The following is a 112,577-nucleotide window of genomic DNA, read 5'->3' as shown; positions in this document are numbered from 1 at the left end:
AGAACGTGAAACGGATCCTTAACCGCATGGCGCTGTTGCTGTGCACCATCAGCCTGGTGCCCGGGGTTGCCAGGACGCATTCGGCCATCGTCCGGAAGCCCGAACGGCCCGGTGGTCCCCGAGAGCGGGGCGATGTGCCCGGTTGGGTAATGATCACCCTGATGTCGGCCGTCCTCGTCGCCGCACTCCTCGCGATCGCCGTCCCTGCCCTGGAAGGACTGTTCAACCAGGCCATGGACAAGGTCGGGCAGTAGCGCGTGCGCCTGCCCGGCGCCGGCTGGGGCAAGACTGACGAACGAGGGTCGGCGGTGGTGGACTTCGTCCTTGTGGGAGGGCTGCTGACGCTGTTCTTCCTCGCCATCGTCCAGCTCACCCTCGTCCTGCACGTCCGGAACACCTTGATCGACGCGGCGGCGTCGGGCGCCAGATACGGCACCCTCGCGGACCGCAGCGCCGTTGACGCCAAGGAACGGACGGCGCAGCTGATTGGCGTCGCGCTCAACCCTGCGTTCGCCCAGGACGTGACGACGAGCGAAGCGACGTACCAGGGCATCCGGACCCTGGAAGTCACGGTCCGCGCGCCGCTGCCCGTGATCGGACTGATCGGTCCCCGCGCAGTCCTGGAGGTGAAAGGGCATGCGGCCATCCAGCCCTGACGCGCCGGCCAGCCCTGACGCGCCGGGCCCTGGGCCCGGGGGAGAGGCCGCGACAGCGGACTCCCGTGTCCCCGACGATGCACAACGGGGAAGCGCTGTCGTCGAGTTCACGTTCCTGTCTGCGCTCTTGATGGTGCCGCTGGTCTACTTCATCATCACGATGGGCCAGCTCCAGGGCGGCTCCTTCGCGGTCGTCGGCGCCGCGGACCAGGCCGCGAAGGTCTTCGTTGCCCAGACTGATGCCGCCGCCGGCCGGGCCGCCGCCGAGCAGGCCGTCCTGCTGGCGCTCGCCGACCACGGGCACGCCGCGTCGAATGCCCGGGTCGAAACCAGCTGCGCCCCCGCGGACTGCATGGCCGCGGGATCGGCCGTGACGGTCACCGTCCATCTGACGGTGCCGCTGCCGTTCGTCCCGTTCAGCGAGACGCTCAACCTGAACGCCGGGCAGCTCGACGCCTCCGCCACACAACTGGTGGGCCGCTTCCGATGAGCCGACCCCGGAGGCAGCGCGCCGGGCGCCCGCGGCAGGGCCCGGAAAGGGCTCAGCCACCCCGCGGCCACCGCAGCGCCGGGCAAATGACGGTGCTGATCATCGGCTTCGTGCTGCTCGCGCTGCTTCTAGCGACCGTGGTCGTCGCCGCCTCCAGCGTCTACATCGAACACAAAAAGCTTTTGTCGCTGGCGGACGGCGCCTCGGTGGCAGCCGCGGACAGCTTCACCCTCGGGCAGCTTGAAACGGGCGGCGGCAGCCCCACCGCCGTCCTGACCGGAGCCCGCGTGCGGGGCGCCGCCGTCGAGTTCCTGGACCGCAGCAGCGCCTCCGCCCGGTTCAGCGGCCTCGCCCTCGGGCCGGGAACGGGCAGCCCGGACGGTTCCACCGCCGTCGTGGTGCTCAGCGCCGCCGTCCACCCGCCCGTGGTCAACTTCCTGGTCCCCGACGGCATCAGGATCGAAGCGAGTTCGACGGCGCGTTCCCAGCTCACGCGGTAGCTGCCCGGACGGCCCCGCAACCCAGTCCGGGTGGCTCGCACGGATAGCGTAGGCTTAAAAAACCATGGCAAACATTGATTTTCCCGCAGAAATCCGCGCCCTGCGCGCCACCTACGCCTCCATCGAGAACGTTTCGAATGTCGAGGCGCTGAAGGAAGACATCGCCGAACTGAGCGAACGCGCCGGCGAACCCAATCTGTGGGATGACCCCGCGGCCGCCCAGGTCATCACCTCGAGGCTCTCGCACCGCCAGTCCGAGCTGGCCCGGCTGGACTCCCTCACCTCGCGGATCGACGATCTTGAGGTCCTCGTGGAGCTGGGCCAGGACGAGGACGACGCCGACTCCATGGGCGAGGCCGCCGTCGAGCTGGAATCGATCCGCAAGGCACTGAAGGAACTCGAGGTCGTGACCCTGCTGTCCGGCGAATTCGACGAGCGTGAAGCCGTCGTCACCATCCGCGCCGGCGCCGGCGGCGTGGACGCCGCGGACTTCGCCGAAATGCTGCTCCGGATGTACCTGCGCTGGGCCGAACGCCACGGCTACCCGACAACCATCATGGACACCTCCTACGCCGAAGAGGCCGGGCTGAAGTCTGCCACCTTCGAGGTCAAGGCCCCCTACGCCTACGGCACGCTCAGCGTCGAGGCCGGCACCCACCGCCTCGTCCGGATCAGCCCCTTCGACAACCAGGGCCGCCGCCAGACCTCGTTCGCCGCCGTCGAGGTCATCCCGCTGATCGAGCAGACGGACTCCATCGACATCCCGGACAACGAGATCCGCGTCGACGTCTTCCGTTCCTCCGGCCCGGGCGGCCAGTCCGTCAACACCACGGACTCCGCCGTCCGCCTGACCCACATCCCGACCGGCACCGTCGTGTCCATGCAGAACGAAAAGTCCCAGCTGCAGAACCGCGCGGCGGCCCTGCGCGTGCTGCAGTCCCGGCTGCTGCTGCTGAAGAAGGAACAGGAGGACGCCGAGAAGAAGGCGTTCGCCGGCGATGTGAAGGCCTCCTGGGGCGACCAGATGCGCTCCTACGTCCTGAACCCGTACCAGATGGTCAAGGACCTCCGCACCGAGCACGAGGTCGGCAATACCTCCGCAGTGTTCGACGGCGAGATCGACGACTTCATCGACGCCGGCATCCGCTGGCGGACAGACAACCGCAACGCGGACAAGTAGCCTCGGGCTAATTCCCGCCGGCGGCAGAGCTGCCCCGGCGGCCTTGACGTGCGCCCCTCTTGCCTCTTGTGCCACACCTGCCCCTCCGGTTTAATCCTGCGACACGCCCCGCGCGCGGGCCGATCCGCCGGGACCCGTGCGTATAGTCGAGAAGCCGGAGCTCTACTTCCCCCACTAGAAAGCCCGCGCGCCGGCAGCAGAACAGGGCCGTACCCGTCCACGTCCTGCAGGGTACTTAGGGCCATGATCCGTTTCGAAAATGTCACCAAGGTCTATGACCAGAAGGCGCGACCGGCGCTGGATTCGATCAACCTTGAGATCGACCGTGGCGAATTCGCCTTCCTGGTCGGGGCCTCCGGTTCCGGCAAGTCCACCTTCCTGCGCCTTGTCCTCAAAGAGGACCGCGCCTCCTCCGGTGCCGTCTACGTCGCGGGCCAGAACGTAGCCAACATCTCCAGCTGGCGCGTGCCCCGCCTCCGCCGCGGGATCGGCGTCGTCTTCCAGGATTTCCGCCTGCTGCCGCAGAAGACCGTGTTCGCCAACGTCGCCTTCGCCATGCAGGTCATCGGCAAGAGCCGCAGCGTCATCCGCGACACTGTTCCCGAGGTCCTGAAGACCGTCGGCCTCGAAGGCAAGGAAAACCGCCTTCCGCACGAACTCTCCGGCGGCGAGCAGCAGCGCGTGGCGATCGCCCGCGCCGTCGTCAACCGGCCGGGCATCCTGCTGGCCGATGAGCCCACCGGCAACCTGGACCCCACCACCTCCATGGGCATCATGGGGGTGCTGGACAAGATCAATCAGAACGGCACCACCGTCGTGATGGCCACGCACGACGACGACATCGTCAACGAGATGCGCAAACGCGTCGTCGAGCTCCGCAACGGCGTCATCATCCGGGACGAAGCCAAGGCCCTCTACACCTCCATGATTCCGATCGTGGGACAGTCACGCCGCCTGCGGGATGCGAGCGGACGGGAACCCGAGCCCGCTGCCGTCCCGGCGGCCGGCACCGGGGCCGACGCCCGCGCCGCAGGGGAGGGCCAGCTGTGAGGCTCCAGTTTGTCCTGGCCGAGATCGGCAGCGGCCTGCGCCGGAACCTCTCCATGGTGGTCTCGGTCATCCTGGTGACGTTCGTGTCCCTGACCTTCGTCGGCGCCGCCGGCATGCTGCAGCTGCAGATCAACCAGATGAAGGGCTACTGGTACGACAAGGTCCAGGTCGCCATCTTCCTCTGCAGTGACGGTTCGACGGCGGCCGGCTGCGCCACCGGCCCCGCCACCCCGGAGCAGCAGGACAACCTGGGCAAGCTGCTGGAATCGCCCGCCGTGGCCCAGTACGTCAACGACTTCCAGTTCGAGTCCAAGGACGACGCGTACAAGCACTTCAAGGAGCAGTTCTCCAACTCCCCGATTGTGGACTCGGTGACGCCGGACCAGCTTCCGGCCTCGTTCCGGATCAACATGAAGGACCCGGAGAAGTACCAGATCATCAGCGAGACGTTCTCCTCCCAGGCCGGCGTCGAAACCGTGATCGACCAGCGCCAGCTCCTGGAACGGCTTTTCTCGGTCATGAACGCCGCGTCGCTCGTGGCCGTCAGTGTCGCCGGCGTGATGATCGTCTGCGCGATCCTGCTGATTGCCACCACGATCCGGCTCTCGGCCTTCAGCCGGCGGCGGGAGACCGGGATCATGCGCCTGGTCGGGGCTTCGAAAGTTGTGATCCAGCTGCCGTTCATTTTGGAAGGCGTGATTGCCGCCGTGATCGGCGCGGCGCTGGCCTCGGCAACACTGTGGGCCGTGGCGCACTTCTTCCTCGGCGGCTACCTGTCCCAGCAGTATCCGGACACCGCCTTTATCTCCGCAGCTCAGACGCTGATCCTGGCGCCGGCCCTGATCGGCCTCGGCGTCCTGCTGGCAGGAGTATCATCGCTCCTGACCCTCCGGCGATACTTGAGGGTTTAGAGTGCGCAACGAAAAGGGAATACCCATGACACGGATGCACCGACCCGCCCCCCGGCCGGTTTCGACCCGGCTCCCGGCGGCCGGCCGCCGCAGCCGTATTGTCAGCGCCGCGCTGGCGCTCGTTCTGGCGGCGAGCCTTGGCGGCCCGACCCCGGTGGCGTTCGCCGATACCCTCGAGGACCAGCAGGCCGCGCTCCGCGAAGAAGCGGCCCGGGTCCAGCATTCCCTCGAATTCGTGGACTCCAGGATCGCGCAGGCCGCCTCGGACCTCGTCCTGTACCAGGGCCAGCTCCCGGGTGCGCAGCAGGCCCTGCTGGAGGCCCAGGGCCGCGTGGCCAGTGCCGTGAAGGAGGCCGAGGCCCTCGCCGCGCGCGTGGACCTTGCCCAGCAGAACAAGGCCAAGATCACCCAGCAGCTTGAGACGGACAAGCAGAAAATCGCCGACACCAAGAAGCTGATCGGGCAGATCGCCACCCAGGCCTACAAGTCCGGCGGTGTGCCCTCCAACCTGTCGCTGTTCTTCGGTTCAAACAGCGGCGGCAGCCTCACGGAGACCATCGACCTGGCCGACCAGGCCATGCGCAGCCAGAACTCGGCGATGGGCAAGCTCACCCAGCAAAACGCCACCAACGTCAACTCCCAGGCCAGGCTCGAAGCGGTGGAAGCCGAAATCAAGGATCTCAAGGCCAAGGCCGACGCCGCCCTGGCCCGTGAACAGGCCGCCCGTGACGAGGCCGAGGCCAAAAAGGCCCAGGTGGACCAGCTCATCGCCGACACCACCCGGCTCGACGCCGAACTCCAGGCCGCCAAGCCCGCCATCCAGACCCAGATCGCCCAGGTCAAGGCCCAGCAGGACGCCGTCGCGGCGGACATCGTCGAGCGCGACCGCAAGCTGCGCGAGGCCTGGGAAGCTGAACAGCGCCGGATCGCCGAGGCCGCCGCGGCAGCGGCCGCGGCTGCCGCCCGTGCCGCCGGGCAGGTCAGGCCCCCGGCTCCGTACGTCCCCGCCCCGCCCGGAAACCCGTCGGCGTTCGGGCTGCGGCACCCCTTCAACGGCGTGCGGATTAGTTCCGGCTTCGGCTGGCGCGTTACGCCGCCGGGCACCACCGACTTCTACGGCCAGGGTGGCTACATGCACACCGGCATCGACTTCGCCGCGGCCTGCGGCACGCCGGTCTACGCCGCCGCGGCGGGCAACGTGTTCTCAGCCGGCTGGGCCAACGACGGCGGCGGCAACAATGTGAAGATCTCCCACGGCGTCGTCCAGGGAAACTCGCTGACCACCATCTACTACCACAACGTCAGTGTGACGGTTTCCCCCGGACAGCAGGTCAGCCAGGGACAATTGATCGCGTATTCGGGAACCACCGGCAACTCCACCGGCTGCCATTCGCACTTCGAGACCTGGCTCAACGGCCGGGCCGTGGACCCGATGAACCTGCTCTGATCCGCCCGGAGCGGAAGGCCCGCGGCTGGGCTGCGGCTCTGCCGTAAACTGGAAGAAGCCCGCGCCGCCCCGGCAGCGGGCCCACCCATCGATTCAAGGAGTTCTACCGTGCCGAAAGAAAGTGGCCGTAAGGTAGTGGCCACCAACCGTAAGGCCCGGCACGACTATACGATCCTCGACACGTACGAGGCCGGGATCGCGCTCATGGGCACCGAGGTGAAGTCGCTCCGTGAGGGACACGCCTCCATGGTTGACGGCTTCTGCACCTTCTACAACGACGAGCTGTGGATGGAGGGCATCCACATCCCCGAGTACCACCAGGGGAGCTGGACCAACCACGCCGCGCGCCGCCGTCGGAAGCTGCTGCTGCACCGCGACGAACTCACCAAGATCTCGCACAAGATCCGCGAATCAGGCTTCACGATCGTCCCCCTCCAGCTGTATTTCCTGGACGGGCGGGCCAAGGTGGAGATCGGCGTCGCCCGCGGCAAGAAGGAATACGACAAGCGCCAGACCCTGCGCGAACAGCAGGACAAGCGCGAGGCCCTGCGCGTCATGCGCGAGCGGAACCGGCGCTAGGGACCAACACCAGAAACCCGCGGGAATGATTCCGCGGGGACGTGCGTTATGCTAGTAGTCCGGGAAGGAACGGCGCGGAAACCGCAATAGCGGTCAAGCGCCAGGCCTGTCCGGTTTGATAAAAAAATACGGGGATGATCGGTTTCGACGATGTTAGTCGCGACAGGTGAAGCGGGCCGAGGATGCAGAATTATCTCGTAAACGCTGTCTGCAAACCAATAAGTGCCGAATCAAAACGCACTGACTTCGCTCTCGCTGCCTAAGCAGTAAGACAGTCCGTCAGCCCGAGGTTGCTATTGCCCCGGATCCTGGCGTCATTTAAATAGCCACTGCTGTTTACCCCCGTCATCGGGGTGAACGGGACTCTTTGATGACTGGGCCCGGATCAGCCAGCTGTTTGCAGCATGGCTGGGGCCGAGAAAATCCGACGCAAACTGCGCCCGGAGAAGACCTGACAACACGACATCGGACGGGGGTTCAATTCCCCCCATCTCCACCCAAGACAGGCCCTGGATCCCAGCGATCCGGGGCCTATCTTTTTGCCTGGTGGCGAAAGGCTCGTTTTGTCGGCGAGAACGGCACCGATCGGGGACAGGCATGGAAGCGATGCGCAGACCCCAGCAAGGGACCATCGCCAAGTACCGGAAGATGGCCGCCGCCTTAAGTCAGGGCCGGACACTCCCGCTGCTGCCCTAGGATTGACGGAGACCAATACGCCGGGAGTATCGGCGCATAGCGACAACATCGGAGCTCCAAACTTGGCGATCAGCTTGAATGACATTGGCCTGCGCAACAAGATTGATCAAGCGTCCGGGGGCCACGACTACCTCGACCGATACCAGTCACTGCTCGAAGGCAAGGACGTTCGGCACCTTGCGATCATCTTGGGGACTCGCCCGGTGGCCATCGCGAACACCTTCGCCGAGTTCCTTCCTGACGCAACGGTCACTGCCATCAGCTTCGCGGCTGTCGATGACTACGCAAGGCTCCGACCGAACGTTCGCATGCAACCCGTCCGTGACCTGATCGGTGTGCACAGGGCCCTGGCGTCTTCAGGACCGTACGACGTCCTCATCGAGGACAGCCCCAATCGAAAAAGCCAAAAGCGCGAGATCTTTCGACAACTTTTTCCTTATGTTGGCGATGCAGGGATCTACATCGCTGAGGACCTCCACGCCAGCTACATCCCGTCACTTCTGGACGATGACAAAGAGGATCTGTGGCAGCTGGTCAGCCGCTTGCTGGTGATCAAGGGCTCCGGCGGCAAAGCACCCGCTGGCGCGAGTGCTGACGACAAGGAACTGGCGCGGGCCGTCCACCGGATCGAGTTTGACGGGAAGTTGCTTGCCATCTCCAGCAAGGGACACAAGGCATGCAAGCTCCGGCACGGAGAAGCCAACAGCATTTTGCAGGCCCGGTACGGTGAAACTTGGGGTCGTGTTGTGTCACGGACGGAGGCGGCCGTAGTCACCTCGGAGGCCCTCGTCACAGGTAACAATCCGGATTTGGCCGCTCAGAAGTTCCCTAATCCCATCCACGTCCCGGAACTCTATGTCCGCGAATACCATGATGTCGTCGCTCTGCCCCGTCAAGTCCTCCTCAAGGACTCTCTGGCCCTGCCCGACACGTTCCGGCTGGGTCTCATCGGCCGCCTGGGCAACACGGCCCTGAACGCCCTCAACCACTACTTCGCCTGGTCCCCGCTACCCGACGCGGAACCGGTGAGCCTGGCTGGCCAGTACTACTACCTCGATTTGGAATACAGCCGGCACTTTGGCCACTTCATGACGGAGGCAGTGCCGAGGCTCTACGCCTGGGACGAAGTGAAGGCGAAGAACCCTGACCTGAAGATCCTCATCAGTTCTCCGACCGCGGAGGGCAATCTGCTGCCCTATCAATCTGCGCTACTGGAGGCCTACGGTATCGGAGAGTCAGACATACACATCTTCAAGGGTCCGGTGCGGCTGGCCTCTCTGTTTGCACCCATGCCGTTGTTCCACAACATGAAGTATGTCCATCCCATGCTCCGAGAAACCTTCGAGCGGCTCGGGAAGAACCTGGACCGTGGGCGGTCCCCTTTTGGTGATCGAATCTTTGTCTCACGCCGGCCGGGAATGTGGCGTGAGTGCTTGAACATGGAGGAGCTTGAGACCTTGTTCGTTCGGCACGGCTTCCGTGTCATCTATCCGGAGGACCTGTCCCTCCAGGAGCAAGCCACGGCGTTCGCCAACGCAAAGGTCGCCGCCGGCTACATCGGCTCCGGGCTGTACAGCGCGATGTTCTCCGCGCAGCCCATGGACATCATCGGGTTCGTGAACACTGCCTATGTCGCGACCAACGAGTACTTCATCACTACGGTCATGAACCATCGGTTACACAACTTCTGGTGCGATGACATCAAGGGCAACCGGGACGTGGATTCGGCGGGTCGCCCCCTTGGAGCCACGAATTGGGACTATGAGTTCAACTTTGAACGGGACGGCGCCCGCCTGGAGCAGATCCTCAACGACCTCTGAACGATGAGGAAGGTGCCGCCCGGCAAAATCACGTGCGCCACCGGTCCCGCTGTAGGCTTCCAGAATGCCTTTTTCTGAAGTTGATGAGACAGCGCCCGCCAGTCGGGACGTAGAGAAGGAACTTACCCGCGGAATCTGGTCGCTTCGAGCCAACGATCGCGTGCTGAGTCCGGCCCTCCGGTTCTTGCCCGACGGCAGCTTGTCCGGTTACAACCACCCGTACGAGAGCGGCTGGCGCGTGGAGGACGGCGCGCTCGTCTTCATCCACAAGGACGGTCGCGTCACCAGCCGCTTGGATCGCATGCCCGCATCAGGGGGAGGCGAGGCCTTCGAGGGACCGTCCCTGATGAATCCCAGTGTGATATTCACGGCAAGTTCCGTTTCCTGGGAGGACAGGGGACGCTGGCCGCAGCTGACGAGAATGCTGATGGCGGATGACATTGCTAAGTTCGGCTGGGACATTGGAGATCATACGTACGGGAAGCCCGTGATATTTGAGCGTCCCTCAGCCCACCTGGAGCTCGGAAAGTTCTGCTCGGTGGCGGCCGGAGTGCAGATCGCGCTGGGGAATCACAGAACTGATTCCGTCTCGTCATATCCTTTCTCGACACTCGCCACATGGTGGCCGTCCGCGGCCGGACTGGCGGACCACCGGTCCCACGGCGCTGTGACCATCGGCAGCGACGTTTGGATCGGAGCTTCTGCTTTCATCACATCGGGTGTCACGATTGGGCACGGGGCCGTGATCGGAGCCCACGCGGTTGTCACGAAAGACGTGGCACCCTATGCCATTGTGGGTGGGAACCCGGCGAGAGTCCTCAAGTACAGGTTCCAGCCGGAAATTATCGACCAGCTTCTTGAAATCGAATGGTGGAACTGGCCGGACGAACAGGTCGATGAGTTTCTTCCGCTGATACTGGGTCCGGACATCGAATCGTTCCTGGCGGCGGCACCGCTCGCGTCAAGAGACTCGACGCGGTTGCCCAAGAGTACGGCGCAACACTAAGAAGCCTTCCTCCTGGCCTGAGGCTAGCGACCGGCCCTCGCTCGCGGCTGCAAAAGACCGGAAGCGTAAGCTTCCGGTCTTTTGCTTTGCCTGGGCTGGCCCGGCTGGCGGGCTTTGCTCAGCGCTTCTTGATGTGGGCGACGGGGTCCGTGTGCGTTTCCGCGACGTTCTTGGACTTTTTCTCGGCGCGTTTTTCCTTGATGGTTTTTACCGGTTTCTTGGCCGTGCTCTGGTGCGGCGTTTTGTCAGGCATGTGGGCGCTCCCTAACAGCAGGGGGCCGGGATGGCCCCGTGATATTAAGTTACGCCTCGGGCACCGCAACGTCCACGATGCCGACGAAGCGGCTGCCCACGCCCTCATATTCGCTGCGGACCAGCCCGGCGGCGACGCCGGGGACCTCGTACGGCGCGTGGTGGGGGCAGCACACGTAGGTGAACTCCGGCCACCACTTCTTCGGCCGTGCCGCCTCGGAGAACCCGCAGACCGCGCAGGTCAGCTGGACCCAGATGGGGCGCTTGCCGGTGCGGTTGGCCTTGGACTGGACAAGCCAGGCCGGCGGGTTGTCCAGGAGGTCGCCGAGTTCGGCGTCGCTCAGCCGGGACGGGATGCCGTGACGGTGGGCCATTTCCAGCGGAATGTCGAGGATCTGGGCTGCTTCACGTCGGGTAACCATCCTTCAACGATACGGGATGGGACGGTCCCCGAATCGCCGTCAGGGCGCCGGAGTTAGGCTCGTCACAGCCCGGTGAGGGTCAGTCCGAGCGCTGCCGCCGCCAGGCCGGCGACAAGGTTCGCGGTGATGTTGAGGGCGGCGGCGCGGTAGCGCGTCTCGCTCACCAGCCGCACCGTGGCGGTGGTCCAGGAACTGAAGGTGGTGAGACCGCCGGCGAGCCCGGCCGTGAGGCCGGACTGCCACTCGGGCCCGAGCCCCAGCTGCCCGGTGATGCCCAGGGCGGCGCCGATGATGAAGGAGCCGGCCACGTTGACGGTGAGGGTCGCCCACGGCCAGTGCGGGTGGCGCCCCGGGCGGTGCGCAAACCAGGAGTCGACGGCGAAACGCAGCAGGGCGCCGGCGACGCCGAAGACACCCACCAGCGCAGCGGTGATCATGCGGCTCCGCCGCTGAGGTCGGCCAGGGCCTTGCCGGTTTTCCAGCCGGCGGCCGCGGCGCCGAGGCCCAGGACCAGCGACAGGCCCAGGTAGGCCAGCCAGCTGGCATGGAATCCGGCGCGGAACTGCTGGTCGACGGCGAACACCACGGCCGAAAAGGTGGTGAAGGAACCCAGCAGTCCGGGCCCGAGCCCGGCCCGGAGCCAGAACGCGGTTTTCGGCCGTGCGATCCAGACCGTGGTGAGGGCCGCGAGGACAAAGCTGCCGACGACGTTGATCACCAGGGTGGTCCAGGGGATGGCGCCGGCTGTCTCGGGAAACACCAGGCCGGCACCGTAGCGCAGTTCCGTTCCGATCAGGCCGCCGACGGCGACCGCCGTCCACGCACGCCAGCCGCTGGTGTCACTCAAGACTGCAGCCGGGATGGCGGGACTCGCTGTGGACCCAGAGGGCGGAGGCGACTTCCTCGGCGAGGTCGAACTCGTGCCGGGCCGCACCGGATCCGATGCGCACCACCAGGGCACCGCCGAACGGCTTGCGGCCCAGGACCTCGACCTCGGCGTCCAGGTCGATCTCCTCGGCCGAAAGGTAGCGCAGCAGCTCGGGGTTCTCGTCGCTGATCCGGGTGATCCGGCCCGTGTGGCCGTCGTCGAGGTCGCTCATCCGGTGGGCCGCGGGCACCTGTACGGAACCGTCCGCCGCCGGGATCGGATCGCCGTGCGGGTCCCGCACCGGGTTCCCGAGCTTGGCTGCCATCCGTTCGATGAACGTGTCCGAGACGGCGTGTTCCAGGAGTTCGGCCTCGTCGTGGACTTCATCCCAGCGGTAGCCGAGCTCCCGGACGAGGAACGTTTCAATCAGCCGGTGCCGCCGGACCATGGACAACGCCAGCCGGACGCCGTCGGCCGTCAGCGTGATGGCGCTGTAGGGCTGGTGGTCCACGAGGCCCTGGTCCTTGAGCTTGCGGACCATCTCAGAGACCGACGAGTTGGCCACGCCAAGTCGCTGGGCCAGCTGGGTGGAGGTGATGGGCTTGTCCTGCCACTCCGTAAAGGAGTAGATGACCTTGACGTAGTCCTCGATCGAGGAGGAGGGCAGACTGGTCTTCACAGTTTCCAGCCTACCGTCAGGCGGCGCCGGAGACCGTCAGGCCCGGACCGCCCGCCAGCTCTGCGTCAGGTAGGGGAGCGGGAGGACCTCGCCGGGGTGGTGGCCGAGGTGCTCGTGCAGATACCAGTCGAGGTTGCCCAGGACCTTGGCCCGGGTCGCCTCACTGGCCGCCAGGTAGTAGCTGCGGGACTTCGTCAGCTCGATGATGTCCGCGGTGCGCACCGGATCTTCCCAGCGCGTGAGGTGGCTCTCCAGCGCCGTGAATTCCGGGCCGAGGGGCGGTCTGAAATCCGGCTTGTGGACATCGCCGGCATGCATGATGCGCGAGAGGCGGTGCACCCAGGGAACGGAGGTGTCCAGCTGGTTCCAGATCAGCCCCAGCACACCGTGGGGGCGGAGGATCCGTGCGGTCTCCGTGCTGGCCAGGCGCGGATCGCACCAGTGCCAGGCCTGGGCGACGGTCACGACGTCGAACGCCCCGGCGGGCAGCCCGGTGTGCTCGGCGGTTCCCTCGACGGCGGTGACGCCCGGGAGCGTCCGGCGCAGCTGCTCCAGCATGTCCGCGGAAGGGTCCACCGCGACCGTATGCAGGCCGCGCCCGACCAGCAGCGCCGTGAACTTCCCGGTTCCGGCGCCGAGGTCCGCGGCGTCCCTCGCGCCCGGTGGGATCAGCCAGTCAGCCGAATCGGCCGGATACCCGGGGCGGACGCGGTCGTAGTGTTCCCCGCCGTCCTGGAAGCTCTGCCCCAGCTCCTGGCGGCGTTCCTCATGCAGTTTGGGTCCGCCGCGTGCCACGGGCGCTCTCCTTCGGCAGGTCCGTATGGGTACCTTTCGAATTTACCGCACGCGGCGGCGCCGGTGGTTCCCCACAGGGCGCCGCCGGGACACACCGGGACACACCGGGACCCCCGGGGACCGCAGCGGGACCGCAGCGGGCCGTCAGTCCTGGGTGCAGGGGGCCGCGCCGGCGGTGCCGGGCGTGTTGGGGGCCCAGTGCGGGTAGGTGCGGGCGTCGTTGGACGGCACCCAGCGTCCGGCATCCACCACGTAGTCCCAGCCGAGGCCGGTCCGGCGCAGTTCCTGGAGGCCGGCGAGCAGCCGCTGGGCGTCTTCCAGCCGGGAACCGAGGCCGAAACTGGCCCGCAGGGAGCCCGAGGGCAGCCCGAGCCGCCGGAGGAGGGGGTGCGCGCAGAAGCGGCCGTCCCGCAGGCCGATGCCGTGTTCGGCCGACAGGTACGCCGCCACGAGGCCCGCGTCGTAGCCTTCCAGCGAAAAGTTAACGACGCCGATGGTGCCGGTTCCCGTGGCGGTGTCAGGCCCGGCGCCAGCCGGAGAGTCGAAGGACGCACTGTCCGGGAAGATCTGGTGGACGGTCACGCCTTCGATCCGGGCGAGGCCCTCGACGAGGAAGGACCGGATCGCGTTTTCGTGCGCGTGCCACTGGTCCACGTCCAGGTCGGCGATCACCTGGGTGGCCTTGGCGAGGGCGGCGGCGCCGAGGACGTTGGGGGAGCCGCCTTCATGCCGGGCGGGGCCGGTGGTCCAGCTGACACTGTCAATCCGGGCGTCCTGCACGGCCCCGCCGCCGGCCAGGTGCGGGATGCCGGCGTCGAGCCAGTCGGGGCGGCCGATCAGTACGCCGGCGCCGAACGGTGCGTAGAGCTTGTGCCCGGAGAAGGCGAGGTAGTCGACGTCGTCCGCAGCGATGTCGATCCGCCGGTGCGGCGCCAGCTGGGCGGCGTCGACGACGATCCTGGCGCCGTAGTCGTGGGCCAGGGCGGCCAGGGCCCGGATCGGCAGGATCTCCCCGGTGACGTTGGAGGCGCCGGTCACCGCGAGCAGGCTGACGCCGCCCTGGGCGAGCTCCGCGCGGAGCAGCTCGAGCGTGGCGGCGAGGGTGGGCGCGGCGATGACGCTGCGGTGCGGGACGCGCTGCCACGGCAGCAGGTTGGCATGGTGTTCGATGTCGAGGTACAGCACCTCGCCGGTGTGCACACCGCCGGGGGCGGGCAGGCACCCGGCCAGCAGGTTCAGGGAATCGGTGGTGTTCCGGGTGAAGATCACCGCATCGTCCGGCCGGCCGCCCACGAACTCCCGGACAATGGTGCGGGCGTTTTCGTAGACCGAGGTGCTGATCTGTGAGGCGTAGCCGGCGCCGCGGTGGACGCTGGCGTAGAACGGCAGGATCTCGTTCAGGTAGGCCGAGACGACGGACAGGGCAGGGGCCGAGGCGCCGTAGTCAAGGTTCGCGTAGCGGACGTGGCCGCCCTGGATCAGCGGTGCCTGGATCTCGGCGCCGGTCACGGCGGCCAGCGGCCGGCGGGCGACGGCAAACCGCGCGTCGGGACGGGACTCGGCGGCGCCGGTCTTGAATTCAGGAGTGGCGGGAATAGTGGCAGTCGTCATGGGACCTCGCTCGAAAAGGACCCCACACGCCGGGGATCCGCGCTTGCCGGGTCCGTTCCGGACCGGCCAGGTCGTCACCCGGGGCACCCCACCGCGAATGGAGGGTTGCCGGCCAGCAAACCGGGGTTTCGCGCTGGCACTCGTGACCTGCATCGAGCGTAGGTCATGCCCGCTGCCGCAGAAAAGACGGAGCAGGAATGTGAAGCGCTTTGTTACGGGACGCCGCCGGGACGGCGGCATCCGAACGGGGCTTCTCTAGAGCAGGTCGTCCAGGCCCGGGTTCAGGCGCTTGAGGACCTCCGAGTGCAGGATGGAGTTGGTGGCGAGGGCGTTGCCGCCGAACGGGCCGTCTTCGCCCTCGAGGGAGGTGAAGCGACCGCCGGCCTCCGTGACGATCGGGACCAGCGCGGCCATGTCGTAAAGGTTCAGTTCGGGCTCGCAGGCGATGTCGACGGCGCCTTCGGCCACGAGGCAGTAGGACCAGAAGTCCCCGTAGGCGCGGGTGCGCCAGACCTCCTCGGTGAGGCCCAGGAACTCGTCAAGGTTGCCGCGCTGCTTCCAGCCGCCCAGGCTCGAATAGGACAGGGAGGCGTCCGAGAGCTTGGCGACGTTGGAGACTTTCAGCCGGGTGGCGGCCGCCAGCGAACGGCCCATGTACGCTCCGGCGCCCTTGGCGGCCCACCAGCGCTTGCCCAGCGCCGGGGCGCTGACGACGCCGACGACCGGCTCGCCCTCGTCGACGAGGGCGATCAGCGTGGCCCAGACGGGGACGCCGCGGACGAAGTTCTTGGTCCCGTCAATCGGGTCGATGATCCAGCGGCGGGAGCCGTGGCCGGAACTGCCGAACTCCTCGCCGAGGACGGCGTCGCGGGGACGGGAGCGGGAGAGCTGGCCGCGGATGGCTTCCTCGACCGACTTGTCGGCGTCGGTCACCGGCGTCAGGTCCGGCTTCGTCTCCACCCGAAGGTCGAGCGCCTTGAAGCGGCTCATGGTCTGGGAATCTACGGAATCTGCCAGTACATGGGCAAGGCGCAGGTCATCGTTGTAGCTCGAAGCGGGTTGACTCATGGTTCCAAACTACCGCCAAAGCGGGCGGGGGAGCGGTAGGCTGCGCCGCAGCCCGCTAGGAGACGGTGCCCAATTCCTTGACGTCCTGGGCTTCCATCCGCGGGTCGGTCCCCAGCAGGCGGCGGAGTGAGGCCAGCCTGGCGGGGCCTGATTCGCCGGCATGGCCGGCGGCCACCCAGGCGTCCACGCCGCAGTTGACGGCGCTGGAATCGTGCTTGCAGCCCCGCTCGCAGTCGTCGGTGCCGGGCTCGAGGTCGGGGAAGGACCGCAGGATCCGGTCGGGGTCCACATGGGCCAGGCCGAAGGAACGGATGCCGGGGGTGTCGATGATCCAGCTGCCCGGCGGCGCATCGTTGACCTTGAGGGCCACAGCGGAGGAGGAGGTGTGGCGGCCGCGCCCGGTCACGGCGTTCACGCCGCCGGTGGCGCGCTCGGCGCCGGTCAGGGCGTTGACCATGGTGGACTTGCCGACGCCGGAGTGGCCCAGCATGACGGTGACCTTCCCGTCGAGGTGGGCGCGCAGCTGGGAGACGGCGTCCTTGTCCAGCCGGGCGGAGAGCCCGTCATCCGAGCGGGCATCGATGCCGGAGGCGGCGGAATCGGCCGTCTTGGAGATGATCACCGGGAAGGCAAGGTGCTGGTAGTTGGCGAGGAGTTCCGCGGGATCCTTGACGTCGGCCTTGGTGACGAGCAGCAGCGGCGCGATTCCGGCGTCGTACGCGGCCACGAGGGCCCGGTCGATGAACCCGGTCCGCGGCTCCGGATTGGCGGCCGCGACCACGATCACCAGCGTGTCGGCGTTGGCGACGACGGCGCGCTCGATCGGGTCCGTGTCGTCCGCGCTGCGCCGCAGCAGCGTCCTGCGGCCCTGGATCTTGACCAGCCGTGCCAGGGTGTCCGGCTCGCCCGTGACGTCCCCGACGAGCGAGACGAAGTCGCCGGCGACGACGGGGTTGCGGCGCAGTTCCCGGGCCCGGGCGGCAATGATCTTGCGTTCCTCGGGCGTGCCCTCGGCGACGACGGCCGTGTAGCGTCCGCGGTCCACGGTGATGATCCGCCCGGTGACGGCGTCGTCGTAGGCCGGCCGGTCCTTGGTGCGGGGCCGCGTGCCCTTCTTGTTGGGGCGGATCCGGACGTCGGATTCATCCCAGGAGTCAGTGCTGCGTGCCACCGGACGGGCCCTTCTTGGCGGGGGCTGCGCTGCCGGCGGAGCCCTGGGCGAGCATGGACTCCCAGAGCTGCGGGAAGTCCGGCATGGTCTTGGCGGTGGTCGCAATGTCCTCGACCTCGATGCCGGGAACGGCCAGGCCCAGGATGGCGCCGGCCGTGGCCATGCGGTGGTCGGCGTAGCTGTGGACGACACCGCCGTGCAGCGGTGCGGGCCGGATGATGAGCCCGTCGGAGGTCTCCTCGGCGTCGCCGCCCAGGCGGTTGATTTCGGCGACGAGCGCGGCCAGCCGGTCCGTTTCGTGCCCGCGGAGGTGGGCGATGCCGCTCAGCCGCGAGGGGCCGCTGGCCAGGGCGCAGAGCGCGGCGACCGTGGGGGCGAGCTCGCTGGTCTCGTCGAAGTCCGCGCCCTTGATCTCCGGGCCGCCGGTGACGGTCAGGGTGCCGTCCGTGAACGTCACCGCGGCCCCCATCGTCGTGAGGATGCTGCGCCACAGATCGCCGACCTGGGTGGTCTCGGCCGGCCAGTTGGGGATGCGGACGGTGCCGCGGGTGGCCAGGGCCGCCGCGAGGAAGGGGCCCGCGTTGGAGAGGTCCTGTTCAATCCTGAGGTCAAAGGCGCGGATCGGCCCGGGGGAGACAATCCAGTGGTTCGGGCGGGAGTCATCCACGGCCACCCCGGCTCCGCGGAGCACGGCGACCGTCATGTTGATGTGGTCCAGGCTGGGGACGGGCGTCCCGGCGTGGTCCTTGCTCCGGTGTTCGAGGTGCAGGCCCTCGGTGAAGCGGGCTCCGGCCAGAAGCAGCGCGGAAACAAACTGCGACGAGGCGCTGGCGTCGATGACCAGGTGCCCGCCGCGCACTTCGCCGGTGCCGTCGACGGCGAAGGGCAGCGAGGAGGCGGGGCCGCCGTCGGGCGCGGTGACGGCGACGCCCAGCCCGGTGAGCGCCTCGATGATCGGCCCCATCGGGCGCTTGCGCGCGTGCGGGTCGCCGTCGAACAGTGTCACTCCCCGGCGCAGGGCCGCGACGGGCGGCACGAACCGCATGACCGTCCCGGCCAGTCCGCAGTCGATACCGGTCCGGGCCCCGGCGGCGTCCAGGCCGATGGGCGTGATGGCCAGGTCGGGACCGAAATCGCCGTCCCCCGGAACCTCCGTGATGGTGGCCCCGAGCTGCCGCAGTGCCTCGATCATGAGCGCTGAGTCCCGGGAATGCAGCGGCGCGCGCAACCGTGAAGGTCCATCGGCGAGTGCGGCCAGCACGAGGTACCGGTTGGTCAGGGACTTGGATCCCGGAACCGTGACCGTTGCGTCAAGCGGCTGTCCGGCGAACGGCGCCCGCCAGAGCGGAGCGCCTGCGGCGGGGTCGGCGTGGGCAGCTGCGGTGGGGGTGGTGCCTGTCATTGCTGTCTTAGGCCCCGACGGTGTGGTCTACGGCTTTGCGCACGGCCTTGTCGGCCTTCTTCAGCTGCTTGCCGGTGGTCTTCTTGACGTCGGCGGCGAGGTGGCCGGTGGATTTCTTCACGTCGGCGGCGAGGTGGCCGGTGGACTTCTTGACATCCGCGGCCAGGTGCTCGGCGCGCCAGGCCAGGCTGGGCCGGCCGTTCGTGTCGACGGCAGCCAGCAGGACGCCGCCGGTCAGCGAGACGTTCTTGAGCAGCTGCTTGCGGCGGGCATCGCGGCCCTCCTTGGAGGTGATGTCGGCGCTGCGCCATTCAACGTAACCGTTGAGTGCGGAGATGACGGCCAGGACAGTCGCGGCGAGGCGCGCAGACTTGCCGAGCGCGAAGAGCACGCCCGCTCCGACCTGGGTGCCGCCGATAACGCGGGCCAGGACCTTTTCGTTGGTCTGGAACGGCAGGGATTCAGCCGCGCGGCGCAGCAGGGGTGACAGCTGCGTGGCCGTGTCGTCCGCGTTCTTAAGCTTGTCCATGCCTGCGAGGACGAAACTGGAGGCGAGCATGGGACGGGCGAGAAAGCGGACAAACGACATGAATTTCCTCCTGGATGGACGAACCGCGGAATCAATGCGGGAGAACCGGTTCTAGTCTTGCACTTTTGCGGAATATTTGCCTGCCGGGCGGGGTTGTGCATGAAAGGTCCCGGCCGCCGGTTTGCGGCCGGACAATGAGCTGATGACGAGCAGGGAGGCGGACATTTGATTCTGGTGAAGGATGCGCAACTGGACGCGGAACCCGCGGAATTGTGGAGCATGGCCCGGCAGGACCGGACAAGTCCGGCAATTCCGGCTGTTCCGGGCGCCCGCCGCAAGGTGACAGTAGACTGGGACGCAATGAGCACCATGGATCCGGCCGTTGCGGCCATGCACGAGGTTGCCGGAAACGGCGCCACGCCCGCGAAGTCACCTGTAGCCGGCCCCGCCGGCGCACTCCCCGAACCTGCCCCGGGAGCGGTCCCGGAGTCCGGCGCCCCGGCAACGAACGCCTCAGCGGCTGACGCCGTGCGGGAGGCTGCCGCCCGGGAGACGATCGTGGACGGTCAGGCCCTGGACGTGGCGACGGAGACCACGGAGGAACGCCGGGTACGCTTCGAGCGCGACGCCATGCAGTACGTCGACCAGTTGTACTCTGCCGCCATGCGGATGGCCCGGAATCCTGCTGATGCCGAGGACCTGGTCCAGGAGGCCTACACGAAGGCGTTTTCCGCGTTCCACCAGTACAAACCGGGCACCAACCTGAAGGCCTGGCTCTACCGCATCCTGACGAACACGTACATCAACCTCTACCGCAAGCGGCAACGCGAACCGCTGCAGTCGAATTCGGACACCATCGAGGACTGGCAGCTCGCCCGGGCCGAGTCCCACACCTCCTCCGGGCTCCGCTCGGCAGAGGCGGAGGCGCTCGACCATCTGCCGGACTCGGACGTGAAGCGCGCCCTGCAGGCCATCCCGGAGGAATTCCGGCTGGCGGTCTACTTTGCCGACGTCGAGGGCTTCGCGTACAAGGAAATTTCAGACATCATGAACACCCCGATCGGGACCGTGATGTCCCGCCTGCACCGGGGCCGGAAGATGCTGCGGGACATGCTCGCTGATTACGCCGCCGAGCGGGGATTCAAGGGCGCCGATGCCACTGCGGCGGCCGGAAGCAACAAACAGGAGAACAGGAAATGAGCGACTGCCAGGGACTGGGCGACTGCGACGACGCCCGGATGCAACGTATCTATGAGTATCTGGATGGTGCCCTCACACACGATGACATCGCCGAGATCAAGGACCACCTGGATGGGTGCCCGGAGTGCTTTGAGCAGTACGACCTCGAATGTGTCATCCGCGTCATGGTGAAGCGTTCCTGCACCGAGGCTGCCCCGGAGAACCTCAAGAACTCGATCCTGGACCGGATTCACAACAGCAACCCGGTCGAGGCCTGACCCGGCGGGGACGTTCCGACGTCCCGCCCGTCAAAACGAATGACCCCGGAAACCGTGAGGTTTCCGGGGTCATTCGTTTAAAGCTGTCATTCCAAGCTTTGCTTAGGCGTTGGGGCGCTTGCCGTGGTTCGCGCCGCCACGCTTACGGTCACGACGTTTACGTGCACGCTTGCTCATAGCTGGCCTCCTTAATTTTTGGTACTCAAAAGAGCTGCCCTCAAGTCTCCCACATCAGGGCACCGGCCGCGAACCGGCGGGGCGGGAAGCGCGCCACAGGGATAAGCGCAGGGACAAGCGCAGGGACAATCAGAGGGACAAGCGCAGCGACAAGCGCGGGGACAAACAGAGGGCGATCACGGCCGGCGGATCACTCCAGGGAGTTGCGAATGGAGATCCGGGCCTGGTCCAGCACCGTCTTGACCGTCTCCAGCGTCATGGGCGTGATCGGATGCCGGCCGCCGTGCCGCCGCAGTTCCACGCGGATGTCATCGCGGAAGGCCTGCACCAGCATCTCCGCCTCGCGCAGCCGGCTGTCGCCCTCCTGCGAGTAGCGCTGGCCTGCCAGCGAGGCGACCGTTGATCCGGCCGCACGGGCCGAGGAACGCGCGGCCTCGGCCGTGGCGGCCAGGTCGGCCCGCAGCCCGCGCATGTTGGCTTTGATGTCCTGCCGCAGGTTGTCCGCGAGCCGCCGGATCGATGCGGAGATGTCGTTTTCCACGCCGGCGAGTTCGTCCCGCCGGCTGTCCAGCTCCGCAAGGCCGTCCGGGGTGATGCTGTAGTACGTCCGGCGTCCCTCGGTGTGGGTGGCTACCAGCCCCTCCTCCTCGAGCTTGCTAAGCCGCGGATAGATGGTGCCGGCACTGGGGGAGTAGGTGCCGCCGAAGCGTTCGCTGAGCGCCTTGATGAGTTCGTAGCCGTGCTTCGGACCCGACTCCAGCAGCGCGAGCAGGTAGAGGCGCAGCGCCCCGTGGGCAAAGACCGGAGGCATCAGGGGCCCTTCGTGGGATCCGCGCCCGGCCGCCCGTGGAAGATCGATGTCTTCCCGGAGACGGAGTTGGTGCGGACCAGCATGAGCTGGGAGTCGGGGCCGGCAATGGTCTGCACGCTCCCGCTGGGCTGGTTGTACCGCTGGTCGTTGATCACGATGGCGCCGCTGGCGGACTTGGCGATGATGTCGACGCCGACGTCGTGCGGGAGGCGGATGGTGACATCACCCGACACCGAATTCGCCCCGAAGTCCTGGGTGAAGCCGTGCAGGTCGAAGCTCAGGTCCCCGCTGACGGTGTTGGCGCGGATGTGGCTGAAATCGCCGGAGGCCGTGACCTCGCCGGAGACGCTCTTGGCCGTCAGCACGCCGTGGTGGTTGCGGGCGATCACTTCGCCGCTCACGGTGCTGACGGACAGGTCCCCGGAGGTTCCGTCGGCCAGGACGGAACCGGACACCGTGTTCAGCCGGGTGCGCCCGCTGATCCCGGAGACCATGCCGTCGCCGCTGACGGTGCCGGCCTCGACCTCGACGCCGGCGGGCAGGGCGATGCTGACGACCACCGAGTTGCTGCTGCTGTTGTTGACGGTGCCCATGAGGTTCTTGAACCAGCCCTGCGGCCCGTGCAGCTGGTGCCGGACCTCCAGGCGGCCGTCGACAAGGCTGACCGCCAGCGGGTCGCCGTGCACGTCGGACACTTCGACCCGGGTGACGGCCTCATCGTGCCTGACGATGTCGAAGCGGCCCCGGACGATGCCGAGCTTAAGCGAGCGGACGCCGTCGACGTCGATGGTCTGCGGACCGGTGACGGTCCAGTAGTTCTCTGTCATGGTTCCTCCGGGCGGGCGATACTTCTGCGAAATCATTGCGATATATCGTGACTATGAAGTCACGATATATCGCCGGATTTGCAGAGTCAAGATATATCGCGAAGTCCGCCGGCGGGTGTGGGGGCAGGCTACTCCGGGGCGTCGATTCTGAGCCACTGGAACCAGCCGCGGTGCAGCACGAGCCAGGCCATCAGCCCGTAGCCGGCCTGGCCGGGGGTGCCGCCGTTGGCGGCGAGGTCCTGGCGCCACTGCTCGTGGTTCAGCAGGGGGGAGAACGTGTCGACGTAGAGGTGTTTGCGCCGCGTCGTGACGTCGGCGAAGGCGGTGTTGAGCTCTCCGAGCCTGCGGTTCTGGGTCGGGTCCAGGGTCGGCGGCGGGCCCACGACGAAGACCTCGATCTTGTTCTGCGACGCGGAGTCGAGGATGTTGGCGAGGTTGAGCCGGCTGCGGGCCGTGGAGAGCCCGAATTCGACATCGCGTCCGGAGAGCCCGATCACCAGCCGGTTCTCGTGGTGGTCGTTGAAGCGCCGGCCGGCTTCCTGGAACCAGCGGGCGGCCAGGCCTTCCGTGCCTTCCTGCGGGCAGGGCAGGGAATAGCACTCCAGGGACAGCCCGTCCTGCGGCGTGCGCGCCAGCACCCGCCCCAGCCAGCCCAGCGCGCGGGGGTCGCCCAGGCCGGCCAGCATTTCATCGCCCACGGCTGCGATCCGCAGCTTTCGATCTTCCACGACTACCTCTTCACTTCAGAGCGTCCATTAAGCCGTCCCCACCATCCGCGATGGAGGGGACAAAGCCGGTTAAACAACGGTGCCCGGCCGGAGTTGCGTATTTCCATCTCCGGCCGGGCAGCGCTGACCTTACTTACGTGCGAAAGCCTGCTTGAGCAGCGCGTCCTGCTCGGCTGCGTGGCGTTTCATCGATCCTGCCGCGGTGGAAGCCGAGGCGGGGCGGGAAACGAGGCTGACCCGGCGGTCCAGGGCGTCCGGCAGGTTGAGGCCGATGAACGGCCACGGACCCTGGTTGGCGGGCTCGTCCTGTGCCCAGACGACTTCGGCGTTCGGGTACTTGGCAAGCTCGGCGGTGATCTCGGCGGCGGGCAGCGGGTAAAGCTGCTCGACCCGGACGATCGCCGTCGTCTTGTCGCCGGTCTTCTGCCGGGTGGACAGCAGATCGTAGTAGAGGCGGCCGGACACCAGCAGGACACGCTCGACGGCGTCACCCTGCAGCTGCTCGTGCTCCGGGATGACCGTCCGGAAGCTGCCGGTGGTGAAGTCCTCCACCGACGACGCCGCGGCCTTGAGGCGGAGCAGCTGTTTCGGCGTGAAGATGATCAGCGGCTTCCGCGGCCGGCTGTACGCCTGGCGGCGCAGCAGGTGGAAGTGCGACGCCGAGGTCGTGGGGTTGGCCACGATCATGTTCTCTTCGGCGCACATCAGCAGGAAGCGCTCGATCCGGGCGGAGGAGTGGTCCGGTCCCTGGCCCTCGTAGCCGTGCGGCAGCATCAGCACGAGCGAGGAGCTCTGGCCCCACTTCTGCTCGGCCGAGGAGATGAACTCGTCGATGATGGTCTGCGCGCCGTTGACGAAGTCACCGAACTGCGCTTCCCAGAGCACCAGGGCATCCGGGCGTTCCACCGAGTAGCCGTACTCGAAGCCCATGGCCGCGTATTCCGACAGCAGCGAGTCGTAAATCCACAGCTTGGCCTGGTCGTCGGAGAGGTGGGCCAGGGGCAGCCACTCGTCGCCGTTGGCGCGGTCGTGGAAGACGGCGTGGCGCTGCACGAACGTGCCGCGGCGCGAGTCCTGGCCGGCGAGCCGGACGGGAACGCCTTCCATGATGAGCGAACCGAAGGCGGCCAGTTCGCCGAAGCCCCAGTCGATGCCGCCTTCACGGGACATCACTTCACGCTTCTCCAGCAGCTGCTTGAGCTTGGCGTGGACCGTGAAGCCCTCGGGGATATCGATGTGGGCCTTGCCGATCCGTGCCAGGGTCTCGGCGGAAATCGCCGTCGAGGCCGGGGCGCTGGTGCCGGAATCGGCCTGCTGGGCCAGCGGGCGCTCCAGATCGGACACCGCGGCGGAGTCCGCCTTGATGATCGGGATCGGGGAGGTCTGCGCGGCGTGGGTCTCGGCGAAGACACGCTCCAGCCGTTCCTGGTAGTCCCGGAGCAGCTGTTCGGCCTCTTCTTCGGTGATGTCACCGCGGCCGATCAGGGATTCGGTGTACAGCTTGCGGACCGAACGCTTGGCTTCGATCAGGTTGTACATCAGCGGCTGGGTCATCGAGGGGTCGTCGCCCTCGTTGTGGCCCCGCCGGCGGTAGCAGACCATGTCGATGACAACGTCCTTGTGGAACCGCTGGCGGAACTCGTAGGCGAGCTGTCCGAGCCGGACCACGGCTTCCGGGTCATCGCCGTTCACGTGGAACACCGGCGCCTGGATCATCTTGGCGACGTCCGTGGAGTAGGTGGAGGAACGCGATGACGACGGGGCGGTGGTGAAGCCGACCTGGTTGTTGACCACGATGTGGATGGTGCCGCCGGTGCGGTAGCCGCGCAGCTGGGAGAGGTTGAGCGTCTCCGCCACGACGCCCTGGCCTGCGAAGGCGGCGTCGCCGTGCACCATGATCGGCAGCACGGGGAAGGCTTCGCCCTGGTCGAGGCGGTCCTGCTTGGCGCGGACGATGCCTTCGAGGACGGGGTCCACGGCCTCGAGGTGGGACGGGTTGGCGGCGAGGTAGACCTTCGTCTCCTTGCCGTTGTCCGAGGTGAAGGTGCCTTCGGTGCCGAGGTGGTACTTCACGTCGCCGGAGCCCTGCACGGAGCGCGGGTCCTGGGTGCCTTCGAATTCGCGGAAGACCTGGGCGTAGGTCTTGCCGGCGATGTTCGTGAGCACGTTGAGCCGGCCGCGGTGGGCCATGCCGATCGCCACTTCGTCGAGTTCGTCGTCGGCCGCGTCGGAGATGATGGCATCCAGCAGCGGGATCAGCGACTCGCCGCCCTCGAGCGAGAAGCGCTTCTGGCCGACGAACTTCGTCTGCAGGAAGGTCTCGAAGGCCTCGGCGGCGTTGAGCTTGGAGACGATGCGGAGCTGCTCGTCGCGGCTCGGCTTGGAGTACGGGTGCTCGATCTGGTCCTGGAACCACTTGCGTTCTTCCGGGTCCTGGATGTGCATGTATTCGATGCCAGCGGTGCGGCAGTACGCGTCGCGGAGCACGCCGAGGATGTCGCGGAAGGTGAGCATCGGCTTGCCGCCGAAGCCGCCGGTGGGCCACTCGCGGTCCAGGTCCCACAGCGTGAGGCCGTAGGTGAGGACGTCGAGGTCCGGGTGCTTGCGCTGCACGTACTCGAGCGGATCGGTGTCCGCCATGAGGTGGCCGCGGACGCGGTAGGCGTGGATGAGCTGCTGGATCCGGGCGACCTTGTTGATCTCGTCGGCCGGGTCCACCTGCAGGTCCGGGCTCCAGCGCACGGGCTCGTAGGGGATGCGCAGGGATTCGAAGATCTCGTCGTAGAAGTTCTGCGCGCCGAGCAGGAGCTGGTGCACAAGCTTCAGGAACTCGCCGCTGCCGGCACCCTGGATGACGCGGTGGTCATAGGTGGAGGTCAGTGTGAGGACCTTGCTGATGGCGTTGTGCGCGATGATCTTCGCGCTGGCGCCCTGGAACTCGGCCGGGTAGTCCAGTGCTCCGACGCCGATGATGGCGGCCTGGCCCTTGGACAGGCGCGGCACCGAGTGCACGGTGCCGATGCCGCCGGGGTTGGTCAGCGAGACCGTGGTGCCGGAGTGGTCGTCGGCGGTCAGCTTGCCGGCGCGGGCACGCTTGATCAGGTCCTCGTAGGTGTGCCAGAACTCGGAGAAGTTGAGGGTCTCCGCCTTCTTGATGTTGGGCACCATCAGCAGGCGGGAGCCGTCGGGCTTCGGCATATCGATGGCGATGCCGAAGTTCACGTGCGCCGGCTGGACCGCGACAGGCTTGCCGTCGACCTCGTCGTAGTAGACGTTCATCGACGGGAACTGGGCCAGGGCACGGATGACGGCGTAGCCGATGAGGTGCGTGAAGGAGACCTTGCCGCCGCGGGCACGGGCCAGGTTGGAGTTGATGACCACGCGGTTGTCGATCAGCAGCTTCGCCGGGATCGCGCGCACGCTGGTGGCGGTCGGAACCTCCAGGCTGGTGATCATGTTGGTGGCGATGGCCTTGGCCGGTCCGCGGAGGACGGAAACGACGTCTTCCTCGGGGGCCGTCGGGGCCTTGATGTTCTTGGGGAGCTGGGCCGGGATCGGCGCGGTGCCGGGGCCGGCGTCCGGGGTCTTGGAGCCGTCGCGGGCAACGGTGGCCGGGGCCTTCTTCGCCGGGGCGGGGGCCGGTGCGGCGGGGGCCGGTGCGGCAGGGGCGGGCGCCGGCGGCTGCGTTGCCGCCGCGGCAGCCGGGGCTACTACGGGAAGTTCGCGGGTGGCGGGGTGCGCAACTGTCGCTGCGCCTGAGGCTCCGTTGGTGGACGAGCTGTCGCCGGCGCCGAAGGATTCGAACAAGGGCCACCACTTGGCATCCACCGTGTTCTTGTCCTGCTGATACCGCTCGTATAGTTCGTCAACGAGCCACTCGTTTCCGCCAAATTCCTCTGGTAGACGGTGGCTAGGCTGCTCTGGCACTTGAATTACGCCTCTTCCATGAGTTTGATTCCCACTGGTTTCACGGTGCCTCAGCACGACGATTGAACCAGTCTCCGCGTCCAGTGAACCCAGACCTCTGCCAGTCTAGTGACGATTCTTGCCAAACCGCCAATAAGGGTGACTCAAATCATGAAGTCGCCTCAACGCGCCGTCACGGCACCCCATCCTGCCGTCCGGCGCCGCCCGCAGCGGCTGCCCGGACCGGTGCCGGGGCCTGTGGAAAGCCTCGCTAGAATCACACTGAGAACCCGTTGAGCACCGGAATGCCATTTAAGGAGCAGCCGTGCGTTTCCTGACCGAGCCCACCACCGACCTGACCTACTCGGACCTCTTCCTTGTACCGTCCCGTTCCGACGTCACCTCCCGGCTGGACGTGGACCTTGCGGCGGACGACGGGACCGGTTCCGCGATTCCCCTCGTCGCGGCCAACATGACCGCGGTGACGGGCAAGCGCATGGCCGAGACCATGGCCCGGCGCGGCGGGCTGGCGGTCCTGCCGCAGGACGTGCCGCTCGACGTGATCCGCGACGTCACGGCCTGGATCAAGACCCGCCACCCCGTCCTGGAAACCCCGGTCACTCTGTCGCCGGCCGACACCGTCATTGATGCCCTGCACCTGATGGGCAAGCGCCCGCACGGGGCAGTCATGGTCGTCGATGACTCCGGTGCCGTCACCGGCATCGTCCGTGCCGCCGACTGCGAGGGCCAGGACCGGTTCGCCTCGCTCGCCTCGGTGATGCGCCACCAGCCGCTGGTGCTGGACGCGGCACTGCTGGAAGACGCCCCCGACGGCGGCGGGTCCGGCGGCGGGTCCGGCACCGGGCCCGGGGCCGGGCTGCGCCGCGCCTTCGACGCGATGGACGCCGCCGGGACCGACTTTGCGCCCGTGCAGCGGGACGGCGGCCTGGCCGGCGTCCTGACCCGGAAGGGCGCCCTGCGCTCGACGCTGTACCGGCCCTCGCTGGACCCGGCCGGCCGGCTCAAGGTGGCCGCCGCCGTCGGGATCAACGGCGATGTCGCCGGGCGTGCCGCGGAACTCCTGGCCGCCGGGGTCAACGTGCTGGTCCTCGACACCGCGCACGGCCACCAGCAGAAGATGTTTGATGCCCTGGCCGCGGTGAAGGGCCTCAATCCCGGTGTGCCCGTGGTGGCAGGGAACGTGGTCACGGCGGAGGCGACCCGCGAACTCATCCAGGCCGGCGCGGACATCGTCAAGGTCGGCGTGGGCCCCGGGGCGATGTGCACCACGCGCATGATGACGGCCGTGGGCCGGCCGCAGTTCTCCGCTGTGCTCGAGTGCTCCGCGGCCGCGCGGGCCGCCGGCGGGCGCGTGTGGGCCGACGGAGGAGTCCGCTACCCGCGCGACGTCGCGCTGGCCCTCGCGGCCGGCGCCAGCCAGGTGATGATCGGATCCTGGTTCGCCGGCACGCACGAGAGCCCCGGGGACCTGCAGCAGGACGCCACCGGGCGGCAGTTCAAGGAAAGCTTCGGGATGGCGTCCGCCCGCGCCGTGCAGAACCGCAACCAGCGCGAGGGCGCCTTCGAAAAGGACCGCAAGGCCCTCTTCGAGGAAGGCATTTCCACTTCCCGGATGTTCATCGATCCTGCGCGGCCCGGCGTGGAGGACCTGCTGGACATGATCACGGCCGGGCTCCGCAGCTCGATGAGCTACGCCGGCGCTGCGGATCTTGCGCAGTTCCGGGAACGCGCCGTGGCCGGGATCCAGTCCGCGGCCGGGTATGAGGAAGGCCGTCCGGTCCCGCAGAGCTGGTGAGCCGCGGCGCTGGCGCAGCGGCCGCCGTCGGGCGTCACCTACGGTGTCCGACGGCGGCCGGCTCCCCCCGCTCCTGTAGACTGAAACTCTTATGGACAGTAAATCTAGGTGCCGGCCTGGGGGCTGTCAGGCGGGAACGGAAACCGTTCCCGCGCAGCCCACCCGAAGAGCCGGCAAACCCCGTTCACGCGCCCATCACTCCCCGGCGGCACGCCAGCCAAGTGCCTTTCAGAAATCCGGGACCTTCCAGGAAACAGGGTCGGCCGCGGCTGACCATCCTCCGCCGGGCAGCCCGTCCCGACACCCCGGCAGCCGGCATCCCGGCACCCGACACCCCGGCAGCCGGCATCCCGGTAGCCGGGCGCCGCGCCGCGCCGCCGCCCCGGAAGCAGGCCGCTAGTGGAGTGGCTTCTTCTCGGGGCAGGCCTGCTGCTCATCCTCGGAACCGGCTTCTTCGTTGCCGTTGAATTTTCCCTTGTGGCCCTCGACCAGGCCACCGTCCAGCGGGCCGTGGATGACGGCGATACCGCCGCCGCGCCCCTGCTCAAATGCCTCAAGTCGCTGTCCACGCAGCTCTCCAGCTGCCAGCTGGGCATTACCATCACCACCCTGCTCACCGGTTACGTCATGGAGCCGTCGGTGGGCAAACTGCTCGAAGCCCCGCTGGGCGCCCTGGGACTGCCGGAAGCGGCAGTTTCCTCCGTGTCGCTGGTCATGGCGATGGCCTTTGCGACCCTCCTGTCCATGCTGATCGGCGAGCTGGTTCCGAAGAACATGGCCATTGCGCTGTCGTTCCAGGTCGGCAAAGCCCTGGCCCGGCCGCAGCTGATGTTCACGGCGGTCTTCAAGCCCGCCATTGTGGTGCTCAACGGCTTCTCCAACAAGGTTCTCAACATCTTCGGCCTTGAGGCCAAGGAGGAGATTTCGGGCGCCCGGACACCGGCCGAGCTGGCCTCCCTCGTGCGCCGCTCGGCGGCGATGGGAACCCTCGACGCCGGGACCGCCAACTTCATCGCCCGGACCCTGAAGTTCTCGGGCCGGACAGCGGCGGACGTCATGACGCCCCGCATCCGGGTCGAGACCATCGACGGGGACCAGCCGGTCTCCGACATTGTGGAAGCCGCACGCCGCACCGGTTATTCGCGCTTCCCGGTCATCGGGGAATCCTCGGATGACATCCGCGGCGTGGTGCACATCAAGAAGGCCATCGCCGTACCCTCAGGGCGGCGCGCCAAGCTGGAGGCCGGAGCCATCATGACCGATGTGCTCCGGGTTCCGGAAACCATTCACCTGGACGCCCTGCTGGCCGAACTGCGCGAAGGCAATCTGCAGCTGGCCGTGGTCCTGGATGAGTACGGCGGCACCGCCGGCATCGCCACCCTGGAGGACCTGGTCGAGGAAATCGTCGGGGAAGTGGCCGACGAACACGACAAGGTCCGCCCGGGGCTGCTGCAGAGCGCATCGGGGGACTGGTACTTCCCCGGGCTGCTGCGCCCCGACGAACTCTCCGAACAGATCCCGGGCCTGACCGTGCCCGACGAGTCTGCCTACGAAACGGTGGGAGGCTACGTCATGAGCAAGTTGGGCCGGATCGCGGCGGTGGGGGACACGGTCGACGTCGACGGCGGCACGCTGGCCGTCACGCGCATGGACGGGCGCAGGATTGACCGGATCTGCTTTAAACCGGTCCGGGTGCACCACGAGGAGCACTCCAACGGCCAGGTCGGTGCCGCATGAGCGACTGGGCGGGAATCTTCTGGCTGGTGGTGCTGCTGCTCGGCAACGCCTTCTTCGTTGGTGCCGAATTTGCGGTCATGTCCGCCCGCCGGAGCCAGATCGAGCCGCTCGCCGAGGCGGGATCCAAGCGGGCGCAAACCACCCTGCGGGCCATGGAAAACGTTTCGCTGATGCTCGCCTGCGCGCAGCTCGGGATCACGGTCTGCTCGCTGCTGATCCTGCAGGTGGCCGAACCGGCGATCCACCACCTGATGGCCGTGCCGCTGGAGGCGGTCGGCATCCCGGTGGAGATCGCCGACATTGTGGCCTTCGCCGTCGCCCTGTTGCTGGTCACCTTCCTGCATGTCACCATCGGGGAGATGGTCCCCAAGAACATTTCGGTCTCCGTGGCGGACAAGGCAGCCCTGCTGCTGGCGCCGCCGCTGATGTTCATCGCCCGGCTGGTGAAGCCGGTGATCGTGGCGCTCAACTGGTCCGCGAACCACATCCTGAAGCTGATGCGGATCGAGCCGAAGGATGAAGTCACCTCCTCCTTCACGCTCGAGGAAGTCCAGTCGATCGTGCAGGAATCCACCCGCCACGGGCTCGTGGACGACGACGCCGGACTCATCACCGGCGCACTGGAGTTCTCCGAACACACCGCGGCCGATGTGATGGTCCCGCTCGACAAGCTCGTGATGATGAAATCGAACACCACTCCGGTGGAGTTTGAGAAGGCCGTGAGCCGCACCGGGTTCTCCCGTTTCCCGATGCTCGACGACGACGGGATGCTCTCCGGCTACCTGCACATCAAGGACGTGCTCTCCATCCCCGACGCGGCGTACCACCAGCCGATCGCGGAGAGCCACATCCGGTCGCTGGCGAACCTGGCGATGGACGACGAAATCGAGAAGGCCATGTCCGTCATGCAGCGGACCGGCTCGCATCTGGCCCGCGTGATCGGCCCCGACGGCCTCACCCAGGGCGTCCTGTTCCTGGAGGACGTTATCGAGCAGCTGGTCGGCGAGATCCGGGACGCCACCCAGGCCACCGGCTATCGGAGGCTCGGCCAGGACCAGTAGCCGTCGGTGTAACCCTAAATAGGAATCATTCCTATTTAGGGTTACACTCGGAGCTGTTGCTATTGCTCCTGATTCTCAATAACAGATCCGAGGTTTTCCGTGCACCGTCCCGCTGCCCGCGCCATTGCCGCCGCTCTTGCCGGCGCCACCCTGCTGCTGACGGCCTGCGCCCCGACGTCGGGAGAATCCGCTTCCGGGAATTCCGCCGGTGCCGGCGACGGAGTCGTCGAGGTGGTCGCCTCCACCAGCGTCTACGGGGACATCGTCAGCACCATCGGCGCGGATAAGGTCCGGGTCAACTCCATCATCACGCGCACCAGCCAGGACCCGCACTCGTACGAGGCCACCACGCAGGACAAGCTGGCGGTGTCCAAGGCCGAACTCGTAGTGGAAAACGGCGGCGGGTATGACAGCTTCATCGACAAGCTCGCGGACGACACGGGACTGGACCAGGGCAACGTCCTGAATGCCGTGGAGCTGTCCGGGCTGGCCCCGGAAGAGACCGCCGGCCCGTCCGCCAAAGCCGACGCCGACGGCCACGGCCATGAACCTGCCGGCTTCAACGAGCACGTCTGGTACAGCCTGCCGGCCATGGCCCGGCTGGCTGACGCCGTCGCGGCCAAGCTCGGCGAGCTTGAACCGTCCTCCGCCGAGACTTTCCGCAGCAACGCCGCAGCCTTCAAGGCGTCGCTCGGCGGCCTCGACGCCAAGCTCGCGGGAATCAAGGCGTCCGCCGGTGCGGCGCCCGTCGCCGTGACGGAGCCGGTGCCGCTCTACCTGCTCGAATCCGCCGGCCTGGAAAACCAGACCCCGGATGAGTACACCGCTGCGATCGAAGAAGACACCGACGTTCCGCCCGCCGTGCTGAAGGCAACCACCGACCTGATGGGCTCGGGCAGCATCAGGCTGCTGGCCTACAACCAGCAGACCGAAGGCCCGCAGACGGTCGCCGTCAAGGACGCGGCGGCAGCAGCCGGCGTCCCGGTGGTGAACTTCAGCGAGACCCTGCCGGAGGGCAAGTCCTTCCTGCAGTGGATGACGGACAACGTCGACAATATCGGCAAGGCACTGGCCTAAGATTAGCTGGACAGCGTGAGCCTGCGGCTTGTGCAGAATTCGAGGAAAGCCAAGTTGACACCCGTAGTGAGCCTCCGTGGCGCCTCCCTCGCGTTCGGTAAGCGCACCCTGTGGGAGGGCCTGGATCTGGACATCAACCCGGGTGAATTCTTCGCTGTCCTCGGACCCAACGGCAGCGGAAAAACGACGTTCCTCAAGGTGCTGCTGGGCCTGCAGGAGCTGAGCTCAGGCACGGCCGTGCTCGCGGGGCGGCCCGTGGAGCGGGGTAGCCGGGGGATCGGCTACGTCCCGCAGCAGAAGTCCTTCGACCCTGACACGCCGCTGCGCGCCCGCGACCTCGTCGGGCTCGGCGTCGACGGCCACCGCTGGGGGCTCCGGCTCGGCACGGCGAAAGTGAACCGCAGAATCGATGAGCTCCTCGATCTGGTGGGAGCGGCCGATTACGCACGCGTCCCCGTCGGGCAGCTCTCCGGCGGCGAGCAGCAGCGGTTGCGGGTGGCGCAGGCCCTTGCCACCGATCCCAAGGTGCTGCTCTGCGACGAGCCCCTGCTGTCCCTCGACCTGCAGCACCAGCAGGCCGTGAGTGCTCTGATCAACAAACAATGCCACGACCAGGACAGTGCCGTGGTGTTCGTAACGCACGAGATCAACCCGATCATGGACTACGTGGACCGGGTGCTGTACCTGGCCGGCGGACGGTTCCGGGTAGGCCCGCCGGAAGAGGTTATGACCACGGAAGTCCTGTCCGACCTTTACGGCAGCCACGTCGAAGTGATCAACGCCAACGGACGGCTGATCGTCGTCGGACTGCCGGACGCCACAACGCACCACCACGAGGACGCCCACGCGGTGGCGGGGGAGATGGGCTAGATGGACCTGGACAGCCTGCTCAATTCAATCTTCAACTTCGAAAACTACGGCGAACTGGTCGCGCTGGTGCAGAACTCCCTCTGGGCGGGTGCGGTGCTGGGCCTGCTGGGCGGGCTGATCGGCACCTTCGTGATGAAGCGTGACCTGGCCTTCGCCGTCCATGGAATCTCCGAGCTGTCCTTTGCCGGAGCGGCCTTCGCCCTGCTCATCGGGGCCGACATCGTCCTGGGCTCCCTGGTGGGGTCCGTCCTGGCGGCGCTGCTCCTGGGCCTGCTGGGCGTCCGCGCCCGGGACAAGAACTCGATCATCGGGGTCATCATGCCGTTCGGGCTGGGCCTGGGCATCCTGTTCCTCTCCCTGTACGAGGGGCGCGCCGCCAACAAGTTCGGCCTGCTCACCGGCCAGATCGTGTCCGTCGGAACCGTCCAGCTCCAGGTCCTGGCCATCGCCGCCGTCGTGGTGATGATTGCCCTGGTGGCGATCTGGCGTCCGCTGACCTTCGCCAGCGTCGATCCCGACGTCGCCTCCGCCCGCGGTGTGCCCGTGCGGGCACTTGCCATCGGGTTTATGCTGCTGCTCGGCGTCAGCGTGGCGCTCTCTATCCAGATCGTCGGCGCCCTGCTGGTGCTGGCGCTGCTGATCACTCCCGCGGCGGCGGCCATGCGGGTGACGTCGTCGCCCCGGCTGGTGGTGATGCTCAGCGTGGCGTTCGCCATGACGGCCACCGTCGGCGGCATCCTGCTGGCCCTCGGCGGCCGGATTCCCATCAGCCCGTACGTGACGACGCTGTCCTTCCTGATCTACGTCGTCTGCCGGGTGGTCGGCGGGATCCGTGCCAAGCGCGGCATCAACGGCCGGGTGCTGCGGAGCGCGGCAGTGCCGGCCGCCTGAGCCGACCTGACCTACACACCCTCTCCCAGTGGCAATAGTGCATCACTGCAAGAATGCATTTGTGCAATCTTTGCAGTCGTGCAATTCTTGGATCCATGACTACAGCCGCTCCTCTGCCCCTGCGTCAGCGCAAAAAAGCCGAGACCTGGACCGCCCTCCATGAGGCGGCCGCGTCGCTTGCCCTGCAACACGGCGTGGACCAGACCACAGTGGAGGCCATCGCCTCCAGTGCCGGCGTCTCCCCGCGGACCTTCTTCAACTATTTTCCGGTGAAGGAAGACGCGATCGTGGGGTTGCGTGAACCTGTCCTCGACAAGGAACAACTGTCCCGGATCTCCACCACTGCCGATGATTTGGTCGGGCAGGTGTCGCGGCTGCTGATGACGGTCGCCTGGACGGCGATCGGGGGCACCGACCGCACCCGCCGCCGCCAGCTGATTGCCCGGTACCCCAATCTGGGACGCCGCCACATGGATTACATGGTCAAAGCCGAGAGCCTCGTCTGCCAGGGGATCTCCGGCGTGCTGGCCCGGGACCCGTCCTGGACGGATGGTGCCGAGGGCTTCAGCCTGGAGGAAGCCGCGCGCATGCTGGTCATGATCGCCGGCGTCCCCATCCGCTTCAATCTTTCCTCAGCTGACTACGACCCCGTCGAGGGAATCTCCGAGGAGACCCTCGAACCGTCGTTGACACTGCTCCACCATTTACTAAGGAAACTTTCATGACCAAGCACGCTGTCCCCGCCGCGGGACCGGTTGAAGGAAAGCAGCACATGGTGCTGCTCTTCGTGGGCCTGATGCTCTCGATGCTGCTGGCCGCCCTGAACCAGACCGTGCTCAGCACGGCCCTGCCCACGATCGTGGGCGAACTCCACGGCGTCAGCGACATGCTCTGGGTCATCACCGCCTTCATTCTGGCCTCCACCATCACCATGCCCATCTACGGCAAACTCGGTGACCTGATGGGACGCAAGGCCCTGCTGATGGCTGCCATCATCCTGTTCATGATTGGGTCCGTCATCGGCGGCCTGGCCAACGACATGGGCGTGCTGATCACCGCCCGGGTCGTCCAGGGACTCGGCGGCGGCGGGCTGATGATCCTGTCGCAGGCCGTCATCGCCGACGTCGTACCGCCCCGCGAACGCGGGAAATACATGGGCATGATGGGCGGCGTGTTCGCCATTGCCTCCGTTGCCGGTCCGCTGCTGGGCGGCTGGTTCACCGAGGGGCCCGGCTGGCGGTGGGTGTTCTGGATCAACATCCCCCTGGGACTGCTCGCGCTGGCCGGCGCCGTGTTCTTCCTCAAGCTTCCGAAGCACAGCGGCAAACCGCGGCTGGACCTCGGCGGGATGCTGTTCCTGGCAATCGCCACGACCTGCCTCGTGCTGTTCGCCACCTGGGGCGGCAGCAAGTACGCGTGGAGCGACCCCGTCATCCTCGCGCTGATCGCCGGTACGGTTCTCAGCGCGGTCGCCTTCGTCCTGGTGGAGCGCCGCACGGCCGAGCCGATCATCCCGCTGCACCTGTTCAAGGACCTCAACTTCAATCTTGCGACGGTCGCGGGCCTGCTGATCGGCGTGGCCATGTTCGGCGCCATCGGCTACCTGCCGACTTACCTGCAGATGGCATTCAGCGTCAACGCCACCGAATCCGGGCTGCTGATGATCCCGATGATGGGCGCCCTGCTGGTTGCCTCGGTGGTCTCCGGGCAGATGGTCAGCCGGACCGGCCGCTACAAGTGGATGCCGATTGCGGGCGGCCTGCTGGTCGCCGTCGCCCTCGTGCTGCTCTCCACCCTCCAGCCGGGAGCACCGCTCTGGGAAATCTGCGCCTACCTGGCCGTGATGGGACTGGGCCTGGGGCTGAGCATGCAGATTATGGTGCTCATCGTGCAGAACTCCTTCCCGCTGCGCGAAGTCGGCACCGCAACGGCGTCGAACAACTTCTTCCGGCAGATCGGCGCCACCCTCGGCTCCGCCGTCGTCGGGAGTCTTTTCGCGAGCCGGCTGGCCGAGCTGCTTGCCGAACGTCTTCCGGCCACGGCCGCCGGGGGCGGCGCGCCGGGAGGTTCTAACTCGCTGACTCCGGCGGTGGTCAGCCAGCTGCCCGCGCCGATCAAGGAGGCCATCATTTCCTCCTACAACGACGCACTGACCCCCATCTTCATCTGGATGGTTCCGCTGGCGCTGGTCGCCGCCGTGCTGATGTGCTTCGTCAAGCAAAAGCCGCTGGCAACCGCCATTGAGCACGACGTGCTGTCCGAATCCATTTCGGAGGGCGACATCCTGATCACGGCCGACGACGCCGACGACGCCGACGACGCCGACGACGAGGCCCTTGTTCCGGCCAGCAGGGCCAAGAACTAGCCGGCAGCCCGGGCCGTGCAGTCGGGGCACAGCCCGAAGATCTCGACCGTGTGTTCGACCGAGGTGAAGCCGTGCTCGGTTGCCGTCCGTGCGGCCCAGGCCTCGACCGCGGGTGCCTCGACCTCAACGGCCTTGCCGCAACTGCGGCACAGCAGGTGGTGGTGGTGGCCGGTGACGGCGCAACGACGGTACACGGCCTCGCCGTCGGCGTTCCGGAGGACGTCCGCCAGGCCCTCGTCCGCGAGGGACTGCAGAATCCGGTAGGACGTGGCCAGGGACACCGAGGTGCCGCGGTCCTGCAGGATGCGGTGCAGCTCCTGGGTGCTGACGAAGTCCGTCAGTTCGTCGAGGACGGCGCTGACCGCGAGGCGCTGCTTGGTGACGCGCTGCTCCTTGGCCGCGGCAGGAGCCGGCACCGTGGCCCGGCTGCCGTCGGTTGTGGCGCCGTGGGACATCGTGGAACTCGCTTCGCTGGTGGTCTTGATACGGGGTGGTGGCAAGGTCCCAGATTACCAGCCGGGCGCGTGGACACCGCCGGGGCGGGACCCTAGGCTGGCCGGATGAAGCTGACGAAGTTCACGCATGCCTGTGTCCGGCTCGAGAAGGACGGCAAGGTGCTGGTGTTCGATCCGGGGAACTTCTCCGAGACCGACCAGGCCCTCGCCGGTGCCGACGCCGTGCTGATCACGCACGAACATGCCGACCACATCGACATCGACGCCGTCGCTGGGGCCCTGTCGGCCGGCACGGCCCTGCAGCTGTATGCGCCGGCCGGCGTCGCGGCACAACTGCGCGACAAGGAGCCCGGCGCCGGGCCGCGGATCCATACGGTGGCCCCCGGCGAGGATTTTGAGACGGCCGGGTTCTCCGTCCGGTGCTTTGGCGGGCAGCACGCGCTGATCCATCCGCAGATTCCGGTGGTGGCCAATATCGGCTACTTCGTGGACTCCAATGTCTACCACCCGGGAGATTCGTTCATCGTGCCCGACGGCGCGGACGTCCGGACGCTGCTCGTGCCGATCCACGCGCCCTGGAACAAAGTGGGGGAGGTGGTCGACTTCGTGATCGGAGTTCGTGCCCCCAAAGCCTTCCCGATCCACGACGCGCTGCTCAATGACAACGGGCGCGGCATCGTGGAAGGGCACGTGACCCGGATCGGCGCCAAGTACGGCACCGAATACCGGCATCTCTCCAGCGGGGACAGCGTCGAGGTCTAGGCGTAGTACGTCTAGGAAGACTGGGCCGGCCACGCCCCGGTGGCGAAGAATTCCCGGATGGTCGCTTCATGCGGGTCGGGGTCTAGGCCTTGGGACTGCAGCCACTCCGGGTTGTAGTAGTTCCCGGCGTAGCGGTCTCCGCCGTCGCACATCAGCGACACGACACTGCCGCGGCGGCCCTGGTCGATCATCTCCGCGATGAGCTGCCAGACGCCCCACAGGTTGGTGCCGGTGGATGGTCCGGCGTGCAGGCCGGCGTGCTCGAGCAGATGACGCATCGCGGCCACCGAGGCCGCGTCCGGGACCTGGACCATGTGGTCGATGACCGCCGGGACAAAGCTGGGTTCCAGCCGTGCCCGGCCGATTCCCTCGATCCGGGAGGGCTGGCCCGCCGGGACCGTGGCGGGGATCCGGGACATGGCGGGGACCCTGGCCATGCCGGCGGGGTCCGCCGTATCGGAGGGGTGTCCGCCGTCGGCAGCCTGGCGGCTTTCCAGCCAGCCGGGGTAGAACGCGGAGTTCTCCGGATCCACGACGGCGAGTTCCGTATCGTGGCGGTGGTACCGCAGGTAGCGGCCGATGGTTGCGCTGGTGCCGCCGGTGCCGGCGCCCACCACAATCCAGCGGGGGATCGGGTGCTCCTCCAGGGACAGCTGGTCGAAGATGGACTCGGCGATGTTGTTGTTGCCGCGCCAGTCGGTGGCCCGTTCGGCGTAGGTGAACTGGTCCATGTAGTGCCCGTGTGTGTGCTTTGCTAGTTCCGCGGCAGCCTCGTAGACCTCCGAGGCGTGGTCCACGAGCAGGCAGGAGCCGCCGAACTGCTCGATCAGGGCGATCTTCTCCCGGCTGGTGGTCCGGGCCATCACCGCAATGAACGGCAGCCCCAGCAATTGGGCGAAGTAGGCTTCCGACACCGCCGTGCTGCCGCTGGAGGCCTCAACGATGGTGGTGCCCTCCGAGATCCAGCCGTTGACCAGGCCGAAGAGGAACAGCGAGCGGGCCAGCCGGTGCTTCAGGCTGCCCGTCCGGTGGGTTGATTCGTCCTTGAGGTACAGCTGGACACCCCACTGCGGGGGCAACGGGACTGCGTACAGGTGGGTGTCCGCGGACCGGTTGTTCTCTGCGTTGATTCTGCGGATGGCCTCGGCGGCCCACGCCCTGTCCTGCTGTCGCCCTCTGATCACCGCACAAGCCTACCCGCGGCGGCAGATTCCGATGGATAGAGTTGGCGGATGCAGACCCTCATGGATGTAGCCACCTTGAAGGACCGGCTGGACGCAGCCGACAACACCGGCGGGAGGACCGTGCTGCTGGATGTGCGCTGGGCGCTCGGCGACCCGCATGGCCGGGACCACTACCTCGCTGGACACCTCCCCGGCGCCGTCTTCGTGGACCTCGCCACCGAACTGGCCGGACCCGCAGATCCGGGCCGCGGCCGGCACCCGCTCCCGCCCCTGGAGCAGTTCCAGGCAAGCGTCCGCTCCTGGGGCGTCCGCAGCGGTGACGTCGTGGTGGCCTATGACGACAGCGGCAACCAGGCCGCCGCGCGGCTCTGGTGGATGCTGCGGAGCGCCGGCTTTGCCGACGTTTACCTGCTCGACGGCGGCCTGGCCGCCTGGCGCGGCGCGGGCTTCGGCGTCGAAAGCGGCGAACGCCACTCGGCGCCCGGGGACGTCGTGCTGACGGGCGGTGCCATGCCCGTGATCGACGCCGGGGAGGCAGCCTCCTGGGGACAGCGGGGCCTGCTGCTGGACGCCCGGGCGGGGGAACGGTACCGGGGCGACTTCGAACCGGTGGACCCGCGGGCCGGCCACATTCCCGGAGCCGTGAGCGCCCCCACCACCGGCAACCTCGGTGCCGACGGCAGGTTCCTGTCCCCGGCGGCCTTGCGGGAGCGCTTTACCGGTCTTGGAGTGCGCGCCGACGTCCCCACCGCTGTCTACTGCGGTTCCGGCGTCACGGCGGCCCACGAAATTGCGGCTCTCGAAATCGCCGGATTCCCTGCGGCGCTCTATCCGGGGTCATTCTCGGAATGGTCCAACAATGACTCGAACCCTGTTGTCACCGGGGATGCACCCTACGCCGACGGCACCGCCGCGGACTAAGCGGAAGCCGGCGGCGCTCCACGGTTGCTTGCCAGGCTGCCGGTTGTTCGTTCGGGCTGCCGGTTGATTGTTCAGGCTGCGGGTTGGTTTTGTCTTCGGGTGCGGTGGAGGTCGTTGGCTCGGCGGTGGCGTTGGCGGCGGTGGTCCGGGCTCTTTGCCACGGCCAGGTCCGCCTCCGGCTGGCGGGCCGGGGTTCCCGGCAGGGGCGGGGCGGTGGCTTGGTAGGTGTGGCCGGTGGGGGTGGTGACGTCGAGGGTGTGTCGGGGGCCGGGGCGTGGCCGGGAGGACCAGCCGGGGGTTTCTTTGGTGTGGTTGCAGGCTTCGCAGAGCCCGGCCCCGTTGTCATGGGTGGTGGTGCCGCCACGGTGCCAGGGGATGATGTGGTCGAAGTGGCGGATCGGGGCGTCGCAGTAGGGCGTGCGGCACGTGTCGTCGCGGGCGGTGAGGAAGCGGCGGAGCCCGGCCGGGAAGAGCCGTGCACGGGAATCCATCCCGGTCAGCTCGCCGGTGCCGGGGGCGGTGTAGAGCCGGCGCAGCCAGACGTTCCTGGCCCTGGCCCCGGTGCTGTTCAAGCCGGTGCCGCCGGTGGCGTCCCCGGCAGTGTTTCCGGCGGCGTCCCCGGCGTTGGTGAGGAGGTCCCGGGCCCAGCCGGCGGGGACGATGCCGTAGCCGGGGAGGCGTGCGGGTTCGCTGTCGGCCTGGAAGAGGGTGCGGTCGGTCATGACGAGCTGGATCTCGATCCCGCTGATCCCGCCGGCCTTGCCGGTGGTGCGTTCGACCAGGGTGTCGGCCATGAGCTGCCCGCGGGTCCGGGGGTCCCCGGCGGCCCGGAGGGTGTCGGCGTGCCGGGTGAGGCCGGCATAGACGGCAACCCCGGCGGCGACGGGGAGCAGGGCGGTGAGGTAGCACATGGTGTCCGGGGCCGGGCGGAGGCTGACGTGCCGTTCGGTGCTCGCGTGGCTGGCCCGCTGGGTGACCGAGCGCGGGTCCCGCCGGTACGCCGCGGTGCGGGCCGCGGCGATGATTCCCCGGTCCCCGGCGCCGTCGAAGGTCCCGGTATCGGGGGCGAGTTCGGCGTCGACGGCGGCCCGGTCCTCCGCGGAGAGACACGCGGTTTCCTTCACCAGCAGGGTGGCGCGCCATTCGTTGAGCTGCCCGGTCTCCAGGGCCGCGAGGGTGCGGGGCATTTCGGTGACGAGGGCCTTCGCCAGGCCCAGGAGCCGTCCGCCGCGGGCCGGGGATTCCCGCCGGGCCAGGGCGATCTGCGCGCCGACCCCGGAGCCCAGCTCCCCGGCCGGCACCCCACGGTCCCGCTGTTCGCGGCGCTGGATCAGGTCGAAGGCGACGGACAGCCGGGCCTGACGGGCAGCCAGGGCAGACTTTTGGTCTTCCAGGGACCGGATTTCAGCAATCAAACGCGCACCGTCCGGCTCAGGCACGGCCCCGGACGGCCGGACAGCGGCCAGCGAACGGGCCGCATCCATGACTGTCACCTGTTCTGGCTGAGCCTGTTTTGGCCGAGCCTGTTTTGGATGAGGCTGGTCGGGCCCCTGATTGCCGTCCATGGAACCACGCTATCGGGCACCTCAGACAAAAAGACTCCGGCCGATCCGCCGTAGGCATTCCACGACGTGCCCGCCCGATTGCCACCGCGGGGACGCGGCCTAAGCACGCCCGTGTGGACGCGCTGATTGGATAAGTTCAGTCACCCGGGGGTAGCGTCGAGCCATGACTCCTGGACGCCCCGTACCACCGCCCCTCGCCAAGCCGCTGCCCGATCTCGGCGCGCGGGACGAAGTTGCTGACGGCCCGCGCCTTGCCGCGGCCTACGGTGCGACAGCCAGCGACAGCGGCCTGGTTCCCCTGACGGTGGCCCGCCGCGCGCCGAAGGAAGACGACGTCGAGATCGCCGTCGAATTCTGCGGACTTTGCCATTCGGACGTCCACGCCACCCGGGGCGAATGGGGACACCAGAACTACCCGCTGGTCCCCGGCCACGAAATCGTGGGCAGGGTCAGCCGCGTCGGGTCCGCCGTCGACGACTTCACCCCCGGCGAGCTGGTCGGCGTCGGCTGCCTGGTCGATTCCTGCCGTGATTGCGACAGCTGCCTCGACGGCCTCGAGCAGTACTGCGAAAACGGCATGACCGGGACCTACGGCTCGAAGGACCGCCGCAACGGGGACGCCATCACTCAGGGCGGTTACGCCACCTCCGTCGTGGTGGACCGCCGCTACGTGCTGCACGTCCCGGAGAGCCTCGACCCCGCCGCGGCCGCGCCGCTGCTCTGCGCCGGCGTCACCACCTACTCACCGCTGCGCCACTTCGACGTCGAGGACGGCGACGTCGTCGGCGTCATCGGCCTGGGCGGACTGGGCCACATGGCCGTGAAGCTGGCCAAGGCCATGGGCGCCGAAGTGAAGGTCTTCACGACCTCGGAGTCCAAAATCGCCGCAGCCCGGGAAATCGGCGCGGACGAGGTCATCCTGTCCCGCGACGAGGCCGCGATGGACGCCGCGAACCGGAGCATCGACGTCATCATCGACACCGTCGCCGCGCCCCACGACCTCAACCCGTACTTCCGCACCCTGCGCGTCGACGGGGCACTCTTCCAGCTCGGGCTCCCCTCGGAGGACATGCCCCCGGTGAACCCCGGTGCGCTGATCCGGCGCCGGATCGCGTACGCCGGGTCGCTGATCGGCGGCATTGCCGAGACCCAGGAGATGCTGGACTTCTGCGCCGAGCACGGCGTCACCTCCGATGTTGAAGTGGTCCGTGCCGACCAGCTCAACGAGGCCTATAACCGTATGGTGGCCGGCGACGTGAAGTACCGTTTTGTCTTAGACACCAGTACCCTCGGAACACCCTCGGAAAGGGCAGACGCATGAGCACTCTCTTCACCAGGATCATCAAGGGCGAGATCCCCGGCCGCTTCGTCTGGCGCGAGGACGACGTCGTGGCGTTCCTGACCATGGGCCCCCTCGCCGACGGCCACACACTCGTGGTGCCGACCGAGGAAGTGGACCGCTGGACCGATGCGTCCCCCGAGCTGCTGGCCCGTGTGATGCAGGTCGCCCAGAAGATCGGCGCCGTCCAGGTCGACGTGTTCGACGCGGCGCGCGCCGGACTCATTGTTGCCGGCTACGAGATCAACCACCTGCACGTTCACGTGTGGCCGTCCAACACCATGGCGGACTTCGATTTCGGTTCGGTGGAGCAGAACCCGGATCCCGCGCAGCTGGACGCCAACGCGGAGAAGCTCCGCGACGGCCTCCGGAAAGCCGGACACGCGGCCCACGTTCCGGAGTCGTAATCCGCCGTAGTGACCCCCGCTGGCGCGGGTCTGCCGCCCCTCTCCGGGTGTCAGACCGGCGCCAGCGCCTTGTTAAGCACCGCGCGGATCCGCTTCTCGGAGACGGAATAGGCGGTCCCGAGTTCGACGGCGAAGAGGCTCACCCGGAGCTCCTCGATCATCCAGCGGACCTGGGTTAACTCCGCTCCCGCGCGCCGGCCCGGGAGCAGCGCCGACACGGCGTCGTCGTAGTCGTCCTCCAGGGCCTGGACCGCGGCCATGTTCTGGGCGTCCCGCTGGACGTTGGTCGGGAGTTTCTCGAGCCGCTTCTCGATCGCGGCAAGGTAGCGCGGTAGTTGGCTGAGCTGGCTGTAGCCCGTGCGTGCCACAAAACCGGGGAACACGAGTTGCTCGAGCTGGCTCTTGATGTCGTTGAGGGCGCTGATCAGGGCCAGGCTTGTGGTGCCCTTGAGCGCCTTCTCGATCCGCCGCGTGCTGGCCAGGATGCGCTCCACCACGGCGGTGACGGTGAAGACCGTGTCGATCAGCTCGGCCCGGACCTTCTCGTACAGCGCGTTGAAGGACGCCTCGTCCCACGGCAGTTCCGCCGGGGTGAGCTTGTCGATGGCGGCGAGGGCGCAGTCGGCAATCAGTGCCGTGACGGAACCGTGCGGGTTCTGGCTGAACGTGAGTTTCTCGGTGTTGTTCAGGTGTTCGAGGACATAGCGGTTCGGCGGCGGCACCTTCAGGGCGAGCAGTCGGATGACGCCGCCGCGCATGGCCTGTTCCTGTTCGGAACGCGTCTGGAACAGCCGCAATGCCACGAACTGGCCCTCATCCACGAGCGCAGGATAGCCGGTGACGGTGTGCCCCTTCACCGTGCCCTGGACCTGGCGTTGCAGGGTTCCGAAGGACCAGGAGGTCAGCCCCGCCTGCTCGGCAAAACCGGTTGCGGCCGCTGCCACAGCGGAAGCCGCAGTGCCCGGCGCCGCTCCGGCGGACTGGGTTGCCGTCTTGGCTGCGGTCTTGCCGCTGGACCTCCCGTTGGATGTGCCGACCGAGGCGGGAGCCGTGGTCGCGGGCGTGGCGCCCAGCGACTCGGCGATCGCCCGGCGGGTGGCCGGTGCCAGCCGTTCCTGCAGCACACCGAGGTCCTTGCCCTCGTCGAGGATCTTTCCCTGCGAATCCACGACACGGAAACTGACCCGCAGGTGCGACGGAATGGCCTCCCAGTTCCACGACTTCGGCGGGATGACCTGGCCGCGGAGCCGGCGCAGGACGAGCTCCAGGGAGGCCTCCAGTTCGTCGGTGGCCGGATCGAAGTCCGCCTCCAAGGCCGCGACGGCCTGCCGGGCGACGTCCGGGGCCGGCACGAAGTTCTTGCGCACCTGCTTGGGCAGCGACTTGATCAGGGCCGTGACCAGCTCCACCCGCTGGCCGGGAATCAGCCAGCGGAACGCGGCGTCGTCGAGCTGGTTCAGGAACAGCACGGGCACTTCGGCGGTGACGCCGTCGGACGGGTTGGGCGGCGAGCCGGGGGCCACCGGGTGGAACTCGTAGCTCAGCGGCAGCTCAAAGCCCTTGTGCAGCAGCGTTTTCGGGTAGGCAGAGTCATCCAGGGCATCGGCGTCCTCGCTGATCAGCAGCGCCTGGTCGAAGTCGAGCAGCGCAGGGTCCTGCTGCCGCGCTTCCTTCCACCACTTGTCGAAGTGCCGCTCGGACACGACGTCGCTGCCGATCCGGGCGTCGTAGAACTCGAAGAGTGTCTCGTCGTCCACCAGGATGTCCCGGCGCCGCATCCGCGCCTCGAGCTCCTCGATCTCGAGGAGGAGCGCCCGGTTGCGGTGGAAGAACTTGTGGTGGGTCTGCCAGTCGCCCTCCACCAGGGCGTGCCGGATGAACATTTCCCGGCAGAGCTCCGGATCCACCTTGCCGTAGTTGATCCGGCGGCTCGGAATGATGGGCACGCCGTACAGGGTGACCTTCTCATGGGCCATCACCGAGCCCATCTTCTTGGACCAGTGCGGTTCGCTGTAGCTGCGCTTGACCAGGTCCGGTGCCACCTGTTCCACCCAGAGCGGGTCGAATTTCGCCGCCACGCGGGCCCACAGCCGGCTCGTCTCCACGAGCTCCGCGGCCATAACAAACGTGGGGGACTTCTTGAACAGCGCCGAGCCCGGGAAGATCGCGAAGCGGCTGCCGCGGGCGCCGACGTACTCGCGCTTGCGCTCATCGAGGATGCCCACGTGGCTCAGCAGGCCCGAGAGCAGGCTGATGTGGATGCCTTCATGGTTGCCCACCGGATCGGCCAGGCGCTTGTTGTCCAGGCTGATGCCGAGCGGCCGGGCCAGCTGGCGCAGCTGCGCAAACAGGTCCTGCCATTCGCGCACGCGCAGGTAGTTGATGAACTCGGCGCGGCAGAGCCGGCGGAAGGCCGTGGAGGAGAGCTCCTGCTGCTTCTCCTGGATGTAGTTCCAGAGGTTCAGGAAGCCGGTGAAGTCCGAGTTCTCGTCCCGGAAACGCGCGTGCTTCTCCGCGGCGAGCTGCTGCTTGTCGGTAGGACGCTCGCGCGGGTCCTGGATGGTCAGCGCTGCAGCCAGGATCATGACCTCGCGGACGCAGCCGCGCTTGCCGGACTCGACGATCATCCGGCCGAGCCTGGGGTCCACGGGAAGCTGGGCAAGCTGCTGCCCGACGGCGGTCAGCCCGCCGCCGTTTCTTCCGGCGGCCGGACGCCGGCCGGGGCGTCCGTCGCCGTCGCCGGTGCCGTCGCCCGTCTCCTCCTGCGGACGCGCGGCGCTCAAGGCGCCCAGCTCGCGCAGGAGAGTGACGCCGTCGTTGATGGCCCGGGAGTCCGGCGGCTCCACAAACGGGAAGTTCTCGACATCCTTCGGCCCGCGGGCGACGCCCATTGCGGTCATCTGGAGGATGACGGCGGCGAGGTTGGTGCGCAGGATTTCGGGGTCGGTGAACGGCGGCCGGGACTCGAAGTCCTCCTCCGAGTACAGCCGGATGGCGATGCCGTCGGAGACGCGGCCGCAGCGGCCGGAGCGCTGGTTGGCGGACGCCTGGGAGACCCGCTCGATCGGCAGGCGCTGGACCTTGGTGCGGTGCGAGTACCGCGAGATGCGGGCGGTGCCGGTGTCAATGACGTACTTGATGCCGGGAACCGTCAGGGAGGTCTCGGCGACGTTGGTGGCGAGCACGATCCTGCGTTTGCTGCCGGGGTGGAAGACCTTGTGCTGTTCCTGCAGGCTTAGCCGCGCGAAGAGCGGGAGCACCTCGGTGCCGGCCAGTTTGCGGTTGGACTGGATCCTGGCGTTGAGGGCCTCGGCGGCGTCACGGATTTCGCGTTCGCCGGAGAAGAAGATCAGGATGTCGCCGGGCGCCTCCTGCGCGAGTTCGTCGACGGCGTCGCAGACGGCGTCCAGCGGATCGCGGTCCTCTTCCAGTTCGTCGTCGGAGGCCGCTAGCGCAGCGTCGTCGGTGCCGTCGCCGGCGGCCCCGCCGGCCGGCTGGGACAGCGGGCGGTAGCGGATCTCGACCGGGTACGTGCGCCCGGAGACCTCGATGATGGGCGAGGGCTCCTCCTCGCTGCCGAAGTGCTTGGCGAAGCGCTGCGGATCGATGGTGGCCGAGGTGATGATGATCTTCAGGTCCGGCCGCTGCGGCAGGATCCGTTTGAGGTATCCGAGGATGAAGTCGATGTTGAGGCTGCGTTCGTGCGCCTCGTCGATGATGATGGCGTTGTACCGGCGCAGCAGCTTGTCGCGCCGGATTTCGGCCAGCAGGATGCCGTCGGTCATGAGCTTGACCTTGGTGTTGCGGCCGACCTCCCCGGTGAAGCGGACCTGGAAGCCGACTTCCTGGCCGATGTCGACGCCGAGTTCTTCCGCGATGCGCTCCGCGACCGTGCGGGCGGCCAGCCGGCGCGGCTGCGTGTGGCCGATCAGCCCGTTCTCGCCGAGACCAAGCTCCAGGCACATCTTCGGAATCTGGGTCGTCTTACCGGAACCGGTCTCGCCGGCGATGATGGTCACTTGGTTGGCCGCAATGGCGGCCATCAGGTCCTCGCGGCGCTCGGAGACCGGCAGCTCGGCGGGGTAGGAGATATGCAGTGTCATGGCTGCACACAGTCTACTGGGAACTGTCCGCACGGCGGTTCCGGGACAGAGAGGTGCCCGGTCCCTGTCGGGGCCGGGCAACGGGTGGGGGGAGACGGTTGGGGCGGTAGTGGACGGGATGGTGGACGGGATGCGGTGTGATCGGGACTCGGCCGGGGCTCAGAAGATCCGGAAGGTGTAGTTGGTGCTGGGCAGGTCCAGCGCGGTCCAGTAGTCTTCCGAGCGGACCGGCGGGTTGTGGCCGAGCCCGTCCTTGCGGAGGGCTGCGACGGTGGCGGCGAGGCCGACGACGATGAGGACAATGAGGGCGATTCCGATGAGTTCCATACCTCCATGGTTCTCCGGTCGGGGAGGCAACAACAGTGGCAGAAATGCCCAAAAAGCTATAATTTCTGCCACTGTTCTGCCAGAATGGATTCATGATCAAATCAGTGGCGATGATCGTGGTTCCCAACTTCTCGATCTTCGAGTTCGGGACCGCGTTTGAGGTCTTTGGGGTGGACCGGTCGAACCGGGGGACCGGTGTGCCGGCCTTCGATTTCCGGGTCTGCACCCCCGTCCCGGGCGAGGTCCCGATGAAGTCCGGGCTGTCCCTGCACGTGGGTCTCGGGCTCGACGCCGCGACGGATGCGGACCTGGTCATCATGACCCCCTACGGCCGGGACGAGGACCTTCCGGAATCCGTCCTTGATACTCTGCGCGCCGCGCACGCCCGCGGGGCCTGGGTCATGTCCATTTGTTCGGGAGCCTTCGCCCTGGCCCGGGCCGGGCTGCTGGACGGCCGCCGCTGCACGACGCACTGGCACTATTCCCAGGAGCTCGCCAGCCGCTACCCCGCGGCGCGGGTGGATGAAAACGTCCTGTACGTCGAGGACGGCCGGATCATTACCAGTGCGGGCACCGCCGCGGGCATCGACGCCTGCCTGCACCTGGTCCGGCTGGAGTTCGGCGCAAACGTGGCGGCGGCCATCGCCCGGGACATGGTGGTTCCGCCGCACCGCGACGGCGGCCAGGCCCAGTTCATCGACCGGCCGATCCCGGCCTGCGGCTCCGAGCCCATGGAGGAACTGCTGCAGTGGATGGTGCGGCATCTGGGGGAGGACCATTCGGTCAACGAGCTCGCCGCGCGCGTCCACATGTCGCCCCGGACCTTCGCCCGGCGCTTCCGCTCCGAGACGGGTGCGACCCCGGCGGCCTGGCTCAACTCACAGCGGGTGCTGCGGGCCCAGGAACTGCTCGAGACCACTGACCTGAACATCGACGAGATCGCCCGCGTATCCGGCTTCGGCCACTCGGTGCTGTTGCGGCACCACTTCGCCAAGGTGCTGGACACCAGCCCGCAGTCGTACCGCCGCACCTTCCGCGGACACCTCGCCGCGGCAGTCTAGATACTCCCATCAGCACGGCGTACTCCCATCAGGCACGGCCAGATACCGGCGCGGCCGGTCCGGGGGCGTCAGCGCCGGGGTCCCTGCGGCCCGTCCGACGCCGGGGGCGGCTCGGCCGCCGCTTTGGCCGTTTCGACGAGGTCCCGCCAGGGGCCGGTGACGGACTGTTCGGGCAGGGTGGCGCGGTGCTGTCCGGCCCGGATGTTGTACAGGAACCGGTCCGGCTGGCCGGCGGCGGCACTCCGGCCCGACTTGGGGACGGCGTCCCACGGGCAGGCCTCGATGAGGGGCTGCCAGAGGTCCGTGTCCTCCGGCGGTGTGGGCTGCACGGTCCACGTCCGCTTCATGCCGGCCAGTCCGCCGCTGCGCTGCACAGTGATTTTCATCGGTCTCGGATCGTCGGGAGACGGCAACATTCATGGGTTTCGGAGCGCCATGAGCTTGGTTATCGTCTGGCTCCAGGGAACTTTACCTTCACAGTTTCCCACGCGGACCGCACGGCGTCATGCTCCGTGGAATCCGCCCCGAACAGCTCCTTGGCGGAGGCCGCTGTGGCCTTGGCGAACGCCCCGAACGTGGCGGTCGGGGCGAGCGTGCCACCGGTCAGGGTTTCATACCAGATCCGGCCCGGTGCGTCCCACGCGTTGCCGCCCAGCGCCGTGGCCACCAGGCAGAACGCCCGGTTGGGGATCCCGGAGTTGATGTGCACCCCGCCGTTGTCAGCGCTGGTGTGCACATAGCCGTCCATGGAGTCCGGCTGCGGGTCCTTGCCGAGCACGTCGTCGTCGTACGCGGTCCCCGGCGCCTTCAGGGAACGCAAAGCGGTCCCCTGGACCTTTTCCGTGAAGAGGCCCTCGCCGATCAGCCAACTAGCCTCCGCCGTCGACTGCTGCCGGAGGTGCTGCTCAACAAGCGCCCCAAAGACGTCGGACATCGATTCGTTCAGCGCGCCGGCCTGGTTGCGGTAGACCAGCCCCGCGGAGTACTGGGTGACGCCGTGGGCGAGTTCGTGGCCGATCACGCTCAAGGATTTCGTGAACCGCTGGAACACCTGGCCGTCGCCGTCGCCGAACACCATTTGCCGCCCGTCCCAGAACGCGTTGTCGTACAGGCGGCCGTAGTGGACGGTGGCCTCGAGGTGGAGGCCGTTGCCGTCGATCGAGTTCCGGCCGAAGGCTTCGGCGTAGAGGCGGTGGGTGTGTCCCAGCCCGTCATAGGCCTCGTCGGCGGCGGGATCGCCGGTGGGAGGTTCCCCTTCTTTGCGGACCACGCTGCCGGGGAGCTGCTCGGCGAACTTGGCGTCGAAGACCGTCCGTTCCGGCGGGGCCGGCTGGGGTTCCCGCAGTCCCGGATGGCTGCCGGGCCCGGGCACGGCGCGGGAGGCCTGGAAGCTCGGGACGTGGTGCAGCGCTTCCTTTGCCGCGCGGGCGGCGGCGGAGAGCTCGGGTTCGCGCTGGGCCGCCAGGCGGCGGAGCATGTACGGAGGAATGATGGAACAGTGCATGTGAGACCCCTTAGTGCTTCGGCGGGATCCCGTGGTGGTGCGGCAGCCGGCACCCAGTCCAGCCACCCGGCCGCCGGAACCCCGCTGCCGATGCAGACAGCCTACGAGCGGGCACCCACAATTGGCAGGGTGGCGCGCCTGGTTCGCTGTTCCGCACCCGGTCCGTGCCGCACCCGGCCTGTTCCGCAGGTCGCACCGGGACGTAAAATCACGCATGGAAAAGTTAAGGTATTCGGTGACGATCAACGCCCCCGTGCAGGACGTCTGGACCACGATGCTGAACGATGACACGTACCGGGAGTGGACCAGCGTGTTCAACAGTGATTCCTACTATGAGGGGGACTGGAGCCAGGGCAGCGAAATCCGTTTCCTCGGGCCCGATGGCGACGGCTCGCTGGCGGGGATGATCGCCACGGTCGAGGAGAACAGGCCGAACGAGCTCATTTCCCTGCGCTACATCGGGCAGGTGGTCAATGGCGAGGATGACACCACCAGCGAGGCCGCGAAAGCTTTTATGGGAGCCCATGAGAAGTACGCGTTCAGGGTTGCCGGCGGGGTGACGACAGTGGACGTGGAGCTCGACAGTGAGGACGAGTTCGTCGCCATGTTCGACGAGGCCTGGCCGCTGGCGCTGGACAAGCTCAAGGACATCGTGGAGGCCCGGAGCTGAGCCGGCCGGAATCTCCCGCCTGGCTTCTCAAGGGGCGCGCGGGTCAAGGACGAACTGCTGGACCATGGTCCACAAATTCGTGGTGGTCCAGTAGATCAGGACACCGATGGGGAAGACGATGCCACCAATGCCGAAAACAATCGGCAGGGCGTAGAGCACCGCTTTCTGCTGCCGCATGAAGGGGTCCGCCGGGGACTCGGCGGGCACCGTCCCGGCCATGATGTGCTTCTGCGTGATGAACTGCGCCGCCGTCATGGCCAGAATCATCCCGACCGAGAGGATCCACACCGCGACCACGTTGCCGCCCCCGGGCGTGCCGTGAAGCATGGAGGCGGACAGCGGGGCACCGAAGATGCTCGACTCGTCGAACTGCACCACTTGCTCGGGGCTCATGGCGCCGATGCCCTTGCCGCTGATGGCCGCCGTCGTAATACCGGACAACACGGTGAAGAGGGCAAAGAAGAACGGCACCTGGATCAGCAGCGGAAGGCACGCCGACAGCGGGTTGGTGCCGTGCTGCTTGTAGAGGGCCATCTGCTCCTGCACCATGGCCTGGCGGGAGAGCGGGTCCGTCCTGCCCTTGTACTTCTCCTGCAGTTTCCTCAGCTCCGGCTGCAGCCGCCGCATGCGGCGCTGGGCCTTGACCTGCCGCAGCGCAACCGGAATCAGGGCGGCCCGGATGACCAGCACGAGGCCGATGATGGACAGCGTCCACGTCCAGCCGCTGGCAGCGGGCATGCCGAGGGCGCTCAGGCCGTCATGGAGTCCCACCATGATGGCGGACACCAGCCACTGGAACGGATACAGCAGCGCTGCGCCAACGTCCACCCGATGCCCCGTTCGTTGAGCCGCAGCAACGCGGCGTCTGACCTTGCGTTCTGTCAGCCAACACGAAAGGGCGCCCAGAAGCCAGCGGATTCCCGGGCCCGGTCAGCGCGCCGGAGACAACCCCTGGCGCCGTCGGTGAAAGACAGCCCCGGCGATGAGGATCGGAGCCAGCGCGAACCAGCCTGCTGCCAGGTGTAGGTGGTTCGCCGATTCAGCGGTCCTGGCGTCCGGGTCCGGAAATTTGATAGGGAGTTTTCGGGCGCACAGCAATTACCCCCAAGTGGTTACTGAACGGAATGCCGCCCTGTTCTGCGGCTCAAGGCGGCGGATGCGGCCTGAATGGTCTCAGAGCCCCCGGCACTATATCCATTGACTAGATAAAAACTGCTTGGGTTTCAAGGTTTCACTCGTGCGGTCTAACGGAGAGCACCACGAGGTGAGGTTCGGTCCCGTCGCGGTCGGTCACGTTCATGATGTAGTCGTACTGGCCATCAGACCCCGAGGAGCTGCAGGCATTCGTGGGCCCAATATCGTTGGACCGCCGCTGGCACGTGCCTTCAGTTGTCATCCGGACAAAAAAGAAAGCGGCCGCGGCGAGGACCAGAACGGCAGCGATGATGACACCGGTTTTGCGCTTCACTGTGTTCCCTCAGGCCATCAGTGCAGGCACCAGCCCCCGGGGTGTCCCCGGACGGTGCTGAATGCATCGTATCGCTATGCGGCCGCTTTTGTGGGCGGAAGTGTCGCAGCCTGCAAGTAGCATCTGCCACGACCGGCGGTCATTGTCGCCGGCGGCGGAAAGGGTCTGACATGAGGAGTGCATTAAGCTGGGGGACTCCTTGAAGATCGTGGCCAAGGTCGACGGTTGAGCTGATATGTATGAACGGGGGTGATGGAGATGAGGGGTGGCAGGGCGCGCACCGCAGTGGCCGTCGTGGCCCTCGTCCTGACCCTGGCCTCCTGTGCCCGGACAAGCATCGAGGAGATGGGCCGGAACGCCATCCGGGACCAGTCCAACGAGGCCATGGCGACCTTCACGCACATCACAGCGGCCGTTGACCCTGGGGAGCGCAGTGAGCTCACGAGACGGCTCACCGGGAGCCTTACCAACATCTACTCCCTGACATGGACGGCCGACGGGGTCCTCGTCGCCGATCTTTACCTCCGGAACCACCTGACCACCAGCGGAGGTTTCTGGGCCGAGCACCGGACAGTCAGTGCCTGCGTCCGGTACACCTTCATTAATGGAAACCGGGACATGCGCTCTATCAACTGCCCGTCCACTGGCCCGCAGTCCGTGCACACCGACGAGCGCGTCACGGTCCCCTGAACCAGCCCTAAGCCAGGCGAGGAACCCGCCAGCTTCTAAGGCGAGGGCAACCCCGGGCCGCCGCCGTTACGCCGCCGGACAAGACGAACAGTCCAAAGGACCAGGAACGTCACGACCACGACAACGATGGCGACCAGCACTAGCATCGCCAGGAACACCATCACGTGCCAGCCTTCAAGCCTCATCGGTTCCCCATTCCCGCTCGGATGATTTGAACCGACCTTACCGGCCGGTTAGTACTGCACGAAGCCGCGCTGGACGGCCTCAAGGTCAACGGCCAGGGCGGACATTCCTGACGTCGGCGGCTCAATCTCGCCGTTGCTGTTGCCGAGGCTGTCGCCGAACCACTTGTGCCAGACCGTGGCGACGACCTCCGGTGTGATGGACGTGCCGGCTGTAATCAGCGCAGCGAAGTCCTCCATCTCCGGGTCGTATTCGGTCTCCGGCGCCCCGTGGGGCAGAACGCCGAGCAGGTCGTGGGCATTCAGCCGCTCGGTAATAGCGGCGCGCAATCGGGCGTACTCAGGCGTGGTGGTCTCCATTGGCGTCATTCTATGAGCATTCGAGAAGCGGTGCTCGATGGTGCACGCTCCCGTCTCTCACCCATTCCTGCTGTGTACGCTTCGAGAACGACCTTTGGGGGATTTCATGACGAACTATTTGAACCTGAGCAAAGCCCAAGCCGCCGCGGCCCTGCAGGAGTATCTCGACGAACGCGGCCCGGCCCTGGAGCGGCTCCGGGAACGCCTGGCGGACGACGGACAGGACCCGGCTGTCTTCCTCGACGGGACCCCCGAGAGTCTCGTTCCGCTGTGGCGCTGGATGCTGTCCCGATTCACCAGTCTGGACGACCCCGGCGCTACCGACCCGGCCTCCGTGCCGCGGGAGAGATGGCCGTCCTGGGAGCGGTATACAGCAGAGAAGGAGCGGACCCTCTCCTTGGAGTCCCTGACACTCCTGGACGGACTAGTGTCCTACCTCGCGGAAGTCGTCCGGGACCGTGTGCCGTCGGCGCGCTGGGACGTCGCGCGCCACAGCCACGAGCGCTACGCCTACAACAACCACCCGGTCTTGGTCAGCGGCAAAGGTGAGGACCACAACTTCCTGCCCGGGCTCCCCGTGGTAAGCGCGCGCGCGGCCCTCCGCAGTTCTCTGGAGTCGCCGGACGACGCGATGGCAGCGTACGCACGACGACTTATCGACCGTCTAAAAGACGTCGACGGCGGCACCGCCGAGACTGTGGAGCCGGAGCCGCCGTTCGAGGTCGAGGAAGTCCGCGACGAGCCCGGCGGGTATGACTTCGAGATCGGCCTGAGCGACGAGATCGCCCACGTCTACTCGCTCAAGGTCGACTGGCTGGTCCGCAGGCTGTCCAGCAAGGCCGGCATCCTCGAGGCCTACCGGGAGGACCGGGAAATTATCCTGGTGAGGGCACCGTCGTGGAGCGCCGGCCAGCTCGAGTCGTGGCTGGCTCCGAGGCTCCGGACAGGGTGGATCTCCGCGGTCATGCGGAAGATACGGCAGGAATGAAGGCCGGCGGCGGCAAACCGAAGAGAGCCTCACAGACTCCCGAGGGCCTGGGAAGATCTAGGGGCCTGCAAGAATAGGCCCATGCCCCTGCGCGACTATCCAATCCGGCGTCTGACAGAGGATCCGAGCAATGTCCTGGACCGTGGGCAGTGGCCAGCATCCCTGGCTCCCGTCGCCCAGGTCCTCGACCAGGGACTCGATCTGACTCCCGCCACGATCCTGGTCGGCGAAAACGGGTCCGGTAAATCCACGCTGGTGGAGGCAATCGCCTTGGCGTACGGCTTGTCAGCGGAAGGGGGATCAACTGGAGCTCGGCACACCACCAGGTCCACGGAATCTAAGCTTTCCTATCACCTCCACCTGGTCCGGAACGCCGGTACCACCAGGCGTGGCTACTTTCTGCGCGCCGAAACCATGCACGGTTTTTTCACCTACCTCGAGGAAAACCCGAGCAGGACAGGGGACATCCCCTTCCATGACATGTCTCATGGCGAGTCTTTCTTGGAGCTGGCCGTGGACCGCTTTCGGGGGGACGGATTGTGGGTGCTCGACGAACCAGAATCCGCATTGTCCTTCCAAGGATGCCTGACCCTCCTCACGGTCTTGAAGGACCTGTTAGCCGCCGGCCACTCGCAGGTCATCATGTCTACGCACTCGCCTGTACTGGCAGCACTTCCCGGGGCGGAGATTCTGGAAGCCGGGCCCTGGGGTCTACGTCCCCGGGCGTGGGAGGACCTGGATATGGTCACGAACATGCGGTCGTTTCTCGAATCACCGGAGCGCTACCTCCGCCACCTCTAATGCCGAGGTCTCGCGAATTGCGGATCAGGAAGCGAACCCGAAAGAGCGCATGGCCAGATCTTCATGAGCAAGGCGGTCAGGAGTCCGTTTCATCTTCGCGGAGCAGTAAGGTGGTTGCCGTCCCCGACGGGGCGTCGATGGCGGCTGAGGCGGACAAGCGAAAACCCCGCCACTTCCATGAAGTGACGGGGTTTTTTCTGTGCCCTCGATTGGAATCGAACCAACGACCTTCTGCTCCGGAGGCAGACGCTCTATCCCCTGAGCTACGAGGGCAGTCAGGGTTCCTGCCGTTACCGGCGGGACGTCCTAGAGCTTAGCAGGAAGGTGGGCTCGAAGGGAAAATCGGGCGCTTAGTAGCCAGCAAAGGAGTCCACATGGATCCTCCGCGCCCCGGCCCGGCGGGCGGCCGCGCGGAGGGAGCGGACACTCGCCGGCGAGCCCGAGACATAGACAATGCGGCCCGCGATATCCGGGACGAGGTCCTTCAGCGTGGCGCCGTCGATCCGGACGGCGCCCGCATCCTGCATGAACGCCGGCGGCGCGGTACCGTCGGCAAGCCGGGCGATGACCCGGGCCCCGGTGCGTTCGAGTTCCGCGGCGTAGGCGAGTTCGGCGGCCGTCCTGGCCAGGTACAGCAGGACCACATCCCGGTCCCCGGCGGAGCCCCCCGACAGCTGGGCCAGATAGGGGGTGATGCCGATGCCGGCCGCTATCAGCAGCACCGGCGCCTCCGGACTCCGGGGCAGGACAAAGTCGCCGCCCACGGTGGTGGCCGTCAGCTCGTCACCGGGCTCCAGGGCCAGGAGCGACCGCTTCGCCGTGGACCGCGGTTCGGCCGTTCCCACGCCGATGGTCAGTTCCGGGGAGTCCGGGGGACTGGTAAGGCTGAACACCCGCCGCCGGCCCTTGTGGTCGGCCTTGCCTTCCGGCAGGTTCAGCTCGATGTACTGTCCCGGGGTGAAGCGGAGCGGCCGCTCGGGCTGGAAGCTGAACTCCGTCGTCGTCGGGGTCAGCGGGCGCGAGCCCCGAAAGCGCAGCAGGATGCGGCCGCGCTGGCCGGCGGCGAAGGCGAGCGCGTTCCCCACGAGCAGCGCCAGCTCGGGGGAATTGGCCACGAAACCCAAATTGTAGGGAATCGCAAACAGCAGTCCGACGACGGCGGCCAGCGCCAGCTGCTGCCAGCGGCGCGGCGGCAGGGTGAGCGGCTCGGTCAGCATGAAGCCGACGAAGAACAGGACCGGGCGCTGGGCGATGGACTGCCACAGCGCTTCGCCCGCTCCCATGCCGGCACGCAGCAGTTCCACGGACACGATCGACACCGCCACCACGATGAACACAGACGCCATCAGCAGCTTGCGGACCCGGTAGAGCACCAGCAGGACCCCCGGCAGCACCAGCCAGAGCATCGCGGGCGTGGCGGCCCACCAGGTGGCGATATTGAGTCCGGTCAGCCCGGTGATGAACGCGCCGGCCGCCGCCGGATTGAAAATGTGGCGGCCGCGCCAGGCCAGGGCGTACTTGGACGCCGACGCGAGCACACAGGCGAGGGCAACGCCGGCCAGGTCCAGGTACTGCAGGCCCGCCGAGAACTGCGTCGGCCAGAAGAGAAAGTACAGCAGCAGGCCCGTGATCAGGGACGACTCGGAGTGCGGGCGCACGCGGAACACCGCCGCGATCACCCGGTTGGAGGCATACGTCAGGCCGAGGCAGAGCGCCAGGTGCGCGATCATCTCCGGCAGCCCGAAGGTGAGCCAGCCGAGCACGTCGAGCAGCAGGCTGTAGACGGCGAGCACGGCGAGGACCCAGAGGACCAGCCGGTACATCGTGAACCTGCCCAGGGCCGTGTCCAGCCGCGAACCCATGGGCGTGGAGATGGTGGCGGTCATGTAAACAACACCCCTTCAAAATCGGCCGAATACTCCGCGTGGCCGTCCGAGTGGACGGTCAGCCAGGAACAGTCGAATTCCTCCCGCAGGCGGGGCCCCTCGACGAAGAACAGCGCGGTTGCCAGCGCGTCGGCCACCATGCCGCTCGCCGCCATCGCCCAGCTGGCGACGACGGTGCGCACCGGGGCGCCGGTGGTGCCTTCTAGCACGTGGTGCAGCCCGTCGCCCCAGGCGCGCCGGTTGGCAGCGGAGGCGCAGAGCGCCCCGGCCCCGAGGCTGACGATGCCGATGGCCCGGGCCGGATCATAGGGATGCTCCAGGCCCACCTTTACCGGCAAGGATCCCGCGTTGACCAGGTCACCGCTCGCGTCGATGAAGTGCTCGCTGATGCCACCGTCGCGCAGTTCGGCGGACAGCAGATCTGCCAGCTGGCCCTTACCGGCCGCGCCGACGTCGATCACCACCGGGGCGCAGGTGGTCAGGACGGTGCCCTGCCAGTCGAGCACCCCGTCCCAGGGCGGGGCGGGCAGCGGAGGGCCGCTCGGGCGGAGGGAGTAACCGGCGTCATAGCCGAGGTGTTCGAGGCTGCCGCCGATCAGCGGGGTCATGGCCCCGCCGGTAAGCCGGTACAGGGTTGCGTAGAGCGGCCCCAGGGCGGCTGCCCCGGCCGGCAGCGTGTAGCGGCCCGGCTGCCGCGCGGCGGCCGCGATCAGGGAGTCCGGCCGGAAGCGGGACCACGCGGCGTCGTAGTCCGCGACCGCATCCAGTAGCCGGCGGCGGAGCGCGCCGGAGAGCGGGGACGGTGTTGAGATGTCCCAGCGGGTACCGATCCCGTCGAAACTGAAATCCGCCCAGCCCGGATGCGGCACGTTTCCTCCTGCTGGCTACTGGCTGGTCATGACGCGGTGTCTACGACTGGCTGTTTACGACGTGGCCTCGGACTTGATCTTGTCCACGGCCTGGTTGAAGCCGCCGCTGGTCAGCGATGAACCGGCCACCTTGGAGACCTTGATCTCGTCGAGGCTCTTGCCGACGATCTGGGACTGGATGCCGCCGGCGAATTCGCCCTGGAACTTCCTGGTGTTGGGGTTGGACGGATGCTGGGTGATCTGGACGTCGGACACGGCGCCGCCGGCCAGGGTCAGGGTCACGCCCACGGTCTCGGTGCCGTTCGGCGAGACGTAGTTGCCGTCGGCGCTGTAGGTGCCGTCCTTGTAGCTGGCGCTGCCCGCGGCGGCTGACGGCGCGGCGCTGCTTGCCGGGGTGCCGGTGGCCTGCCCCGGCGCGCAGCCGGCCGCGGACCCGGCCAGGGACAGTCCGGCAATGCCGACGAAAACGCTTTTGCGGAGAGAGGTGTTCATGCGGCTGCTCATTTCTCTGGCGACGGTCGGAAGGGGGAATGGCGGGAAGCTGTGACCCGCACGCGGAGGCCCGCAGCGGATACTCCCATGACAACGTATGAATCAGCGTAGTGGTTCACCCTGTGAACCAGCCTCAATTCCGCCACACTGCAGGCCACCGGTAGGCTGGAACCGTGACCCCAGAAGAACTCTCCCTCGCCATATCCGCCTGCCTGAAGGACGCCGTCGCCGCCGGTGAAATCTCCCTCCCCGCATCCGATGTCCCGGATGAGGTGCGCGTTGAGCGACCGAAGAACCGGGACCACGGCGACTGGGCCACCAACATCGCCCTGCAGCTGGCCAAAACGGCGGGCACCAACCCGCGGGAGTTCGCCTCGGTCCTGAGCGCCCGGCTGCAGTCCATCGACGGGGTCTCCGCCGTCGACATCGCCGGCCCGGGGTTCCTGAACATCACCGTCGACGCTGCCGCCGCCGGTGCCCTGGCCAAGGCCATCGTCGAGGCGGGGCCGGAGTACGGCACGAACACCGCGCTCGCGGGCCACAGGGTCAACATGGAGTTCGTCTCCGCCAACCCCACCGGCCCGCTGCACATCGGCCACACCCGCTGGGCGGCCCTGGGCGACGCGATTGCCCGCGTGCTCCGGGCCTCCGGCGCCGATGTCACGGCCGAGTACTACATCAATGACGCCGGGTCGCAGATGAACGTCTTCGCCCACTCGGTACTGTCCCGGCTGCACGGCCGCGGGGTCCCGGAGGGCGGCTACCCCGGCGAGTACATCGCGGATCTTGGCCACGAGGTGCTGACCCAGCACCCGGACATCCGCGAGCTGACCGACGTCGCCGCGCTTCCGGTGATCCGCGGCGCGGCCTACAAGGCCCAGCTGCACGACATCAAGCGCACCCTGGCCGAGTTCGGCGTCGCCTTCGATGTCTACTTCTCCGAACAGGAACTCCACGACGGCGGGGCGATCGAGGACGCCGTCGCGCGGCTCCGGGAACAGGGCCACGTCTACGACGACGGCGGCGCGGTCTGGCTGCGCACCACGGACTTCGGTGATGACAAGGACCGCGTGATGATCCGCGCGAACGGCGAGCCGACGTACTTCGCCGCCGACGCCGCCTACTACCTGTCCAAAAAGGACCGCGGCTACACCGAGAAAATCTACCTGCTCGGCGCGGACCACCACGGCTACATCAACCGGCTCAAGGCCATCGCGGCCGCCGCCGGTGACGACCCCGAGGTCAACATCGAGGTCCTGATCGGCCAGCTGGTCTCCGTCAACGGCGCCAAGCTCTCCAAGCGTGCCGGAAACATCATCGAGCTCAAGGACCTCATCTCCTGGCTGGGCAAGGACGCCGTCCGCTACTCGCTGGCCCGCTTCCCGGCCGATTCGCCGCTGACCCTGGACCCGGAACTGCTGAAGAAGCACAGCAACGAGAACCCGGTGTTCTACGTCCAGTACGCCCACGCCCGGTCCCGCGGGACCGCCCGCAACGCCGTTGCCGCCGGGGTAGAGCGCCGTGTGGACGGCAAAGACTGCTTCGAGGCCTCCCTCCTGGAGCACGCGACCGAGAACGAGCTGCTCTCCTACCTCGGCAGCTACCCCTCGATCGTGGCCAAGGCCGCCGAACTGCGCGAGCCGCACCGCGTGGCCCGCCACCTCGAGGTCATCGCCGGCGCCTACCACCGCTGGTACGACGCCTGCCGTGTCGCCCCGCTGGGCGACGAGCCGATCACCGATCTCAACCGCACCCGGCTGTGGCTCAACGACGCCACGAGCCAGGTGCTGGCCAACGGACTGGAACTGCTGGGCGTCTCGGCGCCGGAACGGATGTAACTGCCATGACCACGAACCCGTCCACCACCGCCGGCGCCGCCTCCCCGCTCGCCCCGGAATGGCTGCAGGTCCCCGCCGACCTCAATGCCCTGCACGAGCCGCTGTGGGCCGGCGGCGTCACCCGGAACGACGCCGGCGAACTCGCCATTGACGGCATCACCGTCAGTGAGCTCCAGCGCCAGTTCGGCACACCCCTGTTTGTGATGAGCGAGAACGACTTCCGGGCCCGGGCCCGTGCCTTTTCCGACGCCTTTAACGACGCCTTCGCCGACATCTGCGGGGGAGTGGACGTCTACTACGCCGGAAAATCCTTCCTGTGCACGGCAGTGGTCCGCTGGGTGGAGGAAGAGGGGCTGCGGCTGGACACGGCCTCCGGCGGCGAACTCGCCGTCGCCGCCCGCGCCGGGATCCCCGGCCCCGACGTCGCGCTGCACGGCAACAACAAGTCCGACGGCGAGATCCACCGCGCGCTGGACCTGAAACTGGGGCGGATCGTGGTGGACAGCCTCGCCGAACTCGAGCGCGTCGCCAAGATCGCCGACGCCCGCGGTGAAACCGCGAAGGTCATGTTGCGGTTGACCCCGGGCGTGCACGCCCACACCCACGAATTCATCGCCACGGCCCACGAGGACCAGAAGTTCGGCCTCTCCATGGCCGGGGACTCCACCGAGCAGGCCGGGCTGTCCGCAGCCGAGGAAGCCGTCGCCGCGGCGACGGGCTACCCCGGCATCGAACTGCTGGGCCTGCACTGCCACATCGGTTCGCAGATCTTCGAGCCGGACGGCTTCGCCCTGGCCGCGGAGAAGCTGCTGGACTTCCTCGCCGCGATGCAGACCAAGTACTCGATCGTGCTCCCCGAACTGGACCTCGGCGGCGGCTACGGCATTGCCTACACGCCCGTGGACACCCCGCGCCCGGCCGCCGAAATCGCCCAGGCGATGGCCGCCGTCGTCCGCTCCAAATGCGCCGAGCTGGGGATTTCCGCCCCGCGGATTTCGATCGAACCAGGCCGTGCGATCGTCGGCAGCACCACCTTCACGCTCTACGAGGTGGGCACGCTGAAGACCGTCCGGGTCGATACCCCGGCAACCGGCAAACCCGGTGAACCCGGCGACAGCGTTACGTACCCGCGCCGGTATGTGTCGGTGGACGGCGGCATGAGCGATAACCCGCGCCCGGTGCTCTACGACGCGGATTACTCCGCAATTCTGGCCTCCCGAACGTCGGACGCGGCCCCGCAGCTGTCCCGCGTAGTGGGCAAACATTGCGAGAGCGGCGACATAGTTGTTAGAGATGTATATCTGCCCGAGGACGTGGCAGCCGGTGATCTGCTCGCTGTACCGGGTACCGGCGCCTACTGCTGGGCCCTGTCAAGCAACTACAACTATCTGGCCCGGCCGGGCGTTGTCGCTGTGCGCGACGGATCTGCCCGGCTCATTGTCCGCGGGGAAACCGAAGAAGATCTGCTCAACCGCGACATGGGAGTCTGAATGACCGAATTGCGAACCCTGAAAGTAGCCCTGCTGGGCTGTGGCAACGTCGGGGCCCAGGTCGCGCGGATTCTCCTTGACGACGCCGACATGCTGGCCTCGCGCGCCGGCGCCCGCTTGGAGCTGGTCGGCATCGCCGTGCGCAACCTCGACGCCCCCCGCGAGGTCGAGCTGCCCCGCGGGCTGTTCACCACAGACGCCGAGACCCTGATCAAGGACGCCGACCTGGTGATCGAGCTGATGGGCGGGATCGAACCCGCCCGGACCCTGATCCTGACCGCCATGCGCAACGGCGCCTGCGTGGTCACCGGCAACAAGGCGCTCGTTGCCAAGGACGGCCCCACCCTCCACGAGGAAGCGGACAAGGCCGGTGTGCAGCTGTCCTACGAGGCCGCCGTGGCCGGCGCGATCCCCATCCTGCGGCCCATCCGCGACAGCCTCTCCGGCGACCGGATCACCCGGGTGCTGGGCATCGTCAACGGCACCACCAACTTCATCCTGGACCAGATGGACTCCACCGGGGCGCAGTTCGCCGACGCCCTGGCCCAGGCCCAGCGGCTGGGCTACGCCGAAGCCGACCCCACCGCCGACGTCGAGGGCTACGACGCCGCCTCCAAGGCCGCGATCCTTGCCTCGCTGTCCTTCCACACGCGTTTCTCCCTGGACGACGTGTACTGCGAGGGCATCAGTTCCGTCACCGCCGCGGACATCGCCGCGGCGAAGGACGCCGGCTTCGTCATCAAGCTGCTGGCGATCGCCGAGAAGCTAACGGCCGCAGGCACAGAAACAGGCACGGAAACAGGCGCCAACGGCGATACCGGCGTGTCCGTCCGCGTGCACCCGACCCTGCTGCCGCGCGAACACCCGCTGGCCGCGGTGCGCGGAGCCTTCAACGCCGTCTTCATCGAGGCCGAAAACGCGGGCGAGCTGATGTTCTACGGCCAGGGCGCCGGCGGCAAGCCGACCGCCTCCGCCGTGATGGGCGACCTCATCTCCGCTGCCCGCAGCATCGTCCTGGGCGGTCCCGGCCGTGCCGAGACCACGACCGGCCAGGTGTCCGCGCTTCCCATCACCGCCGCGGTCACCAGCTACTACATCGGACTCGACGTCGCGGACCAGCCCGGCGTGCTGGCGAAGATTGCCCGGCTCTTCGCCGACCACGGCGTCTCCATTGAAATCATGCGGCAGACCATCCACCGCGATGCCGATTCGAATGTCGAGTCAGCGGAACTGCGGATCGTGACCCACCGCGCAAGCGAGGCTGCACTGGCAGCCACCGTCGAGGCCGTCAAGGGCCTGGACGTCATCAATTCAGTTACATCCGTACTGCGGGTAGAAGGAGTCTAAGTGGCTCACCAATGGCGCGGCGTTATCCGCGAATACGCCGAACGACTGCCGGTCACCGAGGCCACCAAGGTCATCACCCTGGGGGAGGGCGGCACCCCGCTGGTCCACGCGCAGCAGCTTTCCGCGCTCACCGGCAGCGAGGTCTACCTCAAGGTCGAGGGGATGAACCCGACCGGCTCCTTCAAGGACCGCGGCATGACCATGGCCATGACTGCGGCGGTCGCCGCCGGGGCCAAAGCCGTCGTGTGCGCCTCCACCGGCAACACCTCCGCCTCCGCCGCCGCCTATGCCACCGCGGCCGGGCTCAAGTGCGTCGTGCTGGTGCCCGAAGGCAAGATCTCGATGGGGAAGCTGAGCCAGGCGATCGCGCACGGCGCAACCCTGCTGCAGGTCGACGGCAACTTCGACGACTGCCTCGACATTGCCCGCAAGCTGGGGGAGTCCTACCCGGTGTTCCTGGTCAACTCGGTCAACCCGGCCCGGATCGAAGGCCAGAAGACGGGCGCCTTCGAGGTCGTCGACTCGCTCGGTGACGCCCCGGACTTCCACGTGCTCCCGGTGGGCAACGCCGGCAACATCACCGCGTACTGGAAGGGCTACAAGGAATACTGCGCGCCGTTCGAGTCCGCCACCGCCGGAACGCTGGCCGCCGTCTCCACCCGGACCCCGGTCATGTGGGGCTTCCAGGCCGCCGGCGCCGCACCGTTCGTCGCCGGCCACCCGATCACGGAACCCGACACGATCGCGACCGCCATCCGGATCGGCAACCCCGCGTCCTGGGACTCCGCCATCGCCGCCCGCGACGAGTCCGGCGGTGTGATCGAAGCGGTGACGGATGAGGAAATCCTGTCCGCCCACCGCTGGCTGTCCGCCCGTGAAGGCGTCTTCGTCGAGCCGGGCTCCGCTGCCGGCGTCGCCGGCCTGATCAAGAAGCACGCCGCCGGCGAAGTGCCGGCCGGCAAGACCATCGTCATCACGGTCACCGGCCACGGCCTCAAGGACCCGCAGTGGGCGCTCCGCACGGAGGACGGCAGCGAAGTGCAGCCCGTCAAGGTCTCGAACGACGTGGTCACCGTGGCCACGGCCCTGGGACTGGAAGAAAAGTAACCGTGGAAATCACCCTCACCATCCCGGCCGAGTCCGCCGCCGACACGCCAGCGGTTCCGGCCGGGCAGCTCGTAACGGTCCGCGTGCCGGCCACGAGCGCGAACCTCGGCCCCGGGTATGACAGCCTCGGCCTGGCGCTGACGCTGTTCGACACGCTGACGGTGGAAACCCTGGACAGCGGCGAGCTGGAATTCGAACTTAGCGGCGAAGGGGCGGAATCCCTACCCCGCGATGCCAGCCACCTGGTGGTCAGGGCCATCACCGAGGCCCTGCACCGCCTGGGCTTCCGGCACGACGGCCTGCGGATCACGGCGGACAACATCAACCCGCACGGCCGCGGCCTGGGCTCCTCGGCCTCTGCCGTCGTCGCCGCGGTCACCGCCGCCAATGCCCTGGTTCCGGAGGCGGCCCGCCGGGACAAGAACTGGGTCCTGCAGCTCACCAGCGAAATGGAAGGGCACCCCGACAACGTCGCACCCGCCATTTTCGGCGGACTGGCGCTGTCGTGGCAGGACAGTGACCAGTACAGCAGCACCTGCGCGGCGGTGGCCTCCGCGGTCATTCCGGTGGTTGCCGTGCCGGACTTCGAACTCTCCACCGAAGCCGCCCGGGCGCTGCTGCCTGCCTCGGTGGGCCACCACGCCGCCGCCATGAACTCCGGACGTGCGGCCCTGCTGATCCACGCCCTGACGCAAAAGCCGGAGTTCCTGCTGGCCGGCACCGAGGACTACCTGCACCAGAGCTACCGAGCCGCCGCCATGCGCCCCAGCGCGGACCTGATCGCAGCCCTGCGGCGGGCGGGCTTCGCCGCCGTCGTCTCCGGCGCCGGACCCACCGTGCTGGTCCTCGCCAACGGAGAGGCCCAGGCCGAAGCCGCCGTGGAGTTCATCGGCACCTTCACGTCCGGCAACACGCCGGACGTGGGCTGGCGTGTGATGAAGCTGGCTGTGGACGTCGAAGGTGCTAAAGTGGAAGTGCACCGGCGGTAATCACGCAGGCAGTAATTCAGTTACTGTTCAAAAGACCGCGATGTTGGCCTAGTGGCCTCTCATCTTTCACTGCGCAATATTTTCCGGTGCCACCTGCTTTTGGTCTGACGCAGGAATCCGCAGAAACAATCTCTGCACCCCTGAAAGCGTCAGCCCGCCGTTCCTTCTCTTCCGGAACGCGCCAGGTGGAGCTATAACCGGCCGTGCTGGCCAATATCCATCCGGCAAGGCCGAAATCCCGGCTGCAGATCTGAACTGCAGCCCAGATCAAATCATCGCGTCCAGCTCCTAGTCTGGACGCCGTCGAGGGGGAAGGATCCTTCGTGACCGAAACCACTGAGCTGTCTTCAGCTGTGGAAACATCATCTTCTGCTGCCGGATCGTCTACGGCAGCACCCGCCAAGAGCAGCGGCCTTGCCGGCCTCAAGCTCGCCCAGCTCCAGGCTCTTGCCAGCCAGCTGGGGATTTCCGGCGGTTCGCGGATGCGGAAGGGCGACCTTGTGTCGGCCATTTCCGCCCACCGCTCCGGTACTCCGGTAAGCAAGGCTCCGGCCCGCGCTGCTGAAAAGGCGACCGACAACGGGACCGTCGCCCAGACCTCGTCCCCTGCCGCCGCGCCTGCCGCCGCCGATTCCGAGGCCCCGGCCCAGGAGAACCCGCGTGCCCGTGGACGTGGCCGCAGCCGCCGCGCAGGCAGCGACGGCGTCATCACGACTCCCGCCGCCGAGGCACCCGCGGCCGCCCCTGCCGTGGAGGCCCCCGTGGCTTCCGCCGAGGCTGGCTCTGCCGAGAACGGCTCCGCCGCTGCCTCGACGGAAGGCAGCGACCGCACCCGCCAGCCGCGCACCCGCAACCGCCGCCGCGGCGATGCCGCCGAGCAGTCCGCAGGACAGGGCGCAGCGCAGAACACAGCGCAGTCCGCAGCCCCGGCCGCGACCGCTGTCGAGGCTCCGGCCGAGCAGCGTCCGGCTGAGCAGCGCACCGAACAGCGCACCGAACAGCGCACCGAACAGCGCCAGGCAGAGCAGGGCAGCGAAGACGGCCAGCGCCGTGAGGGCACCCGCACCCGCGGCGGCCGCGACGAGGCTGCCGGCAGCCGCGACACCCGCGACAACACTGCTAACCGCGATACCCGCGACAGCGACGACAGCGACGGCGGCAGCCGCCGGAACCGCCGGAACCGGCGTGACCGCAATGACCGTCCCGAGCGCTCCGGCGGGCAGGACAGCCGCGACAACACCTCGCGCAACGACCGCTTCCGCGACCGCAACGACCGCCGTCGGGGACGCGTCCAGGGACCGGACGTCGACGACGTTGAGGTCACCGAGGACGACGTCCTGGTGCCCGTTGCCGGCATCCTGGACGTGCTGGAGAACTACGCGTTCATCCGCACTTCCGGCTACCTGCCGGGCCCGAACGACGTCTACGTGTCCCTCGCCCAGGTCAAGAAGTACAACCTGCGCAAGGGCGACGCCGTCGTCGGTGCCATCCGCGCACCGCGTGAAGGCGAGGCCCCGCAGGGCGGCCAGCAGCAGACTGCGCGCCAGAAGTTCAACGCACTGGTCCGCGTCACCTCGGTCAACGGCAAGACCCCCGAGGAACTCAAGGACCGCGTCGAATTCGCGAAGCTCGTCCCGCTGTACCCCTCCGAGCGCCTGCGCCTCGAGACGGACCCGAAGAAGATCGGCCCCCGCGTCATTGACCTGGTTGCCCCGATCGGCAAGGGCCAGCGCGGCCTGATCGTTTCGCCGCCGAAGGCCGGCAAGACGCTCATCCTGCAGTCCATCGCCAACGCCATCACCACCAACAATCCTGAGGTCCACCTCATGATGGTGCTTGTTGACGAACGCCCCGAAGAAGTCACGGACATGCAGCGCACCGTCAAGGGTGAGGTCATTGCCTCCACCTTCGACCGTCCCGCCGACGACCACACCACCGTGGCCGAGCTCTCCATCGAGCGTGCCAAGCGCCTCGTGGAAATGGGCATGGACGTTGTGGTTCTCCTCGACTCGATGACCCGCCTGGGCCGTGCCTACAACCTGGCGGCGCCGGCTTCCGGCCGTATCCTCTCCGGTGGCGTCGACTCCGCAGCGCTGTACCCGCCGAAGCGCTTCTTCGGTGCAGCCCGCAACATCGAAAACGGTGGCTCACTGACCATCCTGGCAACCGCGCTCGTCGAGACCGGTTCCAAGATGGACGAGGTCATCTTCGAAGAGTTCAAGGGCACCGGCAACATGGAACTGCGCCTGTCCCGCCAGCTCGCGGACAAGCGCATCTTCCCGGCCGTGGACGTCAACGCGTCTGGTACCCGCCGTGAGGAAAACCTGCTGTCCCCCGAGGAAGTCAAGATCATGTGGAAGCTGCGCCGCGTCCTTTCCGGACTCGAAACGCAGCAGAGCCTTGAGCTGCTGACCAACAAGATCCGGGAGACCCAGAGCAACGTCGAGTTCCTCATGCAGGTGCAGAAGACGACGCTTGGTGCGAAGTCCGATAACGACAAATAGCGACGCGTAACCGCTCGGAAATTGGCGGCCCTTCCCGGGCCGCCAATTCCCCGGGCGGTTGTTGCGTTAACCGGTTCCTCCGCTTCAAGAAGCAACGCGGGGTCACCTAGAGCCCATCAGGGACCACCGAACGGGCCGTAAGTGACCCCGCGTTGCAGTAACTAGACTTGTAAGAGTCGAAAGAGGTTTTGAAAATGTTTGAGTCCGTACAGGGCCTGTTGGATGAGCATGACGCTATCCAGGCACAGCTTGGGGATCCTGCTGTCTATGCTGACCAGAAGCTGGCCCGGAAGCTGGGGCGGCGTTCTGCCCAGCTGAACGGCATTGTCGAGGCGTACCATGCCTGGCACGGCATCCAGGATGACCTTGCGGCTGCAAAGGAAATGGCAGGGGAGGACCCGGAGTTTGCTGCCGAGGTGCCCGAGCTGGAGGTTGCGCTGGAGACGGCCGCGGCCAAGCTGCGCCGGCTGCTGATCCCGCGCGACCCGGACGACGCCCGCAACGTGATCCTCGAAGTCAAGGGCGGCGAAGGCGGCGACGAGGCCGCCCTGTTCGCGGCCGACCTGCTGCGGATGTACACCCGGTACGCGGAATCCCGCGGCTGGAAGACCGAGATGATTTCCGCCAATGAGTCCGACCTGGGCGGCTACAAGGACGTCCAGGTGGCCATCAAGGGCAACTCGAACGATCCGGCCGAGGGCGTCTACGCGCGGCTCAAGTTCGAAGGCGGCGTGCACCGTGTGCAGCGCGTCCCCGTGACGGAATCCCAGGGCCGCATCCACACCTCCGCTGCCGGCGTGCTGGTGCTCCCGGAAGTGGACGAGCCCGAAGAACTCGAGATCAACCAGAACGACCTCAAAATTGACGTTTACCGTTCCTCCGGCCCCGGCGGCCAGTCCGTGAACACCACGGACTCCGCCGTCCGGATCACCCACCTTCCCACCGGAATCGTGGTGGCCATGCAGAACGAGAAGTCGCAGCTACAGAACCGCGAAGCCGGCATGCGCGTGCTCCGCGCCCGCATCCTGGCGCACCAGCAGGAGCAGATCGACGCCGAGAACTCCGCCCAGCGCAAGTCGCAGATCCGCACCATGGACCGCTCGGAGCGCATCCGGACCTACAACTACCCGGAGAACCGGATCGCGGACCACCGCACCGGTTACAAGGCCTACAACCTGGACCAGGTCATGAACGGTGACCTGGAGCCGGTCATCCAGTCGGCCATCGAGATGGACGAACAGGCCCGCCTCGACGCCATCGGCGACTGATCCCGGCCCGCGCAGTGATGACAGAAGGAACCGGGCGGAGCCTTGCGGACGCGGTCCGCGAGGGCACCGCCGTCCTGGCCGCCGCGGGCGTCCCGAGTCCCCGGGCCGACGCCGAACTCCTCGCCGAGCATTTGCTCGGCGTCGGGCTTGGCCGGCTCCGGGCCCTGATGCTGGGCGACACCGCCGCCCCGGACGGCTACGGGGAGCTCATCGCCGAGCGCGCCCAGCGCATTCCGCTGCAGCACATCACCGGCGTCGCGCACTTCCGCTACCTGGCGCTGGCCGTCGGGCCGGGAGTGTTCATACCCCGCCCGGAAACCGAATCCGTCGTGCAGCTTGTGATCGACCGGCTGCGGGGCCTGGCACATCCCAAGGTGGTGGACCTGGGCACCGGGTCCGGGGCCATCGCCGGCTCCATCGCGCACGAGGTTCCCGGCGCGGAGGTCCACGCCGTCGAATTCAGCGAGTTCGCGCACGCCTGGGCCGCCCGGAACCTGCAGCCGCTCGGTGTCCACCTGATCCGCGGTGATCTGCGCGATGCCCTGCCGGAGCACAACGGGACGTTCGACGTCGTCGTGTCCAATCCGCCCTATATTCCCGCCGAAGCGGTCCCCAACGAACCCGAAGTGGCACTGCACGATCCCCCCGAGGCACTGTACGGCGGGGGAGCGGACGGCATGGAGCTTCCGACGGCGGCTGCAGCCTCCGCGGCCCGGCTGCTGGTTCCCGGCGGCTACTTCGTGATGGAACACGCCGAAGTCCAGGCCGGCTGGATCGCCGCGATGCTGGAGCGCTCCGGGCTGTGGGCCGAGGTGGCCACGCATCGTGACCTCAACGGCAGGGACCGGGCCACCAGCGCCGTCCGTGCCTGCCCGGCCGCCTCGCGGTGAAACGGGCAAACGAAGTGATGAAAGAATAGGCCAGTGACGACTAGCTACGATTGCACAGAAGCTGAGCAGCGCGCTGCCGGACTTGAACATGCCCAGCGGGCCATCCGGGACCACAAGTGCGTGGTCTTCCCGACGGACACCGTGTACGGGATCGCCGCCGATGCGTTCTCCCCCCTCGCGGTCACCCTGCTGCTGGCGTCGAAAGGCCGCAGCCGGAAAATGCCGCCGCCGGTCCTGATCCCCAGGCTCAATGCCCTCGACGGCCTCGCCACGGACGTTCCGGCAGAGGCCCGGCGCCTGGCCGAGGCGTTCTGGCCGGGCGGACTCACGCTGATCCTGCATGCCCAGCCGTCCCTGGACTGGGACCTTGGCGAGACCAAGGGCACCGTCGCCCTGCGGATCCCGGCTGACGACGTCGCCCAGGACCTGCTGACCCTGACCGGGCCGCTGGCCGTGTCCTCGGCGAACCGCACCGGCCAGGCGGCCGCGCTGACCGCAGCCGAGGCCGAAGCCCAGCTTGCGGAGTCAGTGGAGGTGTACCTCGAAGGCGGGCCACGTCCGGCCGAGGGCGCCGACGCCCTGCCGTCCACCATCGTTGATGCCACCGCCGTGCCGCTGCGGGTGGTCCGCCAGGGCGCCATCAGCCTGGAACGGCTCCGCGAGGTCGTCCCGTCCGTGCTGGGCGCCGGCGAGGAACCGGAAGCTGTAGAGGATGTGGCCGCGGCGGCGGAAGCTGCCGGGCCCGCGGAACCCGCCGTGGTTCCCGCTGAAACTGCGGAACCCGCCTTGGTTCCTGAACCGGCTGTAAGTGCGGAACCCGCTGTACATCCTGAACCGGTTGAAACTGTGGCACCCGCTGTACATCCTGAACCCGTTGAAACTGGGGCACCCGTCGAACGTCCCAGCACGGGGGCCGGCACCGCATGATCCTCCAGCGACAAAGCGTCCCCGTCCTTGACGTGGACGCGACGCCCCTGACTGTTCCTGAACTGACAGGGGTCCTGAACCGCTTCGTGGCCGAAGGCACCACCCGCACGGTCGTGGGACACAACCTGCACAGCGTCACACTGTGCCACTCCGACCCGGCCTTCCGGGCGTTCTACGATCAAAGCGACGTGGTCCTGATCGACGGCGCGCCGGTGCTGATGCTCTGGGCCCGCGGCAGCGGCGCACGGCAGGGCGGGGGGCCCGTCATGGACTACCGGCTGGGTTCCACGGACTGGATCCCTGCGCTGGCCGACGTCGAAGGTCTGGAGCGGATCGCCGTGATCGGAGCCGGACCCGAGGCGAACTCCCAGGCCGTGGCCCGGCTCGCGGCCCTGGTCCCGCAGGCCCGGGTGGCCGGACTGCCGGGGGAGGGCTGGAACGAGGAGCTCGAGGATTCGGCCGTCACATGGCTCGCGGAGTTCCGGCCGCAGCTGGTGCTGGTCGGGCTGGGCATGCCGCTGCAGGAGCAGGTTCTCACGCGCCGGCTGGCAACGCTGCCCCCGGCGGTCTACTGTGCCGTTGGCGGCGCGATCGAGCAGATTGCGGGGATCCAGAAACTGGCACCGCGGTGGCTCGGACGCCTCGGCCTGGAATGGGCCTGGCGGCTGGTCCTGCACCCCCGGCGGGTCGCGTACCGGGTCTTCGGCGAGCCCTGGCTGCTCGCCGGGCTGCTGATCCGGCGCCGGCTACAGCCCGGGCGCTAGAACTTCTGGTCCTTGAGGGGGCCAAAGCCCTTGCCGCGCAACCCGGCGGAAAAAGCCCCGAACCAGTCGGCCAGGCCGCGGAGATCGCCGCGCTGCAGGAAATAGCCGAGGTAGCCGCCAACGTCCGCGACGAACGACTTAATCCGGAAGTGGCGGCGGATGAGGTACCCGCGGTTCCGGTAATAGAAGTAGCGCTTGAAGGCCGACTCCGGCACGATGACGTGCCACCGGGCGCCATAGACGTGTTTGGTCTCGGAAAAAGCGTGGGGGTGCGTGATCGCCGTCGTCGTGACGGTGCCGAAGCGGATGCCGGCCTTGCGGAGCCGGATAGTGAAGTCCACCTCGTCCCCGCGGATGAACAGGCGCATGTCCGGCAGGCCAACCTTGAAAAAGACATCCGAGCGGATCAGCGCGCCGTTGAAGAAGTGGCCGTCGTCCGGCAGGAAACCGATCTTCTCCACCTCGGCGCGGTCGTGGGTGACCTTGCCGTCCAGGCGGAAGAAGAAGGAGAGCCGGTCGGGGTGGCCGGGGGCAACCACGAGCGGGACAACGGCTTCGAGGTCCCGGGCCTCCGCCTCGCGGACGAGCGTGGCGAGGCATTCCGGGTCGGCGGGCTCGGCGTCGTCGTCCATCATCCAGATCCACTCGGCGCCGGTGGCGACGGCCTTGAGGATCGCGAGGGAGAAGCCTCCCGCACCGCCGAGGTTGGCCTCGGACCGGACGTAATCCACATTTTCGTGCGCCCGCGCGACGTCCTGGGCGGGAACCGTGCCGGAGTCGACAAGGCATATTGAACGAACCGATGCCGTCTGGTTGTTGATGGCGTTCAGCAGAACTGCCAGCTCCCGGGGACGGTCAAACGTCACGGCGGCAACTGCAACCGACAGGGTCATCGAGTGTTCCTTTCAGCACGGCCGCCGGTGGTTTTCCCGCCGGCGATGGGCCGTGTGACGCGAAGACAAGTGGCCGTTGGCGTTAGTATCTTGACTAGAGTCCACTGTAATACAGCCCTGTCAGGCACTACGCACTGCCTGCCCTGCGCGCGGCGACGGAGAAGTTTCATTTATCGCAAGACAGACCCACAGCAACTGAGTTCACCCCACCCCCGGAGCCACGCAGCATCACCGTGGCTCCGGGCTGTGAAACCGGGTGTGCCCTGTGCGGACGGCTCCAAGCGGGTGTCTTCGCAGTGATTATGTACCTGCTCATGATGCTCTCAGCGGCAGTCGTGAGCTACACAGCGACCTGGGGTGCCCGCTATGTCGGCAACCGGATGGAGCTGTTCTCCCCGATCCGCAGCCGGGACATGCACTCGACCCCCGTGTCGAGGCTCGGCGGCCTGGGAATCTTTGCCGGGTTCTTCGTGGCGCTGCTGATCGCCAGCCAGTCTTTCTTCGTTAAGGACATCTACCGTAACAACGACGCACCCTGGGGGATCCTCGCGGGCGCAGCCGTGATCGTGCTGGTCGGCGTGGCGGATGACCTGCTGGACCTGCGCTGGTGGGTCAAACTCATCGGCCAAAGCGCCGCGGCCCTGGTGGTGGCGATCTGGGGCGTCCGGATGACCATCATTCCGTTCGTCCCCGAGCCGTATGTGATCGAAAGCGATGCGGTGAGTATCGCGCTGACGGCCGGGCTGATCGTGACGACGATGAACGCGTTCAACTTCATCGACGGCCTGGACGGGCTGGCTGCGGGCGTGGCCATCATCGGGGGCACGGCGTTCTTCCTGACGGCGTACTGGGTGCACCGGACGGCCATCCTGCTGGACCGCTCGGACCTGGCCACCCTGCTGACCGCCGTGCTCGTCGGCGCGTGCATCGGCTTCCTGCCGCACAACTGGTTCCCTGCCAAGATCTTCATGGGTGACTCCGGGGCCATGCTGATCGGCCTGATCATGGCCTCGGCGGGCATTGTGTCCACCGGCCAGATCACGTCCGGGCTTTATGACCGGGCCAACGGCATCCCCACCATCATCCCGATCCTGCTTCCCTTTGCGGTGCTGTTCCTGCCGCTGCTGGACCTCGGCCTGGCCGTCGTGCGCCGCACCGCGCTCGGGCGGTCGCCGTGGTCGGCGGACCGCGGCCACCTGCACCACAAGCTCCTGGATATCGGGTATTCACACCGCGGCGCCGTCATCCTGATGTACCTGTGGACCTGTGTGCTGGCGTTCGGAGGCCTCGCCCTCGCCATCTTCCAGTGGCAGGTCGTTATGGTCGCGAACGTGGCCGCAATGACCATCATGGCCGGCGTGACGGCGTGGCCGTACCTGCGCCACCGGGCGCCGGGACTGGGGCCGCGCTCTTCGGCCGAGGAAGAATGACGCCGCAGGGGAATCGCCCCCTGCAAGGCTTTTCCGAATAATTTCTATCTCATGTAGAATTCATGTGCGGTCCTTCGCCGCGCGACTTTGACCAGCACACCACGCCTCGACGATTGGGATCTCATGACCTCCAACGCCGAACCCGGACGAACGTCCGGCGCCGGAGACGTTGGTGTCTCAGGTCCCACAAAATCATTGTGGCTGCGGCTGCTGGCCATCAGTTCGGCCGTTGGCGGCGGCGCCCTAATGCTCACCAGCCTGGCGGCGCTCCTTTTCGACAGTATGGCTGCGGCGCTGTCGTCCCTCTTTGGCGGCGTGCTGGTTATCGCTTTCTTTTCGATCAGCCTCCTGGTCGGCCACTTCGGCGGCCGCAATCACTCCTCCGGGGCCATCGGCCTGTTCGCGGCCACCTATTTCATCAAGGTCGTCGGTTTTGCCGTGGTGCTGTTTGCCATCGGCAGCCCCGAGTGGCTGAACGGGCGCTGGTTCCTGGCCGGCGCCGTCGTGACCGTGGTCCTGTGGCAGGCCGCCGAAATCTACGGTTTCAGCAAGGCCCGGCTCCAGCTCTACAACGACCCCGAGACCCCGGAAGGCGGCACCGATGTTTAGCCGCAAAGAGCGCCCCACGAACAAGCCCCGCACCCCCGCAAAAACGACCGGAGCCCCCGGTGTATCCGACAACGGACGCGACGGCGGATACAACGCCGGCATCGCCGTCTTCAGCTACATTGTTGGCGGAATCCTCGTCTGGAGTTTGATAGGGTGGGGTCTGGATAATCTGTGGGGAACCCGCTGGATTGTGCTCGCAGGCGCCCTGTTGGGAGCCGCGGGAGGGTTCTATCTTTCTCATATGCACGGCCTCACCAGCCCGGATAAATCCGCCGGCGGGGACAATGCTGCACGTGGCCCGTCTCAGGACGAGGATCAGTAATGCCAAATAATTTCACACGGGGAGAATGCGACAGCAACGTTGCCTTTCCCCGGCCAACGCCCAATGATGGACACTGCAGAGAGGAAACGCGTTGATCGCGCTTGCGCTCCCGGCCCAGAATTCAGGAACTTTTACGCCTCCTGGAATTGAAGAAATCCACCTGCCGGCAATCGTGCCGTGGGGGGCGGCCGACGGATTCTCCAAGCAGATGCTGCTGGTAATCCTTTCGGTCGTTATTATCGCCGCATTCTTTCTGATGGCTGCCCGCAAGGGTCAGCTCGTCCCCGGCAGGCTCCAGTTCGCCGGTGAGGCCGCCTACGGCTTCGTCCGCAACGGCATCGGCAAGGACATCATCGGCGGCAAAGACTTCATGAAGTACGTCCCGCTGTTGTTCAGCCTGTTTTTCTTCATCCTGGTGAACAATATCTACGGCGCAATTCCGTTGATCCAGCTCCCCACCTTCTCGCATGTCGGCGGCGCCTACGTGATGGCCGGAATCGTGTATGTCACGTGGATCGTCATCGGCGTCAAGAAGAACGGCCTGAAGTACTTCAAGCTGGCCACCGTGCCGTCCGGAGTCCCGGGCTACATTCTTCCGATCGTCATTCCGATCGAGATCATCTCCAACTTCCTGGTCCGCCCGGTCACGCACAGCCTCCGTTTGTTCGCGACCATGCTGGCCGGCCACCTGATCGTCATGATCGCCGGTTCGGGCATCGAGTACCTCGTCACGCAGGAGAACCTCCTGCTGAAGGGCGCTTCAGTTCTCGTCCTTGGCGGTGCGATCGCCATGTACATGCTGGAAGCGCTGATCATGGTCCTGCAGGCGTACGTGTTCACGCTGCTGACCGCGATCTACATCGAAGGCGCGCTGCACGCGGATAGCCACTAGGCACCCAAAATCTTCCCCTCGGGGGATGAAGTACACCAAACAACCTGCCACATAGATGGCATCTTGAAAGGAAAAAAATGGAAGGCAATCTCAACCTCGTAGGTTACGGTCTGTCCGCAATCGGCGGTGGTATCGGTGTTGGTCTCGTGTTCGCCGCTTACATCAACGGCGTAGCACGTCAGCCGGAGGCACAGCGTGTGCTCCAGCCGATCGCATTCCTCGGCCTCGCGCTGACTGAAGCCCTCGCCATCCTCGGCCTGGTCTTCGCGTTCGTTCTTTAGTCTGAACTTTAGAACTAAGCGAACATCCAGAACCGAGTAGATAAGGACGGGTGAATTATGAATCAGCTGATCATCTCAGCCGCCACAGAGGGCACTAACCCTCTGGTTCCCAATCCCTGGGAAATGCTTGTCGTCTTCGCCGGCTTCGCTGTTCTCATGTTCATCGTGGTCAAGTACGTTGTCCCGATGTTCGAGAAGACCTTCGCAGAGCGTGCGGAGGCCATTGAAGGCGGCATAGCCAAGGCTGAAAAGGCCCAGGCAGAGGCTTCCGCTGCCCTCGAAGAGTACAAGCAGCAGCTCACCGATGCCCGTGCCGAGGCCAACCGCATCCGCGAGGAAGCACGTGCCGAAGGCGCTCAGATCCTTGCGGACCTGAAGGAGAAGGCAGCGCTCGAGTCTGCCCGCATCACGGCCCAGGCGCATGCGGCGATCCAGTCCGAGCGCCAGGCGGCCGTTGTGTCGCTGCGCACGGAAGTTGGCACGCTGGCCACCACCCTGGCGGGCCGCATTGTTGGCGAGTCCCTCGAGGACGACGCGCGTTCAGCCCGTGTGGTTGACCGCTTCCTGGCAGATCTGGAGAACCAGAACGCAGGTGCAGCTAAGTAATGGCAGGTGTATCGAGCGAATCGCTCACCGCGGCTTTGGTGGCGCTGGAAGCCAAGCTTCCATTTGCCTCGCTGCAGTTGGCTAAGGAACTCTTCGGAATCCTGGGAACGGTGGACAGCTCTGCTGGCTTGCGCCGCGCCCTGACTGACCCGTCCCGCAGCGGTGACGAAAAGTCGGCGCTTATCAAGCAGCTCTTCGGCGGAAAAGTCTCCGCGGATGCTGTGGATATCGTGAGCGGACTGGCCAGCTCACGCTGGGCGTCGGCCCGGGATATCGGCGATGCACTCGAGACTCTTGCCGCTTCGGTGGTAATTGCCGTTGCTGAGAATAAGTCTGCCGTCTCTGCCTCGGGGATCACGGGCCTGGAAACGCTGGAGAACGATCTGTTCGCCTTCAACCAGGCTGTCGAGTCCAACCACGAGGTACAGCGTGCTGTGTCCGAGCCGCAGGCAAGCGCGGCCGCCAAGGTTGCCCTCGCCGAAAAGCTCGTACCGAGTGCAAGCGAGGAAGCGAAGGTCCTTATCGGACAGGCGGTTTCGCAGCCGCGTGGCCTCAAGGTAACCAAGCTCGTTCGTCGTTTCGCGGAGCTTGCAGCCAAGCGCCAGCAGCGCTGGATTGCAACGGTCAGCGTCACCCGTCCGCTGACGGAGACACAGACCAGCCGTCTGCAGGCGGGGCTGAATGCCCTTTACGGGCGCGAGCTCAAGATCAACATGAACGTTGACCCGGCACTGATCGGTGGCATCCGGATCCAGGTTGGTGACGAAGTGGTAGACGCTTCGGTCCTCGCCCGCCTGGCCCAGCTCCACCGCCAGCTTGCTTAGCCAGCCGGACCAGCACAACTAAACGAAACCCCGGTCATCGTGAGCAACGATGATCACGAAAACAGGAGAGCAGGGACTGCAGATGGCCGAATTGACCATCAACGCCGACGACGTCCGTAATGCGTTGAACGAGTTCGCGGCGTCCTACGAACCCGGAAACGCAGAGCGCGTAGAGGTCGGCCGTGTAACAACCGCAGGTGACGGCATCGCCCGTGTTGAGGGCCTTCCCTCGGTCATGGCGAACGAGCTGCTTCGCTTCGAAGACGGCACCCTGGGCCTGGCCCAGAACCTCGACGTCCGCGAGATCGGCGTTATCATCCTCGGTGACTTCACCGGTATCGAAGAAGGCCAGGAAGTTCACCGCACCGGACAGGTTCTGTCCGTACCGGTGGGCGACGCCTTCCTCGGCCGCGTTGTCGACCCGCTGGGCGAGCCCATCGATGACCTTGGCGAGATCAAGGCCGAAACCACCCGTGCCCTGGAACTCCAGGCGCCCGGCGTGACCCAGCGCAAGTCGGTCCACGAGCCGATGCAGACCGGCCTCAAGGCTATCGACGCCATGATCCCGATCGGCCGCGGCCAGCGTCAGCTGATCATCGGTGACCGTCAGACCGGCAAGTCGGCTATCGCCATCGACACGATCATCAACCAGAAGGCCAACTGGGCCTCCGGGGATGTCAACAAGCAGGTGCGCTGCATCTATGTAGCCATCGGCCAGAAGGCATCCACGATCGCGGCTGTCCGTCAGACCCTTGAGGACAACGGCGCGTTGGAATACACGACCATCGTGGCTTCCCCCGCGTCCGACCCCGCAGGCTTCAAGTACCTGGCACCGTACGCCGGTTCGGCCATCGGCCAGCACTGGATGTACGGCGGCAAGCACGTCCTCATCGTGTTTGATGACCTCTCCAAGCAGGCCGAGGCCTACCGTGCAGTGTCGCTGCTGCTCCGCCGCCCGCCGGGACGCGAAGCCTACCCGGGCGACGTGTTCTACTTGCACTCCCGCCTGCTGGAGCGTTGTGCCAAACTCTCCGACGAGCTCGGTGCAGGTTCGATGACCGGCCTGCCGCTCATCGAGACGAAGGCAAACGACGTCTCCGCCTACATCCCGACCAACGTGATCTCCATCACCGATGGCCAGATCTTCCTGCAGTCGGACCTCTTCAACGCTAACCAGCGTCCCGCCGTTGACGTGGGTGTCTCCGTATCCCGCGTTGGTGGCGCCGCCCAGGTCAAGTCCATGAAGAAGGTCTCCGGTACCTTGAAGCTGGAACTGGCTCAGTACCGCGACATGCAGGCGTTCGCCATGTTCGCGTCGGACCTCGACGCCGCATCGCGCCAGCAGCTGACCCGTGGCGCACGCCTGATGGAACTGCTCAAGCAGGGCCAGTACTCGCCGTTCCCGGTCGAGAACCAGGTCGTCTCCATCTGGGCCGGCACCAACGGGCACCTCGACAACGTTCCGGTTGAGGACATCAACCGCTTCGAGACCGAGTTCCTGGAGCACCTCAAGCACAAGTCCTCCATCCTGACGACGCTGGCCCAGACCAACGTCATGAGCGATGACACTGCAGAAGCACTGAAGACCGCGATCGTGGACTTCAAGAAGGGCTTCTTCGGCGAGGGAGACAACCACCTGGTTGGTGCGGGGCACGAAGAACACGCCCCCATCGACGAGGCACAGGTCGACCAGGAAAAAATCGTCAAGCAGAAGCGCTAGTTTCGCTGGCAGGGACTGCCGGGACCCCACCGGGTTCCGGCAGTCCCGGCCATCGGGATCTTAGGAAAGGATAAGTATGGGAGCCCAGATCCGGGTCTACCGCCAGAAGATCAGCTCGACGACGTCGATGCGCAAGATCTTCAAGGCGATGGAACTGATCGCTACCTCGCGCATCGGGAAGGCCCGAGCACGCGTAGCAGCTTCACTGCCTTACGCAAACGCCATCACGCGTGCCGTTTCTGCTGTCGCAAGCCAGAGCGAAATCGACCACCCGCTGACCACCGAGCCGGAGCAGATCCGCCGGGCCGCAGTCCTGGTAATCACCTCGGATCGTGGCCTTGCAGGGTCGTACTCCGCGAGCGTGCTCAAGCAGGCGGAAGGCCTCAACGAGTTGCTCGTCGAGGAGGGCAAGGAAGTCAAGTTCTACCTGGTCGGCCGCAAGGCGCAGGCGTACTTCGACTTCCGGAACCGTCCCTACGGGCGCGTTTGGACCGGCGGCACGGATGCGCCGGAGTTTGCCACCGCACAGGAAATCGGCGAGGCATTGCTGGCTGACTTTGCGACGGACTATGCAGAGGGCGGCGTCGACGAGATCCATGTCGTCTACACCCGCTTCAAGTCCATGGTCACCCAGGAGCCGACGGTTATCCGTCTACTCCCGCTTGAGGTTGTCGAAGAGCAGGCTGCGTCCGAATCGGACCTCCTGCCGCTCTACGAATTCGAGCCGGAAACGGAGCAGGTTCTTGACGCTCTGCTGCCGCGCTACATCGAATCACGCATCTTCGCCGCGATGCTGCAGGCAGCAGCTTCGGAGCTGGCTGCCCGCCAGCGGGCGATGAAGTCCGCCGGCGACAACGCCACGGACCTCATCAAGAAGTTCACGCGTCTGCGCAACACTGCCCGCCAGGCTGAAATCACGCAGGAGCTTTCCGAAATCGTGGCCGGTGCCGACGCGTTGAACGCGTCCTAGCCACCACGGGCTCGGATCCTGCTGTACCTGCACCAAAGTAAACTTACCCAAACGCCATCTACTGAGTGAAGTGAGAGAGATGACTGCCACTGCTACCGAACACGTAGCCGCGACGACCGGTGCTACCGGCCGTATTGCACGTGTTATTGGCCCGGTTGTCGACGTCGAATTCCCGGCTGACGCAATCCCCTCGATTTACAACGCACTCACCACCGAGATTACTCTCAACGGTGAGACCAAGACGATCACGTTCGAGGTTGCCCTGCACCTCGGCGACAACGTCATTCGCGCCATCTCCCTGCAGGCAACCGACGGACTTGTCCGCGGCACCGCTGTAGTGGACTCGGGTGCCCCCATCTCCGTTCCTGTCGGCGACGTCGTCAAGGGACACATCTTCAACGTCCTCGGCCAGCCGTTGGACGTGGCTGAGTCGGAACTCGGTATCACCGAGCGCTGGCCCATCCACCGCAAGGCCCCGGCCTTCGCGACGCTTGAGGGTTCCACCGAGATGATGGAAACCGGCATCAAGGTCATCGACCTTCTCACCCCGTACATCAAGGGTGGCAAGATCGGTCTGTTCGGTGGTGCCGGTGTCGGCAAGACCGTGCTGATCCAGGAAATGATCACCCGTGTTGCCCGCAACTTCGGCGGCACCTCGGTGTTCGCCGGTGTCGGCGAGCGTACCCGTGAAGGTAACGACCTCTGGGTTGAAATGGAAGAGGCAGGCGTCCTCAAGGACACCGCCCTTGTCTTCGGCCAGATGGATGAACCGCCGGGAACGCGCCTGCGCGTGGCCCTGTCCGCCCTGACCATGGCGGAGTACTTCCGCGATGTGCAGAACCAGGACGTGCTGCTCTTCATCGACAACATCTTCCGCTTCACCCAGGCAGGCTCCGAGGTTTCCACCCTCCTCGGCCGCATGCCGTCGGCCGTGGGCTACCAGCCCAACCTGGCTGACGAGATGGGCCTCCTGCAGGAGCGCATCACGTCCACCAAGGGCCACTCGATCACCTCGATGCAGGCCATCTACGTTCCCGCAGATGACTACACCGACCCGGCCCCGGCCACGACCTTCGCACACCTCGACGCGACCACGGAACTTTCCCGTGAAATCGCTTCCCGTGGTCTGTACCCGGCCGTTGACCCGCTGACGTCGACTTCCCGCATCCTGGATCCGCAGTACATCGGTAACGACCACTACAACACGGCCGTCCGCGTCAAGCAGATCCTGCAGAAGAACAAGGAACTTCAGGACATCATCGCCATCCTCGGCGTTGACGAACTCTCTGAAGAAGACAAGATCGTCGTGTCGCGTGCACGCCGCATCCAGCAGTTCCTCTCGCAGAACACCTACACCGCCAAGCAGTTCACCGGCGTCGAGGGCTCCACCGTGACCATCAAGGACACCGTTGAAGGCTTCACCGCGATCTGCGACGGCGAGCTCGACCACATTGCAGAGCAGGCGTTCTTCAACGTCGGCGGCCTGGATGACGTTGAGCGCCAGTGGGCCAAGATCCAGGAACAGACCAAGTAATATGGCTGAGCTTGAGGTTGAGATTGTCGCAGCGGACCACTTCGTGTGGTCCGGAGCGGCCACGATGGTCAAGGCCCGCACCAGCGATGGTGAAATCGGAATCCTGCCCGGCCACGCGCCCCTGCTGGCGATTCTGGCCGAAGGTGAGCTGGCAATCCAGCCGGTTTCCGGTGACCGTATCGCCGTAGTTGTCGATGGCGGGTTCTTCTCCGTCGACAACAACCGGGTCGTCATTGTTGCTGACAACGCCCAAATGGGCGACGCGGCTACTGCGGGGATCCGCTAGCACGACCTTGATGAACGATACTGTTTTTCCGTTCATCGCCCTGGCAACGGTCTTTGCGTTGCTGGTATTTGCACTGTGCCTTTCCGGGGTGCGCCGCTTCAATTTGCGGCGCGCCCTGGGCACGGTGGACGCCTCCATTTGCACGGCTGGAAACAGCTGGCAGATGGGGGTTTGTCGCTATCAGGACAACGACCTTGAGTGGTTCCGCCTTGCCTCGCTGAGCATGCGGCCGAAGCACACCTTCCGCCGCAGTTCGCTTGAGCTGATCGGCCGGCGCAAACCCACCGAATCCGAACTTGTCAAAGTCCAGCCCGACGCCGTGATTGTCGAACTCCGGTACGAAGGGCAGGACGTCCTGCTGGCGATGCGGTTCGACGCGTACACGGGGCTCTCGTCCTGGCTTGAGGCCGGGCCCGTCGTCGGCGTCGGCACCTGGCGCTAGCCCCGGTGGACTTCATCGAAGACCTCAGGGTCGTCGACGGGCCGGTGCTCTGGATCGCCTGGACCGCGGGCACCGCGGGCCTGCTCTACCTGCTGTGGCAGGGCCGACAAAGCGCCGCCCGGGCTGCCCCCGGCCGAACGGACGCCCCCCGCCGGCTGGCCTTCCTGCTTCCACCCGCCGCCGCGGTCCTGGCCGCCGCCGCGCTCCTGGCCGGGGCGCACTGGGCACTGATCTACGTTTTCTCCGTCTTCCCCGGGGAACTTCCGCGCGAGGTCCTGGCCTGGTCCCTTCCCGCCGTCACGGCGCTGCTGCTCTGGCTGATGCGCCTGTGGGGAATCTGGCGTCCCACGGGCGCGGCCCAGGCGCCCGGCCCCAACGGCCCCCGGCGCCCGGCGCGGACGACGGCGGTGGCCACGGCCGCCCTGCTCGGCGTCGTGCTGCTCTCCGCCGTCCAGATCAACGGCTACTTTGGCCTCAACCACACGGTGAGTGACCTGACCGGCACCGCCCTGGCCCGCATCCAGCCCCTGGAAGACGGGCTGAAACGCGCCCCCGGACCCTCCGCTGCCGTCAGCCTCTCCGGGTGGAACCCGCCGGCTGACCTGCCCGAGGGCGGCGTGCTGCGGCACGCCGGAATCCCCGGCACCAGCTCAGGCTTTGCAGGCCGTGAAGCCTATGTCTATCTGCCGCCGGCCTACCAGGCCTCGCCCCGTCCGGCGCTGCCCGTCCTGGTCCTCTTCGCCGGGCAGCCGGGCGCACCGGCTGACTGGCTCACCGGCGGGGCACTGCGCAGCCGCATGGACCAGTATGCGGCAGCGCACCAGGGGGTGGCTCCGGTGGTCGTCGTCGTGGACCCGAACGGCTCCGCCTCGGGCAACACCCTCTGCATGGACAGCATGATCGCCCGGGCCGACACGTTTCTCGCGGAGGACGTGCCGGCCTGGATCATCCGGACGCTGGACGTGGATCCGGACCCTCAGCAGTGGGCGGCCGGGGGATTCTCCTTCGGGGCGACCTGCGCCGTGCAGATGGTGACCCGGCATCCGGACGTCTACAGCTCCGCCCTGGCCTTTTCGAGCGAGCAGGAACCCGCCCTCGCCAAGGAGCGGGAAAAGACCATTGCAGCCGCCTATGGCGGCGACACCGAGGCTTTCGACGGCCAGACGCCGCTGCGGCTCATGCGGGAGCACCGCTTTGAAGGTCACGCCATCTACTTTGCCGCCGGCGAACGGGACCCCGAATTCGTCGGCTACCTGGAGGTCCTGTCCGACGCCGCGCGCGCGGCCGGGTTCACCGTGGAAACGCGGCTGGTCCCCGACGCGGGACACTCCTGGGAGACCGGGTCCAGGGGGCTGCCCGCCGGACTGGACTTCCTGGCGTCCCGCTGGGGCATCCAGCAGTGAGCCCGGCAGCCACGGCAGGGCGGCGGGGGACCGGGGCCGGCCCCCTCCACGGCCTGGGCCGCGAGGGCCTGCGGCAGTCGCTGGGACACCTGCGGGCCATACCGTTCACCCTCGGCGTCCTCGCGGTCTTCCTGATCACCGGCGCGGCCACCGGAAGCTTCCTCTCCGGTCCGCCGGAATCACTGCTGGACGTGGCGTCGGTCAGTGCCCCCGAACTGAAGGCGGGGAACTGGTGGTCGCTGTTCAGCTCGATGTTCTTCGCCACGAACCTGCTGGCCTACGCCTCGGCCGCGCTGATGATCCTCCTCCTGCTGGGCCTCGCCGAGCGGCAGCTCGGTACGCGGCGCACGGCCGTCTTCTACTTCGCCGCGCAGTTCGCCGCGGTGACGCTGTTCCTGCTGGTGACACAACTCGCCCGCTACGCCGACGACGGCTGGCTGAGCCGGATGGTGGACGCGCGGCTCATGGGCCCGTACGCGGCCGTCCTGGCCGTGTCGCTGGCGTCCAGCGGGCTGCTGCCCACGCTGTGGCAGCGGCGGCTGCGCACCGGCGTCGTCTCCGTCTCCCTGATGCTCGTGCTGTACGTGGGGCACGCCGAGACCGTCGTCGGGTTCGCCGGGGCCCTGGCGGGGCTGGCGGCCGGCTGGTGGATCCAGGGCGACAAAGGCACGCTGCACCGGCACCGCTCCACCGGGCGCGAAACCCGGAACCTGCTCGCCCTCACCGTGGCGATCTTCGCCGTCGGACCCATCCTGACTGCCACGGTCCGGACCCCCACCGGGCCGCTGGCGCTGCTGCGGGACGTCGTGCTCAACCCGCTGCCCACGCTGAACCAACTGGAGCAGAATTGCGGCGGCACTATCGACGCCACCTGCCTTGAGGCCGGCCGCGCCGGGTTCGCCGGGCCGCTGGGCCTCGCGCTGGCGGTGGTGCCCGTGGTGCTGCTGCTTATCTGCGCCGACGGCATGCGGCACGGCCGCCGGCTCGCCCTGCGGATCGCGATCACGCTCCAGCTCGCCGTGACCGCCATGGCCGCCGTCTACCTGTCCCTGTTCGCCAGGATTCCGCAGTACGCCGACCGGCCGCACACCGGCGTGATGGGGTCCGGGTTCGTGCACGTGCTGCCCCTGGTGGTGGTTCCGCTCGTGCTCGTTGTCCTGCTCGCGGCGAACCGCCGCCAGTTCCGCGTCGAGACCAGTCCCCGGGCCCGCCGGGCCCTCGCCGCGGTGGTCGGCGGCACCTGGCTCGTGCTGGCGTCCCTCTACACCGGCGTCTGGCTGGCCGCCGGCGGCATGGACCGTGACGGCGGCCTGCTGGGCCTGGCTGCCGAGCTCTCCCGCCAGTACCTGCCGCTGCCCATCCCCGGAATCTACAGCCGCATCTTCCAGGGCCGCGACGCCGTCGAGGCCTTCCTCTTCGCCGCCTCCGGGATCATCTTCTGGGCGGTCGCCCTGGCCGCCGTCTGGCTGGTCCTGCAGCGCCGGCTGCACCTCAGCGACGCAGGTGCCGGGGACCGTGACGTGGCCCGCAGCCTGATCCGCCAGGGCGGCGACTCCCTGTCCTGGATGGCGCTGTGGGAGCCCAACAAGTACTGGTTCGCGCCGGACGGCCGCGGGGGAGTGGCCTACCAGCAGCATGGCAACGTCGCGTTGACGCTGGCGGGACCCTTCGGCCCGGCGGCGTCCCATGAGGAGACCGCGGCGGGCTTTATCCGGTACTGCGCCGAGCATGCCCTCATTCCCTGCTTTTACTCCTGCACCGACGAGCTGTGGCCGCTGCTGAAGGGCCGCGGGTTCCGGCGGGTGGCCGTGGCACAGGAGACCCGGCTGTCCGTGCGCTCGCTCGAGTTCACGGGCAAGGACTGGCAAAACGTCCGGACCGCCCTGAACCGGGCCAAGAAGACCGGGGTGCGCGCGGTCTGGGGCCGCTACGCCGACTTCGCGCCGGCGGTGCGCGCCCAGCTGATCGAGGTCTCGGAGGAGTGGGCCGCCCAGAAGAGCATCCCGGAGATGGGCTTCACGCTCGGCGGCATCGATGAGCTTGAGGACCCGGAAGTGCTCTGCTGCCTCGCGGTGGACGCCGAGGGGCAGGTCCAGGGCGTCACCAGCTGGCTGCCGGTCTATGCGGACGGCCGCCTCGTGAGCTGGACGCTGGACTTCATGCGCCGGCGCGGCGATGCCTTCCCCGGCGTCATGGAGTTCCTGATCGCGTCGGCGGTGCAGGAGCTCCGGAGCTCGGTGGAAGTCATCTCGTTGTCCGGATCCCCGCTGGCGAAGGAAGCTGACACGGTGGCGGATGGTCCCCGCGATGAGGCCGGGCCCGAGGCGCTGGCCAGAATCCTCGACGTCGTCGGGAAGGCTCTCGAGCCCGTGTACGGCTTCCGTTCCCTGGCCACGTTCAAGTCCCGGTTCAAACCCGACTACCGGACGCTGTACCTCTATTACCAGGACCCCCTGCAACTGCCCGCCATGGGCAGGGCGCTGAGCCGGGCCTATCTGCCCGGATTGTCCGTGCGGCACAGCGCGCGGCTGCTGAGGACCCTCGTGCGCTGAGGCCGCGCGGCCCTTCCCCGTCCGGGGCGCCTTTGAACACGATTCCGGGCATTGGGTCCGCTCTCCGCGGCGTGTCCGTGTCAATGTGCCCCCGGAGCGCATCCTTCGGGTGACCCTCGTGCGCTGAGGCAAAAAAATGGTCCCCGGCACGGAGGCCGGGGACCATTTCTGCGCGGAGACTGCCGCTGGCAGTCCCGCTGCGGGGTACTAGACCAGCGTCACGCCGGTAGCCTGGGGGCCTTTGGCGCCCTGGCCGATTTCGAACTGAACGCGAGCGTTCTCGTCGAGGGTCTTGAAGCCACCGGTCTGGATCTCAGAGTAGTGAACGAAGACATCGCCATCGGAGTCATCCGGGGTGATGAAGCCGAAGCCCTTTTCAGCGTTGAACCACTTGACGGTTCCCTGTGCCATGTATATCTCCTCATTATGGATCTTGGTTAAGGCCGGCACACTTCGTGCCGGACTTGGTCACTCCGCGAGAAGAACCTTGGCTGTGGGACCGGATCAACCGGACTTCGGCGGCAGGAGCTTCACGCTCGCAACATGTCTTGCGAGCATGAAAAAACACCTACACAAAGACTGGTCTAAGAATTTCATGTGATTTGCGTCAGGTCAACGGGCCCGGCGCACAATTTCATAAAATTTGTACAAAGTATCGACGAATGATTTCACGGCGGAATACCGCCGGCCCTTTCACCCACTGTGGAAGGAAATGCTTGCCGGCCGGCGCAGTGGGGTTCTAGAAGAGCCGGGACTCGACGTCGTCGACGCCGCGCATGGCGTCGTAGTCGAGGGTGACGCAGTCGATGCCGCGGTCGTTGGCCAGGACCTTGGCCTGTGGCTTGATCTGCTGCGCAGCGAAGATCCCGCGGACCGGAGCCAGGAGGGGGTCCCGGTTGAGCAGTTCGAGGTAGCGCGTCAGCTGTTCGACGCCGTCGATGTCACCGCGCCGTTTGAGCTCGATGGCCACCGTGGCGCCTTTGGCGTCCCTGGCCAGGATGTCCACCGGGCCGATGGCGGTGAAGTACTCGCGGCGGATGAGGGAGAACCCGGCGCCGAGGAGTTCGATCTGGTCGGCCAGCAGCCGCTGCAGGTCCGCCTCCACACCGTCCTTGATCAGCCCGGGGTCCTGGCCCAGCTCATGGGAGGTGTCGTGCAGCTGCTCATGGATGTTGATGATCAGGCGGTCATCGGTTTTGGCCGACTGGACGGTCCACTGCTCGACCACGCCGATTTCGACGTCGACCTCGTCCGGGGAGGAGACCCGCAGGGACGCCGGGGGACTCATCCAGTTCAGCGGCTTGTAGGATCCGCCGTCCGAGTGGACCAAAACGGAACCGTCGGCCTTGACCAACAGGAGCCGGGTGGCGAGCGGGAGATGGGCCTTGAGCCGGCCGACATAATCAACGGAGCAACGGGCTATGACTAAACGCACCCGGTCAACACTACCGTCTGTCGGGACAACGGGCACCCGGACTGGGGCAGAATGGAACCATGCCCCGTTCCAACCGCCCCCGCCGAGCCGTGTCAGGACGAGCCGGCCCGGCCAAGGCTGCCAAGCCCGGAGTCAAGGGCGGACCTGTGCCGGAGCTTGACCTGGAACGCGCGCGCTCGGGCTTTGCGCGGCGGGAGAGTGCGCCGGACGGCGAGTGGTCGGTCCGGCCCGTGACCGCCGGCCGTGCGGAAAAAACCTATATCTGTCCGGGCTGTTCGACGGCGGTGCTGCCCGGCGTGGCGCATCTCGTCGTGTGGTCCGAATCCCATCTCTTCGGGCCCGCCGCGGGCCTCGCGGAGCGGCGGCACTGGCATACGAACTGCTGGACCTCACGCAGCTACCGGTACCGCTGAGTGCCGGCACGGACTGCTTCGCCGGCCGCTTTCGCTAAGCTGGACGCATGAGTTTTGACCCGGCGTCGTACGTCTTCAGCCAGCCTTCCGCACCGACCGCAATCCGCGCCTCCACCGTTCTCCCGGCCCGCCGGGAGAACGTGGAGCTCCGCACGAGCGACGGACACCGGCTCGTCGGCGAGCTCGCGCTCCCGGAATCCGGCGAGGTGAAGGCCACCCTGATCACGCTCCATCCGCTTCCCACGCACGGCGGCTTCATGGACTCGCACGTCTACCGGAAAGCCTCTTACCGGCTGCCCGCCCTGGCCGGAATCGCCGTGCTCCGGTTCAACACCCGCGGCACCGGATCGCCGCGGGGAACTTCCGAGGGAGCGTTCGAGGAGGGAATCGGCGAACGCCTCGACGTCGAGGCGGCCGTGAAGTTCGCCGTCGACCGCGGCCTGCCGAACCGCTGGCTCGTGGGCTGGTCGTTCGGCACTGAGCTCGCGCTGATGTACGGGGCGTCGGAACCGGTGGCCTCCGAGGTCGAAGGTGCCATCCTGCTCTCGCCCCCGCTGCACCGGGCCACGGAGGTGCACCTCAAGGAATGGGCATCCTCCGGCAAACCGCTCAAGGTCCTGGTTCCCGAACTTGACGATTACCTCCAGCCGGCCGAGGCCACGGAGCGCTTCAAGGTGGTGCCGCAGGCCCGCGTCGTGGGCGTCGACGGCGCCAAGCACCTGTGGGTGGGGGAGAAGTACGCCGGCCGGGTGCTCAACGAGATCGTCGACGAAGTACTCCCGGGCCGTGCCGGCGAGGGCGGCACCCGCACCGAACTGCCGCACGAATGGGCCGGTCCGGTGGCCACCGCGCACGCCTGAGCGCCCTGTGGACTTTCCGCTACGGAAAAGGACAGCCGCCGCGTGGATCCACGCAGCGGCTGTCCTTTTCCGTAGCGGAAAATGTCAGTGGTTGTCCTGGCGGACGATGAAGATTTCCTTGACCAGGAGCAGGATGGCGGCCGCCGTGGGGATGGCGATCAGCGCCCCCAGGACGCCGAGCAGGCTGCCGCCGGCGATCACCGAGATGACGGCGACGGCGCCGGGCACCGCGACGGCCTTCTGCATGATGCGCGGGGAGATGAAGTAGGCCTCGAACTGCAGGTAGGCGAAGTAGCAGACGGCATAGACCACAGCGGTCTGCCAGCCCGCCGTGAGGGCGATCAGCGTGACAATGACACCGGCGATCAGCCCGCCAACCAGGGGAATGAACGCCAGCAGGGCCACCACGAAGGCCAGCAGGACGGCGAACGGGACGCCGACGATCGTCATCACAATAAATGCGAACGTTGCGTTGACGATTGCGACGACGGCCTGGCCGATCACGTAGTTGCCCACCGACCCGGTGATTTCCTCGGACAGGGCCTCGACCCTGGCCCGGCGGGACCGCGGGGCCAGCCGGTAGCCCCATTTCTTCATGGCCGGCAGGGCTGCGAGGAAGTAGAGGCTCAGCACCAGCACAATCAGGGCGCCGAAGAGTCCGTTGGCCACGGTGGAGCCGAAACCGACGACACCGCCGAAGATGCCGCCCATCGCCTCCGGGTCGTTGACGAACTTCTCCAGCTCCTGGGTGATGCGTTCGCGCACCCCGTACTGGTTGTCGATGCTGCGGAAGAAGTCGGAGTTGATGAATTCCGTGATCCACCGCGGCGCCTCTTCAACGATCTGGGTGACCTGCTGGACGATCGTGGGGATCAGCGTGGCAAAGAAGGCTGCGACGCCCAGGGCGAGGGTGGAAACGGCGACCACAATGCCGGCGGCGCGGGGGAGCTTTTTCCCCTCGAGCCAGCGCACCACTGGGTCCAGGCCCAGGGCGATGAAAAGCGCCGCCACGATCCAGAGGATCAGCTGGGTGGTGTTGGAGCCAATCCAGTAAACGAGCAGGGCCACGCCGACGCCGACCGTCCCCATGAACCCGACGTAGAGAGGGTGCTGGGAGGACATCCGCGGACCGGGATTGCCGAAGCGGGTGCCCGTTTCGGTCTCGGGCATCGTCCCGTCGTCCACCTGCTCCGGGGGCATCTCGAAGCGGAGCCGCGGCTGGGCTCCCGGCAGGGGCTGGCGCAAGCGGTGGGCCATCGAATTCAGGACCCCGGCCAGGGCCACCCGGCGGGGGGAAACCTGCTCCTGCGGACTGTCCACCGTGCTGCCGGATTCCTTGGTTTCTTCCGGTCCTGAGGGGGACGAGTCCGTGTGTCCAGTCACTGCGTTGAAAGCCCTTTATTCTCTGTATATCCCCGGCGGAGACGCTGCGGCGGCCCCAGTGTGATGATCAACGCAAACACTATCAGCAGGCTTGTTACGGCGCTCTTTCGGGGCTGCCGCGGAGACCCCGGAAGGGGTTGACAAACAGCCCGATCTGACTCTCTGGTAACAAAACGGTTACTATTGAAGCTACGTGTCCGCTGATGATAGGTAATATTTTGCGTTTCAAGACTGCAGTCGCACTAGTGCTGCTGGGCCTCCTGACACTGCTGGCCGGAATCGGCCAGAAGACCTTCTGGGCTCCGCCGGAGACCGTGACGGCCACCGCCCCCTCGGGAGCCACCGCCGCGCCGCTGACCGTTTTTGACGAGAAGCTCCGCACGCTGCACGACGGCACGGTGACGATCAACGTCAAGGGCGAGGGCAGCTTCATGCTGGCCGCCGGCCGCCCTGACGACGTCGATGCCTGGGTTGGCGCCACCGCGCACAACACCGTCTCCGGGCTCTCCGAGGACGGCAAGGCGCTGCAGTTGACCCATGCTGACGGGGATGCGGCCGCGCCCTCGCCGGCCGGCTCGGACCTCTGGGTCAGCACGGAGAACGCCAGCGGCGAGCTGAAGTACAACTGGACCCCGCCGGCCGACGGCGACTGGTCGCTGCTGCTCGCGACGGACGGCACCAAGCCGGCCCCCGCGTCCATCACCATGACCTTTCCGAACGACACCTCCACCCCGTGGGCCGTTCCCCTGATGGTGATCGGCGGCCTGCTGATCCTGGCCGGCGCCGCGCTGTTGGTGCTCAAGCCCAAGTCCGGCACCCGCACAGGCACCGGCGACGGCGGTTCCGGCAACGGCGGCGAACCGGCCCCCGGCTTCAAGGACTCCGCCTCCAAGGACACCGCCCCCCGGGGCTCCGAGGTCCAGGCAGCCGCCCCGAAGGCAGCCGTCCCGACGGACACTGCCCCGAAGAACGCCTCCCAGCAGCTCACCGCCGCACCGGGCACCGCGGCACAGCGCCTGCGGCGCTCCGGAGTGGTCGTGGCCGTGCTGACCGCCACCGCCGTCGCCGGCAGCGGCGTGGCGGCCCAGGCCAGCCAGACGCCGCCCCCGTCACCGGCCACTTCTTCCGCCGCAGCGGAGCAGGCTCCGGCGTCACCGGTCCTGGTTGATGTCCAGTTCCGCCGCATCCTGGAACAGGTTGCCAGCGCGGTCGACGCCGGGGACGCGGCCAAGGACGCCAGCAAGCTGGAGCCGCGTGTGGCCGGTCCTGAACTCGAGGTCCGCACGCAGAACTACAAGATCCGCTCCCAGGTCGGCTCGTACGAGCCCCGGATGCCGGTCCGTGCCACCAAGCTCCTCACCACGGTGGTCACCGAGCAGCGCAGCTGGCCGCGTACGGTCATGGCGGTCACCCAGGGCGAGGGCAACGTCGTTCCGCAGCTGCTCACCCTGACCCAGGCCTCCCCGCGGGAGAACTACAAGCTGGTCCTCACCACGCCGCTGCAGCCGGGAACGACCTTCCCGGGGATCGCCCGCGGCGGCACCGAGACGCTGGCACCCACCGACAAGTCGGGTCTGCTCTTCAGCGGTGAGGAAGCGCTGGGCGGGCTGGGCGACCGGCTGAACTCCGCCGAGTCGCCGTTCAAGGACAAGCTCGCCGAGGGAGCGTCGTCCCCGTATATTGCGGACACGCTGGCTTACCAGGCCGATGTCGTGAACTCGGGTGTCAACGGCACCTTCTCCTTCACCCACAAGATGGTCCCGGGCAGCGTTGTGGTGTTCCGGACCGCCGACGGAGGGGCCCTGGCCATGGGCCGCCTGGACTTCGCGTTCGATGGCACCCCCAAGGCCGCCGGCGACAAGCTGACGATCGGCGACGACGCGGCGGCCCTGGCCGGCGGCAAGGAGACCAGCACCGGCATGGTGCTGAACTTCGCTGAGTCCGTGGCCGTCTACATCCCGCCGGCCGGGTCCCAGGACCCGATGCGGCTCGTTGCCGCCACCCGTGGCCTCGTGGGAGCGACCTTCAAGTAGTCCAGCCGCAGCATCTACAAAGTCACCAGCAGCACCGGCAGAACCAGTGCCAACAGAAAAGACCCGGCCGGCAGGACGGGTCTTTTCTGCTGCCCGCGCTCCTTCCGGTGGCACCGGACCGGGCCGATATGGCTAGAGTGGAACCATGACTTCGCCAGCCTCCCGCCCGGTCCCGCCAGCTGCCGCCAACCCGCTCAACCTGCGCGGTGCGGTCGACCTGTCCTCCCTGAAACAGCGCCCTGCGGCGCCGCCTGCCGCGCCAGGTGCCGCCGGCGCACCGGGGATGCCCGGAGCGCCCGCCGCGGGCAACGGCGACGCGGGGCACCCGCGCCGTCCGCTCCGGGTCGACATCACTGAAGCCAATTTCCAGGAGCTCGTGGAGCTCTCAGCCCAGGTCCCGGTCGTCGTGGCGCTGTGGGCGGCCTACTCGCCCGGCTCCGCCGAGCTGGTCGACGTTCTCGAACGGATTGTGGACAGCTATGCGGGCCGGCTCGTCCTCGGCGCCGCCGACGTCGAAGTGTTCCCGCAGCTGGCCCAGGCCTTCCAGGTGCAGGCCGTTCCCACCGCCGTGGCCCTGGTCAACGGACAGCCGATTCCGCTTTTCCAGGGCGGCGCCGAGGAACCGCAGGTCCGGAGCCTGCTGGACGAACTGCTGAAGGTCGCCGCCGCCAACGGCGTGGCCGGACAGGTCGGCACGGGCGAACCCGGCGCTGCCGAGGCTGAGGCTTCGCCGCTGCCGCCCCTGCACCAGAAGGCGTTCGACGCCATCGAGGCCGGGGACTACGCTGCGGCCGCCGACGCCTACCGCCAGGCCCTGCTCGAAATGCCCGCCGATGCCGAGGCCAAGGCCGGGCTCGCGCAGGTGGAGCTGATGGGCCGGCTCCAGCCGCTCGCCGCCGCGGACTCCGAGGCGCTGCGCCAGCAGGCCGCCACCGAACCGGACAACCTGGAGGCCCAGCTCAGCGTGGCCGACCTGGACATCGCCGGCGGACACGTGGAGGACGGCCTCGGCCGGATCGTCGCGTTCATCGGCAGGAACTTCGGCCCGGAGCGGGAAACGGCACGGGTCCGGCTGCTTGAACTGTTCGACGTCGTCGGCACCGGCGATGACCGGGTGGCGAAGGCGCGCCAGAACCTCGCCCGGGTGCTCTTCTAGTGGGCTCCGCCCTCTTCACGCCGCTGGAACTGCGCTCCCTGCACCTGCAGCACCGCGGCTGGGTGTCCCCGATGTGCCAGTACAGCTGCGAGCCGGAAACCGGGGAAGGCGTGCCCAACGACTGGCATCTGATGCATCTGGGTTCCTTCGCCACGGGCGGGGCCGCCCTGATCCTCACCGAGGCCGCCGCCGTGAACGCCGCCGGACGGATCAGCCCCAGGGACGCCGGGTTCTACAACGACGATCAGGCGGCAGCATGGGAACGGATCACCTCCTTCGTGCACCGTCACGGCACGGCGGAGACCAAAATCGGCACCCAGCTGGCGCACGCCGGCCGGAAGGCCTCCTCCTACTGGCCCTTCTCCGGCAAACAGGGCACGGTGCCCGCCGCCGACGGCGGCTGGGCCACCGTTGGTCCCGGCGCGGGAGCCTTTGACGGCTACGAGGCCCCCTCGGCAATGACGGAGGGGCAGATCGAGGGCGTCATCGCCGACTTCGCGGCCGCAGCGGTCCGGGCCGTGGGAGCCGGCTTCGACACGATCGAAATCCACGGCGCCCATGGCTACCTCCTGCACCAGTTCCAGAGCCCGCTCGTCAACGACCGCACGGACCGCTGGGGCGGTGACGAAACCGGCCGGAACCGGCTGACCCTCGCCGTGGTCGACGCCGTCCGCAACGTCATTCCCGACGCCATGCCGCTGCTGCTCCGGATCTCGGCCTCCGACTGGGCCGAGGGCGGCATCGACGTCGAAGCCTCGGTACGGATGGCCAGGGCGGCCGCGGACCACGGCGTGGACCTCGTGGACGTTTCCAGCGGCGGCGCCGTCGCCTACCAGAAGATCCCGGTGGGACCGGGCTACCAGACCGGCTTCGCCGCCCGGATCCGGCGTGAAACCGGGATCAAGACCGGCACCGTCGGGCTGCTGACCTCGGCCGGCCAGGCGGAGCACGCCGTCGCCACCGGCCAGGCTGACGGTGTCTTCATCGCCCGTGCCGCCCTCCGGGATCCGCACTGGTGGCTGCGGGCCGCGTTCGAACTGGGCCAGGACGTGGCGTGGCCGCCGCAATACGAACGCGCCATTCCCCGCCACTCCTTCTAACGGCACGGCGGTCCAACGGCACGGCGGTCCGCCGGTGGGGGTACGCCTTGAGGACGATCCCTTCCGCGCACCCGGGCGGTTAGTCTAACGACATGACTTTCGAGCAACCGCAGCCGCCTGCCCCCGAAAACCAGGCCGGCCAGGCTGTTCCCGCCCTGTCACTGCGCGGGCTCGCCAAGCGCTTCGGCGACAAGATCGCCGTCGACGGCATCAGCCTGGACGTCCCGGCGGGTTCCTTCTACGGGATCGTCGGCCCGAACGGCGCCGGCAAGACCACCACGCTGTCGATGGCCACCGGCCTGCTGCGGCCCGAGTTCGGCACGGCATTCGTGCACGGCGTGGATGTCTGGAAGCGCCCCCTGGAGGCCAAGAAGCTGATGGGCATCCTCCCGGACGGCGTCCGGCTCTTCGACCGGCTGACCGGCGAGCAACTGGTCAGCTACGCCGGCCTGCTGCGCGGCATGGACAAGGACGTGGTGGCCACACGCGTCAGGGAACTGCTCGCCGCCCTGGACCTGGGCGCGGATGCCGGAACGCTCGTGGTGGACTACTCCGCCGGCATGACCAAGAAAATCGCCCTCGCCTCGGCGCTGATCCACGCGCCCCGGCTGCTGGTCCTGGACGAACCGTTCGAGTCCGTGGACCCCGTATCGGCCGCCAACATCCGCGACATCCTGGACCGTTACGTGGCCTCCGGCGGCACCGTCATTGTCTCCAGCCACGTCATGGACCTCGTCCAGCGGATGTGCGACCACGTCGCCGTCGTCGCCGCCGGGCGGGTCCTCGCCGCCGGGACGGTGGACGCCGTCCGCGCGGGGGCGACCCTCGAAGACCGCTTCGTCCAGCTGGTCGGCGGCCGCAACCACACGGAGGGGCTGGAATGGTTGCGCACCTTCTAAGGCTCAAGCTGACCCTGCTGCGCAACAGCGCCCGGCGCAGCCCGTGGCAGCTCGTGGGCCTTGGCATCGGCACGCTGTACGCGCTCGGGCTCGTGGCGCTCGGCATCACGGGGCTGCTGTTCCTGCGCGGGGCGGACGCCGGCGTGGCGCAGACCGTCGTCGTGCTGGGCGGTGCCGCGGCGCTGCTGGGCTGGGCCGTCGTCCCGGTCGCTGCCTCCGCCGCCGACCTGACCCTGGACCCGGCACGGTTCACCACCTTCGCCGTGCCGATGCCGCAGCTGCTGACCGGGCTGGCCCTCGGCGGGCTGATCGGCATCCCGGGCACGGCGACCGCACTGGTGGCGCTGGGCACTGTCGGGACCTGGTCCCGGAGCCTTCCCGGTGCGGCGGGCGCCCTGGTCGGGGCGGCCCTCGGGGTGCTGAGCTGCATTGTGCTGTCCAAAGTGGTCACCACCGCCACCGCGGGGCTGGCGACTTCCCGCCGGTTCAAGGATGCCAGCGCCATGGTTTTCCTGATTCCGCTGGTCCTGATGGGGCCGATCGTGGCGGGTGTCGCAGGGGGGATTGCGGGCTCCGGGGACTTCCTGACCGGACTGGCCCGGACGCTGTCCTGGACCCCGGCCGGTGCCGCGTGGTCCCTCGGCGGCGAACTGGCCGCGGGGAGCTACGGCGCCGCGGCCATCAAATTCCTGATCGCGCTTGCCACTCTGGCCGGGCTCGGGCAGTGCTGGAAGTTCCTGCTGCAGCGGGCGCTCGTGACGCCGCCCTACGCCGGCTCGTCCAAGAAAAGAGCCGGCGGGCTGGGCTTCTTCGGGCTGTTCCCCGCCACGCCGGCGGGCGCGGTCGCGGCGCGGTCGTTGAGCTACTGGCTCCGGGACCCCCGCTACTCGGGCGCCCTCGTCGTCGTGCCGCTGCTGCCGGTGCTGTTCCTGTTCCAGGCCGCCCAGACCGGATCCTACACAATGCTCCTCTTCATCGGTCCGCTGACCGCCTTCCTGCTTGCCTGGTCCATCTCAACAGATGTCTCCTATGACAACACCGCCTTCGCGCTGCATCTTTCCACGGGAGTCAGCGGGGTCCACGACCGGCTGGGCCGTGCCGTGGCATGCCTGGTCTTTGCCCTGCCGGCGGTGCTGGCGCTCAGTGTCCTGCCGTTCCTGTTCGGCGCGGACTGGCAGCTCCTGCCCGGTGTGCTCGGGCTGTCCCTCGGGCTGCTGTTCAGCGGGATGGGCCTGTCCTCGGTGGTGTCCGCGCGCTACACCGTCGCCGTGCCGCTTCCCGGGGACAGCCCCTTCAAGAAACCGCCGGGCAATGTGGCGCAGACCATGGCGGTGCAGTTCGGCGGCATGGGTGTCCTGCTCCTGCTGGTGCTCCCCGAAACGGCGCTGCTGGTGGCACAGTTCATCACCGGCAGCGCTGTCCCGGGCTGGATCAACCTGGTCCTCGGCCCGGTCCTGGGACTCGCCTTGTTCGCCGCCGGGGTCCGGCTGGGCGGGAAATGGCTCGACGCGCGGGGGCCGGAACTGCTGGCCCAGCTGACCGTCAACCGCTGATCCGCGCGCGGTGGCCGGGACTGGGATACCCTGCCCCTAGGGCACATCCGGCAACGGGAACGGCAAGGCAAGGGCAAAGGCAGAGCCATGGAAGTCGTCATTCTCTCCGGCAGCAAGCCGATCGCCGCCCTCGCGGCGGACGCGATCGAGGCGCTGCTCCGGCGCAGGCCCGACGCCGTCCTGGGCCTGGCGACCGGTTCATCCCCGCTGCCGGTCTACAACGAACTGGCACTGCGGCACGACCGGGACGGCCTGGACTTCAGCCAGGTGCGCGGCTTCGCCCTCGACGAGTACGTGGGGCTGCCGCCCGGGCACCCGGAGTCCTACCGTGAGGTGATCCGGCGTGAATTCACCGAGCGCGTGAACATCGACCCGGCGAACGTCCTGGGGCCGGACGGCTCGGCCGCGGACATCCCGGCCGCCTGCCGGTCCTTCGAGGACGCCCTGCGCGCGTCCGGGGGAGTAGACCTGCAGCTGCTGGGTGTCGGCACCGACGGCCACATCGGGTTCAACGAGCCCGGTTCCTCCCTTGCCTCGCGGACCCGGATCAAGACCCTGATCGAGCAGACACGGCGGGACAATGCCCGGTTCTTCGGGAGCCTGTCCAAGGTTCCGCACCACGTCGTCACGCAGGGGCTGGGAACCATCCTGGAGGCCCGGCATGTGATCCTTATCGCCACCGGCGCGCAGAAGGCCCAGACGGTCCGTGACCTCGTGGAGGGACCGGTCGCCGCCATCTGTCCGGCTTCCGTGCTGCAACTGCATCCGCACGCCACAGTCCTGCTCGACGAGGCGGCGGCGTCGTCGCTGCGGCTCGCCGACTACTACCGGCACAGCTACGAGAACAAGCCGGCGTGGCAGGGCCTGTAGCTCACCTTTTTTCGCGGTGACGCCGCCATGCCGCCGCCCGACCGTCGCACCTTCGTCCGATCCAGCCGCTAAGATGGGTCTCATGAACAGCATGACCGATCCTCTCGAAAACGACCCGATGCGCGAGCTCTCCGGAGCCGGGACGTCGACGGCCACAATCGAGCGCGAGGAACTGCGCCAGGAAGTGGAACCCGGTGACCGGGAACGCTTCTCGCACTATGTCCGCAAGGAAAGGATCATGGAATCCGCGCTGTCTGGCGAGCCCGTGATCGCCCTGTGCGGCAAGGTCTGGACTCCGGGCCGCGATCCGAAGAAGTTCCCCGTCTGCCCGGAATGCAAAGAGGTCTATGAGGGCCTCCGGCCGGGCGGCGACGGCGGCAAGGGCTCCGGCGACAAGTAACGCGGCCGCACAAAGCGGCGATGCCAGGGCCTTGCGGGTCACCGCGCCCTGGCCCTCAGGCGTGCCGCGGTGCGCCGGGGACCCCTGTTCTCCCGGTGAATGATGCCCGGCCCATGCTGGCCGGTGATTGCTTACGGTTCATCCGAAAAGATTGGTGTTTTTTGTGCTTACTTGGGTTTCTCCGGCAGCGGCAGCAGTGCGCGGAATGGAGGGCACCTAAGTGACAGAGACACTTTTTGGCGGACCCGTGCTTCCCCCCGCGTATCCCGAGCGGGCAGCCTGGGGCACCGCGCCCAAGCTCCGTGCCTGGCAGCAGGAGGCCCTGGACAGCTACTTCACCACCCATCCCAGGGACTTCCTTGCGGTCGCCACGCCCGGCGCCGGTAAAACCACCTTTGCGCTCCGGGTGGCCTCCATGCTGATTGAGGCGAACGTCGTCAACCGCGTCACTATCGTGGCTCCCACGGACCACCTGAAGCGGCAGTGGGCAGATGCCGCCGCCAAGGTGGGCATCGCCATCGATCCGAACTTCAAGAACGCCGACGGCCAGCACGGCCGCGGCTTCATCGGCGTCGCGGTCACCTACGCGCAGGTGGCGAGCAAGCCGATGCTGCACCGGGCCAAGACCGAGGCAGCCCGCACCCTGGTCATCCTCGACGAAATCCACCACGGCGGCGAGGCCCTGTCGTGGGGTGACGGCCTCCGCGAAGCGTTCGAGCCGGCGGCGCGCCGGCTCTCGCTGACGGGCACCCCGTTCCGTTCCGATACCTCGCCGATCCCGTTCGTGGAATACGCCGAGGACCGGGACGGGATCCGGCGCTCCAAGGCGGACTACACGTACGGTTACGGCAAGGCCCTCCGGGACCACGTGGTCCGTCCGGTCATGTTCATGGCCTACTCCGGGCAGATGCGCTGGCGCACCAGCGGCGGCGAGGAGATGGCGGCCTCGCTCGGGGAGTCTGCGGTGACCAAGGACGTCACCTCCCAGGCCTGGCGGACCGCGCTGAATCCCGCGGGCGAATGGATCCCGGCGGTGCTGGCCGGGGCGGACAAGCGCCTCAGCGAGGTGCGCCGGACCGTTCCCGACGCCGGCGGGCTGGTCATCGCGACCGATCATGACGACGCGCGTGCCTACGCCGGGCAGCTGAAGAGGATCACGGGCGAATCGCCCACGGTGATTCTCTCCGACGACGTCAAGGCCTCCAGCAAGATCGAGGAGTTCACCGCCAGCGAGAAGCGCTGGATGGTGGCCGTGCGCATGGTTTCCGAAGGCGTGGACGTGCCGCGGCTCTCCGTCGGCGTGTACGCGACGTCCATCGCCACGCCGCTGTTCTTCGCCCAGGCCGTGGGGCGTTTCGTGCGCGCCCGGAAACGCGGGGAGACGGCGTCGGTCTTCCTGCCCTCCGTGCCGCAGCTGATGGCACTGGCGAACTCCATGGAGGCCGAGCGGGACCACGCCCTGGACCGTCCGGAAAAGGAGGACGGCGACGGCCTGTTCAATCCGGAGGACTCGCTGATGGACGAGGCGAACCGCGAGGAGAAAGCCTCCGATTCGCTGACGAAGGGCAAGTTTGAGGCCCTGGATTCGCAGGCCTCCTTTGACCGTGTGCTGTTCGACGGCGGCGAGTTCGGTACCGGCGGCGAGGTGGGCTCGGAGGACGAGCTGGACTTCCTCGGGATCCCCGGCCTGCTCGACGCCGATCAGGTCGGTACATTGTTGCGCCAGCGCCAGCACGAGCAGCTCAACCGCAAGAACGCGCGCGCCCCGCAGGCGGCGGCCGCAGTACCGGCCGTGCCGGACCACCGCATGCTGATGGACCTGCGCACCGAACTGGCGAAGAATGTCGCGGCCTGGTCCGCGCGCACGGGCACGCCGCACGGCGTCATCCACACCAAGCTCAGGACGGTCTGCGGCGGCCCGGCGGTGGCCCAGGCCAACGAGGAACAGCTGCAGACGCGGCTGCGGAAGCTTCAGGACTGGTTCATCGGCCGGAAGTAGCGGCGGCACATAAAAGGGACCGGGGTCGGACTGTGCAGTCCGACCCCGGTCCCTCTTGTGCAATTTTTCTGCGACTCCCGCCGCGACTCCCGCCGGCGAAGGGGGCTGCTACTGGCCGCCCGCGCCGCAGAGCTCGCTGAGGGTCTGGCCGGCAGCGGTGTAGCTGGCCTGCATCTCCTCGAGCTTGGCGGTGTCCGGAGTTTCCTTGGCCGACTCGTCCAGGAATTCGATGATGGAGTGCAGCGGAGCCTGGAGTTCCTGGGACGCGCTGGCCTCGATGGGCCGGAGCCGGTTGCCGAGGCGGATCATGCCCGCTTTGTCCTCGGCGGACGTCGGACCCGCGCCGACGGTCTGGACCCGGGCGCAGGTTTCGGCAGTGGTGTCTTGCGGGGCGGCCGAGCAGCCGGCAGCGCCGAGCAGGGCCCCGGCAACGATCAGGACGGTCAGGGTCTTCTTCATGGTGTACTCCGGGGTTCTTACGGGTCAGACGATATTGGCAGGGATTTCGAGTCTACTTCGCTCAGGCGATGTCGACCCCGCCGAGTTCCATCTCCGCGACGGCGTCGTCGAGATCCTCGGCGACCCCGACGGTCAGATCCCGCAGCACGGTCACGGAGTAGCCGGCCTGCACCCCGTCCAGCGCGGTCGCCTTGACGCAATGGTCGGTGGCGATCCCGACGACCACGACGTCCTCGACGTCGTGGCTCTGCAGCCAGTCGTCGAGCCCGATCGTATCCTCGCCAGCGGCGAAGTCGCGGGCGGAGAAATCGCCCGCGGCGAAATCACCGGCGTCGGCCTCGGCGTCGCCGGCCCCGGCCGCGCTGCCGGACGGACTTCCGGCGACCGGCATGGCCCCGGCCTTCCGGTCCCCGGAGGGAACGGCGTCGTCCGGCGCGAGCAGCCCTTCAAAGCCCGAGTAGGCCGCGGTGTACTGGCCCTTGCGGAAGTAGGCCTGGATGTATTCGGTGTCGAGGTCCGGGTGCAGCTCGGCCCCGCGGGTTCCGGCCACGCAGTGCCTCGGCCAGCTGTCGACGAAGTCCGGGTCGTCCGAGAAATGCGCGCCCGGATCGATATGCCAGTCCTGGGTTGCCACGACGTGGTCAAACTGTCCGTGGTGGGCGTCGACGTACTCGCTGATGGCGCCGGCAAGCGCCGCCCCGCCCTCGACGGCCAGGGAGCCGCCTTCGCAGAAATCGTTCTGGACGTCGACGATAATCAGGGCGCGGGACATCAGTTCTCCTCGTAGATGGTGGGGATGGCTGCTTCGCCGCGCTGCAGCCGGTTGACGACAGCGGGAAGCTCTCTCATGGTGTCCGCATGGCGCTGGCGTGCGCGCAGCACACCCTCCGCACCGGTCCAGCCGGGCAGGAGTCCGCCGTTCTTGACGAACTGCTGCAGCAGCGGCCGGTCATTGCCGTCGTCCTCCGGGCGGTGTCCGACGCCGACGATCTCCTGTGTGGCCGTGCCGCGCTCGTTGAGCTTGCGGAGCGCGTACTTGCGCCCTCCCTTGCTGGTCTTGTTCTTGGCGGCCTTGGCAACGGACACAAAGTCGCCGTCGTCGTCCGTCCGGCTGACCAGCTTGTAGACCATGCTGGCCGTCGGGGCGCCGGAGCCGGTGACGAGGGAGGTGCCGACGCCATAGGAGTCCACCGGGGCGGACTGCAGGGCGGCGATGGCGAACTCGTCGAGGTCGGAGGTGACGATGATGCGGGTCCGCTCGTTGCCCAGCTCGTCCAGGAGCTGGCGCACCCACTGCGCCTGCGCCACCAGGTCGCCGGAGTCCAGGCGCACCGCACCCAGCTTGTCACCGGCCAGTTCGACGGCGGTGCGCACCGCGGCCTCGACGTCGTAGGTGTCCACCAGCAGCGCGGTCCCGGCGCCCATCGAGGCGATCTGCGCCTCGAAGGCCTCGCGCTCGGTGTCGTGCAGCAGGGTGAAGGAGTGCGCGGCGGTGCCCACGGTCTTGAGTCCGTAGCGCAGGCCCGCCTCCAGGTTTGAGGTGCTGTCGAAGCCGGCGATGATGGCCGCGCGGGCGGCGGAGACGGCGGATTCCTCCTGGGTGCGGCGCGAGCCCATCTCCACGCAGGGGCGGCTCCCGGCGGCGGTGATCATGCGCGAGGCCGCCGAGGCGATGGCGCTGTCGTGGTTGAGGATCGAGAGGATGTAGGTCTCGAGGATGCAGGCTTCGGCGAAGGTGGATTCGACGATCAGGATGGGGGAGTTCGGGAAGTACGCTTCGCCCTCCGCGTAGCCCCAGATGTCGCCGGAGAAGGAGAATCCGGCCAGATAGTCCAGGGTCTCCTCGTTCACCACCTTGGTGCGGCGGAGGAAATCGATTTCGGTGTCGCCGAAGCGGAAGTCCGCAATGCCCTCCAGCAGCCGGCCCGTGCCGCCCACAATGCCGTAGCGGCGCCCGTCCGGCAGGCGCCGGGCGAAGGCCTCGAACACTGACTTGCGGTGGGCGGCACCGGAATGCAATGCGGCCTGCAGCATGGTCAGCTCGTAATGGTCGGTGTACAGGGACGTGCGGGGACGGTCCCAGCCAGCTGATGAACTCACGAATTCACTCTAGTCCCCACCGGCTCCCACGTCTCGCTTCGCTTCGCCGCGGGGCCCTCGCCGGCGTGGGCCCACATCCCCATAGAATGGACAGATGACCCTCAGCGTTGCGCTCGGCCCTGACACCCAGGAGAGCACCCAGACCGGAACAGTGACGTCGACAGATGTCCTGTCCGCCCCGGACATCCCTTGGAACCTCGTGATCTGGAACGATCCGGTGAACCTGATGAGCTATGTGAGCTACGTGTTCCGCAGCTACTTCGGCTATTCCGAGGCCAAGGCGAACAAGCTCATGCTCGAAGTCCACAAGAAGGGCCGCTCCATCGTCGCGCACGGCAGCAAGGAGCAGGTGGAGCAGCACGCGGTCGCGATGCACGGCTACGGCCTCTGGGCCACGGTGGAAAAGGCCACCGGCGGCGGCTCCGGCGGCGCCGGATCAGGCGGAGGATCAGGCAAGGGCAAAGGAAAACGTGGCTAAGGCATTCAAATACGGCGTCAAGGGCATCACCGGCTACCTGGAACCGGCCGAACGGGAACTGCTGCGCAGCCTCTTCGGCGACGTTGTCTCCATGCTCGAGCCGGAGGAACGCGCCAACCAGGACCCCCTCGCCGCGCTCGTCGGACTCGACGCCGAGGCCCGCGAACCCTCGGACCGTGCCCTGCGCCGGCTGCTCCCGAACGTCTCGAAGAACGACGACGCCGCCTCGCTGGAGTTCCGCCGGTACACCGAACGGTCGCTGCGCGAAAGCAAGATCGGCGCGCTGAAGGCCGCGTCCCTCGGACTGGACAAGGACGAGCTGGTCCTGACCCCGGCCGACGCGCGGCACTGGTCCATGGCGCTCAACGATGTCCGGCTGGTGCTGGCCGAACGCCTCGACATCCGCGACGACGAGGATGCCGGGCACGTGCACCTGATGCAGGACTGGTCCCAGGCCGAGGACGTCGAAAGCTACCTGGCCCTGGTCTACAACTTCACCACCTGGCTGCAGGAATCCCTGGTCCAGGCGATGCTGCAGTCGCTGGAGACGGGCGGCTGAGCTGCGGCTGGGTGACGGCTGGGTGACGGCGGGCAGCGCAGCGTGCCGCGGCGTGTGACACATTCGACATGAGTCGGACGACACAATGAGATGGCCGCACCCCCGGCTAAGCCCTATCCTCGAATAATCATGACTTCAGCATCGAGCATGGATCCGGCAGCGGGAGCTGTTGCGGACTCCCCAGCGAGCAACAGCGCCAGCAGCCAGACCGCCAGCCGGATGGGGTCGCGTCCCATCGGTGTGTTCGATTCCGGCGTCGGCGGACTCACCGTGGCCCGGTCCATCATCGACCAGCTGCCCAACGAATCCATCCTCTACGTCGGCGATACGGCCAACGGCCCCTACGGTCCGCTCCCCATCGCCGAGGTCCGGGCCAATGCCCTGGGCGTGATGGATGAACTGGTGGACTCCGGCGTGAAGCTGCTGACCATCGCCTGCAACTCCGCCTCCGCCGCCGTGCTGCGCGACGCCCGGGAACGCTACACCGCCCGCTACGGGATCCCCGTCATCGAAGTGATCCAGCCGGCCGTGCGCCGCGCCGTCGCCGCCACCCGCACCGGCCGGGTCGGGGTGATCGGCACCTCGGCCACCGTCGGCTCCCGCGCCTACGAGGACACCTTCGCCGCCGCCCCGGACCTGCACATCACCTCCGCGGCCTGCCCCGCCTTCGTGCCCTACGTCGAGGCCGGCATCACCACCGGGCCGGAGCTGCTCGCCGTCGCCCGCGAATACCTCGAGCCGCTCCGGGCCGCCGGGGTGGACACCGTGGTGCTGGGCTGCACGCACTATCCGCTGCTCACCGGCGTCATCTCCTATGTGATGGGGGAGGACGTCACGCTCGTCTCCAGCGCCGAGGAGACGGCCAAGGACGTCTACCGGGCGCTGGCCTCCCGCGGGCTGGAACGGACCGACGCCTCGGCCCCGTCCCACAACTTCATCGCCACGGGGGACGCCGCACAGTTCGAGCACCTCGCCCGTCGCTTCCTCGGACCCGAGGTGCTCAGCGTCCGCCACGTGGACCACGTCGCGGCCCAGTACCCCACGGGCAGCCTGGCCCGGATCACGCCGGAAATGATCGCCGCCGCGCAGGCCGGCGCGGGCCGCCCCCGGATCTCCAACTTTGTGGGCGGATCCGCGGGCGGGGGAACACTGCTGTGAAGCTGACCATCGTGGGCTGTACCGGATCCTTTCCGGGGCCCGGCTCGCCGGCGTCGTGCTACCTGCTGACCGCCAGCGACGGCGAGCGGAACTGGAAAATCGTCCTGGACCTCGGCAGCGGCGCGCTCGGTGCCATCCAGCGGTACACGGACCTTGAGGACATTGACGGGATCTTCCTCACCCACCTGCATCCGGACCACTGCATGGACCTGTGCGGGCTCCACGTCGCGGTGCGCTGGAAGCCCGGCGGCTGGGCGCGGGGCAGGATCCCGGTCTGGGGGCCCGCCGCCACCGCCGACCGGATGGCCACCGCCTACGGTCTGGAACTGGACCCGGGCATGCATGAGGAATTCGACTTCAGCAACTGGTCCGAGCGCAAGCCCGTGACGATGGGCCCGTTCACGGTCACCCCGTACGCCGTCAACCACCCGGTGGAGGAGGCGTACGCGCTCCGCGTGGAGGTCACCGAGCCGGACAAGGACGGCAACCCAGTCACCCGGGTGCTGAGTTATTCGGGCGACACCGACTCCTGCGTCGGGCTGGAGGACGCGGCCCGCGACGCCGACCTGTTCCTCTGCGAGGCGGCGTTCGAGGAAGGCCGCGACGACGGCATCAAGGACGTGCACCTGACCGGCAAGCGGGCCGGGGAGGCCGCCGTCGCCGCCGGCGCCCGGCGGCTGCTGCTGACCCACATCCCGGTCTGGACGTCCCCGACCACCGTCATGGCCGAGGCCAAAGGCGTCTTCGGCCAGCACGTGGCCGTGGCCGTGGCAGGCGTGCACTACACGATTTGAGCCCGTCCGTCTTTGGTCCGGACAGGTACGGACAGCTCCGGTCGGCACGGAAGGACCGGGCGTGCTCTTTTGGCACGGTAAGGGTCGATAAGCTGGTGGCATGACTTCCGAAGCCCTGACTGCCCCCATCATCCGCGCCGATGGCCGTACCCCCGATCAGCTCCGTCCGATCAGCATCACCCGCGGCTGGTCCAAGCAGGCCGAGGGATCGGCCCTGATCGAGTTCGGCAACACCCGGGTGCTGTGCACCGCATCCCTCACCGAGGGCGTCCCGCGCTGGCTCAAGGGCGAGGGCCGCGGCTGGGTCACGGCCGAATACGCCATGCTGCCGCGCGCCACCAACACCCGCTCCGACCGCGAGTCCGTCAAGGGCAAAATCGGCGGCCGCACCCACGAGATCTCGCGGCTGATCGGCCGCTCGCTGCGTTCCATCATCGACACCAAGGCCCTCGGTGAAATCACCATCGTGCTGGACTGCGATGTCCTGCAGGCCGACGGCGGAACCCGTACCGCCGCCATCACGGGCGCCTACGTGGCGCTGGCCGACGCCATCCGCTTCGCCCGCGAGAACAAGATGATCGCCCGCAACGCCCAGCCCCTGGTCGACACGATCGCCGCCGTCTCCGTGGGCATCATCGACGGCGTCCCGATGCTGGACCTGCCGTACGTGGAGGACGTCCGGGCCGAGACCGACATGAATGTCGTCGTCACCGGTTCCGGCAAGTTCGTTGAAGTCCAGGGCACCGCCGAGGGCGCCCCCTTCGACCGCGACGAGCTCAACAAACTGCTGGACCTCGCGCTGATGGGCACCGAGCAGCTCGCCGCGATCCAGCGCGACACCCTGGCGGAAGCCCCGTGACAGCCGGCGCTGCGGGGCAAGAAGCAGCCGAGCGCGCCGCCACGCCGGTGCTGGTTCTCGCCACGCACAACCAGGGCAAGCTCCGGGAACTTCGTGAACTGTTGCGCGGGCAGGTGCCCGGCCTCGACGTCGACACCCAGGTGGTCGATGCGGGTGCGGTAGGCGCCCCCGACGTCGCCGAGACCGGTGTGACCTTCGCCGAGAATTCACTGCTCAAGGCGCGCGCGGTGGCGCAGGCGACCGGGCTCGTGGCGATCGCCGACGATTCCGGCCTCGCCGTCGACGTACTCGGCGGGGCGCCCGGCATCTTCTCGGCCCGCTGGGCGGGCCGCCACGGGGACGATGCCGCCAACCTGAGGCTGCTGCTGGACCAGCTTGCCGACGTGCCCGACGAGTACCGCGGCGCCGCGTTTGTCTGCGCCGCGGCGCTGGCGGTGCCCGGTTCCGGCCCGGACGAGGGCCGGGAAGTTGTGGAGTACGGGCAGCTCGAGGGGACGCTGCTGCGCGAACCGCGCGGCGCCGGGGGCTTCGGCTACGACCCCGTGCTGCAGCCCAGCGGCCTGGACCGCAGCTGCGCGGAACTGAGTCCGGCGGAGAAGAACGCCATCAGCCACCGCGGGCACGCATTCCGGGCGCTGCTCCCGGCGATTGTGGAGGCGCTGTCCGGGAGGTAGCAGCTGCCGCCGTCCGGGGCGCCTTTGGGCACGATTCCGGCCCTTTGGCCCGGCGTCCGCGGCGTGTCCGTGTCGAAGTGCCCCCGGACCGCAGCCGCCGTCTTGTCCGACAACGGACAGTTAAGCCAGGAAGGCGCCCCACATCGTGGGGCGCCTTCCTTTTAGCTTGTTAGCCGGGCCAGCTCGACCGGTGCCGGAGTTACGGGGTCTTGCGTTCCTCTTCGGGCTCGTGCTCCTCGATGAACTCCTCAACGACGTCCGTGCCGTACTTGTCGGCCTGGCGCTTGGCGATGAAGCCGCGGGCGACCTCGATGCCAATCGGGATCACGGAGACCAGGACGATCACGATGAAGATGATGTCCAGGTTTTCGCGGACCCAGGGGAAGGTGTCGCCCAGCAGGTAGCCCAGCAGGGTGACGCCCCCGCCCCACAGCAGCGCGCCGATGACGTTGTAGAAGAAGAACTTGCGCTTGTCCATCTGCGCGACACCCACGATCACCGGGACGAAGGTCCGGATGATCGGCACGAAACGGGCCAGGATCAGGGCCTTGCCGCCGTGCTTCTCGAAGAAGGCGTGGGCGCTTTCGACGTTTTCCCGCTTGAAGAGCCGGGAGTTGGGCTTGTTGAAGATGGCCGGGCCGGCTTTGGATCCGATCAGGTAGCCGATCTGGTTCCCGATGATGGCTGCGATGATGATCAGTCCGACAAAAGCCCAGATGTTGAACTTGATGGTCCCGGTGGCCACGAGCAGTCCGGCCGTGAACAGCATCGAGTCGCCCGGCAGGAAGAAGCCGATCAGCAGGCCGGTCTCAGCGAAGATGATGCCGCAGACCAGCAGCACCACCCAGGGCGCGAGGGCCGGGTCGGCCAGGAAGACCTGGGGGTTCAGCCAGTCGGGCAGGAATGAGGCCAGCTGCGGCTGGACCGGACCTGCGCCGCCGATCGTGGACACGGCGAAGTCGCTCAAAGCTAAAAGGTTCACCTGTCAAGGGTACTGGACGGCCGCCGTCGGGCGCTCCCGGAGGTCGGGCGCAGGGTGGGTAGTCGACGCCGCACGGATGGTGCCGCGGGCACGGCACGGGCGCGGCCGTGCGGGGCGGGCCGGAATCCGGCGGTAATGTTGGAGCGTGGGTTTGGACTTTACAGCGATCGACTTTGAGACCGCGAACGGCTTCCGCGGTTCACCGTGCGCTGTTGGCCTGAGCAAAGTGCGCGGCGGCGTGGTGGTCGAGGAGGCCTCCTGGCTGATGCGGCCGCCGGAAAACCACGACCGCTTCGACCACCACAACGTCCGGATCCACGGCATCAGGCCTGAACAGGTGGCCGGGCTGCCGCGCTTCGGTGAGCTCTTCCCGGAGATCGGCGCGTTCATCGGCGGCGACGTGCTCGCCGCCCACAATGCCGCCTTCGACCTCGGTGTGATCCGCTCCGGCCTGGAGGTCTCCGGACTGGCCGGCCCGGCGTATGACTACGTCTGCACGGTGATGCTCTCCCGCCGCTGCTACTCCCTGGTGTCCAATTCCCTGCCCTACGCGGCCGAGGAGGCCGGAGTTCCGCTGGTCAACCACCACGACGCCGCCGAGGACGCGCGCGCCTGCGCCGGGATCCTGATCGACATTGCCGCGCGCAACGGTGCCGGCAGCATCGCGGAGCTGTTCCTGTCCCTGGGACTGACGGTGTCCCGCCAGCCGGCGTTCGACCCGCTGCGCGACCCGCTCTCCAGGGCCAGCCAGTCGGCCCTGGACGCCCTCGCCGGGGGACCGGCCGCGGCGGCTCCGGTCCGGGCCTACCAGCCCGGCTGGCCGGAAGAGGGCGCCAACCCGCTGCCGAACGCCTTCGCGGAGACCGGCCACCCGCTGTTCGGCCAGACCGTGGTGTTCACCGGCGAACTCGCCATCCCCCGTCCCGAGGCGAAGATCCGATCCGCCGAGCTCGGCGCCAGGCCGGAGAGCCGGGTGACGGCCCGCACCACCGTCCTGGTGGTGGGGGACGGCTTCGTGGCCGCCGACCTGCGCTCCGGCCGCCTCACCGGCAAGGCCCGGCGCGTGCTGGAGCTCCACGAACGGGGCCAGCGGATTGAGGTCCTCTCCGAGGGCGAATTCCTGCAGATGGTGGGCGGCCACGTCGCCTCCGCGGCGATCGCCTGACCCTGCCGGTCGAGGGCGCCCGCGGTCATACTGCGCAACAATCATTCCGCCCGGGGCGGTCCTGCTCCTAGCCTTGGACGATGAGCAAACTGACCGCGGCACCTCCCGCGCCCCAGGCGCCCGCGCCTGCCCGGGGCGGAATCAGCTGGCGGAGGGTCTTCGCGTTTCCGAACCCGGTCAATGAGTACGCGGCCCGCATCACCGCCGGGCTTGTGGTGCTGCTGTCCGTGCTGACGCTGCTGACCGGCTTCGGCTGGGGACTGGCCGTCATCGCCGCGGGGTTCTGGCTGCGCGTCCTGTTCGGCCCGCGGATCTCACCGCTGGCCCAGCTGTCCGTGAAGGTTCTGACGCCGCGGCTGGGCAAAACCCGGCTGGTCCCGGGCCCGCCGAAGCGCTTCGCCCAGGGCATCGGCGCCGCCGTGTCCACCGCGGCGGCCCTGCTGCTGGCCGTGGGGCTGGCGCCGGCCGCCTGGATCCTGCTCACTGTCCTGATTGTCGCCGCGTCGCTGGAAGCGTTCGCGGGCTTCTGCCTCGGCTGCGCCATCTTCGGCTTCCTGCAGCGCCGCGGCCTGATCCCCGAAGACGTGTGCGAGGCCTGCAACAACATTTCGCTCCGCCGCCCCTGAGGGCCGGGGCCACCCGGCCCCGTGCACCAGCTCGCACCGGTACCGGCAGGCGCCGTATACCCGCGGGCGCCGGGTCACTTCCCGGTCAGGCTCCGGTGACCGCTGCCAGCTGCGACGCCATGCCCCGGATGACCTCCGGGGCCTCCAGCGCTTCGAGCCACTGCGCCGGAAGGCAGTCCTCCCCGTAGAACGTTCCGAGGATGTTGCCGGCAATCGAGCCGGCGGAGTCGCTGTCGCCGCTGTGGTTCACCGCGACGGCGATGGCCGCGCGGAAGTGGGCCTCCGGGTGCCCGGCAGCCGCCGCCGGACCCGGCGCGGTGGCCAGGACCGCGTACAGCGCGACGGCGAGTGCCTCCTCCGCCACCCACCCTTCGCCGAGCTCGCGGACCAGGTCCTCGGGCTCCAGCACCACGCCGGCGGCGCCAAGCCGGAGGGCGGCCTCCAGCCGGGCGACAACATCGGGGTCGGGTTCCTCACCCTTGCGCAGGTGGCCTGCGTCCAGCTGTCCGAGGGCGTAGTCCGCTGCCTCGTGCAGGCCCTGCCCGGCGGTCAGGGCATGGATGACGAGGCTGAAGATCCCGGCGCTCTGCCGGGCCGCGGGGTGCCCGTGGGTGAGCGAGGCCGCGTCGGCGCTGAGTTTGTAGATGGCATCGGCGGCGATGTAGGGGATCAAGCCAAACGGGGCGGAGCGCATCACGGTGCCGCATCCCTTGGAGTCCGGGTTGACCGGCCGGAAGAACGTTCCCATCTCCCCGGTGGCCAGCCCGCTGAGGCAGGCGTTGCCCGGGGCGCGCCGGTGCTTGAGGACGCCGTGGGAATCGATCCAGCGGGGCGGCTGGAACGGCGCGGCCTCCGGGACCGGTACATCCTGGGTGGCGAGCCAGCGCAGGTATGCGAGCCACAGGCAAGCGTTCGTGTCCGCGGCCACGCCCGAGTTTGCCCACTCCAGCGCCTCCAGCAGCCCGTCCACGGTGTAGAGCGTGAGCTGCGTGTCGTCCGAAAAGTGGCTGCCGCCGTCGAGCGCGGAAAAGTCCTGCAGCCCGTCCGGGCCGAACCTCCCGCGGATGGCGGAGATGTCGTCGAATTCGACGGCGTACCCGAGCGAATCACCCAGCGCGCCGCCCAGCAGGCATCCGTGGATCCGGGAGGCGTGCGACGGTGTCGGTGATGGTCCGGGGGTAGTGACGGGCTCGGTGCTCATGACTTAGAATTTTACCCCCGGCCCCTGATAGGAGCCGGCCATCAGCGTACGGCGCCGCAAAAGTCAACACCGGGACAGCAGGGGACGAATGCGCGAACCAGCGTGGCGGAAGACCGGATCCACCCCTGACTACCGGTTCTCGCTGGCCAACGAAACGACGTTCCTGGCCTGGATCAGGACCTCCCTGGCGCTGATCGTGGGGGCCCTGGCCATCGACCAGCTGTTCCCGGACATCGCCCCGGCCCCGCTGCGGATCTCCATGTGCGTGGCGCTGGCGATCATCGGCGCCGTCCTGGCCGTTGTTGCCTACCGCCGCTGGGCGCAGATGGAAGAGGCCATGCGCAACAACCGCGAGCTGCCGTTTTCCGGCGTGATGCTCGTGATGACGGTAGGGGTCGCGGCCGCGGCGTTCATCCTGGCCGTGCTGCTCCTGGTGGCGCGGTGAGTGCCGGGGCCGTCCGCGACCCCGGGCTGCAGCCGGAGCGGACCTCCCTGTCCTGGAGCAGGACGCTGCTGGCGCTCTTTGCGGCCGACGTGCTGATTTGGCGCAGCTGGGCGGTCGCGGCAACCTCTCCCGCCTCCGCCGCCTGGGCAGGGGCGGGAACCACGGACTATCTGGGGGTCTGTGCCCTGACGGCCGTGGT

At 67.5% G+C, this 112,577-nt stretch carries 112 protein-coding genes, 1 tRNA gene, 1 other RNA gene and 1 riboswitch (1 of these 115 running past the window's edge); of the genes, 75 read left to right on the top strand and 39 right to left on the bottom strand.

Going from position 1 to position 112,577, the window contains the following annotated elements; genetic code table 11:
* Positions 1-5 precede the first annotated feature (5 nt).
* From J2W14_RS06085 to J2W14_RS06030, 12 genes are all read left to right on the top strand, one after another.
* Entirely contained in the window at positions 6-254 is a 249-nt protein-coding gene (locus tag J2W14_RS06085; protein WP_307459858.1) for a hypothetical protein, read from the top strand.
* 3 nt (positions 255-257) lie between these two features.
* Positions 258-656 (top strand): TadE/TadG family type IV pilus assembly protein, encoded by a 399-nt coding sequence (locus J2W14_RS06080; RefSeq protein ID WP_307459854.1) that lies wholly within the window; start codon positions 258-260, stop codon positions 654-656.
* Positions 637-1,146, top strand: a complete 510-nt coding sequence (locus J2W14_RS06075; RefSeq protein WP_307459851.1) for a hypothetical protein — start codon at positions 637-639, stop codon at positions 1,144-1,146. The genes J2W14_RS06080 and J2W14_RS06075 overlap by 20 nt, the downstream gene beginning before the upstream one ends.
* An 86-nt stretch (positions 1,147-1,232) precedes the next feature.
* Positions 1,233-1,646 (top strand): pilus assembly protein TadG-related protein, encoded by a 414-nt coding sequence (locus J2W14_RS06070; protein WP_307459848.1) that lies wholly within the window; start codon positions 1,233-1,235, stop codon positions 1,644-1,646.
* 64 nt (positions 1,647-1,710) lie between these two features.
* Positions 1,711-2,826, top strand: a complete 1,116-nt coding sequence (gene prfB, locus J2W14_RS06065; RefSeq protein ID WP_282381705.1) for a peptide chain release factor 2 — start codon at positions 1,711-1,713, stop codon at positions 2,824-2,826.
* Positions 2,827-3,069: 243 nt separating this feature from the next.
* Positions 3,070-3,876, top strand: coding sequence for a cell division ATP-binding protein FtsE (gene ftsE / locus J2W14_RS06060; protein WP_307459844.1), 807 nt, complete (start codon positions 3,070-3,072; stop codon positions 3,874-3,876).
* On the top strand, positions 3,873-4,787 hold the full coding sequence (ftsX, locus tag J2W14_RS06055) for a permease-like cell division protein FtsX (RefSeq protein WP_307459842.1): 915 nt from the start codon (positions 3,873-3,875) through the stop codon (positions 4,785-4,787). The genes ftsE and ftsX overlap by 4 nt, the downstream gene beginning before the upstream one ends.
* A gap of 34 nt (positions 4,788-4,821) precedes the next feature.
* Positions 4,822-6,234 (top strand): peptidoglycan DD-metalloendopeptidase family protein, encoded by a 1,413-nt coding sequence (locus tag J2W14_RS06050; RefSeq protein WP_307460591.1) that lies wholly within the window; start codon positions 4,822-4,824, stop codon positions 6,232-6,234.
* A 108-nt stretch (positions 6,235-6,342) separates the two neighbouring features.
* Positions 6,343-6,813 (top strand): SsrA-binding protein SmpB, encoded by a 471-nt coding sequence (smpB, locus tag J2W14_RS06045; protein WP_226759107.1) that lies wholly within the window; start codon positions 6,343-6,345, stop codon positions 6,811-6,813.
* A 130-nt stretch (positions 6,814-6,943) separates the two neighbouring features.
* Positions 6,944-7,312: a transfer-messenger RNA gene (ssrA, locus tag J2W14_RS06040) on the top strand.
* A gap of 259 nt (positions 7,313-7,571) precedes the next feature.
* Entirely contained in the window at positions 7,572-9,329 is a 1,758-nt protein-coding gene (locus J2W14_RS06035; RefSeq protein WP_307459837.1) for a glycosyltransferase family 61 protein, read from the top strand.
* Positions 9,330-9,393: 64 nt separating this feature from the next.
* Positions 9,394-10,335 carry a CatB-related O-acetyltransferase gene (locus J2W14_RS06030; protein WP_307459834.1) on the top strand — a complete coding sequence of 314 codons (942 nt, stop codon included), beginning with the start codon at positions 9,394-9,396 and terminating at the stop codon, positions 10,333-10,335.
* 118 nt (positions 10,336-10,453) lie between these two features.
* Here J2W14_RS06030 and J2W14_RS06025 read toward each other — a convergent pair whose 3' ends face one another.
* The 11 genes from J2W14_RS06025 to J2W14_RS05975 form a co-directional block, all read right to left on the bottom strand.
* Entirely contained in the window at positions 10,454-10,588 is a 135-nt protein-coding gene (locus J2W14_RS06025) for a hypothetical protein (RefSeq protein WP_307459832.1), read from the bottom strand.
* A gap of 49 nt (positions 10,589-10,637) precedes the next feature.
* Positions 10,638-11,009, bottom strand: coding sequence for a hypothetical protein (locus J2W14_RS06020; RefSeq protein WP_307459828.1), 372 nt, complete (start codon positions 11,007-11,009; stop codon positions 10,638-10,640).
* Positions 11,010-11,071: 62 nt separating this feature from the next.
* Positions 11,072-11,446 carry a fluoride efflux transporter FluC gene (locus J2W14_RS06015; RefSeq protein WP_307459824.1) on the bottom strand — a complete coding sequence of 125 codons (375 nt, stop codon included), beginning with the start codon at positions 11,444-11,446 and terminating at the stop codon, positions 11,072-11,074.
* The gene (locus J2W14_RS06010; protein WP_307459820.1) at positions 11,443-11,856 is read right to left on the bottom strand and encodes a fluoride efflux transporter FluC; all 414 of its coding nucleotides are present in this window, start codon (positions 11,854-11,856) and stop codon (positions 11,443-11,445) included. Before J2W14_RS06010 ends, J2W14_RS06015 begins: the two co-directional genes overlap by 4 nt.
* The gene (locus tag J2W14_RS06005) at positions 11,849-12,556 is read right to left on the bottom strand and encodes a metal-dependent transcriptional regulator (RefSeq protein WP_307459817.1); all 708 of its coding nucleotides are present in this window, start codon (positions 12,554-12,556) and stop codon (positions 11,849-11,851) included. Before J2W14_RS06005 ends, J2W14_RS06010 begins: the two co-directional genes overlap by 8 nt.
* Positions 12,557-12,592: 36 nt before the next feature.
* Positions 12,593-13,351: a class I SAM-dependent methyltransferase gene (locus J2W14_RS06000; RefSeq protein WP_307459815.1), complete on the bottom strand. Its 759-nt coding sequence runs from the start codon at positions 13,349-13,351 to the stop codon at positions 12,593-12,595.
* Between the two features lie 144 nt (positions 13,352-13,495).
* The gene (locus tag J2W14_RS05995) at positions 13,496-14,962 is read right to left on the bottom strand and encodes an aminotransferase class V-fold PLP-dependent enzyme (RefSeq protein ID WP_307459812.1); all 1,467 of its coding nucleotides are present in this window, start codon (positions 14,960-14,962) and stop codon (positions 13,496-13,498) included.
* A gap of 34 nt (positions 14,963-14,996) precedes the next feature.
* A riboswitch (SAM riboswitch) is annotated at positions 14,997-15,110 on the bottom strand.
* Positions 15,111-15,217: 107 nt separating this feature from the next.
* Positions 15,218-16,030 carry a histidinol-phosphatase gene (gene hisN, locus J2W14_RS05990; protein WP_282381733.1) on the bottom strand — a complete coding sequence of 271 codons (813 nt, stop codon included), beginning with the start codon at positions 16,028-16,030 and terminating at the stop codon, positions 15,218-15,220.
* A 55-nt stretch (positions 16,031-16,085) separates the two neighbouring features.
* The gene (gene rsgA, locus J2W14_RS05985; RefSeq protein WP_307459809.1) at positions 16,086-17,201 is read right to left on the bottom strand and encodes a ribosome small subunit-dependent GTPase A; all 1,116 of its coding nucleotides are present in this window, start codon (positions 17,199-17,201) and stop codon (positions 16,086-16,088) included.
* Complete coding sequence (gene aroA, locus J2W14_RS05980) at positions 17,185-18,603, bottom strand: 3-phosphoshikimate 1-carboxyvinyltransferase (RefSeq protein WP_307459807.1); 1,419 nt, start codon at positions 18,601-18,603, stop codon at positions 17,185-17,187. Before aroA ends, rsgA begins: the two co-directional genes overlap by 17 nt.
* A 7-nt stretch (positions 18,604-18,610) precedes the next feature.
* Positions 18,611-19,192 carry a DoxX family protein gene (locus J2W14_RS05975; RefSeq protein WP_307459803.1) on the bottom strand — a complete coding sequence of 194 codons (582 nt, stop codon included), beginning with the start codon at positions 19,190-19,192 and terminating at the stop codon, positions 18,611-18,613.
* Between the two features lie 219 nt (positions 19,193-19,411).
* Between J2W14_RS05975 and J2W14_RS05970 the strand changes: the two genes are divergently transcribed.
* A complete protein-coding gene (locus tag J2W14_RS05970) occupies positions 19,412-20,332 on the top strand; it encodes a sigma-70 family RNA polymerase sigma factor (RefSeq protein WP_370871217.1) in 921 nt (306 codons plus the stop codon).
* Positions 20,329-20,589 carry a mycothiol system anti-sigma-R factor gene (rsrA, locus tag J2W14_RS05965; RefSeq protein WP_282381740.1) on the top strand — a complete coding sequence of 87 codons (261 nt, stop codon included), beginning with the start codon at positions 20,329-20,331 and terminating at the stop codon, positions 20,587-20,589. Before J2W14_RS05970 ends, rsrA begins: the two co-directional genes overlap by 4 nt.
* 102 nt (positions 20,590-20,691) lie before the next feature.
* Here the strand turns inward: rsrA and J2W14_RS21205 are convergent, their stop codons facing one another.
* The 5 genes from J2W14_RS21205 to J2W14_RS05945 form a co-directional block, all read right to left on the bottom strand.
* On the bottom strand, positions 20,692-20,766 hold the full coding sequence (locus J2W14_RS21205) for a 50S ribosomal protein bL37 (RefSeq protein WP_104061284.1): 75 nt from the start codon (positions 20,764-20,766) through the stop codon (positions 20,692-20,694).
* A gap of 190 nt (positions 20,767-20,956) precedes the next feature.
* On the bottom strand, positions 20,957-21,577 hold the full coding sequence (locus J2W14_RS05960; protein WP_307459797.1) for a PadR family transcriptional regulator: 621 nt from the start codon (positions 21,575-21,577) through the stop codon (positions 20,957-20,959).
* Complete coding sequence (locus J2W14_RS05955; protein WP_307459794.1) at positions 21,577-22,404, bottom strand: DUF4097 family beta strand repeat-containing protein; 828 nt, start codon at positions 22,402-22,404, stop codon at positions 21,577-21,579. Before J2W14_RS05955 ends, J2W14_RS05960 begins: the two co-directional genes overlap by 1 nt.
* A gap of 128 nt (positions 22,405-22,532) precedes the next feature.
* On the bottom strand, positions 22,533-23,132 hold the full coding sequence (locus tag J2W14_RS05950) for a GDSL-type esterase/lipase family protein (RefSeq protein ID WP_307459791.1): 600 nt from the start codon (positions 23,130-23,132) through the stop codon (positions 22,533-22,535).
* A 129-nt stretch (positions 23,133-23,261) separates the two neighbouring features.
* Positions 23,262-27,059, bottom strand: a complete 3,798-nt coding sequence (locus J2W14_RS05945) for a multifunctional oxoglutarate decarboxylase/oxoglutarate dehydrogenase thiamine pyrophosphate-binding subunit/dihydrolipoyllysine-residue succinyltransferase subunit (protein WP_307459788.1) — start codon at positions 27,057-27,059, stop codon at positions 23,262-23,264.
* A gap of 304 nt (positions 27,060-27,363) precedes the next feature.
* Here J2W14_RS05945 and J2W14_RS05940 point away from each other — a divergent pair, with 304 nt between their 5' ends.
* From J2W14_RS05940 to J2W14_RS05905, 8 genes are all read left to right on the top strand, one after another.
* Positions 27,364-28,854 carry a GuaB1 family IMP dehydrogenase-related protein gene (locus tag J2W14_RS05940; RefSeq protein ID WP_307459785.1) on the top strand — a complete coding sequence of 497 codons (1,491 nt, stop codon included), beginning with the start codon at positions 27,364-27,366 and terminating at the stop codon, positions 28,852-28,854.
* Between the two features lie 399 nt (positions 28,855-29,253).
* Positions 29,254-30,591 (top strand): hemolysin family protein, encoded by a 1,338-nt coding sequence (locus tag J2W14_RS05935; protein ID WP_307459782.1) that lies wholly within the window; start codon positions 29,254-29,256, stop codon positions 30,589-30,591.
* Positions 30,588-31,652 carry a hemolysin family protein gene (locus J2W14_RS05930; RefSeq protein WP_307459780.1) on the top strand — a complete coding sequence of 355 codons (1,065 nt, stop codon included), beginning with the start codon at positions 30,588-30,590 and terminating at the stop codon, positions 31,650-31,652. The genes J2W14_RS05935 and J2W14_RS05930 overlap by 4 nt, the downstream gene beginning before the upstream one ends.
* Before the next feature lie 99 nt (positions 31,653-31,751).
* Positions 31,752-32,729: a metal ABC transporter solute-binding protein, Zn/Mn family gene (locus tag J2W14_RS05925; RefSeq protein ID WP_307459776.1), complete on the top strand. Its 978-nt coding sequence runs from the start codon at positions 31,752-31,754 to the stop codon at positions 32,727-32,729.
* A 54-nt stretch (positions 32,730-32,783) separates the two neighbouring features.
* Complete coding sequence (locus J2W14_RS05920) at positions 32,784-33,599, top strand: metal ABC transporter ATP-binding protein (protein WP_307459775.1); 816 nt, start codon at positions 32,784-32,786, stop codon at positions 33,597-33,599.
* The gene (locus J2W14_RS05915) at positions 33,600-34,490 is read left to right on the top strand and encodes a metal ABC transporter permease (RefSeq protein WP_307459772.1); all 891 of its coding nucleotides are present in this window, start codon (positions 33,600-33,602) and stop codon (positions 34,488-34,490) included.
* A gap of 95 nt (positions 34,491-34,585) precedes the next feature.
* On the top strand, positions 34,586-35,215 hold the full coding sequence (locus J2W14_RS05910) for a TetR/AcrR family transcriptional regulator (protein ID WP_307459769.1): 630 nt from the start codon (positions 34,586-34,588) through the stop codon (positions 35,213-35,215).
* Complete coding sequence (locus tag J2W14_RS05905) at positions 35,212-36,855, top strand: MDR family MFS transporter (RefSeq protein ID WP_307459766.1); 1,644 nt, start codon at positions 35,212-35,214, stop codon at positions 36,853-36,855. The genes J2W14_RS05910 and J2W14_RS05905 overlap by 4 nt, the downstream gene beginning before the upstream one ends.
* Here the strand turns inward: J2W14_RS05905 and J2W14_RS05900 are convergent.
* Positions 36,852-37,310, bottom strand: coding sequence for a Fur family transcriptional regulator (locus J2W14_RS05900; protein WP_307460588.1), 459 nt, complete (start codon positions 37,308-37,310; stop codon positions 36,852-36,854). The two genes, J2W14_RS05905 and J2W14_RS05900, sit on opposite strands and share 4 nt — an antisense overlap.
* Before the next feature lie 105 nt (positions 37,311-37,415).
* On the opposite strand from J2W14_RS05900, the gene J2W14_RS05895 reads away from it, so the two are divergent.
* On the top strand, positions 37,416-38,072 hold the full coding sequence (locus J2W14_RS05895) for an MBL fold metallo-hydrolase (protein ID WP_307459763.1): 657 nt from the start codon (positions 37,416-37,418) through the stop codon (positions 38,070-38,072).
* An 11-nt stretch (positions 38,073-38,083) separates the two neighbouring features.
* On the opposite strand, the gene J2W14_RS05890 is transcribed toward J2W14_RS05895, so the two are convergent.
* On the bottom strand, positions 38,084-39,256 hold the full coding sequence (locus J2W14_RS05890) for a PLP-dependent cysteine synthase family protein (RefSeq protein ID WP_307459761.1): 1,173 nt from the start codon (positions 39,254-39,256) through the stop codon (positions 38,084-38,086).
* 48 nt (positions 39,257-39,304) lie between these two features.
* On the opposite strand from J2W14_RS05890, the gene J2W14_RS05885 reads away from it, so the two are divergent.
* Positions 39,305-40,177 carry a sulfurtransferase gene (locus J2W14_RS05885; protein WP_307459758.1) on the top strand — a complete coding sequence of 291 codons (873 nt, stop codon included), beginning with the start codon at positions 39,305-39,307 and terminating at the stop codon, positions 40,175-40,177.
* Positions 40,178-40,248: 71 nt separating this feature from the next.
* On the opposite strand, the gene J2W14_RS05880 is transcribed toward J2W14_RS05885, so the two are convergent.
* Positions 40,249-41,661, bottom strand: a complete 1,413-nt coding sequence (locus tag J2W14_RS05880; RefSeq protein WP_307460585.1) for an HNH endonuclease — start codon at positions 41,659-41,661, stop codon at positions 40,249-40,251.
* A gap of 244 nt (positions 41,662-41,905) precedes the next feature.
* Here J2W14_RS05880 and J2W14_RS05875 point away from each other — a divergent pair, with 244 nt between their 5' ends.
* Together J2W14_RS05875 and J2W14_RS05870 are read left to right on the top strand one after the other, a co-directional pair.
* Positions 41,906-43,063, top strand: a complete 1,158-nt coding sequence (locus J2W14_RS05875) for an NAD(P)-dependent alcohol dehydrogenase (RefSeq protein WP_307459755.1) — start codon at positions 41,906-41,908, stop codon at positions 43,061-43,063.
* On the top strand, positions 43,060-43,488 hold the full coding sequence (locus tag J2W14_RS05870) for an HIT family protein (protein WP_307459752.1): 429 nt from the start codon (positions 43,060-43,062) through the stop codon (positions 43,486-43,488). Before J2W14_RS05875 ends, J2W14_RS05870 begins: the two co-directional genes overlap by 4 nt.
* A 50-nt stretch (positions 43,489-43,538) precedes the next feature.
* On the opposite strand, the gene hrpA is transcribed toward J2W14_RS05870, so the two are convergent.
* Together hrpA and J2W14_RS05860 are read right to left on the bottom strand one after the other, a co-directional pair.
* On the bottom strand, positions 43,539-47,591 hold the full coding sequence (gene hrpA, locus J2W14_RS05865) for an ATP-dependent RNA helicase HrpA (RefSeq protein ID WP_307459749.1): 4,053 nt from the start codon (positions 47,589-47,591) through the stop codon (positions 43,539-43,541).
* A 159-nt stretch (positions 47,592-47,750) separates the two neighbouring features.
* Positions 47,751-47,918, bottom strand: coding sequence for a hypothetical protein (locus J2W14_RS05860; RefSeq protein ID WP_282382371.1), 168 nt, complete (start codon positions 47,916-47,918; stop codon positions 47,751-47,753).
* Between the two features lie 92 nt (positions 47,919-48,010).
* Here J2W14_RS05860 and J2W14_RS05855 point away from each other — a divergent pair, with 92 nt between their 5' ends.
* Positions 48,011-48,979, top strand: a complete 969-nt coding sequence (locus J2W14_RS05855; protein WP_307459745.1) for a GlxA family transcriptional regulator — start codon at positions 48,011-48,013, stop codon at positions 48,977-48,979.
* Positions 48,980-49,047: 68 nt separating this feature from the next.
* On the opposite strand, the gene J2W14_RS05850 is transcribed toward J2W14_RS05855, so the two are convergent.
* Both J2W14_RS05850 and J2W14_RS05845 read right to left on the bottom strand, forming a co-directional pair.
* The gene (locus J2W14_RS05850) at positions 49,048-49,365 is read right to left on the bottom strand and encodes a protealysin inhibitor emfourin (protein WP_307459742.1); all 318 of its coding nucleotides are present in this window, start codon (positions 49,363-49,365) and stop codon (positions 49,048-49,050) included.
* Positions 49,366-49,424: 59 nt separating this feature from the next.
* Positions 49,425-50,483, bottom strand: coding sequence for a M4 family metallopeptidase (locus tag J2W14_RS05845; protein ID WP_307459738.1), 1,059 nt, complete (start codon positions 50,481-50,483; stop codon positions 49,425-49,427).
* A 214-nt stretch (positions 50,484-50,697) separates the two neighbouring features.
* Between J2W14_RS05845 and J2W14_RS05840 the strand changes: the two genes are divergently transcribed.
* On the top strand, positions 50,698-51,153 hold the full coding sequence (locus J2W14_RS05840; protein ID WP_307459736.1) for an SRPBCC family protein: 456 nt from the start codon (positions 50,698-50,700) through the stop codon (positions 51,151-51,153).
* Between the two features lie 27 nt (positions 51,154-51,180).
* Here J2W14_RS05840 and yidC read toward each other — a convergent pair whose 3' ends face one another.
* Both yidC and J2W14_RS05830 read right to left on the bottom strand, forming a co-directional pair.
* Positions 51,181-51,981 (bottom strand): membrane protein insertase YidC, encoded by an 801-nt coding sequence (gene yidC / locus J2W14_RS05835; RefSeq protein ID WP_307459733.1) that lies wholly within the window; start codon positions 51,979-51,981, stop codon positions 51,181-51,183.
* Positions 51,982-52,384: 403 nt separating this feature from the next.
* The gene (locus J2W14_RS05830; RefSeq protein ID WP_307459730.1) at positions 52,385-52,621 is read right to left on the bottom strand and encodes a hypothetical protein; all 237 of its coding nucleotides are present in this window, start codon (positions 52,619-52,621) and stop codon (positions 52,385-52,387) included.
* 249 nt (positions 52,622-52,870) lie between these two features.
* Here J2W14_RS05830 and J2W14_RS05825 point away from each other — a divergent pair, with 249 nt between their 5' ends.
* A complete protein-coding gene (locus J2W14_RS05825; RefSeq protein ID WP_307459727.1) occupies positions 52,871-53,311 on the top strand; it encodes a hypothetical protein in 441 nt (146 codons plus the stop codon).
* Between the two features lie 233 nt (positions 53,312-53,544).
* On the opposite strand, the gene J2W14_RS05820 is transcribed toward J2W14_RS05825, so the two are convergent.
* The gene (locus J2W14_RS05820; protein WP_307459724.1) at positions 53,545-53,853 is read right to left on the bottom strand and encodes a hypothetical protein; all 309 of its coding nucleotides are present in this window, start codon (positions 53,851-53,853) and stop codon (positions 53,545-53,547) included.
* Positions 53,854-53,959: 106 nt separating this feature from the next.
* Between J2W14_RS05820 and J2W14_RS05815 the strand changes: the two genes are divergently transcribed.
* The gene (locus J2W14_RS05815; RefSeq protein WP_307459721.1) at positions 53,960-54,841 is read left to right on the top strand and encodes a hypothetical protein; all 882 of its coding nucleotides are present in this window, start codon (positions 53,960-53,962) and stop codon (positions 54,839-54,841) included.
* Positions 54,842-54,922: 81 nt separating this feature from the next.
* The gene (locus tag J2W14_RS05810) at positions 54,923-55,642 is read left to right on the top strand and encodes an AAA family ATPase (RefSeq protein ID WP_307459718.1); all 720 of its coding nucleotides are present in this window, start codon (positions 54,923-54,925) and stop codon (positions 55,640-55,642) included.
* 200 nt (positions 55,643-55,842) lie between these two features.
* Here the strand turns inward: J2W14_RS05810 and J2W14_RS05805 are convergent.
* The 4 genes from J2W14_RS05805 to J2W14_RS05790 form a co-directional block, all read right to left on the bottom strand.
* Positions 55,843-55,915: transfer RNA gene (locus J2W14_RS05805), tRNA-Arg, on the bottom strand.
* A 77-nt stretch (positions 55,916-55,992) separates the two neighbouring features.
* On the bottom strand, positions 55,993-57,528 hold the full coding sequence (locus tag J2W14_RS05800; protein ID WP_307459715.1) for an FAD-dependent oxidoreductase: 1,536 nt from the start codon (positions 57,526-57,528) through the stop codon (positions 55,993-55,995).
* Positions 57,525-58,397, bottom strand: a complete 873-nt coding sequence (locus J2W14_RS05795; protein ID WP_307459712.1) for an FAD:protein FMN transferase — start codon at positions 58,395-58,397, stop codon at positions 57,525-57,527. Before J2W14_RS05795 ends, J2W14_RS05800 begins: the two co-directional genes overlap by 4 nt.
* A gap of 54 nt (positions 58,398-58,451) precedes the next feature.
* The gene (locus J2W14_RS05790; protein WP_307459709.1) at positions 58,452-58,889 is read right to left on the bottom strand and encodes an FMN-binding protein; all 438 of its coding nucleotides are present in this window, start codon (positions 58,887-58,889) and stop codon (positions 58,452-58,454) included.
* 173 nt (positions 58,890-59,062) lie between these two features.
* Here J2W14_RS05790 and argS point away from each other — a divergent pair, with 173 nt between their 5' ends.
* The 10 genes from argS (at position 59,063) to J2W14_RS05740 (ending at position 72,013) form a co-directional block, all read left to right on the top strand.
* Entirely contained in the window at positions 59,063-60,727 is a 1,665-nt protein-coding gene (argS, locus tag J2W14_RS05785; protein ID WP_307459706.1) for an arginine--tRNA ligase, read from the top strand.
* 5 nt (positions 60,728-60,732) lie between these two features.
* On the top strand, positions 60,733-62,217 hold the full coding sequence (gene lysA, locus J2W14_RS05780; protein ID WP_307459703.1) for a diaminopimelate decarboxylase: 1,485 nt from the start codon (positions 60,733-60,735) through the stop codon (positions 62,215-62,217).
* Positions 62,218-63,564 (top strand): homoserine dehydrogenase, encoded by a 1,347-nt coding sequence (locus J2W14_RS05775; RefSeq protein ID WP_307459701.1) that lies wholly within the window; start codon positions 62,218-62,220, stop codon positions 63,562-63,564. It abuts the gene before it with no gap.
* Positions 63,565-64,671: a threonine synthase gene (gene thrC, locus J2W14_RS05770; protein ID WP_307459697.1), complete on the top strand. Its 1,107-nt coding sequence runs from the start codon at positions 63,565-63,567 to the stop codon at positions 64,669-64,671.
* Between the two features lie 2 nt (positions 64,672-64,673).
* A complete protein-coding gene (thrB, locus tag J2W14_RS05765) occupies positions 64,674-65,660 on the top strand; it encodes a homoserine kinase (RefSeq protein ID WP_307459696.1) in 987 nt (328 codons plus the stop codon).
* Positions 65,661-65,983: 323 nt separating this feature from the next.
* The gene (gene rho, locus J2W14_RS05760; protein ID WP_307459692.1) at positions 65,984-68,164 is read left to right on the top strand and encodes a transcription termination factor Rho; all 2,181 of its coding nucleotides are present in this window, start codon (positions 65,984-65,986) and stop codon (positions 68,162-68,164) included.
* Between the two features lie 194 nt (positions 68,165-68,358).
* The gene (gene prfA, locus J2W14_RS05755) at positions 68,359-69,432 is read left to right on the top strand and encodes a peptide chain release factor 1 (RefSeq protein ID WP_307459690.1); all 1,074 of its coding nucleotides are present in this window, start codon (positions 68,359-68,361) and stop codon (positions 69,430-69,432) included.
* A gap of 17 nt (positions 69,433-69,449) precedes the next feature.
* Complete coding sequence (prmC, locus tag J2W14_RS05750; RefSeq protein WP_307459687.1) at positions 69,450-70,322, top strand: peptide chain release factor N(5)-glutamine methyltransferase; 873 nt, start codon at positions 69,450-69,452, stop codon at positions 70,320-70,322.
* 33 nt (positions 70,323-70,355) lie between these two features.
* Positions 70,356-71,249, top strand: coding sequence for an L-threonylcarbamoyladenylate synthase (locus J2W14_RS05745; protein ID WP_307459684.1), 894 nt, complete (start codon positions 70,356-70,358; stop codon positions 71,247-71,249).
* On the top strand, positions 71,246-72,013 hold the full coding sequence (locus J2W14_RS05740) for a WecB/TagA/CpsF family glycosyltransferase (protein WP_307459681.1): 768 nt from the start codon (positions 71,246-71,248) through the stop codon (positions 72,011-72,013). Before J2W14_RS05745 ends, J2W14_RS05740 begins: the two co-directional genes overlap by 4 nt.
* Here the strand turns inward: J2W14_RS05740 and J2W14_RS05735 are convergent.
* The gene (locus J2W14_RS05735) at positions 72,010-72,906 is read right to left on the bottom strand and encodes a glycosyltransferase (protein WP_307459678.1); all 897 of its coding nucleotides are present in this window, start codon (positions 72,904-72,906) and stop codon (positions 72,010-72,012) included. The two genes, J2W14_RS05740 and J2W14_RS05735, sit on opposite strands and share 4 nt — an antisense overlap.
* Positions 72,907-73,202: 296 nt before the next feature.
* Here J2W14_RS05735 and J2W14_RS05730 point away from each other — a divergent pair, with 296 nt between their 5' ends.
* The 14 genes from J2W14_RS05730 (at position 73,203) to J2W14_RS05665 (ending at position 86,777) form a co-directional block, all read left to right on the top strand.
* Positions 73,203-74,336, top strand: a complete 1,134-nt coding sequence (locus J2W14_RS05730; RefSeq protein ID WP_307459676.1) for an MraY family glycosyltransferase — start codon at positions 73,203-73,205, stop codon at positions 74,334-74,336.
* 123 nt (positions 74,337-74,459) lie between these two features.
* On the top strand, positions 74,460-74,945 hold the full coding sequence (locus J2W14_RS05725) for a hypothetical protein (RefSeq protein WP_307459674.1): 486 nt from the start codon (positions 74,460-74,462) through the stop codon (positions 74,943-74,945).
* On the top strand, positions 74,938-75,267 hold the full coding sequence (locus J2W14_RS05720) for a hypothetical protein (protein WP_307459672.1): 330 nt from the start codon (positions 74,938-74,940) through the stop codon (positions 75,265-75,267). The genes J2W14_RS05725 and J2W14_RS05720 overlap by 8 nt, the downstream gene beginning before the upstream one ends.
* Positions 75,268-75,358: 91 nt before the next feature.
* Positions 75,359-76,159, top strand: a complete 801-nt coding sequence (gene atpB, locus J2W14_RS05715; protein ID WP_307459670.1) for a F0F1 ATP synthase subunit A — start codon at positions 75,359-75,361, stop codon at positions 76,157-76,159.
* Between the two features lie 77 nt (positions 76,160-76,236).
* Positions 76,237-76,440 (top strand): ATP synthase F0 subunit C, encoded by a 204-nt coding sequence (atpE, locus tag J2W14_RS05710; protein WP_009356484.1) that lies wholly within the window; start codon positions 76,237-76,239, stop codon positions 76,438-76,440.
* Positions 76,441-76,497: 57 nt separating this feature from the next.
* Entirely contained in the window at positions 76,498-77,046 is a 549-nt protein-coding gene (locus J2W14_RS05705; RefSeq protein ID WP_307459665.1) for a F0F1 ATP synthase subunit B, read from the top strand.
* Positions 77,046-77,870, top strand: a complete 825-nt coding sequence (locus J2W14_RS05700) for a F0F1 ATP synthase subunit delta (protein ID WP_307459661.1) — start codon at positions 77,046-77,048, stop codon at positions 77,868-77,870. The genes J2W14_RS05705 and J2W14_RS05700 overlap by 1 nt, the downstream gene beginning before the upstream one ends.
* An 82-nt stretch (positions 77,871-77,952) precedes the next feature.
* A complete protein-coding gene (gene atpA / locus J2W14_RS05695) occupies positions 77,953-79,590 on the top strand; it encodes a F0F1 ATP synthase subunit alpha (RefSeq protein WP_282382575.1) in 1,638 nt (545 codons plus the stop codon).
* A 76-nt stretch (positions 79,591-79,666) separates the two neighbouring features.
* Entirely contained in the window at positions 79,667-80,560 is an 894-nt protein-coding gene (locus tag J2W14_RS05690) for a F0F1 ATP synthase subunit gamma (protein ID WP_307459658.1), read from the top strand.
* 79 nt (positions 80,561-80,639) lie between these two features.
* Positions 80,640-82,094, top strand: a complete 1,455-nt coding sequence (atpD, locus tag J2W14_RS05685) for a F0F1 ATP synthase subunit beta (RefSeq protein ID WP_282382444.1) — start codon at positions 80,640-80,642, stop codon at positions 82,092-82,094.
* Between the two features lies 1 nt (position 82,095).
* A complete protein-coding gene (locus tag J2W14_RS05680) occupies positions 82,096-82,380 on the top strand; it encodes a F0F1 ATP synthase subunit epsilon (protein WP_307459655.1) in 285 nt (94 codons plus the stop codon).
* 10 nt (positions 82,381-82,390) lie between these two features.
* Complete coding sequence (locus tag J2W14_RS05675) at positions 82,391-82,822, top strand: DUF2550 domain-containing protein (protein WP_282382449.1); 432 nt, start codon at positions 82,391-82,393, stop codon at positions 82,820-82,822.
* Between the two features lie 5 nt (positions 82,823-82,827).
* Positions 82,828-84,225, top strand: coding sequence for an alpha/beta hydrolase (locus J2W14_RS05670; RefSeq protein WP_307459649.1), 1,398 nt, complete (start codon positions 82,828-82,830; stop codon positions 84,223-84,225).
* Positions 84,222-86,777 carry a bifunctional lysylphosphatidylglycerol flippase/synthetase MprF gene (locus tag J2W14_RS05665; protein WP_370871201.1) on the top strand — a complete coding sequence of 852 codons (2,556 nt, stop codon included), beginning with the start codon at positions 84,222-84,224 and terminating at the stop codon, positions 86,775-86,777. Before J2W14_RS05670 ends, J2W14_RS05665 begins: the two co-directional genes overlap by 4 nt.
* A gap of 207 nt (positions 86,778-86,984) precedes the next feature.
* Here the strand turns inward: J2W14_RS05665 and J2W14_RS05660 are convergent, their stop codons facing one another.
* Both J2W14_RS05660 and nucS read right to left on the bottom strand, forming a co-directional pair.
* A complete protein-coding gene (locus tag J2W14_RS05660) occupies positions 86,985-87,188 on the bottom strand; it encodes a cold-shock protein (protein ID WP_024365900.1) in 204 nt (67 codons plus the stop codon).
* A gap of 328 nt (positions 87,189-87,516) precedes the next feature.
* Positions 87,517-88,212, bottom strand: a complete 696-nt coding sequence (gene nucS, locus J2W14_RS05655) for an endonuclease NucS (protein WP_307459645.1) — start codon at positions 88,210-88,212, stop codon at positions 87,517-87,519.
* A gap of 59 nt (positions 88,213-88,271) precedes the next feature.
* On the opposite strand from nucS, the gene J2W14_RS05650 reads away from it, so the two are divergent.
* Together J2W14_RS05650 and J2W14_RS05645 are read left to right on the top strand one after the other, a co-directional pair.
* Entirely contained in the window at positions 88,272-88,625 is a 354-nt protein-coding gene (locus tag J2W14_RS05650; RefSeq protein WP_307459644.1) for an ATP/GTP-binding protein, read from the top strand.
* Between the two features lie 47 nt (positions 88,626-88,672).
* The gene (locus J2W14_RS05645; RefSeq protein WP_307459641.1) at positions 88,673-89,485 is read left to right on the top strand and encodes an alpha/beta hydrolase; all 813 of its coding nucleotides are present in this window, start codon (positions 88,673-88,675) and stop codon (positions 89,483-89,485) included.
* Positions 89,486-89,569: 84 nt separating this feature from the next.
* On the opposite strand, the gene J2W14_RS05640 is transcribed toward J2W14_RS05645, so the two are convergent.
* On the bottom strand, positions 89,570-90,742 hold the full coding sequence (locus J2W14_RS05640; RefSeq protein ID WP_307460579.1) for an AI-2E family transporter: 1,173 nt from the start codon (positions 90,740-90,742) through the stop codon (positions 89,570-89,572).
* Between the two features lie 329 nt (positions 90,743-91,071).
* Between J2W14_RS05640 and J2W14_RS05635 the strand changes: the two genes are divergently transcribed.
* The 8 genes from J2W14_RS05635 (at position 91,072) to J2W14_RS05600 (ending at position 100,878) form a co-directional block, all read left to right on the top strand.
* Entirely contained in the window at positions 91,072-92,901 is a 1,830-nt protein-coding gene (locus J2W14_RS05635; protein WP_307459639.1) for a hypothetical protein, read from the top strand.
* A gap of 145 nt (positions 92,902-93,046) precedes the next feature.
* Entirely contained in the window at positions 93,047-94,057 is a 1,011-nt protein-coding gene (locus J2W14_RS05630) for a tetratricopeptide repeat protein (protein WP_307459637.1), read from the top strand.
* Positions 94,057-95,157, top strand: coding sequence for an NADH:flavin oxidoreductase/NADH oxidase (locus tag J2W14_RS05625; protein ID WP_307459634.1), 1,101 nt, complete (start codon positions 94,057-94,059; stop codon positions 95,155-95,157). The genes J2W14_RS05630 and J2W14_RS05625 overlap by 1 nt, the downstream gene beginning before the upstream one ends.
* A 92-nt stretch (positions 95,158-95,249) precedes the next feature.
* Positions 95,250-96,056, top strand: a complete 807-nt coding sequence (locus tag J2W14_RS05620; RefSeq protein ID WP_307459629.1) for an ABC transporter ATP-binding protein — start codon at positions 95,250-95,252, stop codon at positions 96,054-96,056.
* Positions 96,038-97,609, top strand: coding sequence for a transporter (locus tag J2W14_RS05615; RefSeq protein WP_307459626.1), 1,572 nt, complete (start codon positions 96,038-96,040; stop codon positions 97,607-97,609). The genes J2W14_RS05620 and J2W14_RS05615 overlap by 19 nt, the downstream gene beginning before the upstream one ends.
* An 87-nt stretch (positions 97,610-97,696) precedes the next feature.
* Positions 97,697-98,479, top strand: a complete 783-nt coding sequence (gene nagB / locus J2W14_RS05610) for a glucosamine-6-phosphate deaminase (RefSeq protein ID WP_307459623.1) — start codon at positions 97,697-97,699, stop codon at positions 98,477-98,479.
* Positions 98,480-98,570: 91 nt separating this feature from the next.
* Positions 98,571-98,879, top strand: a complete 309-nt coding sequence (locus J2W14_RS05605) for a DUF3039 domain-containing protein (RefSeq protein WP_370871216.1) — start codon at positions 98,571-98,573, stop codon at positions 98,877-98,879.
* 220 nt (positions 98,880-99,099) lie between these two features.
* A complete protein-coding gene (locus J2W14_RS05600; protein WP_307459617.1) occupies positions 99,100-100,878 on the top strand; it encodes a DEAD/DEAH box helicase in 1,779 nt (592 codons plus the stop codon).
* 108 nt (positions 100,879-100,986) lie between these two features.
* Here J2W14_RS05600 and J2W14_RS05595 read toward each other — a convergent pair whose 3' ends face one another.
* From J2W14_RS05595 to J2W14_RS05585, 3 genes are all read right to left on the bottom strand, one after another.
* The gene (locus J2W14_RS05595) at positions 100,987-101,337 is read right to left on the bottom strand and encodes a hypothetical protein (protein ID WP_307459615.1); all 351 of its coding nucleotides are present in this window, start codon (positions 101,335-101,337) and stop codon (positions 100,987-100,989) included.
* 61 nt (positions 101,338-101,398) lie between these two features.
* The gene (locus J2W14_RS05590; protein ID WP_307459612.1) at positions 101,399-102,109 is read right to left on the bottom strand and encodes an isochorismatase family protein; all 711 of its coding nucleotides are present in this window, start codon (positions 102,107-102,109) and stop codon (positions 101,399-101,401) included.
* Positions 102,109-103,437 carry a nicotinate phosphoribosyltransferase gene (locus J2W14_RS05585; RefSeq protein ID WP_307459609.1) on the bottom strand — a complete coding sequence of 443 codons (1,329 nt, stop codon included), beginning with the start codon at positions 103,435-103,437 and terminating at the stop codon, positions 102,109-102,111. Before J2W14_RS05585 ends, J2W14_RS05590 begins: the two co-directional genes overlap by 1 nt.
* Before the next feature lie 94 nt (positions 103,438-103,531).
* Between J2W14_RS05585 and clpS the strand changes: the two genes are divergently transcribed.
* From clpS to rdgB, 6 genes are all read left to right on the top strand, one after another.
* Positions 103,532-103,915, top strand: coding sequence for an ATP-dependent Clp protease adapter ClpS (gene clpS / locus J2W14_RS05580; protein WP_307459606.1), 384 nt, complete (start codon positions 103,532-103,534; stop codon positions 103,913-103,915).
* Complete coding sequence (locus J2W14_RS05575) at positions 103,908-104,474, top strand: DUF2017 domain-containing protein (protein WP_307459605.1); 567 nt, start codon at positions 103,908-103,910, stop codon at positions 104,472-104,474. Before clpS ends, J2W14_RS05575 begins: the two co-directional genes overlap by 8 nt.
* Before the next feature lie 129 nt (positions 104,475-104,603).
* The gene (gene murI / locus J2W14_RS05570; RefSeq protein ID WP_370871199.1) at positions 104,604-105,632 is read left to right on the top strand and encodes a glutamate racemase; all 1,029 of its coding nucleotides are present in this window, start codon (positions 104,604-104,606) and stop codon (positions 105,630-105,632) included.
* On the top strand, positions 105,629-106,426 hold the full coding sequence (locus tag J2W14_RS05565) for an MBL fold metallo-hydrolase (RefSeq protein ID WP_307459598.1): 798 nt from the start codon (positions 105,629-105,631) through the stop codon (positions 106,424-106,426). The genes murI and J2W14_RS05565 overlap by 4 nt, the downstream gene beginning before the upstream one ends.
* 100 nt (positions 106,427-106,526) lie before the next feature.
* Positions 106,527-107,285, top strand: coding sequence for a ribonuclease PH (gene rph, locus J2W14_RS05560; RefSeq protein ID WP_307459595.1), 759 nt, complete (start codon positions 106,527-106,529; stop codon positions 107,283-107,285).
* On the top strand, positions 107,282-107,959 hold the full coding sequence (gene rdgB, locus J2W14_RS05555) for an RdgB/HAM1 family non-canonical purine NTP pyrophosphatase (protein ID WP_307459593.1): 678 nt from the start codon (positions 107,282-107,284) through the stop codon (positions 107,957-107,959). The genes rph and rdgB overlap by 4 nt, the downstream gene beginning before the upstream one ends.
* 199 nt (positions 107,960-108,158) lie before the next feature.
* On the opposite strand, the gene J2W14_RS05550 is transcribed toward rdgB, so the two are convergent.
* Positions 108,159-108,926, bottom strand: coding sequence for a VTT domain-containing protein (locus tag J2W14_RS05550; protein ID WP_307460576.1), 768 nt, complete (start codon positions 108,924-108,926; stop codon positions 108,159-108,161).
* A gap of 160 nt (positions 108,927-109,086) precedes the next feature.
* Here J2W14_RS05550 and J2W14_RS05545 point away from each other — a divergent pair, with 160 nt between their 5' ends.
* Positions 109,087-110,106: an exonuclease domain-containing protein gene (locus J2W14_RS05545; RefSeq protein ID WP_307459590.1), complete on the top strand. Its 1,020-nt coding sequence runs from the start codon at positions 109,087-109,089 to the stop codon at positions 110,104-110,106.
* Positions 110,107-110,186: 80 nt separating this feature from the next.
* Positions 110,187-110,732: a DUF4395 domain-containing protein gene (locus J2W14_RS05540; RefSeq protein WP_307459588.1), complete on the top strand. Its 546-nt coding sequence runs from the start codon at positions 110,187-110,189 to the stop codon at positions 110,730-110,732.
* A gap of 85 nt (positions 110,733-110,817) precedes the next feature.
* Here J2W14_RS05540 and J2W14_RS05535 read toward each other — a convergent pair whose 3' ends face one another.
* Complete coding sequence (locus J2W14_RS05535) at positions 110,818-111,933, bottom strand: ADP-ribosylglycohydrolase family protein (RefSeq protein WP_307459586.1); 1,116 nt, start codon at positions 111,931-111,933, stop codon at positions 110,818-110,820.
* A gap of 88 nt (positions 111,934-112,021) precedes the next feature.
* Between J2W14_RS05535 and J2W14_RS05530 the strand changes: the two genes are divergently transcribed.
* Positions 112,022-112,378 (top strand): YidH family protein, encoded by a 357-nt coding sequence (locus tag J2W14_RS05530; protein ID WP_307459582.1) that lies wholly within the window; start codon positions 112,022-112,024, stop codon positions 112,376-112,378.
* On the top strand, positions 112,375-112,577 hold the 5' portion of the coding sequence (locus J2W14_RS05525; RefSeq protein WP_307459579.1) for a DUF202 domain-containing protein. 154 nt of this gene lie beyond the right edge of the window; only the first 203 of its 357 coding nucleotides appear in the window; it begins with the start codon at positions 112,375-112,377; its stop codon lies beyond the right edge, outside the window. Before J2W14_RS05530 ends, J2W14_RS05525 begins: the two co-directional genes overlap by 4 nt.

It is taken from the genome of Pseudarthrobacter oxydans (genome assembly GCF_030812335.1).
GTDB classification, from domain to species: Bacteria; Actinomycetota; Actinomycetes; order Actinomycetales; family Micrococcaceae; genus Arthrobacter; species Arthrobacter oxydans_B.
This window is presented reverse-complemented; position numbering and strand designations above follow the sequence as displayed.

Excerpts from the sequence above, each read along its gene's own strand:
- J2W14_RS05845 (WP_307459738.1), bottom strand. The coding sequence starts at position 50,483 with ATGCACTGTTCCATCATTCCTCCGTACATGCTCCGCCGCCTGGCGGCC.
- J2W14_RS05995 (WP_307459812.1), bottom strand. The coding sequence starts at position 14,962 with ATGACGACTGCCACTATTCCCGCCACTCCTGAATTCAAGACCGGCGCC.
- prmC (WP_307459687.1), top strand. The coding sequence starts at position 69,450 with ATGACAGAAGGAACCGGGCGGAGCCTTGCGGACGCGGTCCGCGAGGGC.
- hrpA (WP_307459749.1), bottom strand. The coding sequence starts at position 47,591 with ATGACACTGCATATCTCCTACCCCGCCGAGCTGCCGGTCTCCGAGCGC.
- J2W14_RS05615 (WP_307459626.1), top strand. The coding sequence starts at position 96,038 with ATGGTTGCGCACCTTCTAAGGCTCAAGCTGACCCTGCTGCGCAACAGC.
- J2W14_RS05885 (WP_307459758.1), top strand. The coding sequence starts at position 39,305 with ATGCAGACCCTCATGGATGTAGCCACCTTGAAGGACCGGCTGGACGCA.
- J2W14_RS05895 (WP_307459763.1), top strand. The coding sequence starts at position 37,416 with ATGAAGCTGACGAAGTTCACGCATGCCTGTGTCCGGCTCGAGAAGGAC.
- J2W14_RS05705 (WP_307459665.1), top strand. The coding sequence starts at position 76,498 with ATGAATCAGCTGATCATCTCAGCCGCCACAGAGGGCACTAACCCTCTG.
- J2W14_RS05605 (WP_370871216.1), top strand. The coding sequence starts at position 98,571 with ATGACCGATCCTCTCGAAAACGACCCGATGCGCGAGCTCTCCGGAGCC.
- J2W14_RS05590 (WP_307459612.1), bottom strand. The coding sequence starts at position 102,109 with ATGTCCCGCGCCCTGATTATCGTCGACGTCCAGAACGATTTCTGCGAA.
- J2W14_RS05700 (WP_307459661.1), top strand. The coding sequence starts at position 77,046 with ATGGCAGGTGTATCGAGCGAATCGCTCACCGCGGCTTTGGTGGCGCTG.
- J2W14_RS05840 (WP_307459736.1), top strand. The coding sequence starts at position 50,698 with ATGGAAAAGTTAAGGTATTCGGTGACGATCAACGCCCCCGTGCAGGAC.
- clpS (WP_307459606.1), top strand. The coding sequence starts at position 103,532 with ATGACCCTCAGCGTTGCGCTCGGCCCTGACACCCAGGAGAGCACCCAG.
- hisN (WP_282381733.1), bottom strand. The coding sequence starts at position 16,030 with ATGAGTCAACCCGCTTCGAGCTACAACGATGACCTGCGCCTTGCCCAT.
- J2W14_RS05630 (WP_307459637.1), top strand. The coding sequence starts at position 93,047 with ATGACTTCGCCAGCCTCCCGCCCGGTCCCGCCAGCTGCCGCCAACCCG.
- prfB (WP_282381705.1), top strand. The coding sequence starts at position 1,711 with ATGGCAAACATTGATTTTCCCGCAGAAATCCGCGCCCTGCGCGCCACC.
- J2W14_RS06015 (WP_307459824.1), bottom strand. The coding sequence starts at position 11,446 with ATGATCACCGCTGCGCTGGTGGGTGTCTTCGGCGTCGCCGGCGCCCTG.
- J2W14_RS05855 (WP_307459745.1), top strand. The coding sequence starts at position 48,011 with ATGATCAAATCAGTGGCGATGATCGTGGTTCCCAACTTCTCGATCTTC.
- lysA (WP_307459703.1), top strand. The coding sequence starts at position 60,733 with ATGACCACGAACCCGTCCACCACCGCCGGCGCCGCCTCCCCGCTCGCC.
- J2W14_RS05680 (WP_307459655.1), top strand. The coding sequence starts at position 82,096 with ATGGCTGAGCTTGAGGTTGAGATTGTCGCAGCGGACCACTTCGTGTGG.
- J2W14_RS05915 (WP_307459772.1), top strand. The coding sequence starts at position 33,600 with ATGGACCTGGACAGCCTGCTCAATTCAATCTTCAACTTCGAAAACTAC.
- J2W14_RS05955 (WP_307459794.1), bottom strand. The coding sequence starts at position 22,404 with ATGACAGAGAACTACTGGACCGTCACCGGTCCGCAGACCATCGACGTC.
- J2W14_RS06075 (WP_307459851.1), top strand. The coding sequence starts at position 637 with ATGCGGCCATCCAGCCCTGACGCGCCGGCCAGCCCTGACGCGCCGGGC.
- murI (WP_370871199.1), top strand. The coding sequence starts at position 104,604 with ATGACTTCAGCATCGAGCATGGATCCGGCAGCGGGAGCTGTTGCGGAC.
- J2W14_RS05820 (WP_307459724.1), bottom strand. The coding sequence starts at position 53,853 with ATGGAGACCACCACGCCTGAGTACGCCCGATTGCGCGCCGCTATTACC.
- atpD (WP_282382444.1), top strand. The coding sequence starts at position 80,640 with ATGACTGCCACTGCTACCGAACACGTAGCCGCGACGACCGGTGCTACC.
- J2W14_RS05650 (WP_307459644.1), top strand. The coding sequence starts at position 88,272 with ATGCCCCGTTCCAACCGCCCCCGCCGAGCCGTGTCAGGACGAGCCGGC.
- J2W14_RS05620 (WP_307459629.1), top strand. The coding sequence starts at position 95,250 with ATGACTTTCGAGCAACCGCAGCCGCCTGCCCCCGAAAACCAGGCCGGC.
- J2W14_RS05595 (WP_307459615.1), bottom strand. The coding sequence starts at position 101,337 with ATGAAGAAGACCCTGACCGTCCTGATCGTTGCCGGGGCCCTGCTCGGC.
- J2W14_RS05870 (WP_307459752.1), top strand. The coding sequence starts at position 43,060 with ATGAGCACTCTCTTCACCAGGATCATCAAGGGCGAGATCCCCGGCCGC.
- J2W14_RS05530 (WP_307459582.1), top strand. The coding sequence starts at position 112,022 with ATGCGCGAACCAGCGTGGCGGAAGACCGGATCCACCCCTGACTACCGG.
- J2W14_RS05800 (WP_307459715.1), bottom strand. The coding sequence starts at position 57,528 with ATGACCGCCACCATCTCCACGCCCATGGGTTCGCGGCTGGACACGGCC.
- J2W14_RS06025 (WP_307459832.1), bottom strand. The coding sequence starts at position 10,588 with ATGCCTGACAAAACGCCGCACCAGAGCACGGCCAAGAAACCGGTAAAA.
- J2W14_RS05720 (WP_307459672.1), top strand. The coding sequence starts at position 74,938 with ATGTTTAGCCGCAAAGAGCGCCCCACGAACAAGCCCCGCACCCCCGCA.
- aroA (WP_307459807.1), bottom strand. The coding sequence starts at position 18,603 with ATGACAGGCACCACCCCCACCGCAGCTGCCCACGCCGACCCCGCCGCA.
- J2W14_RS05975 (WP_307459803.1), bottom strand. The coding sequence starts at position 19,192 with ATGTCGTTTGTCCGCTTTCTCGCCCGTCCCATGCTCGCCTCCAGTTTC.
- prfA (WP_307459690.1), top strand. The coding sequence starts at position 68,359 with ATGTTTGAGTCCGTACAGGGCCTGTTGGATGAGCATGACGCTATCCAG.
- J2W14_RS05810 (WP_307459718.1), top strand. The coding sequence starts at position 54,923 with ATGCCCCTGCGCGACTATCCAATCCGGCGTCTGACAGAGGATCCGAGC.
- J2W14_RS05675 (WP_282382449.1), top strand. The coding sequence starts at position 82,391 with ATGAACGATACTGTTTTTCCGTTCATCGCCCTGGCAACGGTCTTTGCG.
- J2W14_RS05970 (WP_370871217.1), top strand. The coding sequence starts at position 19,412 with ATGGCCCGGCAGGACCGGACAAGTCCGGCAATTCCGGCTGTTCCGGGC.
- nagB (WP_307459623.1), top strand. The coding sequence starts at position 97,697 with ATGGAAGTCGTCATTCTCTCCGGCAGCAAGCCGATCGCCGCCCTCGCG.
- J2W14_RS05660 (WP_024365900.1), bottom strand. The coding sequence starts at position 87,188 with ATGGCACAGGGAACCGTCAAGTGGTTCAACGCTGAAAAGGGCTTCGGC.
- J2W14_RS05645 (WP_307459641.1), top strand. The coding sequence starts at position 88,673 with ATGAGTTTTGACCCGGCGTCGTACGTCTTCAGCCAGCCTTCCGCACCG.
- J2W14_RS06070 (WP_307459848.1), top strand. The coding sequence starts at position 1,233 with ATGACGGTGCTGATCATCGGCTTCGTGCTGCTCGCGCTGCTTCTAGCG.
- J2W14_RS05875 (WP_307459755.1), top strand. The coding sequence starts at position 41,906 with ATGACTCCTGGACGCCCCGTACCACCGCCCCTCGCCAAGCCGCTGCCC.
- J2W14_RS06020 (WP_307459828.1), bottom strand. The coding sequence starts at position 11,009 with ATGGTTACCCGACGTGAAGCAGCCCAGATCCTCGACATTCCGCTGGAA.
- ftsE (WP_307459844.1), top strand. The coding sequence starts at position 3,070 with ATGATCCGTTTCGAAAATGTCACCAAGGTCTATGACCAGAAGGCGCGA.
- J2W14_RS05930 (WP_307459780.1), top strand. The coding sequence starts at position 30,588 with ATGAGCGACTGGGCGGGAATCTTCTGGCTGGTGGTGCTGCTGCTCGGC.
- atpE (WP_009356484.1), top strand. The coding sequence starts at position 76,237 with ATGGAAGGCAATCTCAACCTCGTAGGTTACGGTCTGTCCGCAATCGGC.
- rsrA (WP_282381740.1), top strand. The coding sequence starts at position 20,329 with ATGAGCGACTGCCAGGGACTGGGCGACTGCGACGACGCCCGGATGCAA.
- J2W14_RS05540 (WP_307459588.1), top strand. The coding sequence starts at position 110,187 with ATGAGCAAACTGACCGCGGCACCTCCCGCGCCCCAGGCGCCCGCGCCT.
- J2W14_RS05635 (WP_307459639.1), top strand. The coding sequence starts at position 91,072 with ATGATAGGTAATATTTTGCGTTTCAAGACTGCAGTCGCACTAGTGCTG.
- J2W14_RS05860 (WP_282382371.1), bottom strand. The coding sequence starts at position 47,918 with ATGGAACTCATCGGAATCGCCCTCATTGTCCTCATCGTCGTCGGCCTC.
- J2W14_RS05910 (WP_307459769.1), top strand. The coding sequence starts at position 34,586 with ATGACTACAGCCGCTCCTCTGCCCCTGCGTCAGCGCAAAAAAGCCGAG.
- J2W14_RS06050 (WP_307460591.1), top strand. The coding sequence starts at position 4,822 with ATGCACCGACCCGCCCCCCGGCCGGTTTCGACCCGGCTCCCGGCGGCC.
- J2W14_RS05640 (WP_307460579.1), bottom strand. The coding sequence starts at position 90,742 with ATGGCCCACCGCTTGCGCCAGCCCCTGCCGGGAGCCCAGCCGCGGCTC.
- J2W14_RS05900 (WP_307460588.1), bottom strand. The coding sequence starts at position 37,310 with ATGTCCCACGGCGCCACAACCGACGGCAGCCGGGCCACGGTGCCGGCT.
- J2W14_RS05775 (WP_307459701.1), top strand. The coding sequence starts at position 62,218 with ATGACCGAATTGCGAACCCTGAAAGTAGCCCTGCTGGGCTGTGGCAAC.
- J2W14_RS05690 (WP_307459658.1), top strand. The coding sequence starts at position 79,667 with ATGGGAGCCCAGATCCGGGTCTACCGCCAGAAGATCAGCTCGACGACG.
- J2W14_RS05850 (WP_307459742.1), bottom strand. The coding sequence starts at position 49,365 with ATGAAAATCACTGTGCAGCGCAGCGGCGGACTGGCCGGCATGAAGCGG.
- rph (WP_307459595.1), top strand. The coding sequence starts at position 106,527 with ATGACTTCCGAAGCCCTGACTGCCCCCATCATCCGCGCCGATGGCCGT.
- J2W14_RS06030 (WP_307459834.1), top strand. The coding sequence starts at position 9,394 with ATGCCTTTTTCTGAAGTTGATGAGACAGCGCCCGCCAGTCGGGACGTA.
- atpA (WP_282382575.1), top strand. The coding sequence starts at position 77,953 with ATGGCCGAATTGACCATCAACGCCGACGACGTCCGTAATGCGTTGAAC.
- J2W14_RS05790 (WP_307459709.1), bottom strand. The coding sequence starts at position 58,889 with ATGAACACCTCTCTCCGCAAAAGCGTTTTCGTCGGCATTGCCGGACTG.
- J2W14_RS05905 (WP_307459766.1), top strand. The coding sequence starts at position 35,212 with ATGACCAAGCACGCTGTCCCCGCCGCGGGACCGGTTGAAGGAAAGCAG.
- J2W14_RS05740 (WP_307459681.1), top strand. The coding sequence starts at position 71,246 with ATGATCCTCCAGCGACAAAGCGTCCCCGTCCTTGACGTGGACGCGACG.
- J2W14_RS05535 (WP_307459586.1), bottom strand. The coding sequence starts at position 111,933 with ATGAGCACCGAGCCCGTCACTACCCCCGGACCATCACCGACACCGTCG.
- J2W14_RS05735 (WP_307459678.1), bottom strand. The coding sequence starts at position 72,906 with ATGACCCTGTCGGTTGCAGTTGCCGCCGTGACGTTTGACCGTCCCCGG.
- J2W14_RS05815 (WP_307459721.1), top strand. The coding sequence starts at position 53,960 with ATGACGAACTATTTGAACCTGAGCAAAGCCCAAGCCGCCGCGGCCCTG.
- J2W14_RS05960 (WP_307459797.1), bottom strand. The coding sequence starts at position 21,577 with ATGCCTCCGGTCTTTGCCCACGGGGCGCTGCGCCTCTACCTGCTCGCG.
- J2W14_RS05725 (WP_307459674.1), top strand. The coding sequence starts at position 74,460 with ATGACCTCCAACGCCGAACCCGGACGAACGTCCGGCGCCGGAGACGTT.
- J2W14_RS05880 (WP_307460585.1), bottom strand. The coding sequence starts at position 41,661 with ATGGATGCGGCCCGTTCGCTGGCCGCTGTCCGGCCGTCCGGGGCCGTG.